Below are 112,936 nucleotides of genomic sequence, written 5' to 3'. Positions count from 1 at the left end.
GCTGCTTGACCGGGCATTTTGGCGTTTGGGGTGATCCGGCGGAACGTGACTATTGCCAATACAGTGCTGGCCTTGAACATGATGCGAACCGGCAGAGCTGCTATGCTAGTTATCCCGACCAAATCTCTAATTTTCTTTTGATTGACAAAAGAAAAGAAATCTCTCTGGCTTACATCTAAAAGCCTGCCCTGAATCTCATGGGTAACGAGCGGTGCGTCGGATGAGGATGATGGCAGGGACGGCATATAGAAGCGCGGTTGCGGATTTTATGGTCCGCTCGAATTCTTTAGCCAAGCGGCGGTTATTCTTGATCTACGCGGAGGTGTGTTTTGTATTGGAGACGGCGCCCCATAGCGTTCGTTCCCACCCCGGTGCCAATCGGCAACAAGGGGAGCGTTGCCGATCGTCCGATTGGTCAAGCGAGAAAGGCCGTTCTTGTCAGGAACAGCCGTTCGATGATGGGAAACTAATGACCTGAATTGGCGCACTGCCGCCTATTCCCCAACCCACCCCAAAAAAGCGGCCGACCCGTCCCCGGATCGGCCGCTTCACATATGTCCAACTCGCTGTCGGACTTGTCCCGTCACGCCGCCTGTGCGGCTTCTTCGCTGGCGGGCAGGCGGATCAGATAGTCGAAGGCTGACAGGCCCGCCGTGGAGCCTGCGCCCATGGCGATGACGATCTGCTTGTAGGGCACGGTCGTGCAGTCGCCTGCCGCGAAGATGCCCGGCACGCTGGTTTCGCCGCGGGCGTCGATTTCTATTTCGCCGCGGGGGGAAAGGGCGACCGTGTCTTTCAGCCATTCGGTGTTGGGGACCAAGCCGATCTGGACGAAGATGCCTTCCAGTTCGATGTCATGTTCCTCGCCGCTGTTGCGGTCCTTGTAGGACAGGCCGGTGACGCGGTCGCCATTGCCGTCGACCTTGCTGGTCAGCGCCGATGTGATGATCTTGACGTTGGGCAGGCTGGCGAGCTTGCGTTGCAGCACCGCGTCGGCGCGCAGCTGGCTGTCAAATTCGATCAGCGTCACATGGGCGACGATGCCCGCCAGGTCGATCGCGGCTTCGACACCGCTATTGCCGCCGCCGATCACCGCGACGCGCTTGCCCTTGAACAGGGGGCCGTCGCAATGGGGGCAATAGGCCACGCCCTTGTTGCGATACTCGTCCTCGCCCGGCACGCCCATCTGCCGCCAGCGCGCACCGGTGGAGAGGATGAGCGTGCGGCCCTTGAGCGACGCGCCGTTTTCCAGCACAACCTCATGATAGCCGCCTTCGGTACGGGCGGGGATCAGCTTCGTCGCCTTTTGCAGGTTCATGATCTCGACGTCATAATCCTTCACATGGGCTTCGAGCGCGGAAGCGAGCTTTGGCCCTTCGGTGCGCGACACGGAGATGAAATTTTCGATGTCCATCGTATCGAGCACCTGGCCGCCGAAGCGTTCGGCGGCAACGCCGGTGCGGATGCCCTTGCGCGCGGCATAGATGGCCGCCGCGGCCCCGGCAGGCCCGCCGCCGACGATCAGCACCTCGAACGGGTCTTGGCGCTTGATCTTTTCCGCCGCGCGGGTGGCCGCGCCGCTGTCGATTTTGGCAACGATCTGTTCCAGTTCCATGCGGCCCGACCCAAAGGGTTCGCCGTTCAGGAAGATGGTGGGGACGGCCATCACCTTGCGCTCGTCCACCTCCGCCTTGAACAGCGCGCCGTCGATGGCGACGTGGCTGATGCGGGGGTTGAGGACGCTCATCAGGTTCAAAGCCTGCACCACGTCCGGACAATTCTGGCAGGACAGGGAGAAATAGGTTTCAAAGGCAAAGTCGCCGTCCAGCCCCTTTACCTGTTCGATCAGATCCTGCGCGGCCTTTGACGGGTGGCCGCCGACCTGGAGGAGGGCGAGGACGAGCGACGTGAACTCATGGCCCATCGGAATCCCCGCGAAGCGTACACCGATGTCAGTGCCCACGCGGCGGATCATGAAGCTGGGGACGCGCTTGTCAGTGCCGGTGGTCACGCTGACCTTGTCGGACAGGGCGGCGATTTCATTAAGCAGGTCATTGAGTTCGCGTGATTTGGCGTCGTCACCCAGAGAGGCGACGAGTTCGATAGGCTCACGGATGTTGACCAGATAGGCCTTGAGCTGCTGCGTCAGGGTGGCGTCGAGCATGGAATAATCCTTACGTTAGATACAATAATGGCCCGGAGCGGAGGAGAGGTTCCACTCCGAGCCACTTTGCGACCCGCTAGGGGAACGATAATTTAGATCTTGCCGACCAGGTCGAGCGAGGGGGCAAGGGTTTCTTCGCCTTCTTCCCACTTGGCCGGGCAGACTTCACCGGGGTGCGCGGCGACATATTGCGCGGCCTTCACCTTGCGCAGCAGTTCGGTCGCATTGCGGCCGACGCCTTCGGAAGTGATTTCCATGAACTGGATCACGCCTTCGGGATCGACCAGGAAGGTCGCGCGGTCAGCCAGGCCAACGCCGGGGCGCATCACGTCGAAATTATTGGTGATCGTGCCCGACTGGTCGCCCAGCATGTAATAGTTGATCTTGCCGATGGCGGGCGAGGTGTCGTGCCATGCTTTGTGGCTGAAATGCGTGTCGGTCGATACCGAATAGACTTCGACGTTGAGCGACTGGAGGGTCGGGTAGATGCCGGCCAGGTCTTCCAGTTCGGTCGGGCAGACGAAGGTGAAGTCGGCGGGGTAGAAGAAGAAGATCGCCCACTTGCCCTTCACGTCCGCGTCGGTGACGTCGACGAACTTGCCTTCCTTGTAGGCGGTCGCGGCGAACGGCTTGATGGTGGTGTTGATGAGAGCCATGGGCTTGTCAGTTCCTTCTGAGGGGTTGCTGTTGCCGACCCCATGTAGGGTAGCGGCTGAGTCGAGGGAAATTGGTTTTATCGGACTTGGAGAGTGAGAAAAACGATCACGGCTTATCTGATTGATCGATCCAGTCACCGCGCCCCGCGTCGCCCCGCCATTGCCCCAGCGCGAGCATCATCGCGCGCTCGACCATGGCCTGGGCTTCCTCGGCGGAGAAGGTCGTGGGATCGAGGCAGATTTCGAGCCACAGGCCATCGACCAGAGCAGTCAGGCTGATCGCCGCCAGGCGGGCGCGGTCCTGTGGCATTTCCGGCACGATCGCGCGCAGCAGCGCTTCGAGCTGGGCGCGGGTGCGCCGGTAGACATCGGCATGGATGGCGGCGATGCCGGGATCGGTCCTGACCAGGCTCCAGAAAGCGGTCCAGGTCGCGAGCAGATCGGGATCAAGGATGGGCGCGCGGAAATTGGCCTGAAGGCAGGCGCGGAGCTGGTCGCGCGGATCGTCGCCCGCTTCCTCGACCGCCTGTTCCAGCGCGGCGGACACACGCACGCCGACATCCTCATAGGTGGCGAGGATGAGGGCGTCGACGCCGTCGAAATAATGGGTGAGCAGGCCAGACGAAACACCCGCGCGCGCGCAGATGGCGCGAACGGACGTGCCAGCGACGCCTTTTTCGGCAAGGCACCGCGCGGTCGCTTCGATCAGCGCCTGTCGCCGCACGTCCGCGCTTTCGCGAATGAAGCGCGCGCGTGTCTTTGAAATTCCCTTACGGTTTACTGGCTTTTCTGTCATTTCTTCCCCCGAAGGCCCGCTTTGGGGTCTGGCGATGCGTCTGGCAAGATACGCTGTTGCTTCGGGCGTGTCTCTAACGGCGAAAACTGTCGGCCGCAGCGCTGGCCAGACGGTCGGCGCGTTCATTTTCGGGGTGGCCGGCATGACCCTTGACCCATTTCCAGGTCATTTGATGCGGGGCGGCGGCCTTGACCAGAGCCTGCCAGATGTCGACATTCTTGACCGGCTTGTTGTCGGCGGTGCGCCAGCCCTTCTTCTGCCAGCCGAACACCCATTTGGTGATGCCGTCCATCACATATTTGCTGTCGGTATGAAGAATGACGCGGCACGGCTTCTTGAGCGCGTTGAGCGCCTCTACCGCGGCCATCATCTCCATGCGATTGTTGGTGGTGAGTGCTTCGCCGCCCGACATTTCCTTTTCCGTGTCGCCAAAGCGCAGCACCGCGCCCCAGCCGCCCGGACCCGGATTGCCCTTGCACGCGCCGTCGGTGAAGATGTCGACGATGGGCAGGTCAGTGCTCATGCCGCGCGCTCCTGCACAGGCGGGAGCCCGGTACCGCCGCGAGGATAGGCAGGCATGGAACCGGGTTCCCGGCTGTGCGGGAATGCGTCGTTTTTGTCTGCTGCTCTCATGCGCCCAATAATTCCGCTGGATTGGCGCTGGCGTAGAAATCGAGGCGGCGCAGATAGGCGAGCGGATCCTTGCGGGTCACCAGCGCGTCGGGCGGCGTGTTGATCCAGTCATAGGCGCGGGTCAGCAGGAAGCGCAGCGATGCGCCCCGGCACAATATGGGGAAGGCCGCGCGCTCTGCGTCGGTCAGGCCATGGGCCGAGTCATAGCCAGCGCCAAGCGCCGCCGCGCGATCAGCAAAGAAGTTGCCGCCGTCATGGCTGAACACCCAGGCGCTGTGGGTGATGGCCAGGTCATAGGCGCGAATGTCGGTGCAGCTGAAATAGAAATCGATCAGGCCCGTCACCCTGTCGCCCAGCATCAGCACATTGTCGGGGAACAGGTCCGCATGGATGACGCTGCGGGGCAGGTCGGCGGGCCAGTGCGCGTCGAGAAAGGCGAGTTCGTCGCGGACGCGGGCGGCAAGGCTGGGGGCGATCTGATCGAAATCCTCACCGCATCGGGCCGCCAGATCATGCCATCCGGCAAGGTCCAGCGTGTTGCGCCGTTCGAGCGGGAAGCCCTCCGCCGCGCGGTGCAACTCGCCCAGTGCCGCGCCGGTCGCGCGCGCCTGTTCCGGGGTCGGCTCGGTCAGCGAAATGCCGGTCAGAAATTCGATCAGGCAGGCGGGGCGGCCCGACAAGGTCTGGAGCCGCTGACCGTCGCGATCGGCGATGAAGCGCGGCACAAGGCAGCCGCGTGCGCCCAGATGATCGAGCAGGTCCATGAAGAAGGGCAGGTCGGCCTCATCCACCCGCTTTTCATAGAGCGTGAGGATATAGCGGTGGCCAGAGCCATCATGGCCGGTGGTCTCCAGCAGATAATTGCTGTTTTCCACCCCTTCGGCGATCCCCTTGGCGGATACGAGGCGGCCTGCGTCGTAGCGGCTGAGGAAGGCGTCAATCTCTTCGGCGGGAACATGGGTATAGACGGCCATGGTTCAGACGGTCTCCAGCCCGCGTGGCAGCTTGAAAGCGATGGTCTCGCGCGCGGTTTCAACCTGTTCCTCGGTCACGGTGAAGCGGCTGGCGATTGCGTCGACCACTTCGCGCACCAATATTTCGGGTGCGGATGCCCCGGCGGTCAGGCCCAGCGTCGTGACGCCGTCCAGCCAGCCAAAATCGATGTCGTCGGCGCGCTGGATCAGGCGGGCTGGCGTGCCTTCGCGTTCGGCGACTTCGACCAGTCGCAGGGAATTGGAACTGTTGGGCGCGCCGATGACATAGAGCGCTTCGCAACGCGCGGCGATCGCCTTCACCGCTGTCTGGCGGTTGGATGTGGCGTAGCAAATATCCTCGCCCTTGGGCGCGACGATCGCTGGAAAGCGCTCTTGCAGGGTGGCGACGATCGCGGCTGTATCATCGACCGACAGGGTGGTCTGGGTCAGGAAGGCGAGATTGGCAGGATCAGTGGGGGTAAAGACCTGCGCGTCCTCGACCGTTTCGATCAGGGTCATGGTGCCGTCCGGCACCTGGCCGAACGTGCCGATGACTTCGGGATGCCCCTTATGCCCGATGAACAGGATGTGGCGGCCATCCTTGACTTGCCGTTCGGCCTGGCGATGAACCTTGCTGACCAGCGGGCAGGTGGCGTCGAGATAGGAAAGGCCGCGTTCCTCCGCCTTGGCAGGGACGGCCTTGGGCACGCCATGGGCGGAAAAGACCACCGGCACGCCGTCGGGCACCTGGTCCAGTTCCTCTACGAAGATCGCGCCCTTCGCCTTCAGACTGTCCACCACATATTTGTTATGGACGATTTCATGGCGGACATAGACCGGCGCGCCATAGGTTTCGATCGCCCGTTCGACGATGATGATGGCGCGGTCGACCCCGGCGCAGAAACCGCGCGGTGCGGCGATCAGAAGGGTCATGGGCGGGCGGGCGGCGGCGCTGTCGGTCATGGCTTTGCGCTTAGGCGAATGTGGGCCGGGAGGAAAGCCGCTTCCTTGCGGTTGCGCGAGGGGCGGGGGATGGATAAGGAAGCGCAAAGCTTCTGGCCGACGGGCCATGCCAAGGAATTTCTGCCTGTGCCAAGGAACATCTGCCTGCCTCATACTGCCCTGAACCGTGTTGTTGTGACCGGCATGCTGGCTCTGGCCCTGGCGGGCTGTTCGCGCCGGGGTGAAATCGACGCATCCGGCGGTATCGTCGCTGTGCGCTCTGCCTGCCCGACGGCGGCCGTCCCGGCCTATACCGGCGACATCACCCTGTTCAATCCGGCCCAGAGCCGCGATGCTTCCGCGATCGACGTGGTGGCCGACATTACCAATCTGCGCTCGACCTGCGCCGATGGGGCGCAATTCTATACCGAAGCGAGCTTCACCGTGAACGCCCGGCGCAGCGACGCCAGCGTGGCGCGGCAAGTGACGCTGCCCTATTTCTCCGCCGTGGTGCGCGGCGGCAACAGTGTGATCGCCAAGCGGGTCGGCCAGGTGACGCTGAACTTTGCCGCGGGCGAGTATCGCGCCAGCGCGCAGGCGAAGGCGGGCTCCTATGTCGACAAGGCATCGGCAACGCTGCCCGCCGACATCCAGGCCAAGATCACGCAGAAGCGCAAGGCGGGCGACGCGGATGCCGCGATCGATCCCTTCGCCCAGCCAGAGGTCAAGGCGGCGCTGCAACGAACCAGTTTCGAGCTGCTCGTGGGGTTCAACCTGACCCAGGACCAGCTCCAATATAACGCCACGCGTTAACGGCCAGCCCATCATCCGTTCGGGCTGAGACAAGTCGAAGCCTTGCACTTCTTGAAGACAAGAGCAGCCCTTCGACAGGCTCAGGGCGAACGGGACTTGTAGAAAGTTTCGTCTCGTGTCCCTCTATACCCGTTTCACCGCCCATCTCGACACTGTGCTGGACATATTGGAAGCCGACGGCGTCCTGCCTGCCGGCCTCAATCGCAAGCCGGTGACGGTCGAGCCGCCGCGTGACGCCAGCCATGGCGATCTGGCGACCAATGCCGCGATGGTGCTGGCCAAGCCGGCGGGGACGAACCCGCGCGCGCTGGCCGAGGCGATTGTCGGCAAGCTGGAGGGGCTGGCCGAGGTCGAGAGCGCGTCGATCGCCGGGCCGGGCTTCATCAACCTGACGCTGACCGACGCGACATGGCGCTCGGAGCTTTCCGTGATGGCGGAAGAGGGCGACGATTATGGCCGGTCCGACATCGGGCAAGGTGTCACGGTCAATGTCGAATATGTTTCCGCCAACCCGACCGGCCCCATGCATATGGGGCATTGCCGGGGCGCCGTGGTGGGTGACGCGCTCGCCACCCTGCTGGAATATGCCGGGCACAAGGTGATCCGCGAATATTATATCAATGACGCTGGCGGTCAGGTGGATGTCCTCGCCCGATCGGTGCATCTGCGCTACGCGCAGGCGCTGGGCGAGGATGTGGGCGAAATCCCTGAGGGTCTTTACCCCGGCGATTATCTGGTGCCGGTTGGGCAGGCGCTGGCTGCTGAATATGGCGACCGCTTCTTGAAGGCGCCGGAAGCCGACTGGCTGGTCAAGTTCCGCAGCTTTGCCGTCGCAAAGATGATGGACATGATCCGCGCCGATCTGGCGCTGCTGGGCATCCATCACGACATTTTCGCGTCCGAGGCCGAATTGCAGGCGGCGGGCAAGCCTGACGAGGCCGAAGCCTGGCTGCGCGCGCATGATCTGGTCTATGACGGGGTGCTGGAAGCGCCCAAGGGCGAATTGCCCGATGACTGGGAGCCGGTCGTGCTGCCGCTGTTCCGGTCGACCAAATTTGGCGACGATCAGGACCGGCCGATCAAGAAGTCCAACGGCAGCTGGACCTATTTCGGCGCCGACATGGCCTATCATTATCAGAAGGCCCAGAGCGCCGATCAGCTGATCGACATATGGGGCGCGGACCATGCCGGGACGGTAAAGCGCATCCAGGCGGCGGTCGCGGCGCTGACGGAAGGCAAGGCGCGTTTCGACGTGAAGCTTATCCAGATGGTGCGGCTGCTGCGCGATGGCGAGCCGGTGAAAATGTCCAAGCGCGCGGGCAATTTCGTGACGCTGGCCGATGTCGTGCGGGAAGTGGGCAAGGATGTCGTTCGCTTCACCATGCTGACGCGCAAGGCCGATGCGCAGATGGACTTCGACTTTGCCAAGGTGGTCGAGGCATCGAAGGACAATCCGGTCTTTTACGTCCAATATGCCCATGCCCGCATTTCATCGCTGGGACGGCGGGCGGAAGAGGCGGGGATCGAGCTGCCAGCCCCGGACCTGTCCCTTCTTGGGACGGCAGAGCTGGGCCTCGTCAAGCTCGCGGCGCAGTTCCCCCGTGTGGTCGAAGGCGCGGCACTGACCCGCGAACCGCATAGAATTGCCTTCTATCTCAATGATCTGGCTTCGGCCTTTCACGGCTGGTGGAATATGGGCAATGATGATCCGCGCGCGCGCGTCATTCTGGCCGACGATCCAGCCGTTACGTCGTCGCGGCTTTTCCTGAGCCGTGGAATAGGGCAGATTATGCGCAATGGCCTTGCGCTGATGGGCGTGGCGGCATTGACTGAGCTGAACTAAAGGCGGGCGGAGTTTCGGACGATGGGCGATTATGCACGAGGCCGGCTGGATTTTGACGATGAGGACCGGCTGCCCTGGCTGGAGCCTGCGGTCGATGACGAGGATGACAACAGCATCTCGCCACTACGGCTGCTGAGCCTGATCCTGCTCGGTCTCGCGCTGATCGGTGTCGTGGTGGCCGGGATATGGTGGTTGCAGAACCGCAATGGTCCCGGCGCTGCGGGTGAGGGCCAACTGATCGAGGCGCCCGCGGACAATTACAAGATCGCCGCCAATGAGGCTGACGCGAAGAAATTCGACGGTGAGGGCGATGCGAGCTTTGCGGCAAGCGAGGGCGTGCCGCGCGATGGACGGATTGACGCCAGCCGCGTCCCCGAAGCACCGATCGCCAAGACCGCGCCCGCGCCCACCGGCGCCAAGCCGGCCGTCCCGGCCAAGCCCGCACAGAGCGTGACCGCGCGCGTCGCCGACGAAACCAGCGATCGCGCGACCGTGGCGCCCAAGGCGGCGAGTGGCGGCGCGCTGATCCAGCTGGGCGCCTATGGCAGCGCGTCCGGCGCAAAGGATGCCTGGACCAGATTGTCCAAGCGCTTTGCCTATCTCGCCCCGCTCGCCATGACCGTCGAACCGGCGGAAGTTGGCGGCAGCACCGTCTATCGCCTGCGTGCGAGTGCTGGCGGGCAGGCCAGCCTGATCTGCGGCAAGCTGAAGGTGGCGGGCGAAAGCTGCATGGTGGTGAACTGAGCCTTCGCGTTGCGATGGACATAGGCGTCATGCTGTCCGAAGGAAGGGCATGACCGAACGGAAACTGACCCGCGCCGCGATCGCGGCGGCGGCGCTGGATGTGCTGAACGAACAGGGGCTGGACCAGTTAAGCCTGCGCAAGGTCGCGGCGCGGCTGGATGTCAAAGCGCCCTCGCTCTACTGGCATGTCGCCGACAAGAATATGTTGCTGGCGCTGCTGGCCGAAAGCATCTTTGCAGATTGCCTGTCGAAAATTCCGGCCTGTGCCGACTGGCGCGACTGGTTGCGCGCGTTCGGCAAGGCGCTGTGGCAGGCGCAGAATGCAACGCGCGACGCGGGGCGCTTGATCCTGGGGGCGGGGCAGCCGGTCGAGGTGCTCAAAGCGATGCAGGATGCGACCAGCGCGCCCCTGATTGCGCTGGGGCTGGAACCGGAGCGCGCCATGATGATGCAGGCGTCGGTGCAGGCGCTGGTCACTGGCTGGACCACGTTCGCGCAGGGACCGAACGCGGCCTATCTCCAATCCCAATTGCCCATCGACGCCGCCTTTGCCGAGGGGTTGGACGCGCTGATCCATGGCCTTGATCCTGTTCCCTAACAGTGTTAGACTAACATCGTTAGTTTAGCTGGCCCGGCACCAATCGCGACAGACGAGGATGCCGGCCTTTGTCAGGGAGAGATGCCATGTACCCATTTCGGGAAGGGTCGTTTGCCGTTCGCAATGGCTGGTATGTTGCCGCGTTTCGCAACGAACTTGGCCGTGACCTGCTGGCGCGGACGATCCTGAACCAGCCGGTCGTCCTGTATCGCAAGGAAGATGGCGAGGCGGTTGCGGTCGGCGGGCGCTGTCCGCACCGGCATTTCCCCCTGGGCAAAAGCTGTCTGAAGGGTGATGCGATCGTCTGTGGCTATCATGGCATCGCCTTTGGCGCGGATGGCCGGTGCGTCGATATTCCATCGCAGGATGTCGTGCCGCGCGCCTACAAGATCCCGACCTATCCATTGGTCGAGCATGGGCTGTGGGCGTGGATATGGATGGGGGACGCGGACAAGGCCGATGTCGCGCTGCTGCCCGATCTGGAGGAGATCGGGGTGACTGCGGCGGGCATGACGGCGCGGCCCTTCTATGTGCAGGAGGTGCAAGGGCGCTACCAGTTGCTCAACGACAATCTGCTCGACCTGTCGCACCTTGCCTTCCTCCACGCCAGCAGCATCGGCACGGTGGAAAATGCGCAGGCGCCTGAAGAACTGGTCAAGCGCCCCGGATTTCTGAGTTGCCGCCGATATATCCGTAATGCCGACGCGCCTGCCGTGATGGCGGCGACCGGGCGCTATGCGGGCAAGATCGACCGGGTGACGGGGATGGATTTCTACCTGCCGGGCTTTCATGCCGGGATTGGCGACATGGCCTATCCGCAGGACCACCCCGAACATCCCGGCGAGATGATCGTGACGAGCCGGGTCTATCACGCCGTCACGCCCGCGACGCCGCATAGCTGTATCTATTTCTTCGCCATGGCGTCCGAAGATGTGGCGGGCATGGATTTCATGTTCGATTATCTGAAGCCCGTGCTGGAGGAGGACAAGTTCGCCACTGAAGAGATTGAGAAGATGCTGGCGATCGTCGGCGAGAATCCCGACGAACTGCTGATCAAGACCGATCGCAACGCGGTGGAGGGGCGGCGCATGTTGCAGGCGATGATGGACGCGGAAAGGTCGGCGGCGGCTGCGCCAGCCTGATCGCCGTTCATCAATTCGCCTTCGACAGGGGCGGGACTTGGCGCTACCATCTGCCGCATGAAACCCGTGATCTTCGGCCTGTCCGGCGCAACACTGACCCCTGACGAACGCGCTTTTTTCGCGGATTCACAACCGGCCGGTTATATCCTGTTCCGGCGCAACATCATCGATCGGGCGCAGCTTCGCGCGCTGACCGATGAATTGCGGGCGCTGCATGGGCGTAACGACCTGCTGATCATGATCGATCAGGAAGGGGGGCGGGTGGCGCGGATGCAGCCGCCGGTCTGGCCTGCCTTTCCGGCGGGAGCGGTGTTCGACCGGCTTTATGACGTCGCGCCGTCCAGCGCGATCGCCGCGGCGCGCGCCAATGCCCGTGCGATCGCGCTGACGCTGGCGGAGGTCGGCATTACCGTCGATGCGCTGCCGTTGCTCGACGTGCGGCAGGATGGGGCAAGCGACATCATGGGCGATCGCACGCTGGGCGCCGAGCCGATGCGGGTCGCCGCGCTGGGGCGGGCAACGCTGGAAGGGCTGGCCGATGGCGGGGTGGTAGGTATCGTCAAGCATATGCCGGGCCATGGCCGGGCGCTGGTGGACAGCCATCTGGAATTGCCGGTGGTGCGCGCGGATGCCGATATGCTGGCGAGCGATCTGCAACCGTTCGAGCGCTTGCGCGACGCGCCGATGGGGATGACCGCGCATGTGGTTTACACCGCCTGGGACGCGCAGCGCCCCGCCAGCCTGTCGCCGACCGTGATCGAGGATGTTATCCGCACGAGGATCGGCTTTGACGGGCTGCTCATGTCCGACGATCTGGACATGAAGGCGTTGCAGGGCAACATCCCCGATCTGGCGGCGGGCGTGGTCGCTGCGGGGTGCGATCTGGCACTCAACTGCTGGGGGCGGATGGACGACATGCTGGGCATTGCCGACCAGTTGCCGGAGATAACGGACGTAGCGCGCGCGCGGCTCGACCGGGCGATGGGGTCGGTCGAGCGTGGCGGCGATCAGCCGGAACTGGCGGAGTTGCTGGCGACGCGGGACAGTCTGCTGGGGTTGGTGGCGGCTTGAGGGGCGAACTCGAAAATGCCTCCCATAGGGCGACGACCATTGCGCATGACGTTCGGTTATCCCTCCAACGTCATGCTGAATTTACTTCAGCATCCATTTCTCGTCACAAGCAACTGTGTGAGCTGGAAAAATGGATCCTGAAACAAGTTCAGCATGACGGTGAAATAGAGGGCCGTTTCATATGCCATAATCCTGGCCCATGCGGGAGGGACTAGACGTGGACGACCTGTTCATTGCCCCGGCCATTCCCAGCCCCGACACGCTGACCGTCAGTTTCGATGCGTGGGAAGGGCCGCTGGACTTGCTGCTGACGCTGGCGCGGTCGCAGAAGGTGGATTTGCGCGAGATTTCGATTCTGGCGCTGACCGAACAATATCTGAAGTTCATCGACGGCGCGCAACAGGTGAAGCTGGAACTGGCCGCCGATTATCTGGTGATGGCAGCGTGGCTGGCCTATCTCAAATCTGCGCTGCTGCTGCCGCGTCAGGAGCAGGCCGATCCCAGTCCCGAAGAACTGGCCCTGCGATTGCAATTGCGGCTGCAACGGCTGCATGCGATGCGCGATGCGGCGGCGCGGCTGATGGCGCGCGACCGGATCGGGCGCGACGTGTTCGTGCGGCGCAATCCCGAAGGGCTCCGGCTGGTGCGCAAGGCCAAATGGCAGGCGAGCCTTTACGACCTCATCCAATCCTATGGGCAGATCCGCGCCCGGACCCAGCCCGTCGTCCACACCATCGCGGTGCGGCCAGTCATGACGCTGGACGAGGCGATCCAGCGGGTCGGTGCGCTGGTCGGCGCGGCGATTGACTGGACGCGGCTGGAGGCGTTTCTGCCCGCCGGGCTGGACAATGCCAAGGCAAAGTCGGCGCTGGCCAGCAGCTTTGTCGCGGCATTGGAACTGGCCCGGCAGGGGCGGCTGGAAATCCAGCAGGACGGGATTTTCCAGCCCATTTTTCTGCGCGCCGGGGTGCCGGACATGGAGGCGGGGGCATGAAGGGGGAACCCGACGATTATCTGCGCGCGGTAGAGGCGGCGCTGTTCGTCGCCGAAGCGCCGCTGACGCTTGCGGAATTGAGGCTGCATGTCGGCGATGCGGGCGATCTGGCGGCGGCGCTCCGGCAATTGGCGGACGATTATGCCGGGCGCGGCATCAACCTGGTGGAGCGGGGCGGTCGCTGGCATTTCCAGACGGCGGCGGACCTGGCGCATATATTGCGGCGCGAGAAGGATGAGGCGCGCAAATTATCGCGCGCGGCGATGGAGACGCTGGCGATCATCGCCTATCATGAGCCGGTCAGCCGCGCCGAGATAGAGGCGATAAGGGGCGTTCAGGTGGCCAAGGGAACGCTGGACGTACTGATGGAGGCAGGCTGGGTGCGTCCCGCCGGACGGCGCGAGGTGCCGGGACGACCGCTCATCTATGCGACGACCGTAGATTTTCTGTCACATTTCGGGCTTAGCAGCCGCCGGGACTTGCCCGGTATCGACGATCTGCGTGCGGCCGGGCTGCTCGATCCGGTCGATTTGGTGCTGGAGGGTCTGGGCGGGCAATCCGTTCTGGAAAATGACGATGATGTGGCCTAGATAGGTTGCCTTACAGGAGTATTTGAAATGGGTTCCTTCTCGCTGATGCACTGGGTGATCGTGCTCCTGGTCGTCATGCTGCTGTTCGGTGGCGGCCGGATTTCCGGCCTGATGGGTGACGTGGCCAAGGGCATCAAGAGCTTCAAGAAGGGCATGGCGGACGATGACGACGATGTCGCCCCGGCCAAGCCCGCAACCCGGCTGGAGGGCCATCGCGTGCCCGAACAGGATGCGGGGACAACGGCGACCGGCGCTACCGAAGAAAAGACCAAGGCCTGACGTTCAAGCGCCGGGTGGTAAGGTAGCCACGCATGTTTGGTATCGATTCGACCGAGTTCCTGCTGATCGTCATCGTTGCGGTGATCGTGATCGGGCCGAAGGATTTGCCGCGCGCGCTTTACAAGGTGGGTCAGATCGTCGGCAAGGCGCAGGGCATGGCGCGCCATTTCCGCACTGGTCTCGACGCCATGGTGCGAGAGGTCGAGCTGGAGGAACTGGAAAAGAAGTGGGCCGCGCAGAACAAGCGGATCATGGAAGAGCATCCGCCAGAGGTCGCCGCTCCAGCCATGGAGGCGCTGCCGCCGCCGGATGTTGAGGCCGCGCCGGACGGCCCGCCGCCCTTCGTAGCGGAATCCGCGCCCGTGGCGCCGACGGCCGACGCACCCCCCTATCTGGCCGGGGAAGCGGCTGCTGACCAGAAGAGCGGGTCGGCGGCATGATCGGCGATATTGATGATAGCAAGGCGCCCTTGCTCGACCATCTGATCGAGTTGCGTGGCCGTTTGTTGAAATGCGTCTATGCGCTGGCGCTGACCGGCGCGCTCTGCTTCTATTTTTCCGCCGAACTGTTCGCGATCCTGGTCCATCCGCTCAAGGAAGCTTTTGGCGATGGCGGCGGCAAGCTGGTCTATACCAAACTGTACGAAGCCTTTTTCGTGCAGGTGAAGATCGCCTTTTTCGGGGCCTTCTGCCTGTCCTTCCCGATCATCGCCAACCAGCTATGGGCGTTCGTCGCGCCGGGCCTCTATGCCAAGGAGAAGAAGGCTTTGCTGCCCTTCATCCTGGCGACGCCCTTTCTGTTCGCGATGGGCGCGAGCCTTGCCTATTTCGTGGTGATGCCGACTGCCTTCCATTTCTTTCTGGAATTTCAGGGCGACAGCAGCGGTTTGCAGGTCGAGGCTTTGCCAAGCGCCGACGCCTATCTGGGGCTGGTGATGCAGTTCATCCTGGCGTTCGGTATCAGTTTCCTGATGCCGGTGCTGCTGATGCTGCTCAACCGGGCCGGTTTCGTCAGCCGCGCGCAGCTGATCAGCCTGCGCCGCTACATGATCGTAGCGGCCTTCATCCTGGCCGCCGTGCTGACGCCACCCGATGTCGTGTCGCAGCTTATGCTCGCGATTCCGCTGTTGCTGCTGTACGAAATCACCATCGTGGCGATCTGGTTCACCGACCGGCGGCAGGCCAATATGCAAGAGGTCGAGGAAGCGTCGACCTGAACAAAAAGCGGCCCGCCTTTTAAGGGGCGGGCCGATGCTAGGGGAGTTGGGTAGTCGTATTGCTGGCGGCGATCAATTCGCCGCCTTCTCCACAGCTTCGCCCGCGCTCTGCACGTCGCGGCCAGCGCCTTCGACGGTGTTGCAGGCGGCGACCATCAGCGAACCAGTGAGCAGCAAAGCTGCGAGGATCTTTTTCGTCATCGAAACTCTCCTTGAGAAACATGCGACCATATGGGGTGAGCCATGTTGGTGACGAGGAACAGAACCCGCTTCTTACACAAGCGTTCCGACCATCAAAAATTTAATGATTTCAACAGGAAGGTCGCCCAAAAAATCTGAGCCCGGAACGCGTCGGGGGGGGGGGAGGCGTTCCGGGCTCATATTATGTGGATAGCAAGAGCGGGGGGCAAAAGATTTGCTATCCGAAGTGAAGAACCCACAATGGCGCGGATCGGTTCCCGCGCTGCCCGGAAAAATGCATTTTTTAATCCCGCGTAATTCCAGACATTTGGCTGGTGCAGCGCGCGTTAACCTGAAAAAAGTTGGCGCTGCTCAGACGATCGGGCGGCCGCTGTTGCGATATTCTGGGCGGATAGTGGATTCCGGCAGGCTGTCTTCGCGAGCGGATGGCGCAGGACGGGCGACGGGCGCGATCCAGCCCGTCGATGGGTTCGCGGCGATTGCGTTGCCGACAGGTGCAGGCACGGCGAATGCTTCCACGGGCCCGACCGGCTTGGTCGGCCAGACCCGGTGCGCGGGACCGGAGATGGTTTCCCGCCCCAGATAGGGGGTGCGAAAAGCCGCCAATGTGCCGTTGAAGCCGGGATTGCGATAGAAGATATGCGCGCCGATCACTGCGACCGGGTGCAGGCTGGACGACCAGGCGGGGCGGACCGCCAGCGTGTGATAATGGGTCGCGAGGCCGACCGGGGCGTAGACGCGGCCCGCCAGTGCGTCCTGCGCGACCCGCCGCGCGCGCACCCATTGGGCAGCGGCAGGCAGGCGCGCCATCGCGCCGTCACAGCTGAAGGTGAACTGGCATTTATAGTCGGTGCGTTCGGAGCCTTCATAGACGACGCCGCACACCGTATTGGGCCAGAGCTGGCTACGTACGCGGTTGAGCACGACCTGTGCGACGGCCCGCTGGCCATCGTCCGGCTCGTTGCCCGCTTCATAATAGATGGCGGAAGTCAGGCAGTTGAGCGCGCGATAGCTGTCGAGGCCGGTCATGCCGCGAAAGATGGCGGCGGGCGCGGCCTTCACCTCGTCCAGCCCCATGACATGCTCACTTTGCACCGTCTGCGCGCCGGGAACGGGATCGAAAGCGCCTTCTGCAAAGAAGAAGGCCGAGCCGGGGAAGTTGGCGGCGGCCTCTTCGGCCGGGTCGTCATGGGACTGCTGCCCGTCGAGCATGTCGAGCGGGGCGGCGGTAATGAAGCGCGGTGCGACGAGCGCGGCAAGGACAAGGGCGACGATGCCGCTGCGTCCCTTCCACCCGATCGCGCCCATGTCCAGATCCTTCATATGCGGCGACGCACCGTCGCCCATGCCGCCCATAGACGCATTTCCTTTCCACTTCCTCCCCCGATTCCGCCCTGTGCCGTGTTGGGACAAGGTGAGGGGCGGGGGTTAACGCGGCGGTGAAATCGCCTCTTTTGACCGCGCATCATTCCCTTGCTTGGCAAAGGCGTATGGGGTCCGCTATGCGTGCGCCATGCTGCTACAATCCAATAGTCTCGCGCTGATCGGCAATACGCCGATGGTGCGCCTTGCCGGTCCCTCCGCTGCGACGGGCTGCGATATTTTCGCCAAGTGCGAATTTGCCAATCCCGGTGCGTCGGTGAAGGACCGGGCTGCGCTGTTCATCGTCAATGATGCCGAGGAGAGGGGGCTGCTGAAGCCCGGCGGCACCATCGTCGAAGGGACGGCGGGCAATACCGGCATCGGCCTCGCGCTGGTCGCCAATGCCAAGGGGTACAAGACGATCATCGTCATGCCCGAAACCCAGAGCCGCGAGAAGATGGACACGCTGCGCGCGCTGGGAGCGGAACTGGTGACGGTGCCCGCGGCGCCCTATTCCAATCCGGGGCATTTCGTCCACACCTCGCGCAGGCTGGCGGAGGAGACGGAAGGCGCGATCTGGGCCAACCAGTTCGACAATATCGCCAATCGCAAGGCGCATATCGTCGGCACTGCCGAGGAAATCTGGACCCAGATGGAAGGCCGGATCGACGGCTTTACCTGCGCTGCGGGCACGGGCGGCACGATTGCGGGCGTGGGGTTGGGCCTCAAGGCCAAGGATGAGGCCATCACCATTGCGCTGAGCGATCCGCACGGCGCGGCCCTGTATCAATATTATGCCTGTGGCGAACTGAAGGCGGAGGGTAGCTCTGTTGCCGAAGGGATCGGGCAGGGTCGGATCACCGCTAATCTGGAAGGCGCGCCGATCGACACGCAGTTCCGCATTTCCGACGAGGAAGGGCTGGAGTGGGTCCGTCGCCTGCTGGCGGAGGAAGGGCTGTGCCTGGGCCTTTCGTCAGGCATCAATGTCGCGGGCGCGGTGGCGCTGGCGCGGCAGTTGGGGCCGGGGAAGCGGATCGCGACGATCCTGTGCGATACCGGCTTTCGCTATCTGTCGACGCTATACAACCGGCAATGGCTTGAATCTAAGGGCTTGACGGTCTTTCCCTGGCTGGCGCAGACTGCATGAGCGCCGACACGGGTCGCGGCGATGTACAAATGAGCGCAGGCATGGCTGAAACACCCCGCCGACTGGAAGGGTTGCAGCGCGTTCAGATCGGGCTGACCGGTCTGGCAGGTGTCGTGTTGCTGGTGGGTCTGGCCAATATCGTCATCGACAAGGCGCGCAAGGACGATGCCGCGCTGCCGCCGCCAGTGGTGCCGACATTGTCCACTGCCCCCACCAATGTCGTGTCGCCCAAGGATCCGCTCGCTGAACTGGGCGTGCAGCCCGCGCCGGAGCAGGCGCCGGTGGTGCCCGATCAGGCACCTGTCGTGCCCGATCTTCAGCCCGATCCCAATCTGCGCAAGCCGATGGACCGCGATCCGCAGCCGCGTTGAATGATGGGCGGGTGAAGGTGCCGCGCCGCCTGACGATCTTTCTGACTCTGTTTCTGCCCGTTGTTGCGGCGTTGGTGGCGGGGTTGGTGCGCGCCTGGCGATCGGGCGGGCAGGCCGATCCATGGACATGGGCCTTGCCTGCTGCGCTGATGGTGGCGCTGATGGGGCAGTTGCTGGCGAAAAATCTGTGGCGGTGGTTGCTATGGATCGCGATCGGCGCGACCGGGGCGGCACTGATTTTCTGCACGATAGCCGCGGCGCGTCCGCCCGATCTTTGGGCGGCTGTGGGATTGCTGCTTATGACGCTGCTGGCGGGGTTCGGCAGCCGCGGGCTGCGCGAAGGCGGGACAAGATTGATCGCGGTCGGGCTGCTTGTGCTGGCCGGGTTGCTGGCCTGGCGCGGTCCGTCGCAACCGTTGACGGCGGTGGCCGACCGGCCCGCGCTGGCGGTGATCACGGCGCTGCCGCTATTCTGGACCGAAGGGGCGCGCGCCGACGCGCCGATCATCACTGTGCTGCGAACGCGCTTTACGGTGCGGCCGCTGGATGATCCGCGTGCTTTGGCCGGATCGGGTGCGCGCGCCTTGCTGCTGGCCCAGCCGCGCGCGATGACGGCGGAGGAACTGGTAGCCATCGACGCCTGGGTACGGGCAGGCGGCACCGCGCTGGTGCTGGCCGATCCGCTGTTGCGCTGGCCGACAGTGCTGCCGCCCGGCGACCGTCGGCGCGCGCCATCGGTCAATCTGCTGCCGCCGCTGCTGGCGCATTGGGGCGTTGAGCCGGGCGGGCTGGACGAGGCGGAGACGCGCCACTTTCTGGATGATGGGCAGCTTGTCACCCTGTCCGGGACGCAGGCATTTATGGGGAGGCAGCCGGGCTGCGTCCCGCCGCGCAGTGCGATCATGCGCTGCCGGATCGGGCAGGGGCGCGTCGTACTGGTGGGCGATGCCGACCTGATCGACGACCGGCTCTGGCTCGCCGATCCGGCCAGTCCGCTCGATCCGCGCGCCTGGGCGGCGGATACGCCCGCATTGGTCGGGCACTGGCTGGGTGTTTCGATTGCACAAGGGCGTCACTGGTTTCGCGAGGCGGGCGACGTGGTGACAGGGCTACGCTGGGCGCTGATCTTTGGGACGGGATGGGCGATCCTGGGAATGGTGCTGTTCCGCCGGACTGAACAGCGAGTTGAACAATGAGGAGGATGAGAACAAATCATGAAAATATGCTGGAAAAGCCGGGGAAAATCCGTTAGACCCATTTTCTAACAGCTCAGCCCACTTTCTCCCGACTTTTCCCTTTTCAGTTGGCCCCTTGCTTGGTAGGTAATCAGCAATTGGGGTTAATCAGGTGTTGGCGATTCCTGCGTGCCGGATGTCATTCCAGTGATTCCGGCGACGGGTGGCCTGTGCCCCGCATGAAAGGGGCGAATTTCCAGCGTGTCGGATGTCATTCTCTATTCGGGCAACGCGTTCAGCGTCGCGGACGGCAAGGGCCGTTTCGTGTTGCCCCTGGAGATGCGCAAGCTGGTTCGCCAGGCGAGCGGCGATGAAAATCGCCTGTGCCTGTCCGTCCACATGGACAATGGCTGCGCCACCGGCTTTGGCCTGTCCCACAAGCGTTTCCTGTTCGATGAAGTCGCTGAACTGGAACGGCTGGCGCGTGAGGCGAACCGGCCCTTCAACGGCGATCTGGAACGCGAAAATCGTCTCGGCACGATCGAGGACGTCAATTTCGATGATGGCGGCCGCTTCTTCCTCCACCCCGATATCAAGGAAGAAGCGGGCATCACCGACGTGGCGTTTTTCTATGGCGTGGGCCGCTATTTCCAGATCTGGAAGCCCGAAGCCCTTGTGGAAAGCCCCGATCGCCCGGCGCTGATCCGCAACAAGGTGAAGCGCTGGCTCGACGCGCGCGCAGCGGAGGGCGGCAAGTGAGCCTGTCTGACGCTGATACAGCCCCGCACATCCCCGTGCTGCTCGACGAAGTGCTCCATGCTCTTGCCATCACCCCTGGCGAGATTCATGTGGACGGCACGTTCGGCGCGGGCGGCTATTCGCGCGCAATGGCGAAGGCGGGGGCGACGGTCTATGCGCTGGATCGCGACCCCGATGCGATCCGCGAAGGGCAGGCGGTTGCCGATGCGCATGGCATCACGCTGATCGCGGGCGAATTTTCGCGCATGGCGGAATTGCTGGCGGAACGCGGGATCGACAAGGTGTCGGGCATCACGCTCGACATTGGCGTATCCTCGATGCAGCTGGACCGGGCCGACCGTGGCTTTTCCTTCCAGTCCGATGGCCCCCTGCTCATGACCATGAGCCAGGACGGGATGAGCGCGGCCGATTTCCTGAACAATGCGCCGGAAGAGGAGATCGCCAACATCCTCTACCGCTATGGCGAGGAGCCACGTTCGCGCCGCGTCGCCCGCGCGATCGTCGAGGCGCGCCCGCTGGAGCGGACCGGGCAGCTGGCCCATGTCATTCGCCGCGCGCTGGGCCACAAGCCGCATGACAAGAAAGACCCTGCAACCCGCGCCTTTCAGGCGATCCGCATCCATGTGAATCGCGAACTGGAGGAACTGGAGCGCGCGCTGGAGGCGGCCGAGGCGCTGCTGGAGGAAGGCGGGCGTCTGGCCATCGTCAGCTTCCACAGCCTGGAGGACCGCATCGTCAAGCAGTTCCTGCGCAACCGCAGCGGCGGGGAAGGCGGCTGGTCGCGCCACATGCCCGAAAAGCGCGCCGCCGATGCGCCGACCTTTGCCAAGCCCGCCAAGGCGGTGCGCGCGGGTGATGCTGAACTGGCGCGCAACCCCCGCGCCCGATCAGCCACGCTGCGTAGTGCCGTGCGTACATCTGCCCCTGTTTCGTCCTCCGGGAGTCCCCGCGCATGATCGCCGTCAAAAGGTTGCAGAGCCTGATCTGGGTATTGCTGGTCGCGCTGGGCGCGCTGGGTGCCTATCTGGTGTCGCTCAAGGTCGCGACCGAGCGCAACGAGTTGATGCAGGTGCGGATGCAGATTGCGCGGGCGAAGGGGGATATTCGCTATCTGGAAACGGAATTCAGCGCGCGCGCGTCGATGCGGCAGCTGGAAAGCTGGAACCAGCATGATTTCATGTATGGCACGCCGACCGCTGGCCAATATCTGGCGGGCGAACGCGCGCTGGCGCAGCTGGACGGGGTGCAGCCCAACGGGCCGGACTATGTCGCGCCGCCGGTGATGGTCGCGATGGTGGAAACCCCCGCTGACCTGCCATCCGCTCCGCAGGCAGCGCCCGCCAGCCCCGCCGCCACCCAGATCCGCAGCGACATCGCCGTGATTCGCGAGGCGCACGCCGCCGACAATGTCGAGAAACTGGCCAAACCCGCGCCGCGCACGCCTGCGGTGCAGGCGAAGGTCGACGCCGATGTGTCGAGGCCCAATCCGGTGGCCCGCAAGGCGGAGCGCATGGCGATGCTGGACGCCAAGCTGCTGGACGACAATACGCTGGGCGAACTGAGCGCGACGGCGGCGCGCGAGCGCAAGAAGGGAGCGCGCTGATATGGCGACGATCATCGTTCAGCCGGGCGTGGCGCGGGCGGGGCGGCAACGGGTCAGCCTGACCGCCATTGCGCATCACCGGCTGATGCTGCTGCTGATCCTGTTCATGGCGGTGACGATGGTGCTGGTCGGCCGGCTGCTGTGGGTCGGCGTGTTCGCGCACAGCGGAACGGGTGACGACGCCCTGTCGGCGTTCCTGCCGGCCCGCGCCGATATAGTCGATCGCAACGGCGTGCCGCTGGCGCGGACGATGGACGCCTATTCGGTGGCGGTGCGCCCGTCCAAGCTGATCGGCGAACCGGCCGAACTGGCGCGCAAGCTGCACGAGATTTTTCCCGATGAGGCCGAGGCGGTCTTTTACAAGAAGCTGACCGGCCGTGGCTGGGCCTATCTGCGTCGCCGGGCCTTGCCTGAGCAGGTGGCGGCGGTGAATGCGCTGGGCGAAATCGGCATCGAATTCCCGCGCGAGAAGGAGCGGCTCTACCCGCAGCGCACACTTGCCGCGCATGTGCTGGGCTTTGCGCCCAATGCCGACGGGGTCGGGGGCATGGGCGTGGAGGCTGCGTTCAACGATCGGCTGACCGATGCGGCGCTGCGCGGCCAGCCCTTTGCCATTTCCATCGACAGCCGGGTGCAGGGCGCGCTGGAAAGCGAGCTTTACGCCCAGATGGTCGCGCAACATGCCAAGGGCGCGGGCGGCATCATATTGGACGCCAACACGGGCGAAGTGATCGCCATGGCCTCCATCCCCGTGTTCGATCCCAACAAGCTGCAAAATTATGCGGGCAAATCTTGCAGCGAGTCACCGCTGTGCAACCGGATGGTGCAGGCCCGTTACGAACTGGGATCGACCTTCAAGCCGATCTCCATCGGGGCGGCCATGGACCATGGCATCGTGACGTCTATGAGCAAGCGTTATGACGCGACCGCGCCGATCTCCATCGGCGGGTTCCGCATCAAGGACGACCATTCGCTGGGACGCTGGATCAACGTGCCTGAAACGCTGGTCCACAGCTCCAATATCGCGACCGCGCGGATTGCCGATGAAATGGGCGCTGCGCCGATGCAGCAGATTTTCCGCACGCTCAAATTCGACCAGCGCGCGCCGATCGAACTGAAGGAGCGGGCCGGGACGATCTGGCCGAGCAATTGGGGACGGATCACCACCATGACCGTATCCTATGGCCATGGCATTGCGGTCACGCCGCTGCATCTGGCCAGCGCCTATGCCGCGCTGGTCAATGGCGGCATGTATCGCCCCGCGACGCTGCGCAAGTTGAAGCCCGGCGAAGCGCCGGTCGGACAGCGCGTCTTTTCCGCCGCCACCAGCGCGCGGATGCGCCAGCTGTTGCGATTGATCGTTGCGGCGGGTACAGGGCGTAGCGCCGACGCCACGGGGTTCCGGGTGGGCGGCAAGACAGGTTCCGCCGAGAAACCTGAGGATGGTCGCTATAATAAGAGTTCGCTGGTGACGACATTTGCTGCTGCTTTCCCGATGGATAATCCGCGCTATGTCGTCCTGACCATGATGGATGGCGCGACCAGCGCGATCGGCCTGCGCACTGCCGCCTGGACCGCTGCGCCGGTGGTCAAGCGTGTGATCGAGCGTACCGGGCCGATGCTGGGCGTGATGCCCGACGAGCGTCGCGACGTCGATATTTCGGACCTGACGCCATTGCTTTGGAAACCCAAGGGGGAAGCCGAATGACGCGCCTTGCCGGGCTGATCGACGGGCTGGACGCGGCTGTGAGCGCCGGAGCGGTGCTGGACGCCAATGTCACCGGCTTTGCCATCGACAATCGCAAGGTTGCGCCCGGCACGGTGTTCGGCGCCTTTCAGGGGCTGCGCGTCAATGGCGAGGATTATATTGCCGACGCGGTGAAGGCGGGGGCGATCGCGGTCGTCGCGCGGCCAGAAGCCAGGGTCGAAGGCGCGATCCATATCGCCCACGCCAATCCGCGCCGCCTGTTCGCGCAGCTTGCCGCACGCTATTTCGCGCCCTTTCCCGATGTGACGGTTGCCGTCACCGGCACGAACGGCAAGACCAGCACGGTCGAACTGACCCGGCAGCTGTGGCGGATGATGGGCCATCATGCCGCGTCGATCGGCACGCTGGGCGTCACGACATCGGTGGATCAGGTGTCGACGGGGCTGACCACGCCGGACATCGTCACTTTCCTGTCGAACATGTCGGGCCTGCGCCGCGAAGGCGTCACCCATGCCGCGTTCGAGGCGTCGAGCCACGGGCTGGCGCAATATCGTACCGAAGGGCTGCCGGTGCTGGCGGGCGGCTTCACCAACCTGTCGCGCGACCATCTCGACTATCATGGCGACATGGACAGCTATTTCGACGCGAAGATGCGGCTGTTCGATGAAGTCGTGGCGTCGGATGGCGCGGCGGTGGTGTGGGCGGACGATGCCTGGTCGGACAAGGTGATTGCGCGGGTGGCCGCGCGCGGCCTGCGCCTGTTGAGCGTTGGCGAGAAAGGCGAAGCGCTGCGGCTCGTCACGCGCACGCCGACGCAATTGGGACAGACGCTGGGCATTGAGGCGGACGGCAAGACATATAAGGTCAATCTGCCGCTGATCGGTGCCTATCAGGCGGCCAATGCGCTGACGGCGGCGGGCCTGGTGATTGCGACTGGCGGGGACGTGGCGAAGGTGCTGGAGTTGCTGGGCCGGGTTCAGCCGGTGCGCGGTCGGCTGGAGCGCGCGGTCATCAGCAAGGCGGGCGCGCCGGTCTATGTCGATTATGCCCATACGCCCGACGGCCTGCGCGCCGCGATCGAAGCGCTGCGGCCGCATACCAAGGGCAAGCTGATCGTGCTGTTCGGCGCGGGCGGGGATCGCGATGCGGGCAAGCGGCCTTTGATGGGGCAGGTGGCGGCACAGCTGGCCGATCATGTGATCGTGACGGACGATAATCCACGGTCTGAGGAGCCATCCGCGATCCGTGCCGCCGTGATGGCGGGTGCCGCTGGCGCTGAGGAAATTGGCGGGCGGCGCGCGGCGATTGCGGCGGCGATTGCGCAGGCGGGCGCGGATGACATCGTGCTGCTGGCGGGCAAGGGGCATGAGCAGGGCCAGATTATCGGCGACCGGGTGCTGCCTTTCGACGATGTGACCGTGGCGCGGGAGTGCGTGGGTTGATGCGGTTCTCAATTCCGCTCGCCCTGAGCGAAGTCGAAGGGCTCGGCCGACCGATAGGGAGGCCCCTTCGCTCCGCTCAGTGGAGGGCCTGTCTCTTATACACATCTAGATGTGTATAAGAGACAGGTGCTGCCTTTCGACGATGTGACCGTGGCGCGGGAGTGCGTGGGTTGATGCGGTCCTCAATTCCGCTCGCCCTGAGCGAAGTCGAAGGGCTCGGTCGACCGATAGGGAGGCCACTTCACTCCGCTCAGTGGAGGGCTTCGACTTCGCTCAGCCCGAACGGTGGGGGCGATTGATGGCGGACCTGTGGACCTCTGCCGAGATCGCCGAGGCAACGGGCGGCGCCGTGTCGGCGCCGTTTGCCGTTTCAGGCGTCGCGTTCGACAGCCGCGAAGTGACCGGCGGCGACCTGTTCGTCGCGATGAAGGGCGAGGCGACCGACGGGCACAAATTCATCGGCAAGGCCTTTGCCCAAGGTGCGGCAGGGGCGATCGTCAGCGAAGCGGTCGATCACCCGCATATATTGGTGAAGGACAGCGCTTTAGCGCTCGAAGCATTGGGCCGGGCATCGCGCAAGCGGATGGGCGGCAAGGTGATCGGCGTGACCGGGTCGGTTGGCAAGACGGGCACGAAGGAAGCGCTGTTTCAGGCGCTGGACCGCGCCCATCCGGGGCAGGTGCACCGCTCCGTCAAGAGCTACAACAATCATGTCGGCGTGCCGCTTAGTCTGGCGCGGATGCCGCGCGATACGGCCTTTGGCGTGTTCGAAATGGGGATGAACCATGCGGGCGAACTGGCGGCGCTGACCCGGCAGGTGCGCCCCCATGTCGCGATCGTCACCGCCATTGCGCCCGCCCATATCGAATATTTCGGCACCGAGGCGAAGATTGCCGAGGCCAAGGCGGAGATTTTCGAAGGATTGGAACCGGGCGGCACCGCGATCATCCCCTATGACAGTCCGCATGTAGCGCTGCTCTACAACAGGGCGGAGCGGCACGCCGCCAATATCCTGACCTTTGGCATGAGTGCCGACGCGGACGTTCATGCGCGCGAGGCCGTAGCGGCGCCGGGCGGCGGGACGCTGGTAACGGCGAAGCTGCCGGACGCGGAACTCTGCTTCACCGTCGCAGCGCCGGGCGATCATTGGGTGTCCAATGCGCTGGCAGTGTTGGCGGCTGTTTCCGCTGTTGGCGGTGATCTGGCGGCGGCCGGGCTGGCGATGGCGGAAATGCCGGGCCTGCCGGGGCGCGGCGAGCGGCGCATAGTGCCGGTTGCGGGCGGAGAGGCGCTGCTGATCGACGAAAGCTATAACGCCAACCCGCTGTCCATGGCCGCAACGCTCAAGCAATTGGGGCGCGAGCAGGCCGACCGGCGCATTGCCGTGCTGGGCGGGATGCGCGAACTGGGCGCGCGCAGCGCTGAGTTGCACGCCGATCTGGCCGGGCCGCTGGAGGCGGGGCAGGTCGACTATGCCATCCTGGTCGGCGCGGAAATGGCGCCGCTGGCCGATGCGCTGGACGGCAGCATCGCCTATGTGCACGTTCCCGACACGGCCAGCGCCACCACCCTTTTGACCACCGAGATACGCGCGGGCGATGCTGTCCTCGTCAAAGGCTCCAACGGCATCGGGCTGTCCCGCCTTGTCGCGGCGCTTGGCGAACCCGCCCGCGACGGAGAGACCAACTAATGCTCTACTGGCTTGCCCAGACCATGGATTTTGCGGGCGGGTTCAACCTGATCCGTTACCTGAGTTTCCGCGCGGGCGCGGCGATCTTTACCGCGCTGTTCATCGGCCTGCTGATCGGTCCCAAATTCATTGGCTGGCTGCGCGTGCGGCAGGGCAAGGGGCAGCCGATCCGTACCGACGGGCCGCAGACCCATCTGGCCAAGCGCGGCACGCCGACGATGGGCGGGCTGATGATCCTGACCTCCATGGTGGCGTCGGTCCTGTTGTGGATGGACCTGAGTTCCATCTATGTCTGGGCCTGCCTGTTCGTGACGCTGGGTTTCGGCGCGATCGGTTTTCTGGACGATTATGACAAGGTGACCAAGGCCAGCCACAAGGGGCTGTCGGGCAAGGCGCGGCTGTTGTTCGAATTTCTGATCGCGGGCTTTGCCGCCTGGCTGATCGTGTCGCAGCACGGCAATACCGCGCTTTACGTGCCATTCTATAATGGCCCGGCGATCGAACTGGGACCGTTCTATTTCCTGTTTGCGGCCTTCGTGATCGTGGCGTTCGGCAATGCGGTGAACCTGACCGACGGTCTGGACGGCCTCGCGACCATGCCGGTGATCATCGCCTGCCTGGCCTTCATGCTGATCGTCTATCTGGTGGGGCGCGCGGATTTTGCCGAATATCTGGGCATCCCGCATGTGCCGGGCGCGGGCAATCTGACGATCCTTTGCGGGGCGATCATTGGCGCGGGGCTGGCCTTTCTGTGGTTCAACGCGCCGCCTGCGGCTGTATTCATGGGCGATACCGGCAGCCTTGCGCTGGGCGGGACGATCGGCGTGATCGCGGTGACTGCGCATCATGAAATCGTGCTGGGCATCATTGGCGGGCTGTTCGTGGTGGAAGCGATGAGCGTCATCATCCAGGTGTTCTTCTACAAGCGCACCGGCAAGCGGGTGTTCAAGATGGCGCCGATCCATCATCATTTCGAGCAACTGGGCTGGGCCGAGCCGACGGTGGTGATCCGTTTCTGGATCATCGCCTTCATTCTGGCGCTGGCCGGCCTTGCGACGTTGAAGCTGCGATGATCGTTTCGGACGCCTTTGCGGGCAAGACCTATGCGGTGCTGGGGCTGGCGCGGTCTGGCCTTGCCACCGTCAATTGCCTGTCGGCCAGCGGCGCGCGGGTCGTGGCGTGGGACGGGCGCGAGGAAGCGCGTGCGGCAGTCGCGGGCAAGGCGGAACTGGGTGATCCGATGGAGATCGACCTTAGCGGCTTCGACGGCATCGTCGTGTCGCCGGGCGTGCCGCTCAATCGCCATCCCATCACCATGCGCGCGAAGCTGGCTGGCGTGCCGATCATCGGTGACATCGAACTGTTCGCGCTGGCCCGCCCGACGCTGCCGCCGCACAAGGTGGTCGGCATCACCGGCACGAACGGCAAGTCGACGACCACGGCGCTGATCCACCATATCATCGCGCAGGCCGGTTATCCGACGGTGATGGGTGGCAATATCGGCCTGCCGATCCTGGGCCAGCCGCCGCTGGAGCCGAACCTGAAGGGGCCGGGCGTCTATGTGCTGGAACTGTCGAGTTACCAGATCGACCTGACGCATAGCCTGGACTGCGATGTGGCGGTGCTGCTCAACATCACGCCTGACCATCTCGATCGCTATGACGGGTTTGAGGGCTATGTGGCGAGCAAGGCGCGGCTGTTTGCGATGCAGTCGGCGGATCATGTCGCGGTGATCGCAACGGAGGATGAACCGAGCCGGGCGATTGCTCAAAACCTCCGTCATTCCCGCGAAAGCGGGAACCCATCTCCCGATATTACGGGCCAAGGCGAGGTTGGAGAAATGGATCCCCGCCTGCGCGGGGATGACGTGAAAGAGGTTGGGTCGAGCGACATTGATCCCGTCGCCCAACTGACGTGGCCCGCCCTGCAAGGCCCGCATAATGCGCAAAACGCCGCTGTCGCAATTGCTGTGGCCAAAGCGCTGGGCATTGATGAGGCGACCATCGCCAATGCGCTCGTCAGCTATGCCAGCCTCCCGCACCGGATGCAGGCGGTCGGCACGCGCAATGGCGTTCTCTACGTCAATGACAGCAAGGCGACCAATGCCGCCTCGACCGCGCCAGCGCTCGCCGCATGGCCGCCGGTCGAAGGCAAGCCGCGCATCCACTGGATTTTGGGCGGGGTAGCCAAGTCCGACAATCTGGACGAGTGCGTGCCGCATTTCGGCAATGTCGCCCATGCCTATACGATCGGTGAGGCGGGGCATATGTTCGCTGACCTGCTGCGCGGGTCTATGGCGGTGGACGATAGCGAGATGCTAAGCGCCGCGGTGCGCCGCGCCGCGCGGATCGCGCAGCCCGGCGACGTGGTGCTGCTGTCGCCCGCCTGCGCCAGTTTCGACCAGTTTCGCGATTTCGAGGCGCGCGGCGATGCTTTTGTCGCGGCGGTCGGGGCGCTGGAATAGGGTGATGGCACGGGCCGAACAGGGAAGGGATGGGGCACATGTCTAGGGCAGGCGAACTGGTGAAGGGGTTTCGCACCCGCACCGTGCCGCGCGAACGCACCGCGCTCGCCATCTGGTTCTGGGAAATCGACCGCGTCCTTCTGTCGCTGATCGTCGCGCTGATGGCGATCGGTCTGGTGGCGGTCGCGGCGGCATCGCCGGTGGCGGCGATCGACCGTTCGACTGCGCAGGTTGCGGTCAACCCGCTCAACTATCTGTACCGCCAGCTTGTGTGGGTCGGTATCGGCCTGCCGATCATGCTGGTCATATCCATGCTGCCCCGACCGCAGGCGCGGCGGCTGGCGACCTTTCTGTGCGTCTTTTTCTTTATCATGCTGTTGTTCGTGCCGTTGCTGGGCAGCACGGTGAACGGGGCGAAGCGCTGGATCGACCTGCCCGGATTTCGCTTTCAGCCGTCGGAGTTTCTGAAACCCGTCTATGTCGTGACGCTGGCCTGGCTGCTGTCGCTGCGCGGCAAGGATGCGACTTTGCCGGTGATCCCGCTGACCGGCGCGATGACGCTATTGATCGCGGCGATCCTGATGCGTCAGCCCGATTTTGGCCAGACCGTCATTTTCCTGGCTTGCTGGGGCTGCCTGCTGCTGCTGTCGGGCCTGCCGATGCGATGGATAGCGGCGCTGGGCGGCATGGGGCTGGCTGGGCTGGTCGCGGTTTATATGTTCTATGAAAATGGCCGCCAGCGGATCAATGATTTTCTGGGGATCGGCGTCGATCATAGCGCCGGGCCGGATCAGACGGACCTGGCCTTCCGCACCATCACCCATGGCGGCTTTACCGGCGTGGGACCGGGCGGCGGGCAGCACAAGTTCCGCCTGCCCGAAGCGCATACCGACTATATCTTTTCGGTGATCGGGGAAGAGTTCGGCCTGCTGGCCTGTATCGCCATCGCTCTGGTCTATCTGGCCGTCGTCGTGCGGGTGCTGCTGCGCCTGCTGGACGAGGAGGATAGTTTCACCATTTTGGCGGCGGCGGGGCTGACGACACAGTTCGGATTGCAGGCGATCATCAATATGGGCGTCAATGCGCAGATATTTCCGTCAAAGGGGATGACGCTGCCCTTTATCAGCTATGGCGGCTCCTCTATGCTGGCGCTTTGCATCGGCGTCGGCCTGTTGCTCGCCTTCACGCGACGCAACCCCTTCATGGGTCGGCATACGGTCGTCAAATGGAGTGGTCGATGAGCATTTCCCGTCACTTCGTCCTCGCTGCCGGCGGGACGGGCGGTCATATGATTCCAGCGCATGCCGTGGCCGAGGAATTGATGGCGCGCGGCCATCATGTCGCGCTGGTCACCGATGAGCGGGGGGCGAAGATCCCCGGCATCTTCGACAAGGCGCAGGTTCATGTGTTGCCTGCCGGGCGCATGACCAAGAATCCCAAAAGCTGGCCGGGCGCATTGAAGGCGATACTGGCGGGCCGGGCGATGGCGCGGCGGCTCAATGAAACATTCCGCCCCACCGCCGTCGTCGGCTTTGGTGGCTATCCGGCGATGCCGGCTCTGCTCGCCGCGCTGGCCGATGGCGTGCCAACCGCCGTGCATGAACAGAATGCGGTGCTTGGTCGCGTCAACCGGCTGGTGGCGGGCCGCGTCGATGCGATTGCGACCGCCTATCCGGGGGTCGAGCGGCTGAAGGAAAAATATGCCGCCAAGGTGCATTTGATCGGCAATCCGGTGCGCGAGGAAGTGAAGCAGTTGCGCGAGGAGGATTTCCCGGCGCTGACCGAAGAGAGCGTGTTCCGGGTGCTGGTGATCGGCGGCAGCCAGGGCGCCTCGATCCTGTCGAGCGTCGTGCCGGAAGGGCTGTCGATGCTGCCGGTCGCGCTGCGCCGCCGCTTGCAGGTGACGCAGCAATGCCGGGCCGAGGATATTGAGCGAGTACGCAAAACCTATGCGGAGATGGAGATCCCCGCCGACCTTGCCACCTATTTCAACGATGTGCCGGAGAAATTGGGCTGGTCGCATCTGGTGATCGCGCGCGCGGGCGCGTCGACGCTGGCGGAACTGACATGCGCCGGGCGGCCTGCGATACTGGTGCCGTTGCCAAGCGCGATGGACGATCACCAGACCGCCAATGCCCGTGAAATGACCGAGGCAGGTGGCGCGCGCACCATTCCGCAGGCGCGCTTTACCGCGGTGGAACTGGCCAAGCAGATGCAGAAGATGGCGATGGAGCCGGGCGCGTTGCAAAATGCGGCGAAGCGCGCGCGCGGCTGTGGCCGTCCCAATGCGGCGCGGGACATGGCGGACCTGCTGGAAAGCATCGGCCATGCGCCGATCGTCAATGATGCGGTGCGGGTCGGGCCGACGCCGACGTCGCTGAACCTGGCGGGGGTTCCTGCTTGAGGCTGGCTGTCCGCACTGCATCCTCCCCTGCAAGGGGAGGGGGACCGTTCGCGAAGCGAATGGTGGAGGGGTGTTGTCCCATCGAGAGGGTGATACCCCTCCGTCTGACCTTCGGCCAGCCACCTCCCCTTGCAGGGGAGGATCTATTATAATGAATTACAAGGAATCTCGCTCATGAAGGGTGTCGGCACGGACATCGGCACGATCCATTTCATCGGCATTGGCGGCATTGGCATGTCGGGCATTGCCGAGGTGATGCACAATCTGGGCTATGATGTGCAGGGCAGCGACGTGGCCGAAGGCTATGTGGTCGAAGGGCTGCGGGCCAAGGGCATTCGCGTGATGATCGGCCACAAGGCGGAAAATCTGGGCGATGCCGCCGTGGTGGTGACGTCCACCGCGATCAAGCGCGGCAACCCGGAGGTCGAACTGGCGCTGGAAACGCGCGTGCCGGTGATCCGCCGCGCGGAGATGCTGGCCGAACTGATGCGGCTCAAATCCACCGTTGCCGTGGCGGGGACGCATGGCAAGACCACGACGACGTCGATGGTCGCGGCGTTGCTGGACGCGGGCGGGGTGGACCCGACCGTCATCAATGGCGGCATCATCAACAGCTATGGCTCCAACGCGCGGCTGGGCAATAGCGACTGGATGGTGGTGGAGGCCGACGAGAGCGACGGCAGTTTCCTGCGGCTCGACGGCACGATTGCGGTCGTCACCAATATCGATCCCGAACATCTGGACCATTATGGCAGTTTCGACCGGGTGAAGGATGCGTTTGTCGAGTTCGTCGGCAATGTGCCTTTCTATGGCGCGGCGTTGCTGTGTCTCGACCATCCCGAAGTGCAGGCGATTTTGCCGCGCGTGCAGGACCGGCGGATCGTCACTTACGGCTTTTCCGCGCAGGCGGATATTCGTGGCGACAATGTGGTGAGTTTCCCCGGCGGCAACCGCTTCGACGTGCAGATCCGCGAACGGGACGGGTCGACGCGCAAGATCGAGGGGATCGAAATGCCGATGCCCGGTCGCCATAATGTGCTGAACGCCATGGCGGCGATCGGCGTGGCGCTGCACATGGGGATCGACGATGCGACGATCCAGACGGGTTTCGCCAAGTTCGGCGGGGTGAAGCGGCGCTTTACCAAGGTCGGCGAGATCGCCGTCGATGGCGGCGTCGCCACCGTGATCGACGATTATGGCCATCACCCGGTCGAGATCAAAGCCGTGCTGGCTGCCGCCCGCGAAGGCGCGCAGGGTCGGGTCATCGCCGTCGTCCAGCCGCATCGCTTCACCCGGCTGCGCGACCTGATGGATGATTTCCAGCAGGCGTTCAACGATGCCGACATCGTCTATGCCGCGCCCGTCTATACCGCTGGCGAACAGCCGATCGAGGGTGTGGACAGCGCGGCGCTGGTCGCGGGGCTGAAGCGGCGGGGGCATCGCAATGCTTCCACCATCGCGGACGCCGATGCGCTGGCGACGGCGCTGGCCGCCGACATTCAGGCAGATGATATGGTCATCTGCCTGGGTGCTGGCGACATCACCAAATGGGCGGCGGGGCTGGCCGCTGCCGTTTCCGCCAAGGTCAAGGAGTCGGCCTGATGTTCGAACTGTTCGCGGTTGGACTGGAAATGCAGAAGCGCATGATCGACGTCCAGATGCAGGGCGTGGAGGCCGCACGCGACATGGTGCAGGCGGCGCAGGAAAATGCCAAGGCAGGCATGGCCGCCAATCAGGCGGGCGAGGCGGGGCTGACGGCGATGAAAAGCTGGATGAAGTTGTGGGGCATGCGCGGTTGACGGCCACGATTGCCCTTCCGCCCGTGCGCGGCAGTTTGAAGGCGGATGCGCCGCTGGCCCCGCTCGTCTGGTTCAAGGCGGGCGGCGCGGCGCAATGGCTGTTCGAGCCGAAAGATGCCGACGACCTGTCGGATTTCCTGGCGATGCTGGACCCTGATGTGCCGGTCATGGCGCTCGGCCTTGGCTCCAACCTTATCGTCCGCGATGGCGGGGTGCCGGGCGTAGTGGTGCGGCTGGGCAAGCCGTTTGCAAAGGTCGAGCGACTGGACGAGGTGACGCTCACCTGTGGCGGCGGCGCGTCGGGTATATTGGTGTCATCGACCGCGCGGGATGCGGGCATTGCGGGGCTTGAATTTCTCCGCTCGATCCCCGGCACGGTCGGCGGTTTCGTGCGGATGAATGGCGGCGCCTACGGGCGTGAGACCCGCGATATATTGGTGGAATGCCAGGTGGTGCTGCGGTCGGGCGAGCAAGTGACGTTGCTCAACCGCGATCTTCATTACACCTATCGCCATTCGAACCTGACCGACGGCGCGATCGTGGTCAGCGCGACGTTCCGGGGCGAACCGGGCGAACCCGCCGCGATCCAGGCCGAAATGGACCGCATCGCCGCCGCGCGCGAGGAAAGCCAGCCGCTGCGCAGCAAGACCGGCGGATCGACCTTCAAGAACCCGGACGGGCACAAGGCCTGGGCTTTGGTCGACGAAGCGGGCTGTCGCGGGCTGCAACTGGGCGGCGCGCAGGTGAGCGAGAAGCATACCAATTTCCTGCTGAACACGGGCGACGCGACCAGCACCGACATCGAAGCGCTGGGCGAGGAAGTGCGGCGGCGGGTAAAGGACAAGAGCGGCGTGGAGCTGGAATGGGAAATACAGCGGGTGGGCATGTTTGCCGACGACGCCAAAGCGGGAATCGTGGGGTTGGTGAAGTGAGTGGGATTGATTTCATCCTCCCCTGCAAGGGGAGGTGGCAGCACGAAGTGCTGACGGAGGGGTGTCGCGCTATCGAGAGGGCGACACCCCTCCACCATTCGCTTCGCGAACGGTCCCCCTCCCCTTGCAGGGGAGGATTTTAATGCGTGGTCCCTGGCATGTCGCCGTCCTGATGGGCGGCTGGTCGGCGGAGCGGCCTGTGTCCCTCATGAGCGGGGAGGGCGTCGCCAAGGCGCTGGAATCGCGTGGGCATCGGGTCACGCGGATCGATATGGACCGTGATGTCGCGGCGCGGTTGGCGGAAACAAAAGCCGACGTCGTGTTCAACGCGCTGCATGGCGTGCCGGGCGAGGATGGCACCGTGCAGGGGATGATGGACCTGATGGGGCTGACCTACACCCATTCGGGCCTTGCCACTTCTGTCATCGCGATCGACAAGCAACTGACCAAACAGGCGCTGGTGCCGCACGGCATCCCCATGCCCGGCGGCCATATCGTGCAGAGCGAGAGCCTGTTCGAGGGCGATCCGCTGCCGCGTCCCTATGTATTGAAGCCTGTCAATGAAGGCAGTTCGGTCGGCGTCGCCATCGTCACGGCGGAGGGCAATTATGGCAACCCCATCGCGCGCGACAGTGTGGGGCCATGGCAGGATTTCCCCGAATTGCTGGCCGAACCCTATATTCGCGGGCGTGAACTGACCACTGCCGCGCTGGGCGACGAAGCGCTGCTCGTGACGGAGTTGCGGCCCAAGAGCGGCTTTTATGATTTTGACGCCAAATATACCGATGGCATGACAGAGCATGTCTGCCCCGCCGACATTCCCGACGAGATTACGCAGGCGTGCAAGGCGCTGGCGTTGCGGTCGCACCAATTGCTGGGGTGCAAGGGGGCATCGCGGTCCGATTTCCGCTGGGACGATGAACGCGGCGTCGAGGGGCTGTTCCTGCTGGAGGTCAATACCCAGCCGGGCATGACGCCGCTGAGCCTGGTTCCCGAACAGGCGGCGAAGCTGGGCATTGACTATGCCACGCTGGTAGAGACTATTGTCGAGGAAGCACTGGCAGGTGCCCGGATGCCGGACAGGGCGGGAGCGAAACATGGCTGAAGCACGGATCAGGCGCGGGGGCACGGCGCGACTGAGCAGCGCGAAGGGCAGGGCGACCAAGGGCGGTCGCGGCCGGACGCTCAAGCGCCAGTCCTCACTCGACCGACTGATCGAGGCTCTGCCGGTCAGCGAAGCCACGCTGCAACGCATGGCCAGTTGGACGATCGTGGGCATTTTCGCCGCGATCCTGATCGGGTTTGCGATTTTCTTCGGCCTGCCCGCCATGATGCAGCAACAGGCCGCGCTGATCGCGGCGCGCGCCGGTTTCGAGGTCGACAAGGTCGAGGTGCGCGGCGTCGAGCGAATGGACGAGTTGCCGGTCTATAATATCGCGCTGGGGCAGGTGGATCGTTCGATGCTCTCGCTCGATCTGCCCAAGGTTCGCGCCGACATGCTGAAACTGGGCTGGGTCAAGGATGCGCGCATTTCCCGCCGCCTGCCCGATACGCTGGTGGTCGACATTGTCGAACGCGATCCGGTGGCGGTGTGGCAGCATGGCGGGCAGTTGCACCTGATCGACGTGGCGGGCGTGGTGCTGCAACCCGTGTCGGCCAGCGCCATGCCGGACCTGCCGCTGGTGGTCGGCCCCAACGCCAATCGCCAGACGGCGGGGCTTAATCGGCTGATGGAAAATGCCCCGGCGCTCAAGCCGATGCTGGCGGGTGCCACCTGGGTCGGCAATCGCCGCTGGGATTTGCGCTTCCAGTCGGGCGAGACGCTGTCCTTGCCCGAAGGGGACAAGGTTTCCGCAGCCGCTCTGGTCAATTTCGCACGGATGGACGGGGTCAACCGGCTCTTGGGCCGGGGTATCGTGAAATTCGACATGCGCGATCCTGACCGGTTCGTCCTGCGCCTGCCGCAGGGCAAGGTCGAGGAACGGCCGGTCGATGCGGCCGACACCGCGGCCAGCGCCGCGCCGTTGGGCGAGGAAGGCTAAGCCCCATGGCGCAGCCCAAGGTCGAAAAGCTGATCACCGCGATCGACATCGGATCGTGGAAAGTGTCTGCGCTGATCGCGGGGCGAACCGACACAGGTGAACTGGCGATTTTGGGCACGGGCCAGCGCGAAAGCCGGGGCGTGCGGCGCGGCTTCATCGCCGACATGGAGCGCACCGAACTGGCGGTGCGCGAAACGATCGAGCAGGCCGAGCGGGTTGCTGGCACCAATATCGAGGATGTGTGGGTCAGCTTTTCGGGCGGCAGCCTGGTCAGCGACGTCGTGACGGTAGAGCGCGACATGGGCGGCTATCGCATCGAGCAGGCCGATATCGACGATTTGCTGACGACCGGGCAACAGGGCATCGACCCGGATGGTCGCGTGGTGCTGCACGCGCAACCCACCTGCTTCACCATCAATGGCAAGGTGCCGGTCAAGAAACCCGCCGGGATGCATGCGGACCTGCTGGGCGTGGATATTCATGTCGTGCTGGCCGACGGCGCGCCGCTCGCCAATCTGGACCTGTGCGTGCGTGGTGCCTATCTGAACGTCAATTCCATCGTCGCATCGCCGATCGCGACGGGCCTCGCTTGCCTGTCCGAAGAAGAACGCGATCTGGGCGTGGCGCTGGTGGAGTTGGGGGCAGGGGTGACCAATGTGTCGCTGTATGCTGGGGGGATGCTGGTGGGCCTGCATTCCATCCCCATCGGGGCGTCCGACATTACCGATGATATTGCATCGGCCTTTGGCATTCGCCGCAGCCAGGCGGAGCGGATCAAATGCTTCTATGGTTCGGCGATGCAGAACCGACGTGATTTCCGCGAAATGATCGAGATCGCAACCCCTCATGGCGATGTTGCCCTGCCGGGGCAAAGCGCCGGTCCCAATGCGGAAGGGGGCAAGATCACGCGCGCCGCGCTGGTCGGCGTCATCTGCGAACGGCTCAATCAGTTGATGTCCGAAGTGAACGCTGCGCTGGCGGGCATGGGATTCAATTCCCCCACCGGGCGGCAGGTGGTGCTGACCGGGGGCGGCGCGGAAATGAAGGGCATTGCCGACTATGCGCAGGGCGCGTTGGGCCGCGCGGTGCGGATCGGTAGGCCAAGGGGCTTGTCCGCCATGCCCGAAGCGCATAGTGGCCCGGCCTTCGCGACGCTGGCGGGGCTGGCGCTTTACGGCGCTTCCAACCCGGTTGATCTCCGCACGATGGCGCCCGCGCCGCAAACGGTGCATCGTCTGGGCGCACCCTTGTGGTGGCAGCGGATGATGCGGGCGATAAAGACGAACTATTGAACGAATTTACAGTAAGACGAAATTAACTGGTGAAATACTCCAGTTTCTGGTGTTAACATTTGATGTCGGTTGTTGCTTCCTGACGAGGAAGCTGAGGGAGCAGAATATATGAGCATTGAGATCAGCCCTCCGCATGTGGATGAACTGAAGCCGCGTATCGCGGTGATCGGTGTCGGCGGCGCGGGCGGCAATGCCATCGCGAACATGATTGCAGCCCATGTCGAGGGCGTGGACTTCATCGTGGCGAATACGGATGCGCAGGCGCTCAACGCCTCGCCAGCCGAACGCCGCATCCAGCTTGGCCCGCAAATCACCGAGGGTCTGGGCGCGGGATCGCGTCCCGAAATCGGCAAGGCGGCTGCGGAAGAAACGATCGTGTCGGTCGAGCAGGCGCTGGAGGGCGCGCATATGTGCTTCATCGCGGCCGGGATGGGCGGCGGGACCGGTACCGGGGCGGCCCCCGTCATCGCCAAGGCGGCGCGCGAGCGTGGCATCCTGACCGTTGGCGTCGTGACCAAGCCGTTCACGTTCGAAGGCAATCGCCGCATGAAGTCGGCGGAATCGGGCATCGACGAACTGCAAAAGCATGTCGATACGCTGATCGTCATTCCCAACCAGAATCTGTTCCTGATCGCCAATCCGAACACGACCTTCAAGGAAGCGTTCCAGATGGCGGACGAAGTGCTGCAACAGGGCGTGCGCGGCATCACCGACCTGATGGTCATGCCCGGCCTCATCAACCTCGACTTCGCCGACGTGCGTTCCGTGATGGGCGAAATGGGCAAGGCGATGATGGGCACCGGCGAAGCCGAAGGCGACGGTCGTGCGCTTCAGGCGGCGGAGAAGGCGATCGCCAACCCGCTGCTCGACGGCGTGTCGATGCGCGGGGCCAAGGGTGTCATCGTCTCGATCGTCGGGGGCGAGGATATGCGCCTGATGGAAGTGGACGAAGCCGCCAACCATATTCGCGAACTGGTGGACCCGGACGCGAACATCATCTGGGGCAGCGCGTTCAACGACAATCTGAATGGCAAGATTCGCGTGTCGGTTGTCGCGACCGGCATCGACAATGATGTTGGCAATCATGCCGCGCCGCTGACTCAGCCTTTCAGCTTCGCCAGCCGCCCTGCGGTGTCGGTGCCCCAGTCGGCAGCGCCCAAGGCCGCTGCACCCGCGCCCGCGCCACAGGCGGCTCCCGCGCCAGCACCTGAACCGGAAACGCTGGAACTGGACGTCCCCGAAGCGCCGGCCCCCGCGCCGGTGGCAGCCGCCGCGCCCGCGCCGTTCGCTGCGCCGCGCCCGGTCGCTGTCTTTTCGGACGATGACCCGGCAGAGGATGAACTGGTCCTCGGCGCGGAAAGTGCAGCACCACCTCCGCCAGCAGAGCCAGCGCCGCGTGTCGCATCGGGCGGCACCCTGTTCGAGCGGATGGCGGGCCTGACGCGCGGCACGGAAAAGTCGCCTGCCGCCGACGAAGGCGCGCCGGGGATGGACATTCCGCGCTTCCTCAATCGCCAGAACAACCAGTAAGCGATCCGCTTGCCGGGGCATCTGCTCCACCAGAAGCGCGCCGTCGGTCCCACAAGGCAACCGGGCGCGCTTTTTCGTTGGCGGTCATTTCCCATTCATGGCGGCATCGGTTAAGGCACGAGTGTGAAACGCTCTCTTCCCTGGATAATTGCCGCGCTGATGCTTCCGGGCGGCGCATTCGCGCAGGTTGACCAATCGCAGCTGGTCCGTCCACCAGATGCGGCCGACCTCAACAGCTACCTTGCCCGTCTGTCCACCAATCCGCGCGATGTAGCGGCGCTGATCGGCGCGGGGGAGGCAGCCTTGGCGTTGGATGACCCGCGCGCCGCCACCGGCTTCTTTGCCCGCGCCGATGCGATCGCCAGCGGTAATGGCCGGATCAAGGCCGGGCTGGGGCGGGTGATGTTGAAGCTGCAAAATCCCGGCGAAGCGTTGCGCCTGTTCGATCAGGCGGCGCGGCTGGGCTATCCCGACGCGACGATCCTGGCTGATCGCGGGCTGGCGCGCGACATGACCGGGGATCAGGCCGGGGCACAGCGCGATTATCAGGCGGCGCTGCAACGCACGCCCGACGACGCGGAACTGATTCGCCGCTATGCATCGTCATTGGGGATAGCCGGGCAGATCGATGCGTCGGACAAGGTCATGCAGCCGCTATTCTACAAGAGCGATCGCGCGGCATGGCGATCGCGCGTATTCATATTGGCGATGAACAACCGGCAGGCTGAAGCGCAGAAGATAGCCGAGCAGACCATGCCGCCGCAGCTCGCCGCCGCGATGATGCCCTATCTGCGCAAAATGCCCTATCTGACCCCAGCGCAGAAGGCTGCTGCGATTCATTTCGGGCATTTCCCGGCGCAGGTCGGCACCACCATCGCCGCGATCGTGCCGACGCCACCGGCTCCCGGCTACAGCCAGCCGGTGGCAACCAAGGCACCACCGCCGGTCGCTGTGGCGGCCGCCCCGACCAGCCCGGCGCAGGATCGCCGCACGCGTCGTGCTGAGCAGCAGCGTCAGCGCCGCGAGGCGACGCGGCTGGCGCGGGCCGAAACGCCGCGAACGGCGACGGTTCAACCGACGCCGGCACCGACGCCCACCCCAACTCCAGCGCCCACCCCGAGTTCTGCGCCAACCCCGCAGCAGCCTGCGCCGCAAACCGTCCAACCGACACCGGCACCGGCGCCCGCACCGGCGCAGGTGCAGATGGTCCAGCAGACGCCCGGCGCACCGGCCCCGACCCAGCCTGCTCCACCACGGCAGCTTGCCGCCGCCACGCCGCAGGTACAGGGGCCGCCAGCGCCCGGTCTTGAATCGCTCGACACGCCGCGGACCGCCGCGCCTGCCGCCAGCCAGCCTACAACCACGGTACCGAATAATGCCACCGCGCTGGCCCAGGCTTCCGCACCGGCATCGACGCCCGCTGCTTCGCCTGTTGTGCAGCCCACTCCGCCCGCGCCGCCGCCTCAGCCTGATCCGCAGGCGACCCGCACCCTGGCCGACATCATCCGCGCCATCGATGTGCCGGAAGCGGAACGGCGGCCCACCGTCGCGGCCGTCGATCTGGCCGAGATTGAGAAAATGCAGGCCGCGCGCCGCGCCGAGCGTATGGCGGCTGCCGAAAAGGTGAAGAAAGCCGCCGCAGCCAAGGCCAAGGCGGAAGCCGATGCGAAGGCGAAGAAGGAGGCGGAGGAAAAGAAGCGGCTGGCCGACAATCCGTCACGCAACTGGCTTCAGATCGCGACCGGCGCGAACAAGAGCGCGCTGGCATTCACGCTGAAGGCGCTGCGCAAGAAATATGACGAACTGGCCCCGCAAAGCGCCTGGATCGCCAGTTGGGGCCGGACCAATCGTCTGGTCGTCGGTCCTTTCGCTAGCTTCACCCGCGCCAGGACGCTCGAAACCAAGCTGAAGGGCGAGGGTGCAGATGTTTTTGCCTGGCAAAGTGATGCCGGAGAGGTGGTCGAAAGGCTGAGCGGCGAGTAGAGGGGCGTCCCATGACGACCCTTGCTTCCTATGCCTGCCATCCCGCCGCCAGCCGTGGCCGCCTCCACCCCGAAGAGGGGGGCGAGGTGCGTGGCCCGCGCGACATGTTCCAGCGGGATCGGGATCGCATCATCCATTCGATCGCATTTCGCCGCCTGCGCCACAAGACGCAGGTATTTGTGTCGCCCGATGGCGATCATTTCCGCGTCCGCCTGACCCACAGTCTGGAGGTTGCGCAGATCGGGCGTACCACCGCGCGGACGCTGGGGCTGAACGAGGATCTGACCGAGGCTTTGTGCCTGGCTCACGACATTGGCCATCCGCCCTTTGGCCATGCCGGCGAGGATGCGCTGGAGGCGGCGATGGAGGCGCATGGCGGCTTTGATCATAACGCCCATACGCTGCGCACGCTGATGCTGCTGGAAAGTCCCTATCCGCGGTTCCGGGGACTCAATCTGAGCTGGGAAATGCTGGAGGGGCTGGCCAAGCATAATGGGCCGATCAGCAATCCCGGCTGGGCGATGCGCGAGCTGGACGCTTTATTCCCGCTCGACCTGACCAGCCATGCCTCGCTGGAGGCGCAACTGGCGGCGATTTCGGACGATATCGCCTATGACAATCACGACATTGACGATGGGCTGCGCGCGGGGCTGCTGGTGCTGGAGCAGTTGCTGGAGGTGCCGTTCGTGGCGCGCTGTTGGGACCGGGTGCGGACCCGCTATCCCGACGTCGCGCAGGACAGACTGCTGCGCGAACTGGTGCGCGAACAGATTGGCGTGATGGCCAATGACCTGATTGCCGCGACCCGCGCCAATATCGCAGAATCGGGGGTGCGGACGGTGGAGGATGCGCGCGCGCTGGGCCGCACGCTGGTTGCCTTCTCGCCCGAACTGGCGGCGCAAGAGCGTGATCTCAAGCGTTTCATGTATGCCAGCCTCTATCATCATCCCGAACAATTGGCCGCTGCCGACCGGGCGCGGGTGATCGTCACCGACCTGTTCGCCGCTTATCAGGCCGATCCCGCGCTGATGCCGGGCGAATGGCGCGATGAGTGCGTGACCGGCGAACCCGATCGCAGCCGCCACATCGCCGATTTCATCGCGGGGATGACCGACCGTTACGCCGAAAAGCGCCATGCCGAGATATTCGGGGCGGTGGCGGATTGACGCGCCGGTGCGTTTGACGCAATGCAAATCATGTCGTCGGCGCTGAGGATTCGGCGCCGGGCATGATGCGGGAGAGTATGGGCGGCCTTTCAGGCCAAGCCTGTCGCCGAAGGAGCAACCGCCCCGGAATCTCTCAGGCCAAAGGACCGCATCACGCGCAGACGCTCTGGAAAGCGGACGGGGGAACCTGTCCCACCGAAGGGGTAAGCCGTTTCCCGCAAAGGACGGTCAAAGCTCTCAGGTTCCCGTGACAGAGGGGGTGACGAAAAGGCGGTCCGTTGGCCGGGTCGATCGTCGCTGTGCCCTCTTACGGAAAGGTCGTTTCATGACCGCCACGGACAATATCGCCACGCTGGAAGAAAGCCTGCCGCTGCAGGCGTTACCGCTCGACGCCTGGCATCGCGCGCGCGGCGCGCGGATGGTGGGGTTTGCCGGTTATCACATGCCGATCCAATATGATGGCATCATGGCCGAACATGGCTGGACCCGCGAACATGCGGGCCTGTTCGACGTCAGCCATATGGGGCAACTGACCTTTTCGGGTGAGGGCGTGGACGAAGCGCTGGAGCTGTTGCTGCCCAGCGATGTCAAGGGATTGAAGCCCTTTCGCCAGCGCTATTCGATGTTGCTGGATCGCGATGGCGGCATATTGGATGACCTGATGGTATCGCGCCTTGGCGATGGGGCGTTCGATGACGCGGCGATCTACATGGTCGTAAACGGCGCGACCAAATATGACGATATTGGCTGGATGATCGAGCATTTGCCCGATGCCGTGACCATGAACCATATGGCCGATCAGGCGCTGCTGGCGTTGCAGGGGCCAGAAGCGGGCGAGGCGATGGCCGTGCTGGTGCCGGGGACCGCCGAGCTGACCTTCATGCAGTGCGGCGCGTTCGAGTGGAACGGGGTGCCGCTGTGGATCAGCCGGTCGGGCTATACCGGCGAGGATGGGTTCGAGATCAGCCTGCCCGCCGATGCGGCAAATGCCTTTGCCGACGCCTTGTGCGCCCTGCCGCAGGTGAAGCCAATCGGCCTTGGCGCGCGCGATTCCTTGCGGTTGGAGGCGGGGTTGCCGCTCTATGGCCATGACCTGACCCCTGCGGTCGGCACGATCGGCGCTGATCTGGGCTTTGCGATTCCAAAGCGTCGTCGTGAGGAGGGCGGTTTCATCGGCCATGGCCGGGTGATGAAGGAACTGGCGGACGGGCCGGGCGCAAAGCGCGTGGGCCTGACCATCGAGGGTCGCCTGCCCGCGCGCGAGGGCGCACAGATTTATGTCGGCGATGTGCAGGTGGGCGACGTCACCTCCGGCGGTTTCGCCCCGACCGTGGGCGCGCCGATTGCGATGGGTTGGGTCAGCCTGCCCCATAGTGCCATCGGCACTGCGCTTGAAATTGAAGTGCGCGGCAAGCGCATCGGGGCAACGGTCGCGCCCATGCCGTTCGTGCCGCACAATTATCGCCGCAAAGCCTGAATTTTTTGTCCGATAGGGGAGACAGACCCATGAGCCGCTATTTCACCGACGAACATGAATGGATCGATGTCGAGGGCGAGATCGCCACGGTCGGCATTACCGACTATGCGCAGGAGCAGTTGGGCGACATCGTGTTCGTCGAACTGCCCGCCGAAGGCACCACGTTCGACAAGGGCGACGATGCCGCCGTGGTCGAATCGGTGAAGGCCGCGTCGGACGTCTATGCGCCGATTTCCGGCGAAGTGATCGAAACTAATGGCGCGCTTGAGGACGAACCCGCGCTGGTCAACAGCGACGCGGAGGAAGATGGCTGGTTCTTCAAGCTGCGCATGACCGACCCGTCCGAGCTGGAAGGGCTGATGACCGAAGCGGCCTACAAGAAGTTTGTGGCCAGCCTTTGATATTTTAATCGCCCCTCCCCTGAAGTGGAGGGGTTGGGGTGGGGGCTTGCCTAACGCGCCGCGTCGAGCGGACAGCGCCCACCCCCGGCCCCTCCCCTGAAGGGGAGAAGGAGAAATTGATGCGCTACCTACCCCTGACCGACACTGACCGCGCGGACATGCTGTCCGTCGTCGGGGCGGCGTCGATCGACGATCTGTTCGTCGACGTGCCCGCTGAAGCCCGCCTTTCGACCAAGATCGCGGGCCTGCCCGATCATGCGAGCGAACTGGCGGTCGAACGCCATATGAGCAAGCTGGCGCGGCAAAATCTGTCGGCGGGGGAAGCGCCCTTTTTCCTGGGGGCGGGCGCCTATCGGCATCATGTCCCGGCCAGCGTCGATCATCTGATCCAGCGCGGCGAGTTTCTGACTGCCTACACGCCCTATCAGCCGGAAATCGCGCAGGGGACGTTGCAGGTATTGTTCGAGTTCCAGACGCAGGTAGCGCGCCTGCTGGGCTGCGACGTGGCGAACGCATCCATGTATGATGGGTCGACCGCCTGCTGGGAAGCGATCGGCATGGCGCGGCGGATCACCAAGCGGGGCAAGGCGATCTTGTCGTCGGGCCTGCATCCCCATTATGTGTCGGTCGCCAATACGATGGCGAAGTTCACCGGCGACCAGTTGGTGCATGACGCGCCGACCCTGAGCGCCGACCCCGATATCGACGCGCTGATCGCCGGCATCGACAAGGAGACGAGCTGCGTCGTCGTCCAATATCCCGACATTTTGGGCCGCATTGCCGACCTGACCCCGCTGGCGGACGCCGCCCATGCCGCCGGTGCGCTGCTGGTCGCGGTGGTGACCGAGCCGGTGGCGCTGGGCGCGCTGGTGCCGCCCGGCGAGATGGGCGCGGACATCGTCGTGGGCGAAGGCCAGTCGATCGGCGTCGGCCTGCAATTTGGCGGGCCGTATCTCGGCCTCTTCGCCTGCAAGCAGAAATATGTCCGCCAGATGCCGGGCCGCCTGTGTGGCGAGACGGTGGACGCAGCGGGCAAGCGCGGTTTCGTGCTGACGCTCTCCACCCGTGAACAGCATATCCGGCGCGAGAAGGCGACGTCGAATATCTGCACCAATTCAGGGCTTTGCGCGCTGGCGTTCAGTATTCACATGACCCTGCTTGGTGAGCGCGGGTTGCGTGAACTGGCGGCGCTCAATCATGGGCTGGCCTGCCAGGCGGCGGATCGTCTGGCGCAGGTGCCGGGCGTGACGCTGCTCAATGAGAGCTTCTTCAACGAATTCACGCTGGTCCTGACGAAGGATGCGCGGGACGTGGTGCGCAGCCTGGCCGACAAGGGCGTGCTGGCCGGCGTGTCGCTGGGCCGTCTGTTTCCGCAACACGCATCGGTCGGCAACGGGTTGGTCGTCGCTGTGACCGAGACGGTGACGGCGGAGGATATCGAAACGCTGGCCCAGGCGCTGGAGGAGGAACTGGCATGACGGTTTATAGCCTCAGTGCTGCCGCGAAGGCGGCAGCCCAGTCCGGCCGTTCAGCTACCCGCAAGGGCGGGACTGGGTTCCCGCCTTCGCGGGAATACGGCGCGAACAAGGAGATTGTCGCATGACCATGCTCAAGGAAGGCCGTCCCACCGCGCCCGTCACCGTCAAGGACGCGCATATGGCCCCGGCCACGGCGACGGGAAACCGCGCGCTGATGCTGGAAGAGGCGCTGATCTTCGAGATTGGATCGACCGATACCACCGGCGTCGATTTTGCGCCCGCGCCCAAGCTTGCCACCCGCCTTGGCGGACTGGCGCGTGGGGCGATCGGCTTGCCCGGCCTGTCCGAACAGGAAACGGTGCGGCATTATACGCGCCTTAGCCGCCAGAATTATGCGATCGATCTTGGCCTGTTTCCGCTCGGCAGCTGTACGATGAAGCATAATCCGCGCCTCAACGAAAAGGTCGCGCGGATGCCCGGTTTTGCCGATCTTCACCCGCTCGCTCCGCAATCGACGGTGCAGGGCGCGCTGGCGGTGATTCATGAACTGGCGGAATGGCTGGTGACGCTGACGGGGATGCATGCGGTGGCGATGTCGCCCAAGGCGGGGGCGCATGGCGAATTGTGCGGCTTGCTGGCGATCCGTTCGGCGCTGGAGGCGCGCGGTGACGCGCGCAGCGTCGTGCTGGTACCTGAAAGCGCGCATGGCACAAACCCGGCCACGGCAGCCTTTTGTGGCTATAAGGTCGAGGATATTCCGGCGACCCCGGAGGGCCGTGTCGATCTGGCGGCACTGACCGCGCGGCTGGGACCGGACGTCGCGGCGGTGATGATCACCAACCCCAATACGTGCGGCCTGTTCGAGCGGGATCTCAAGACGATTTCCGACGCGGTCCATGCGGCGGGCGCGTTCGTCTATTGCGATGGCGCGAATTTCAACGCCATCGTCGGCCGGGTCCGCCCCGGCGACCTGGGCGTCGATGCGATGCACATCAATTTGCACAAGACCTTCTCCACGCCCCATGGCGGGGGCGGTCCCGGTTCCGGCCCGGTCGTGCTGTCGGAGGCGCTTGCCCCTTATGCGCCTTTGCCCTTCGTCGAAAGGCAGGGCGATCGCTTCGTCCTGATCGAGGAGGAATCGGCCGAGGATCATCATGCCGGCACGTTCGGGCGGATGGTCGCTTTCCACGGCCAGATGGGGATGTTCACCCGCGCGCTGGCCTATATTCTGAGCCACGGCGCGGACGGCCTGCGGCAGGTGGCGGAGGATGCGGTCCTCAACGCCAATTATATCCTGCGTAGCCTGGACGACGTGCTGGACGCGCCGTTCGGCGGCAGCGGCCCCTGCATGCATGAGGCGCTGTTCAGCGACAAGGGGCTGGCCGATGGCTTTACCACGCTCGACATCGCCAAGGGGCTGATTGACGAGGGGTTCCACCCGATGACCATGTATTTCCCGCTGGTCGTCCATGGCGCGATGCTAGTCGAACCGACCGAGACGGAAAGCAAGGCGGCCCTCGACCAGTTCATCATGGCGCTGCGCAGCCTGGCGCAGCGGGCCAAGGCAGGGGATCAGGCATTGAAGGGCGCGCCCTATCATGCGCCGCGCCGTCGCCTCGACGAAACGCTGGCGGCGCGAAAGCCCGTGCTGACATGGGAAGCGCCGACGCTGGCGCAGGCGGCGGAATGACGCCCTGGGTTCCGGGTGAAGCGGGCGGCGAGGCGCAGAAGCGCCACGCCCCCGCGACGCTGCGGAACACGGACGCCATCCTGACCATCCTGCGCGATGCCTTGCCGCCATCCGGTCTGGTGCTGGAGGTGGCGAGCGGTAGCGGCGAACATATCATCCATTTCGCCGCCGCGCTGCCCGCGCTCGATTGGCAGCCAAGCGATCCCGATATGGCTGCGCTGGCCTCCATCGCGGCATGGCGGGCGGAGGCGGACCTTTCCAATCTGCATGAACCGATCCGGCTGGACGCGGCGGGAGACTGGCCGGTCGACCAAGTCGATGCGATATTGTGCATCAACATGGTGCATATCAGTCCGTGGGACGCGACGTTGGGGTTGATGCAGGGGGCAGGGCGGGTTCTGCCGCCGGGTGGGCCGCTGTATCTGTACGGACCTTATATGCGCGATGATGTGGAGACTGCGCCCAGCAACCTGGCGTTCGACGCCTCGCTCAAGGCCCGCGACCAGCGCTGGGGTCTGCGCCGGGTGGAGGATGTCGTGACCGCAGCGGAGGCGCAAGGGCTGCGCCTCGACAGGATGGTGGACATGCCGGCGAACAATCTGTCGCTGATTTTCAGGCGAGCGGCCTTCTGAAATCCGTTCGCGCTGCGCCTGTCGAAGCGCTTTACAGTCCCGCGAACAGGAACAGGCCTTCGACAAGTTCAGGCCGAACGGATAAGGGGAGCGCAATGTCCAGCCAACTCCTCCCCCTTGTCGCCGCCGAGATGCTCCAGCCCGCCGATCCGCGTGCGGCGACCATGGCCGGGGCGATCGCGGCGCAATATCCGCATGCGGCCCGCGCGGTCCTATTCTACGGCTCCTGCCTGCGGGAGGCCAATCTCGACGGGCTGATGCTGGATTTCTATCTGATCGTGTCGGACTATCGCGCCGCTTATGGCAAAAGCTGGCTGGCGCGGGCCAATGCGCTGATCCCACCCAATGTCTTTCCGTTTGAACATAATGGCTTGATCGCCAAATATGCGGTGTTGTCCGAAGCGGACTTCGCCCGGTTGTGCAGTCCTGCGGCGGATAATGTGTCGGTCTGGGCGCGCTTTGCGCAGCCGTCGCGACTATTGTGGGCGGTTGATGAGGATGCGCGGGCGCGGGCCATCGCGGCGGTGGCTCAAGCCGCACCGACCCTGTTGTCACTCGCGCTGCCCATGGCGGAAGGTCAGGATGCGCTGTCCCTGTGGAAGGCGGGCTTCACCCTGACCTATCAGGCCGAGTTGCGGGCGGAGCGCAAGGGGCGGTCGCTGTCCATCGTTGATGCGGACCCCGATCGCTACCGTCGTTTTGGTGAGGCGGCGCTGGCCGATGGCCTGCCCCCGTCGCCAGAGCAGGCCGCGCAGCGCTGGCGTGCGCTTCAGCGGCGGGGCAAGTGGCTGTCGGTCGTGCGACTGGCCAAGGCGAGCTTCACCTATGCGGGCGGGATCGATTATCTGGCATGGAAAATCAACCGCCATGCCGGGACGGCGATCGTCATCAAGCCATGGCAGCGGCGCTGGCCGCTGCTGGGCGCGGTCACTCTGCTGCCGCGACTGTTCCGTTCTGGTTCGATCCGCTGAGCGCTATGGACAGGGCATTGGCGAGCGACATCAGCGTGTAGGGTTTGCGCAGCACTTCATGGCCCGCAAAATCGGCGCTGGCGGTTGCGTCGCCCGCATAGCCGGTGACGAACAGCACCGGCAGATGGCGATATTGCTGCGGCAGGGCGCGGATCATTTCGGGCCCGGTCAGGTCCGGCATCAGCACGTCGCTCATGATCAGGCCAATATCGCCATTATTGGCCAGCAGCTTTGCGGCCTTGGACGGATGATCGCAGGCGATGGGCAGGTGCCCCAGTTCCGCCAGCGCCGCCATGGTCTGTTTCAGCACGCGCGGATCATCCTCCACCACCAGGATGCGGGTGGGCGGATGAAGCGTTGCGTCGTGCGGGGAGGATGCGGCCTCGCTGGCATCGGCTGCCGCGTCGCCGATCCGCCGGGGCAGGTAGACATGAACGCTGGTGCCCTTGCCCGGTTCGGACTCGATGCGGATTTCGCCTTCGCACTGGCGCACGAAGCCGAATATCTGGCTGAGGCCTAGACCCGTGCCCTTGCCGACCGGCTTGGTGGTGAAAAACGGCTCGAACACGCGCGCCAGTACCTCGGCGCTCATGCCGCAGCCATCATCAGTGACACTCAGCACGACATAGTCGCCCGCCTGACAATCGCCGACCTCACCCGCCGCCAGCGCGGTCTGGCTGGTGCCGATGGTCAGCCGCCCGCGCCCGTCCATGGCGTCACGCGCATTGACGCACAGGTTCAGGATCGCATTTTCCATCTGGTGCTGGTCAACGAAGATGCGCCATCCCTGCGCCCTGGGTGCGAGCGCCACGGTGATCTGGTCGCCGATGGTGCGGTCGATAAGGTCCGCCATGCCCGACACAAGCGCATCGGGATCGACTGCGCTGGGCAGCAACGGTTCGGACCGGGCAAAGGCAAGCAGACGACGCGTGAGGGCGGAGGCGCGATTGGCCCCCTCCATCGCATTGTCGAGATGACGGGATGCTTCCTGCGGCTTTAGCCGGATATTGCGCTTCGCCAGTTCCAGTCCACCGACAACAACGGCCAGCATGTTGTTGAAATCATGGGCGATACCACCGGTCAGCTGACCCACCGCGTCCATTTTGTGCATCTGGCGCAGATTTTCCTCCGCCGCCGCGCGATCGATCGATTCCTGTTGCAACCGCTCATAGGCATCGGTCAGTTCCGCCGTGCGTGCGCGCACCGCCAGGTCCAGCCGGTCGGCCCGTTCCGCCTCCGCCTCCGCCAGTCGCCGCGCGTTGCGGCGATCGCTATAGGCGACATGGGCGAACCAGGCGGCGAACAGCACACATACCAGCATCGCCAGCCCCAGCAGGCGCGAGGTCTGCCCCATCCATTCGGTACGGTCCCCCGCGAGCGCCACGGCAAGGCTGCGTTCGCGCAGGCGCAGATTTTCCGCCTCTATGACGCGGTTGAGCAGCGCGGTGATGCGTTTCAGGTCGCGCGACGTCCCCGCTTCGTGAAAGCGACCGAGGGCTGCCATCTTCTGGTCGTAGGTGGTGCGCAGGCCGATTTCGTTGAGTGTCTTGCCGCGCGCCATGAAGGCTTTTTGCAGCGCCTCCACATTGCCGCGCTGCCATCCGGTGCCGCGCGTCGCAAAGGCCAGCGCCTTCAGTTGCGCGCCGGCAGTGCGCCACTGGTCCTGAAACAGGCGGCCGGTATCGGGGTTGAGGCCGATGACATAGCGGGCCAGCGTCACTTCCGCGCGTGCGGTCTGAGCCTCGAACGCGCGGGCCAGCGCGATGATCTCGAAACTGCGCTGCTGTTCTGCCAGCGCCAGTTGATGATCGCGCGAGGCATTGCTGGCGCTATAGAGCAAAGCGCCGAGCGACCCGACCAGCAGGATGCCGAGCAGGAATGGCAGCAGGCGCCGCGCCTTAACGCGCAAGCTGCTGCCTTCATGATCCAAAGTGTCGCTGTCCGCCATCACTCGTCACACTAGCGGAACAAGCATAGCAGCGAAACAGCGCTGATCAACGGCGTGCCGGTCAGGCGATCGCGCCGGTCGCCTGACCCGCGGCCTTGAACATGCCGATAATCTGTTCGACCTGTTCGTCGCTATGATCGGCACATAGCGAGCAGCGCAGCAGGAAGGTGCCGGCCGGGGTTGCGGGCGGGCGCGCCATGTTGACGTAGAGGCCCAGTTCCAGCAGCGTTTGCCAGATCGCCACGGCCTGCGCCTGATCCGTCAGGATCACCGCGATGATCGCCGATTGGGGCGTCGTGGTGCCCAGGGTGAAGCCAAGGTCGGTCAGCCCCTGATGCAGCCGCTTGCTGTTCTTCCACAAGTGGGCGCGCTTTTCGCCCGCATGCATCAGCTTGCGGATGGAGGTCGCGGCGGTCGCGACCACGCTGGGCGGCAGCGATGCGGTGAACACATAGGGACGGCAGACCAGTCGCATGATTTCGAACTTGGGATGGTTGGAAACGCAGAAGCCGCCGACCGTGCCGACCGATTTGGAAAAGGTGCCGACGACGAAATCCACGTCTTTTTCGACGCCCTGTTCCTCATAGACGCCCCGGCCATTGGGACCGAAAAAGCCCATGCCATGCGCTTCATCGACCAGGATCATGCAATTTTGATGCTTGCGCACCGCGGCCACCATGTCGGGCAGGGGGGCAATGTCGCCCAGCATCGAATAGACGCCTTCCAGCACGACCAGCTTGAGCGCGTCGGCGGGCAGGCGGCCCAGGCGCTTGTCCAGATCCTCGACGCTGTTGTGGCGGAAGCGGACGATTTCCGCGTCGCCCAGGAAGCAGCCATCATAGATGGACGCATGGCTGTCAGCGTCCAGCACGACATAGTCGCCGCGTCCGGCCAGCGTCGAAATCATGCCCAGATTGGCCTGATAGCCGGTCGAAAAGACCATGGCGGACGATGTGCCGTAAAATTCCTTGAGCGCGTCCTCGACTTCGCGATGGCCCTGATAGGTGCCGTTGAGGACGCGGCTGCCGGTCGTGCCAGCGCCAAATTCGTCCAGCGCTTTCTTGCCCGCCGCGACCACGTCCGGGTCGAAGGTCATCCCCATATAATTATAGGTGCCCAGCAGGATGGTTTCCTTGCCCTTGATGATCGCGCGCGTGGGCGAAAGCACCTGATCCATCACGATCGAGAAAGGATCGCGCACGCCGGTGTCGAGCAGCGCCTGCCGCTCGGCGATCAGGGGATCGAATTTGGACAGCAGGTCGCGGGTTTCAGTGGCGGTGTCGGTCATATCTCTTCTGTCTTTCCCAATTCGTCATGCCGGACCTGATCCGGCATCCAGCGTTCCATGCGGAGTGCCTGGCGCACTGGACCCCGGATCAAGTCCGGGGTGACGACAAACTCAGGCGGCCTTCAGCTTCGCGACGGCATCGACCAGCTGGCCGACCGTCTCAATTTCCGCCTGCATGTTCATGGTGATCAGAATGTCGAATTCATCCTCGATCGCGGCGACAAAATCCATGACCGTCAGGCTGTCCCATTCCAGATCGCCGGCAAAGGTGGTGGTTTCGGTCAGCGCGACGCCCTTCTTGTTGAAGGGGGCGACCTGCGCGGCGACGCTGTCGAAAATTTCGGTGCGATCCGTCATCTTTTGCTTCTGTCTTTCCGTAAAGCACGGCTTTTGCCGCCTTGGCCTGCCCTATGGCAAGGGAATAAGGCGGTAATCGGGCAGCATCGCGCCCGAATTTGCACGGTGTTTTTGCGCCTTTAGCGGAAATTGTCGGCGTAGGCCTGCAATTTCAGCGTCTTGGGGGGTGTCGCTATCACGGTGTAGGGCACGCCCTGCTTTTGCGCATAGGCGATGGCGGCTTCCTGCGAGGGGAAGCTGAGCTTGAGCTGCTGTTGCGTGTCGCCGGAGCCTGCCCATCCGGTCAACGGATCGGCCTGCTTCGCTTCTGCCGGTGCATATTCCAGCACCCATTTATGGGTCAGCGCCTTGCCCGATTGCAGGGCGTTCTTCTGGATCTGGTAAATGCGCGCGCTCATCGCGAAAGACTCCGGTAAATCGTCATGCTGCGTTGCACCAGCGTCCGGCGTGAAGTCAAGTGCGCGTGCGGGCATCGGCGCGCTTGGTGCGCAGCGTGGGCGGGGCGGCGGTCGGATCGTCGGGCCATGGGTGCCGGGGGTAGCGGCCGCGCATTTCCTTCGCCACATCGCGCCAGTTGCCCGCCCAGAAGCCGGGCAGGTCGCGCGTCGTCTGGATCGGGCGGCCAGCGGGCGAGGTGAGCGACAGGACGAGCGGGATGCGCGCGCTGCCCACGGTCGGATGCTCGGCCAGGCCGTAGAGCGCCTGTACCCGCAATTCGACGCGCGGGCCGCCATCGGCCATATAGTCGATCGCATGGGTGCTGCCTGCTGGAGAGCGGAAATCGGGCGGAGCGAGCCGGTCCACCTGCTGCTTGCCGTCCCAGCCGATCAGGCCGTCCAGCACGCCCGACAAGTGCGACCGGTCGATGTCCGACAGGCGGCGCTTGCCCGCCAGCAGCGGCGGGAGCCATTCGTCCAGGCTGGCGATCAGGGCGGCATCGGACAGAGCCTCCACCCCGGCAAAGTCGGCGCGCATCCGCAGCGACTGCGCGGCCTCCGACCAGGGGAGGAGATCGAGGCCCCCCTGCCGCACGCCGTCCAGCAACGCCGCCGCCACCGCCGCCGGATCGGGCCGGTCGTCGGAGCCTGACGACAGGCGCACCGCGCCCAGCCGCCGTTCCCGCAGCGCCTCTATCCCGCCATTGGCGGGGCGGAAGCGGACGGTGCGGCTGGTGATGATCCGGTCCGGAAACAGCGCCAGCACGTCCGCTTCGCCGATCGGCGCGGCGGACAGGATGCGCGCGCCTGCCGCGCTGCCCTGCACCTCTCCCACCGCCAGCCATTCTTCGCGGGCGAGCGGCGACAGGGGGTCGAGCCGGAAACCGCGTCCGCCCACACTGGCCCAGTCCGCGCCATCGGCGGAGCGGCGTTTCGACACGCGATCGGGAAAGGCGAGCGCAAGGCAGAGGCCGGTGGCTTCCGTCGCGCTGACTGTCCCCCTCCCGCTTGCGGGAGGGGTTAGGGGAGGGCGTGTCGCCAGATTAGCTGGTACAGACCCTCCCCCGACCCCTCTCGCAAGCGGGAGGGGAGCAAGACGGTTGGGCGTCGCCACAAGACCCGCCCAGCGCTTGGCCAGCGCGCGGCCAGCATCGGCCCGCTTGCCGCCCTCCCGCCGCCAGCGTTGCAGGCGCAGCGTAAGGTCGGTGTCCTGCCCGCCAATGCCGCGTTCGCCCAGCAGCACGGCAATATCCGCGGCGGTCTGGGCCAGCCCCATTTCGGCTGCGCGCACCAGCATATGCGCGATGCGCGGGCTGAGCGGCAGTTTCGCCAGCGCCTTGCCATGGGGCGTGATCCGACCGTCGCCATCCAGCGCCTCCAGCGCGGTCAGCCTGGTCCGCGCTTCGGCGACGGCTGCGGCGGGCGGGGGATCGAGCCAGCGCAGCGTCCCCGGATCGCTCACGCCCCACAGCGCGCAGTCGAGCAGCAGGCTGGAAAGGTCGCTTTCCAATATCTCCGGCGGATCGAAGGGCGGCATGCCAGCGCTCGCGGCTGCTTCCCACAGGCGATAGGCGACGCCGGGCCGCTGCCGCGCGGCGCGGCCCGCACGCTGGGTCGCCGACGCCTGGCTTGCCCGTTCGGTCACCAGCCGGGTGACGCCCGCCGCCCGGTCATAACGGGGCCGCCGCGCCAGCCCGCTGTCGACGACGATCCGCACACCATCGATGGTCAGGCTGGTTTCCGCAATGCTGGTCGCCAATATGACCTTCCACGCGCCCGACCGTGATGGCCGGATTGCGGCCCGCTGGGCGGCGGGATCAAGCGATCCGTGGAGGAGCTGTCTCTTATACACATCTAGATGTGTATAAGAGACAGCCGCAATGCTGGTCGCCAATATGCCCTTCCACGCGCCCGCCCGTGATGGCCGGATTGCGGCCCGCTGGGCGGCGGGATCAAGCGATCCGTGGAGGAGATGCACGTCATAGGGGCCGCCGTCGATCCGCTCCGCCGTGCGTTCAATCTCTCGCACGCCCGGCAGGAAGGCGAGCAGGTCGCCTTCCGCTTCCTCGCTGATGGCGCGGCGGATGGCGGCAGCCATTTCATCCTCGATCCGTCGTTCCGCATGGCGGCCGATATGACGCAGTTCGAGCGGCTGGATGCGGCCTTCGCTCTCAATCACCGGTGCGTCGCCCAGCAAGGCGGCGAAGCGCGCGCCGTCGAGGGTTGCGGACATAGGCACGATGCGCAGGTCCGGGCGCAGCGCCTCCTGCGCGTCGAGCGCCAGCGCGAGGCCGAAATCGCTGTCCAGACTACGCTCATGCACTTCGTCGAACAGCACCGCCGACACGCCCGTCAGTTCGGGGTCGTCCTGAATCCGGCGGACGAAAATGCCTTCCGTCAGCACCAGCAGACGGGTGCGCGCCGACATTTTGCTGTCCATCCGCGTGGCATAGCCGACCGTGCCGCCCGGCTGTTCGCCCAGCATTTCGGCAATCCGTTCGGCAGCGGCGCGGGCGGCGAGACGGCGGGGGGAAAGCAGCAAGACCTGACCGCTGCACCACGGTTCGTCCAGCAGCGCGGGCGCGACCGCCGTCGTCTTGCCAGCCCCCGGCGGCGCGACCAGCACGGCGTTGCTGCCGGTGCGCAGCGCAGCGAGCAGGTCGGGCAGGACGGCATGGATGGGCAGGGCGCTCATGGCCCTTCCTCTCGCCCCATTGACGCGAAATCGCAAGCGGAACGGAAATTGCGCGGTGAGGGAAAGATTAGCCGTTTCAGGCGTTTGCGTGATAGGCAGAAATTATAGCCCTTGCGCGCGCGAGCATAGGGTTGGGGGATAAACAGGGCATGTCGGCATTTACCGAAGATGCGGAACGCTATCGTACGCTGTTTGAAACGATGGACGAAGGCTTTTGCGTCATCGAATTTTTCGACGGGCCGCATGGACCGTTAAGCGACTATATTCATATCGAGGCGAACCCCGCCTATGAACGCCATGCCGGCATTTCCAATGTCGTTGGCCAGACATTGCGTGAACTGGTCCCGGACGAGGCCGATGGCTGGCTGGAACTATATGGCCGCGTGTTGCGTACCGGGGAGCCGATCCACTTCCAGCGCGAACTGATCGCTACCGGCCGCCATCTCGACATTTCCTCCTTTCGCATCGGCGCGCTGGAGGACAAGCAGGTTGCGGTTCTGTTCAAGGATGTGACCCATCGCATTCGCATCGAAACCGAGTTGCGGCAGCTGAACGAAACGCTGGAGACGCGGATCGCGCAGGCGCTGGCCGAGCGGGAGGAAGCGGAAGCCGCGCTGCGACAGGCGCAGAAGATGGAGGCGGTGGGGCAATTGACCGGCGGCCTGGCCCATGATTTCAACAATTTGCTGGCCGGGATTTCCGGCGCGTTTGAAATGATCGGCCTGCGCCTGGCCGAGGGGCGCACGGCGGATGTCGAACGCTATCTGGCCGCCGGACAGGGCGCGACCCGGCGCGCTGCATCGCTGACCCACCGGCTGCTGGCCTTTTCCCGCCGTCAGACGCTGACGCCCAAGCCAACGGTCATCAACCGCCTGTTCACCGACTTTACCGAACTGGTGCGCCGGACCGTGGGGCCGCAGATCGAGGTGGAGACGATCGCGGCGAGCGGGCTATGGCCTGCGCTGGTCGATGCCAACCAGCTGGAAAATGCGCTGCTCAACCTGTGCATCAATGCGCGCGACGCCATGCCGGACGGGGGCAAGATCACCATCGAGACCGCCAATCGATGGCTGGACGATCGCACCGCGCGCGACCATGGTCTGACGCCGGGCCAATATGTCACCGTGTCCGTCAGCGATACCGGGACCGGCATTGAAAAGACGATTCTGGACCGGGTGTTCGATCCCTTCTTCACCACCAAGCCGATGGGGCAGGGGACGGGGCTGGGCCTGTCGATGGTCTATGGCTTTGCCCGGCAGAGCCACGGCCATGTCCGCCTCTATTCCGAAATCGGACAGGGGACGACGGTATGCGTCTATCTGCCGCGCCATCGCGGCGAAGAGGATGAGGAAAGTCCGGCCCTGCCCGACGCCGCCACCGAAGCCGAAGCGGGCGAGACGGTGCTGGTGATCGACGATGAACCATCGGTCCGCATGCTGATGGTCGATGCCCTGACCGATCTTGGCTATGCCTGCGTCGAAGCGGGCGATGGGCCATCGGGCCTCAAGGTGCTGGAATCACCGGCGCGGATAGACCTGCTGGTTACCGACGTCGGCTTGCCCGGTGGGCTGAACGGGCGGCAGGTAGCCGACGCGGCGCGGGCATTGCGGCCGGACCTGCGCATCTTGTTCGTGACGGGTTATGCCGAAAATGCCGTGTTGAACCACGGGCATATCGAACATGGCATGGAAGTGCTGACCAAGCCCTTCGCCGTCGAGGAATTGCGCCGCCGGGTCGCCGCCTTGCTCCAGTCCGACGATCAGCCGAACAGGTAGATGTGAATCGGGTTCTTCGGATCGATCAGCATCTTGGTCGTCAGCGCCAGCGACATGATGATCAGCAGCGGCTTGATCAGCCTGGAGCCGAAGCGCATGGCCAGATGCGATCCCACCTGCCCGCCAATGATACTGCCGATCGCCATGGTGAGGCCCGCGACCCATAGCACATGGCCGCCAGCCACCATGGTCAGCAGGCCCGCAACATTGCTGGCGAAATTGGCGGCCTTGGTCTGGGCGGTGGCGCGCAGGATCGACAGGCCGCCCAGCGCCAGAAAGATGGTGGTGTAGAAAGCGCCCGCGCCTGGACCGAAAAAGCCGTCGTAAAAGCCGATGACGCCGATCAGGCCGCTTAGCGCAGCAATGCCGACGCGCGCGTGCCGGTCTGCCTCGCCCAGCTTGGGAGAGAAGGTGAAATAGGCGGCGATGGTGATGAGCAGGGCGGGCATCAGCCCGGCCAGGATCGATGGATCGACCCGCTGGAGCAGCCATGCGCCGCCGACCGAGCCGATGAATGCGGCGATCACCGGCGTCCTGTAGGTTTTGAGGTCCATATGCCCGCGCCGGGCATAAGCGAGGCACGCACCGAATGTGCCAAAGCAGCTTTGCAGCTTGTTGGTGGCGACAGCCTGCACCGGCGGAATGCCAGCAGCCATCAGCGCGGGCAGGGTGATGAGCCCGCCGCCACCCGCCATCGCGTCGATGCAACTCGCCGTCAATGCGGCGGCCATCAGGAAGGCGAGGGTTTCGGGAGTCAGGATCATGAAAGCCTTGAAAAAGCCGGGTTGGACCGAGCCACCAAAACCGTTCGTGCTGAATAGGGACTGAGCGAAGTCGAAGGCCCGTATCGAAGCATGTGGGGCTTGTCCTTCGATACGCCGCTTCGACAAGCTCAGCAGCTACTCAGGACGAACGGGTCTGGTTGTGCAAATTCCGAACGGTAATGGGAACGAAATGCAGACCCAAATCCTCAATAGGCGCGGATCGTTGCAAATTCGACGGCTTCGGTCAGTGCGGCCTTGGCCTTGCCATTGTCGAACATGCCCAGCGCGTCGATCGCGCGCTGGCCGTAATGGCGGGCGCGGGCGAGCGTGTCGGCGATCGCGCCGGTGCGGCGCAGCAGGCCAGTGGCGTGGGTCAGATCATCATCGCTGATCTTGTGGCCCGCAATCGCCGCCTTCCAGAAGGCGCGATCCTCATCGCTGCCACGGGCATAGGCCAGGATCACCGGCAGCGTCACCTTGCCATCGCGGAAATCATCGCCCGCATCCTTGCCCATGGTCGCGCCGTCCGATTCATAATCGATGGCGTCGTCGATCAGCTGGAAGGCGATGCCGAGATTGCGGCCATAGACGTCGAGCGCCTGCTCCTCCCGCTCGTCCCGGTCGGCGACCACGGCGGAAATGCGGCAAGCGGCGGCGAACAGCGCTGCGGTCTTGGCGCCGATAATGTCGAGATACTGGTCCTCGCTGGTGTCGATCTTGCGCTGGGCGGTCAGCTGGTTGACTTCGCCCTCCGCGATCACCGCCGATGCGTTGGCCAGGATTTTCAGGACTTTGAGCGATTCCGCTTCGACCATCAGCTCGAAGGAGCGGGAGAAGAGGAAGTCGCCGACCAGCACGCTGGCGCTGTTGCCCCAGATGATGTTGGCGGTCTTGCGGCCCCGGCGCAGGCCCGATCCATCGACGACATCGTCATGCAACAGCGTGGCGGTGTGGATGAATTCGACCGCGGCGGCCAGCTTGTAGTGGCGCGATCCGGCATAGCCGACCAGATCGGCGCAGGCCAAAGTCAGCATAGGCCGCAGCCTCTTGCCGCCGCCTGCAATCAAATGCCCGGCCAGTTCGGGGATCAGCGGGATGCGCGACTGCATCCGGTCCAGAATCACGGCATTGACCTGGTTCATGCCGTCGGCGACCAGATTCATGATGGGGGCCAGCGACGGCGCGCTTTTGGCGCGGCCGATGGGGTGGACGTTACCGGGGGCGGGTGCTGTCATGATGTGCGTCCCTTGGCCGGGCAAAATGCAGATGGCAAGCGGGAATAGCTTGCCTGTGAGGCCAGATGGCGCAAAAAGCGCGCCGATTGACCGGAGGATGAACGTGACCGACACATTGCAGCGCTACCGCGAAAGCATCGACAATATCGACGCCGCGCTGGTGTTCATGCTGGCCGAGCGGTTCAAGGTGACGCAGGCGGTGGGCGAATATAAGGCGAGCCATGCGCTGCCCCCGGCCGATCCAGGGCGGGAGGAACGGCAGGTTGCCCGGTTGCGGCAGCTGGCGCTGGACGCGAAGCTGGACCCTGACTTCACCGAAAAATTCCTGCGCTTCATCATCGACGAAGTGATCCGCCATCATGAAAGGCTGCGCGAAGGCTGATCAGGCCGGTTCGGTCAGGTCCGCTTGTCTGGCGGGCGCCGATCGACCGAGCAGCACCCCGCCCAGCGCCAGCGCAAAACCGACAAGCTGGATAGGGCCAAGCCGTTCGCCAAAGAGCAGCCAAGCCTCGATCGCGGCCAGCGGCGGGACGAGCAGCAACAGCATCGACATGGCGGTCGGCCCCTGATGGCGGACCAGCCAGACGAGCAGGCTGAGACCAGCCGCCGACAGGACCAGCACTGACCAGCCGAGCGCGGCCCAGAGCATGGGATCATTGTCCCAACGCCATTCGCCCACGATCAGCGTGGCGGTGATCGCGACCAGTGCGCCGCCGATATTCTGCACCCCGCCCGACACCAAAATCGGATCACCCGCCAGTCCGCCGCGCTGGATCAACGTGCCGCCGGTCATGGCGATGACCGCGACCAGGCCCGCAATCGCCAACCCGATGGAGATGGAGCCGGTGCCGCTGCGCATGATGGCGGGCAGCAGGACGCAGGTGACGCCCAGGATCGCGATGGCAAGCCCCACCCAGGTGCGGCGCGGTAGCCGGTCGCCCAGCAGGACGACGCTGGCGACCGCGACCATCAGCGGCTGGAGCGCCCCCAGCAGCGACATGATCCCGGCGGGCATGCCACGGCTGATCGCCCACCAGCCGACCGTAAGATAGACGCCGTGCAACATGGCGCCGGCAAGCAGGTGGAGGGCCAGCCTGCGCCCGCGCGGAAAGTCCTGCCGCGCGAACAGCGCCGCGCCGCACAATAGAATCGCAACCAGCGTCAGGCGGATCGCCAGCACCAGTTCGGGCGCGCCGTGCGGCACCGTCGCGCGGGCGACGATGAATCCGGTGGACCAGATCAGGACGAACAGGATCGAGGCGGCAAGGGCAAGCATGGGGGTGGCTGTGGCGCAGGCGAAGGGCGATGTCGAGAGGCGGAAGGAACAGGGCCGTGTCGGGCTTGTTCGCCTTCTACAGCCTCGCCATCGGCGGATGCCGGACTATTCCCGCCCCGCCCGTATCGCTGCGCCACCGGCAAATGGCGTGATCGCGACCAGCAGCAGCGAGGCGGCGGCGAGGAATTTGAGTGCTGCGCCACTGCCATCGCCCAGCGTGCCCGCACCGAAGATCAGCAGCGGCACCGCCAGCGGCAGAGCGAGCAATCCCGCCAGCGCACCGCTGGATCGCAGGCCCGCTGTCAGCGTCGCGACCAGCAGGCCGAGCGCCGCCAGCGCAGGCGTGCCGATCAGCAGGCCAGCCTCCAGCATCCAGATCGTCCCGCCATCCAGTTTCAGCAAGGCGGCGGCGGGCAGGGTGGCGATCATCAGTGGCGGGCCAAAGCCCAGCCAGTGAGCGATCAGCCGGGCCAGCACGACCATTTCATCGCCAATGCCGCGCAGCGCCATCTGATCCAACACCCCCGCGTCGCGATCCGGCGCGATCAGTCGGTCGACCGGCAGCAGGCTGGCCAGCAGCGCGGCGATCCACACCATCCCGCCCCCGGTGCGGCGCAGCAGGCCAAGGTCCGGGCCGACCGCAAAGGGATAGAGGCTGGCGACCAGCAGCAGGAAGGCAACCGGCAGCCACAGGCCCGACGAGCGCCAGGCGGTGCCCAGATCGCGCGAGGCGAGCAACCAGAGCATCCTCATGCGTCCCACTCCGCCGGATCGGGCAGATGGTCGGCCAGCGACAGCACGACCGGCGCGCCCAGCGGCAGCGGCTGGTGCGACGCTGTAACGACGATGCCGCCGCCCGCCAGATGCGCGGACACGGCCGATCCCAGCAGGTCCAGCGAGGCGCTGTCCAGACCATTGCCCGGCTCGTCCAGCAACCAGATCGGCGCGCCGCTGGCGATGACCCGCGCGAGCATCGCCCGCTTGCGCTGCCCGGTCGACAGCATCCGAACCGGCACGTCGGAAAGCCGCGTAAGCGCCATCGCGTCAAGTGCCGCGGCGACGGCATTTGCGGCGCTGCCGTCCAGTCGCGCCCAGAAATGGAGTGCGCGCGCCAGCGGCAATTCACTGTCGAGCGCCAGCCGTTCATCGGCCAGCGCGACCGCGCCGTGGCGTTCCATCGTACCGGAAAAGGCGGGGAGAAGCCCGGCGCATAGCCGCAACAGGCTGGATTTGCCGACGCCATTGGGGCCGGTCAGCAACGCGCTGGCGCCTGCATCGAGCGTCAGGTTGACGCCGCGAAACAATATCCGTCCGCCGCGCAGGCAGGCGACGTCCGACAGGGCCAGCGCCGCACGGCTCATGGCGCGACCATATCCTCCAGCACATGCATGTCGATGTCCGACAGGCCGAAATGATGGCCGATTTCATGGACGACGACATGGGTGATCAGCGCGTCCAGCGGCACCCCGGTTTCGATCCATTCGTCCAGCAGGGGTCGGCGGAACAGATGGACGGTGGGCGGCGCATCCCCGGTCTGCGCCTCCTGCCCGACGGGGCGGCCGGTGTAGAGGCCGGTCAGGCCGAACGGATCGTCAATGTCCATGTCCTTGAGCGTCTGCGCATCGGCAAATTCCTCGACGAACAGGACGACATTGTGCAGATGGTCGGTAAAGGGGGCGGGCAGGCGCGCCAGCGCTTCAAGCGCCAGCGCCTCAATATCCTGCGCAGTGGGAGCGAAGCGGTGCGGTTGACCTTCGTGCGACATGGCTGCCACATAGGCGAAACTATTTTCAGAGGATAGGGACATGATCGAGAAGCTGAGCGATGAGGCGCGCGCGCTGGCGCTGGCCGACCTGCCCGAATGGTCGGTGGTCGCGGAGCCGGACGGCATTTCGCGCCGTTTCACCTTTCCGGATTTCGTCGCCGCCTTCGGTTTCATGACGCAGGTGGCGATCCTGGCCGAGAAGGCGGATCATCATCCCGAATGGAGCAATGTCTATAGCCGGGTGGACATGGTTTTGACCACGCATGACGCAGGCGGCCTGTCGCAGCGGGACATTGACCTGGCACACCAGGTCGACGGGTTGCTGTAATACCGAACGGGTGAGGGAGCGCCTATTCTTCGTCGCGCTCTTCGATCCGGTCCTCATAGCCATGCAGTGCAGCGGTGACGGACGGATCGGCGGCGTAGCGGCGGCGGAGCGTCGCCAGCGTCGCGTCGGACCCGTGGCACAGTTCCGCGACATTTTCCTCGATATAGGCGCGCCGTTCCGCATCATAGGCTTCTTCGCCCCGGAAATGGTCGCAACTGTCGCGCTCCACCATGAACTGGGTCACTTCGCGCGGGAAGGGGGCCGCGCTGGCGGCGACGTCCGACGGCGGCAGGTCGAGCGAATGCCATGGCGCGGGCTGGGCGCGAACGGTAACGACCGGCCCGGCTTTGGGCCGCGGCGGTGGGCTGACGACCGCTTTGGGCGGGGGTGGCGGGGCAGGCGCGGGAACGACCGGCGGGCTGGGGCTGGGATCGGCCTGCGCAACCTGCGGTGACGAATCTCCGCAGCCGGCGACGAGCGCCAGCGTCATGCCTATCGGAACCAGCCTCAAACGCCTGCTCACCCGATTTCCTCCCGCAAGCTGGCGATCAGGTCCGCGGCATGCGGTAGCCGCGACTCTTCTTCGTCCAGGATCGCCAGAAAAGCCGCCCGCCTATAGTCGCGCAGCGCGTCGGGGGAAAGGCGGCTTGCGGTGGGCATGGCTGAAATCACGATGTCCAGCAGCCGCTCGACCCCATGCAGGCGGCCCCACAGATAGTCATTTTCCCGATAGACCCGGCTGAAGAAAGCGCCGAAATTATTGAATTCAATGCCTTTAAGTGTAGCGGCAGCGCCGCCGGGGCGGATCGCGGAGCAATCTTCGGGCGAAATCCGGTCGACCTTCACCGGATCATATTCGTCCATAGTGTCACCCTGAAGCAACGGTAGGGTGGCGATGTCGTAGAAGGGGAAGCCGAGATAGGCGAGCAGCATGGACCTGCGACCGGCCTTGGGCAGGGCGGCGAAAGCTTCGGCCAGGATCATGTCCGCGCCCTCGTCCCGCGTCCGCAGGCCGCGTTCCTGCGCAACCGCTTCCAGTGCGGCGGCGGCATCGCCCGGCACATCGCGCGCGGCGGCCAGCACGGCGGCCCCGTGAAAATCGCTCTCCTCGCATTCGGCATAGAGCGCCAGCGCGCGGTAGATCGCGTCATGCATTGCCAGCACCGCTTCATCCTCCGCCGCGCCCTCACTTTCCAGCGTGTCGGCCAGATGCCGCGCCAGAAAGCGCAGGCGGCGAATGCGGAACGCCAGATCATGGGTGCGGAAGAAGGAGACCGGCCCGGAAGCCGACCCGCCGCTCCCGTCCAGTTGATCCGCGCCATCCTTGCGCACCTGTGCCCATATCGCCGCGCGATAGGTTTCGCGCAGCATCCGGCTATCCTCCCCCGACAGGCGGAACAGCAGGGTCGCGAGCGATTCGACGATGCCTGACAATTTGAGGTGACCATAGGCGGGAAAGGCGAAACCGGCGGAACTGGCCGCCCGCTGCTGCGCTTTGGCGCGCCAGGCCGACAGGCGCGACGGGGTTGGCCGGTCGAGGAACAGCATCCCGCCGATCGCCCCTTCCACCTCCGCCTCGATACCGGGGCGCAGCGCGTTCAATATGCGGCGCATCCGGCGAATGCGCGAGGAATGGCGGTCGATCGCCTCAAGATTGTCGCGGATCGGCTGTTCCCGCGGAATGTCGCTCAGCGCGCCGAAGATGGTGCGGAAGAAGCCGGGCAGCGGCGCATCCTCGCCCGTGGGCACCGCGACCTGATCGCCATGGCGGTTGAGTTGGATGGTGCGATGGCCGGGCTTTGGATCGATATAGACGAAGCGCCGGTCGACCTCCCGCCGCGACGGCCGGTTGCGCAGCGCGCCGATGGCCTGCGCGAAGGGCGCATTGGCCAGCACCGACCCGTCGATCAGCACCGCATCCTCCGCCGTGCCGCGCGCCCAGTGGCGCGGCAGCGCGCGGGCGAGGAATGCGTCGCGCGTCGGCCAATTGCGATGGCGGCGCTTGAGCACCCGGTCCAGTTCGCGCACGGTGAAGGGGGGGAAGGCGCCCGGAAAGCTGGCGGTGGCGCGCGCCGCGAACACCAGTTCGGCGGTATCGGCAAATTCGCGCGCACCCCGGCCCCGCGCCCGGAAGCCGATCGACAGGCGATGTTCGGTCTCGATCACCTGGGGCGGGCTGTTGAGGGTCAGGCTTTGCGGATGCCCTTCAAAATCGGTGACGGTGACGAACAGGTCGAGCGGATGGCCGTCAGGCAACAGCACCGGCCCGCGCTCGCTGGCCGCCATCGCGTCGAAGGCGTCGAGGATCAGCGTCGTGAAAATCTCCCCGCCAAAGGGCGGTTCGAACCAGCGGGAGCGGATGAAGCGGGACAATTTCATCCGCACTTCCTCGCGCGTGTCCGGCGCGACCGTGCGCTCCACCGCATCGCCGGGCCGCCGCGCCGCCATCCAGACCAGCGGCGTCGCCCAGAATTTGGTGAGCGCGCGCGTCGGGCGGGCATCGGGATCGAGCAGGCTGTCGACATCGGCATTGTCGAGCCACAGGTTGGTCAGCGGTTCCAGCGACTGGCCGGTCTCGATCGCTTGCGCCAGAAAGATGCCATTGATCCCGCCGGCGCTGGCCCCGGCGATAATGTCCGGCAGCACGCGCAGCCGCACCCCGCTGGCCTCCTCCATGTCGGCAAGCAGCTTGTGATAGATGGCCTCGCTGCCTGTCTCCGGCTGGACGCCGTCATGATAGGCGCGGCTGGCGCGCGCCAACCGCCATACCTCCTTGGTGATGCCATGCATGTAAATGGCCAGGCTGATGCCGCCATAGCAGACCAGCCCAAGCCTGAGTTCCCTCTCCTTCATGGCGTGAACGTCGCAGAGCGGAGACAGCTTGTCGAGGGGCTGTCAGGCGCGGAAATCGGCCCAGATCGGTAAATGGTCGGACGCCTTGCGCGACGAAGCGCTGTCATGGACGCCGCAGTCGGTCAGCGTCAACCGGTTGCAATGCATGATCCGGTCGAGCCGCGCCACCGGACGGCGCGCATGGAAACTGCGTCCGCACGGCGCGAAACTATAATGATGCGCAAAGTCGGCCAGGCAGCCGCGATTGGCGCTCCATTCGTTAAGATCGCCCATCAGCACGGTGGGCATGGGCGCGCCCTGTGCCGCCGCATTGATCACGGCTGCGGCCTGCCGCCGCCGCCACAGGCCCGACAGGTCCAGATGCATGCCGAACACGCGCAGCGACAGGCCGTTCAGCGTCACTTCCGCCATGGTCGCGCCGCGCGGTTCCAGATAGGGGAGATGCAGCACGTCGCTCAGGTCGATCTGCGCGGCCTTGCGCACCAGGAGGGCGTTGCCGTGCCAGCCCATCGAATCGACCTGCACGTCGAGCGGTACTGGCTTGTAATCGCTCAGGCGCTCCATCAGCACGGGCGGAATGGCCGCCGATCGCACGCCAAAGCGCCGGTCGGCTTCCTGTAGCGCGATGATGTCCGCGTCCACCTCGCCCAGCACCTCCAGCACCCGTTCGGGCATCCGCCGCCGGTCGGTGCCGATGGCCTTGCGGATATTGTAGCTGGCAACGCGGATTGTCTTCATTACCGCTTCAATGCCTGAGCCGCGATGATGTTTCCAGTCCATCACCGGATGTTCTTGCAATGTTCGCGCATGGTCGGCATATCTCCGCCATGGCCAAGGCAAAGCGGAAATTCGTCTGTCAGCAATGCGGCACAGTCTCGCCGCGGTGGCAGGGCCAGTGCGAGGATTGCGGCGAGTGGAACAGCATCGTCGAGGAAGCGCCGGAAACCGCGTTTTCGGCGCGGCACGACCTGCACGCTGGCGGACGGGCGATCACGCTGATCGGGCTGGACAGCAAGGTCGAGCTGCCGCCGCGCACCAGCACCGGCATTGCCGAGTTCGATCGGGCGTTGGGCGGCGGGATCGTGGCGGGATCCGCCACGCTGATCGGCGGCGATCCGGGCATCGGCAAATCGACCCTGTTGTTGCAGGCCGCGGCGCGGGTGGCGGCGCGCGGGCTGTCGGTCGTCTATATCAGTGGCGAGGAAGCGACCGATCAGGTGCGGCTGCGCGCGCAGCGGCTGGGCCTGGGGGGCGCGCCGGTGATGCTGGCGAGCGCAACGTCGGTACGCGACATATTGACGACGCTGGGGGAGGGGGAGCCGCCCGCCTTGCTCATCATCGATTCGATCCAGACGATGCATAGCGACCTGATCGAGGGCGCGCCCGGCACAGTCAGCCAGGTGCGGGCATCGTCTCAGGAACTGATCCGCTTCGCCAAGCAGCGCAACAGTGCGCTCGTGCTGGTCGGCCATGTGACCAAGGATGGCAGCATCGCCGGGCCGCGCGTGCTGGAACATATGGTCGATACGGTGCTGGCGTTCGAGGGGGAGCGCAGCCACCAATATCGCATCCTGCGCGCGATCAAGAACCGCTTTGGCGGCACCGACGAGATCGGCGTGTTCGCGATGGTGGCGGAGGGGCTGGAGGAAGTCGCCAACCCGTCCGCCCTGTTCCTGACCCATCGTGATGAAAGCGTGACCGGCGCGACCGTGTTCCCGGCGCTGGAAGGAACCCGGCCGGTGCTGGTAGAGATACAGGCGCTGGTCGTGCGCCTGTCGAGCGGGGCGACCCCGCGCCGCGCTGTGGTAGGCTGGGACAGCGGGCGGCTGGCGATGGTGCTGGCGGTGCTGGAATCGCGCTGTGGCCTCAGCTTTTCGACCTGCGAAGTCTATCTGAACGTCGCGGGTGGCTATCGCCTGTCGGACCCGGCGGCGGACCTGGCGGTGGCAGCGGCGCTGGTCTCCGCCCTGTCGGAAAGGCCCGTTCCCGCCGACGTCGTGCTGTTCGGCGAAATCGCGCTGTCGAGTGAAATCCGGCCCGTCGCCCATGCGCCGCTGCGGCTGCGCGAATCGGCCAAGCTGGGGTTCAATCGCGCTTTCATCCCCGCTGCGGCGGCGGACGGGGTGAAGGGAATTGCAGTCAATGGCTTCCGCACCCTCGCAGGGCTGGTTGACCAGATGCTGGGCAGGGGATAGCCACGCTGGCGATGAACGCCGTTGATATTCTTGTCCTGCTCGCCATTGGTGGTTGCGCCATATTGGGCTTGCTGCGCGGTTTCGTGCTGGAAACCCTTTCGCTGATGGCGTGGGTGCTGGCGATCTTCGCCATTCGCCTGTTCCATGCCTCCGCCACCGAATTGCTCAGCGCCTTTGTCGGGACGACCAGCGGGGCCGCCGTGCTGGCGCTGGTACTGGTGTTCGGCGTCACCTTCGCAGCGGGCAAGATGGTCGCCCACGCGATTGGACGCCGTACGCGCCAGTCCGTGCTGGGGCCGGTCGACCGGGTGCTGGGCGGCGGCTTTGGCGCGGTCAAGGGACTGATCGGCGCGACCCTGATCTTCCTCGCCTTCAGCCTGGTCTATGACACCATGTATGGCAGCGGCGCGCGCCGCCCGGACTGGCTGTCCGACGCGCGCACCTTTCCGCTGCTCAATGCCAGCGGGCAGGCGATCAGCGAATTTCTGGCAGAACAGCGAGCGAAGAAGCCCGTCGAATCATAACGGGGAGGGTAAGGGGAGCGGACCTACACCCAGCCCTTGGCCCGATAGGCGTCCGCGGTCGCCTTCAACCCCGCCTCGGTCGGCACCTGCGGCATCCATAATTGCCGGGGGACATGCGCGCCGGTCGCGGCGACCCAGTCGGGATGGCAGAAATAATCGACCCGGTCGGGGGTCAGCTTCGCGCCCTTGCCCCGGATCATCCGGTCGGTCCGCGCCGCCACGCCCAGCAGCCATGCCGGGGTCGCCAGCGTCCGTACGGTGCGTCCCATCGCGCGGCCGATCGCTGCGCCAAAATCCTTGTGGTCCCACCCGCCGACAGTGCCGTCGTCCGCCTCATAGATGTGCGTCAGGCTGATCTCCTGCTCGCCCGCCAGCGTCAGCAGCAGCCGGGCAAGATCGCCCACTTCGATCACCGACAGGCGCCCGCCGGGCGGCAGCATCATGACGCCGCGCTTGGCCATGCGGAACAGTTCCAGCATCTCCCGATCATTGGGTCCATAAATGGCGGGCGGGCGCACGATCGTCCAGTCGAGGCCGCTGGCCTGTACGTGGCGTTCGGCCAGCGCCTTGGACCAGCCATAATCGGACAGGTCCGGTTCGCGCGCCGCCAGTGAAGAGACGTGGATCAACCGCCGCACACCACGTTTGCGCATCGCGTCGATCACGGCGATGGTCCCGCGTGCGTTGCCGACAGCGAAAGCCGCCCTGTCCGGCGCGTTCACCACGCCCGCGATATGCACCACGACATCGGCGTCGCGGACCAGCGTATCCAGCCCTGCCGCGTCCTCCAGCGATCCCGGCACCCATTTCAGCCGCGCGCGCGGCGGCTGTGCCTTGCGGGTCAGTGCGGTGACATGATGCCCCGCCGCCAACGCCTGATCCAACGTCTCCGTGCCGACGAAACCCGTCGCGCCGGTCATCGCAATCCGCAATGTCATGGCGTCAGACCATCGCCATATGGTCGCGATGGACCAGCACGGATCGTGGCAGATGGCCAAGCAGCACGGCAATATCCTCGCTGCGCTTGCCCGCGATCCGCGCCGCTTCCTCGCTGTCATATTCGCTGAGGCCGCGCGCGATCGTCCGGCCATCGGGGGTCATGATATCGACCACGTCGCCGCGCGCAAACACGCCTTCGACACGGGCGACGCCGGCCGGCAACAGGCTGTTGCCCTGGCCCAGCGCCCGTTCCGCGCCCGCATCCACGATGATCCGCCCGCGCACGGTCAACCGCCCGGCAAGCCAGCCCTTGCGCGCACGTTTCGCTGGCGCGGCGAGGAAGATCGACCCCTTGCCACCATTGGTCCAGTGCGACAGGGGCGCATCGACCTTGCCCGAAATGATGGCCAGATGGGCGCCCGCGCCGGTCGCGATCCTGGCCGCCTCGATCTTTGAGGTCATCCCGCCCGATCCCATGCCGGACGCGGAACCGCCGTCGGCCATGGCAGCGATTCGCGCATCGATGCGTTCTATTGTCTCTATCAGCATCGCGTCCGCATCGACGTGCGGGTTGGCGGTGTAAAGCCCGTCAACGTCCGACAGCAGGACAACTGCGTCAGCCCGTGCCGCCTGTCCGATACGCGCCGCCAGCCGGTCATTATCGCCAAAGCGGATTTCGGCGGTAGCGACGCTGTCATTCTCGTTCACCACCGGCACGACGCCCAGCGTCATCAGCCGTTCGAGCGTCGCCGATGCATTGAGATAGCGGCGGCGATTTTCCAGGTCGTCGAGCGTCACCAGCATCTGCGCGGCAGTGATGCCGCATTCGTCCAGCAGGCTGGCCCAGCATTGCGACAGGGCGATCTGTCCGGTTGCCGCCGCTGCCTGCGCATCCTCCAGGCTGCCGCGTCCGCCCTTGGGCAGTTTCAACCGGCGCGCGCCCAGCGCGATCGCGCCGGACGATACGATGATCACCTGCTGCCCCGCGCTTTTCCGCGCCGCGACGTCGGCGACCAGCGTACGCAACCAGTCCACCCGCACCTGACCCGCCGGATCGACCAGCAGGGCAGAGCCGATCTTGATGACCAGACGGCGAATGAGGGCGGGGGGAAAGCCGGAGAGGGGGGGCATGGACACAGCTATCATTCCGTTCGCCCTGAGCTTGTCGAAGGGCCGTTCTTTCTTGAAGAGACGTGCAGGGCTTCGACAGGCTCAGCCCGAACGGGGGTGGGTTGGTTGACGCCTAGAGCGGCGACCATGGGCCTTCGCCTTCTTCATCTGCGCTGCCTTCAGCCTTCGCATCGTCCAGCGCCTGTCCCACGATCGGCAGGATCGCGTCGAGCAACGCTTCCACGCCCTCGCCAGTGCCCGCCGAGATGATGAACACATCTTCCACGCCTTCCTCGCGCAACTGGCCGGCAATATCTTCCATCAGTTCCGGGCCAAGCAGGTCGCCCTTGTTCAGCGCGACGATCTGCGGCTTTTCGTCCAGCCCCTCGCCATAGGCGGCCAGTTCGTCCTGCACGATGTGGAAGGCCTCGATCGGATCGTCCCCGGTCGCGTCGATCAGATGAAGCAGCACGCGGCAGCGTTCGATATGGCCCAGGAAGCGGTCGCCAATCCCCACGCCCTCGGCCGCGCCCGCGATCAGGCCCGGAATATCCGCCAGCACGAATTCGCGATTCTTGTGCAGCACCACGCCCAGTTGCGGCTTGGTGGTCGTAAAGGCATAGGCGCCGACCTTCGCCTTGGTATTGGTGACCTGATTGATCAGCGTCGATTTGCCCGCATTGGGCATGCCGACAAGGCCGACATCGGCCAGCAGCTTAAGCCGCAGCCACACCCACATTTCCTGGCCCGGCCAGCCCGTGCCATGCTGGCGCGGCGCGCGGTTGGTGCTGGTCTTGTAGGACATGTTGCCCCGGCCGCCATCGCCGCCGCGCAGGAAGGTGATGCGCTGTCCCACTTCGGTGAAGTCGGCCAGCACTTCCTGATCCTCATAATCGGGAATGCCGTCCTCATCCTCGCTGCCCTCGATCGGCTTGGGATCGGACAATATCTGCGTGCCGACCGGCACCTTGATCACCAGATCCTTGCCGCCCGCGCCATAGCGGTTCTTGCCCATGCCGGGCGTGCCGCGCTGCGCCTTGAAATGCTGGGTGTAGCGAAAGTCTATGAGGGTGTTGAGGCCCTGCACCGCTTCAAAGATGATGTCGCCGCCCTTGCCACCATTGCCGCCGTCCGGGCCGCCATATTCTTCATATTTTTCGCGCCGGAAACTGACCGCGCCGGGGCCGCCCCAGCCGGATTTGATAAAGATTTTTGCTTGATCGAGAAAATGCATGGGGCGCCCATAGAGCATTCTGAACTCTGCTGGAACAGCCGAGCGCTCGCGGAATGCGGAAAATGAGAAATAGCGTGCAATCGCACAAGGTTAAACCTTGGCTTGCGCCGCTTCGGTCGCGGCAAAGGCGGCAGCTTCGGCCATCAGGGCAGCGACCAGGCTGCGCGTGGCGATTTCGCGCGCCTTTTCGCGCGGCAGGCCCAGCGACGCCGCCATCGGCCCGCCCATCTGCGAATCGCCCAGCGCCAGCAGAACCAGCATCAGCGTATTGTCGCGGATTACATCGCCCAGGTCCGGGGTCAGCGCGGTGGCGACCAGTTTGTCGACCAGCCGGTGGATCGCCTCCACCACAGGGTCGAGCGCATCCTCATTGCCCGACGCCAGCATCCAACTGGCCAGCGCGCCCGCGCCGCCCGCGTCGAACGCATCGAACGTCATGTCGACGATCAGGCGCGGGGCGACTTCGCCGCGCCGCATGGCGTCCACCGCTTTGCCGATCGTCGCGGTGATCGTTTCGCCCAGATGCGCCGCCAGCGCCTTTTGCAAGCCCGCGGCCGACCCGAAATGATGGAGAAGATTGGCATGGGTCCGCCCGATCCGCGCTGCCACGGCCTTGAGCGTTACGGCTTGCGGTCCGGCCTCGATCAGCAGCACGCGCGCCGCTTCCACGGCCGCATGACGGCTTTCATCGGGGCTCAGGCGGGCACGTTTTATTGACATTAGTGTAAGCAACTCATATTTACATTCATGTAAGTAGTGAGGAGATGTCCCCATGACCCCGACTGACTTGACCATCACGCCGCGCGACCGCCGTTTCGGGCGCGGGCAAGGGTCCGCCCGACATTGGCTGAATGGCGATCCGATCGCCACGGCTTTCTTCAACGCCCTGTCGATCACCTTTCCGCGCGGCGAAGCCTATTTCATCGACAGTGTGCGGGCTTTTCGCGAAGGCGTGCCTGATCGGCTGGCGCAGGAGATCGCGGCCTTCACCAAACAGGAAGTGGTCCATAGCCGCGAGCATTTGGCCTTCAACCGGCAAGTGACGGACAATGGCTATGACGTGTCGCTGCTCGACGCCGACGTGGTTCGGTTGCTGGACCTTGCCCGGCAGCGCCCGCCGATCATCAGCCTGGCCGCGACCATGGCGCTGGAACATTTTACCGCCATCCTGGCCCATGAACTGCTGCGCGATCCGCGCTACCTGGTCGGGGCAGAACCGGAAGCGGCCGCGATGTGGCGCTGGCACGCGATCGAGGAGATCGAGCATAAGGGGGTGGCGCATGACACATGGATGCATGCGACCCGCAACTGGAGCAGGGCGAAACGCTGGCGCGTCAAGACGCTGATGATGCTGATCGTGACCAAGCATTTCCTGCACCATCGCGCGCGCGGGATGATGGAGTTGTTGCGGCAGGACGGGATTACACATGTGCGCGCATGGGGTGGGCTGCTGCACTATGCTCTGGTGCGGCCCGGCATATTGCGGCGCGTGGCCCGACCCTGGATGAGCTACTTCCTGCCGGGCTTTCATCCGTGGCGCGTGGACGACCGGGCATTGATCGCGCTGGCCGACAGCGCCTATGCCGATGCGCGGATGGCGGCGCCCGCCACGGCTTGACCGGCGGGGTGGGGTGCGGTCTTATCGCGGCCATGCTCCATCCCCCGACGCTCCAAACCGACCGGCTGATCCTGCGTCCGCACGGCGTTGCGGACTATCCCGCCTGTTGCGCGCTGTGGGCCGACGCCGATGTCGTGCGCCATATCGGCGGATCGCCGCAGGATGCGCAGGCTGTGTGGTTCCGCCTGCTGCGCTATGCGGGCATGTGGTCGCTGCTGGGCTATGGCATGTGGGTGATGGAGGACCGGGCGACCGGCATGCTGATCGGGGAGGCGGGATTGCTGAGCGCCGCGCGCGGTTTGCCCGAACTGGAGGGCGTGCCCGAAGCCGGCTGGGTGCTGGGACCGCAGGCCTGGGGGCGGGGATTGGCGACCGAGGCGATGACGGCAGTGCTGGGCTGGGCGGACGCCAATCTGGACGCGGCCACGATCCGCTGCATCATCGAACCCGATAATGGCGCGTCAATCAAGGTCGCGGGAAAGCTGGGCTTTGCCGAATTTGGCGATGCGATGCTGGCGGGCAAGGCGATCAGGCTGTTCGATCGTTCGCCGTCTTCCCAGACACGGGAAGGGAGACCGGCATAGCGGGTGGAGGGGATTTAGATGCCTGACACAAATTTCATGTCCGGGCACTGACCCCCTCCGTCACGTCACCGCCCCGTTAACGGGGAAAGATCAAGCCGCCATAGCAGGCATGGCGTCAGCGTATAGATCCATCGCCGGGTCATCGCCCCGTCGGGCCACGCCGCCTTCTTCCAGGATCAGGCAGGGCGCAGTGTCGCCGCGCGCCGGGCTGAAACGGGGTTCGACGCGGCCAGTCTGGCGAAAGCCCAGCTTGCGCAGGACATTGCCCGACGCGCCATTGTCGGCGAAATGGACGGCACGGATGCCACTGACGCCATTGGCGCGCGCCATGCGCAGCACGGCCTGTGCGGCTTCCGTCGCGAAACCCAGTCCCCAATAGGGGCGGGCGATCCAGTAACCCAGCTCATGGCCGCCATCGTCGGCGCGGGTGATGCCGCAGCCGCCGACCAGGCGCGGCGCGCCGTGGGTACGGGTAAAGGCAAGCAGGCTGGGCAGATGCACGTCCTGCGGCCTTTCCAGAAAAGCGAGCGCGTCTTCCAGGCCATAGGGGCTGGGCGCGCGTGTCAGATTGCGCAGGACGGCAGGGTCGCCAATGGCCTGGGCCAGGGCAGGGGCATCTTCCATCCAGCCCGGACGCAGGAGCAGGCGGGGGGTACGGGCGAACATTCTCGTCTCTCCTCTTTGTCGGCGCCGATAGCCGCCAATGATGACGGCTTGACGACGGCGTGGGTTCATGGACTGGCCCCGCCCGCATGACGCGCGAGAAGGGCTTAAGTTCCAAGGACTTGAGGGAAAGTGGAGGGGAGGCCCGCAACAATGAAAAAGGGGCGCTCCTTGTGGAAGGAGCGCCCCTTTTTCCCTCGAAAACCGACAGCGCCTATTGGCCCTGTCGGGAGGATCGCCCCTTTGCGGAGGGACGATCCGTCATCGATCGTCCGTTATTCAGCGGCCTGTGCGACGGCGTCTACCGACACATATTTGCGGCCCTGCTTGCCAGCGTGGAATACCACGCGGCCTTCGCCCAGTGCGAACAGCGTGTGGTCCTTGCCCATGCCAACGTTGCGGCCGGGATAGACGCGGGTGCCGCGCTGGCGAATGATGATGTTGCCGCCGATCACTTCCTGACCGCCGAACTTCTTGACGCCAAGGCGCTTCGATTCCGAATCACGACCGTTACGCGACGAACCGCCAGCTTTCTTATGTGCCATTGTCTAAACTCCTAATTCTAGTCGCGAAGCGATCAGGCTTCGGCAGCGGCAGGGGCCGCGTCTTCGGTCTTGGCAGCGGCCTTCTTGGCCTTCTTCGCTTCGCTGCCGATCGAAACGATCCGCAGGATCGTGTGACGCTGACGGTGGCCGTTCTTGCGGCGATAATTGTGGCGGCGGCGCTTCTTGAAGACGATGACCTTCTCGCCCTTCGCCTGCGCGATGATCTCGGCTGCGACGGTCAGACCGGCCACATCCTTCAGATCGCCGCCTTCACCGGCCAGCAGGACGTCGTCCAGCGTGATCTTGTCGCCGGCCTCGCCGGCCATCTTTTCGACGACGATCTTGTCTCCGGCGGCGACGCGATATTGCTTGCCGCCCGTGCGCACGATAGCGAACATGGCTTGTCTCTTCTCGTTCAAATCTGCTTTACGCAGATCACCAAAGACATGAAGCCTTAGCCGACCCGCGCGGGAATGTGGCCCGGTAGTGGAATGACTCGGACCTGTCAACCACGATAGGCTGGTTCGAGGGGTGGTTTTCGACCTGCCTTGCCCTATCTATAGCAGGATAAAGGGATAGTGACACACATGAAGCGCATCGCAACAGACAGTGGAGCATCGGCGGGCCAGCGCCTGTCGGTCATCGCTGCTGTGTGGACGCTGATTGCGGTCATCCTGCTCTCCGCGCTTGCGCCGCTTGGGCCGCCGCTCAGCCGGGTCGCGGGTTCCGCCTTCAATCCCGCGACGATCGATGTCGTGATCAAGGCGCGCGCGCCGCTGGCCCCGCAGGCAGTGCAGGCCACGCAACCGGACGGTGAAGGTCCGTCGGTCCCGCTGCTGTTGCTGGCGGCGTTTGCCGCCGCTTTTGTGATCCTGTGGCGGCAATCTGCTGCCCCCGCCTTCGCCCCTGTCGGGGAAAGAGCGCGATCGGGCTTCCACTCCAACGATAGACGCGCCCGCGCTCCGCCCGCCAGTTCCTGACGAATCGAGTCCCGGCCCGCCTGTGCGGGCCTTCGTTCGGAACAAGGAGCTTCGCTCATGCCCCGCAAACGCCCGCCCTGGTGGTTCATGCCGGCCGTCATGGTCGCGCTGGCCATTGCCGCTGCCGCGCTATCGCTCGCCATGCTGCCCATCGCCCAGGGATAGGTCGCCCGGCTGGCCGCGCCTGTCATGCGCATGGCCGCCGTGCAGAATAGAAAGCCTGCTATGCCCCATCACACGCCCCTGATCGGCACGATTGTCGCCGGTCTCGTTGTTGCCTTCATCATGGGGGCGATCGCACATCGCCTCAAACTCTCGCCGCTCGTCGGTTATCTTGTCGCCGGGATCATGGTTGGTCCCTTCACCCCCGGTTTCGTTGCCGACACTGCGCTGGCCAACGAACTGGCCGAAATCGGGGTCATCCTGCTCATGTTCGGGGTGGGGCTGCATTTTTCGCTGAAAGACCTGCTGTCGGTCAAGAATATCGCCATCCCCGGCGCACTGGTGCAGATTGCAGTCGCGACCGGCCTTGGCATGGCGTTGGCGCATGTCATGGGCTGGCCGCTGATGGGGGGCATCGTCTTTGGCCTTGCCTTGTCGGTCGCCAGCACCGTCGTACTGCTGCGGGCGTTACAGGGCGCCGATCTGGTCGAGACGCGGCGGGGCCGCATCGCAATCGGCTGGCTGATTGTCGAGGATCTGGTGATGGTCCTGGCGCTGGTCCTGCTGCCCGCACTCGCCACCGTCATCAACGACGCCAATGCAGGGGCAGGGGTAGGCGCCCTGATCGCGCCGCTGGTCGGTACCCTGCTCAAGGTTGCAGGCTTCGTCGCCCTGATGCTGGTGGTGGGGCGACGGGTGATCCCCTGGGCGTTGCACTGGGTGGTGCATACCGGATCGCGCGAACTGTTCCGGCTTGCGGTCCTGGCCATCGCGCTGGGCGTGGCATTCGGCGCGGCCTATGCGTTCGACGTCTCCTTCGCGCTCGGCGCATTCTTCGCGGGCATGATTTTGGGCGAAACGCCGCTCAGCCGCCGCGCGACCGAGGAGACGCTGCCCCTGCGCGACGCATTTGCGGTGCTGTTCTTCGTGTCGGTCGGCATGTTGTTCAATCCGGCGGTGCTGGTTGAACAGCCGCTGCCGCTGCTGGCGACCGTGGCGATCATCATCGTGGGCAAATCGATCGCCGCCTATGCCATTGTCCGACTCTTCGGCAAGCCAGCCGACACCGCCATGACCATCGCGATCAGCCTGGCGCAGATCGGCGAATTTTCCTTCATCCTCGCCACGCTGGGGACGGGACTTGGCGTCCTGCCCGCCGATGCGCGCGATTTGATCCTGGCGGGCGCCATCGTCTCGATCTTCCTCAACCCCATCCTCTTCTCTCTGGCCGTGCGTGGCCGCAAGCAGGACGAGGGGGATGCAGAAGCCGCCCGCGTCGCGGCGGAGCGCCCGCCGGTGGGGCATGTCGTGCTGGTAGGCTATGGCCGCGTCGGCAAACTCATCGCCACCCGCCTGACCGAACGATCCGTGCCGTTCGTCGTGATCGAGGGCGATGGCGCGAAAGCCGAGGATGCCCAATCCGCCGGCCTGTCCGTGGTACGCGGCAGCGCGCTGGAGGACCGGCACCTTACAAAGGCGGGGGTTAAAAAGGCGCATCATCTGCTGATTGCCGTGCCGGAAGGTTTCGAGGGCGGGGCGATTTTTGAACATGCGATCCGCTTGAACCCCAACTTGGCCGTCGTCGCCCGCGCGCACAGCGACGCGGAGGTCGACTATCTGGAGAAACTGGGCGTGCCGCAAATCGTGATGGGGGAACGGGAATTGGCGGGCCGCATGCTCAGCCTGTGCGGAGCCAATTAATCGAGAGACGTCAGAAACCGCGCGGCCTGATCGCGGATCGCCGCGCGGTCGGGCTGCGCCATCTTCGCCCAGTTGCGATAGGGCATGGCCAGCCGCATATTGCCCCCCAGCAGCTTTTCATTGCGGGCCAGGAAATCCCAATAAAGGGCGTTGAACGGGCAGGCATCCTCGCCCACCCGCTGCTTCACGTCATATCGGCAGGATTTGCAGTAATCCGACATGCGGTTGATATAGGCGCCGCTCGCCGCATAGGGCTTTGACCCCAGCAGGCCGCCATCGGCAAACTGGCTCATCCCCAGCGTATTGGGCAGTTCGACCCATTCATAGGCGTCCGCATAGACTTCCAGATACCAGACATGAACCTGGTGCGGATCGATCCCGGCCAGCAGCGCGAAATTGCCGGTGATCATCAGTCGCTGGATATGGTGGGCATAGCCATGGTCGATGGTCTGGCCGATAGCCTGCGCCATACAATGCATCTCGGTTTCGCCGGTCCAGTAGAAGCCGGGCAGGGGCCGCGTCGCCCCCAGCGCGTTACGCTGCGCATAGTCCGGCCCTTCGTGCCAATAGATGCCACGCACATATTCGCGCCAGCCGATGATCTGGCGGATAAAGCCCTCCGCTGCGTTCAACGGCACTTTGCCCGCCCGATAGCGCGCCTCGACCGCGTGGCAGAGCGCCAGCGGATCGAGCAGCCCGGCGTTAATATAGGGCGACAGGATCGAGTGCCACAGGAACGGCTCGTCCGTCAGCATCGCGTCCTGATAGTCGCCAAAGCGCGGCAATGCCTCGTCCAGAAAGCGGCGCTGCTGGCGCATCGCTTCCTCATGCGTCACAGCGAAATGGAAATGGTCGAGGCTGCCGATATGGTCGGCAAAGCGATCCGCAACCAGCGCCAGCACATCTTGCGTCACCACGTCAGGCCGGAACTGGACAGGCTGCGGCATCAACAGGTCACGCCCCGGCGGGGGCTTGCGATTTTCCGCATCATAATTCCATTCGCCACCCTCCGGATTGCCCGCGCTCGTCATCAACAGTCCGGTTTTGCGCCGCATGTCGCGATAGAAAAACTCCATCCGCAACCTGTCTCTTATACACATCTAGATGTGTATAAGAGACAGCGGTCATCCTCATGGATCGTGACCGGCAGCCCGAAACGCAGTTCCCCATCTTCCAGCATAGCGCCTGTCTCTTATACACATCTAGATGTGTATAAGAGACAGCGTCATCAACAGTCCGGTATTGCGCCGCATGTCGCGCTAGAAAAACTCCATCCGCAACTGCGTGCGCGCCGCCGCCCAGCTGTCGAATTCCGCATGGGAACAGAGGAAGCGGTCATCCTCATGGATCGTGACCGGCAGCCCGAAACGCAGTTCCCAATCTTCCAGCATAGCGCGCACCCGCCATTCACCCGCCTCCGTCACGTGAATGGCGGCGGGATGATGCCGCGCGATGGCGCGCGCGACCTCGGCAGTGAAGCTGCCGCTATTGGCCGGATCGTCGAGTTTCACATAATCGACTGTCCACCCCAGCGCGCGCAGCCGATCGGCATGGTGGCGCATGGCGGACAGGATGAAGGCGATCTTCGCCTTGTGATGGCGGACATAGCGGGTCTCATCCGCCACCTCCATCATCAGCACGACGCTCCGCGCCTTGTCAGCGTGCCGCAGTGCGGCGATGTCGGGCGTCAACTGGTCGCCCAGCACCGGAATGAGAAAGGGGCCGTCGGTCATGCTTCATAGCAATGACCGACGGCCCCTTTGGCTCCTACCTGTTCTAAAGGGTGTTATCCCCGGCTGCGCGGCGGACCCTTGCGTGGGCCGCCCGCGCCCGCGCCCTTGAACGGGCGTGGGCTATGCGGCGCTGCGCCGCCACGCGAAAAATTGCCGGGACCGCCGCGGGGCGGACCGCTGCGGTTGGGACGGTCGCCATTGGCAGGGCGCAACTGCTTGCGCTTTTCGCGCGCTTCCTCGCGCGGCGCACCATCGACCGGATCGAACAGCACGTCCGCGCCCTCGTCACCCGCTTCGCCGGTGCGGCGAACGGCGGCCAGGAATTTGGACGCGATCGCCTTGGGGATTTCGAACATCGTGTCGTTGGTGGTGATGCGGATTGCGCCGATGTCACCGCGCGACACATGGCCGCGACGGCAGATCAGCGGCAGGATCCAGCGCGGATCGGCATTCTGGCGACGACCGATATTGATCCGGAACCACTGCGTATCTTCAAAACCGGGACGTGGCCCGTCGCGGCGCGCGGGCGCTTCGCTGCCGTCCAGCAACTCTTCGGGCGCAGGCAGCGCGGCGCGGGCAGACCGCACCAGCATGGCCGCGATTTCCTTGGCGCTCTTGGCTTCCAGCAGTTCGCCGCCCAGCGCCCAGTCAGACTCTTCCAGTTCCATCGGCTCCAGCAGGCGCGCGCGCAGCCGTTCGGCATCCTGCGCGGCGATCGCTTCCTTGGTGGGGGCGGACGTCCATTCGACGGGGATTTTCGCGCCCTTCAGCATCCCTTCCACCCGGCGACGGCGCGGATAGGGGACGATCAGGACGGCCGTGCCCTTCTTGCCCGCGCGGCCGGTACGACCGGAGCGATGCTGCATGGTCTCGACGTCACGCGGGATTTCGACATGCACCACCAGCGTCAGCGTGGGCAGGTCGATGCCGCGCGCGGCAACGTCGGTCGCCACGCACACGCGCGCCCGCTTGTCGCGCAGCGCTTGCAGCGCATGGTTGCGCTCATTCTGGCTATGTTCGCCCGACAGCGCCACGGCGGCAAAGCCCCGCTCGGTCAGGCTGGCGTGGAGATGGCGGACATTGTCGCGCGTGGCGCAGAACAGGATCGCCGTCTCCGCTTCATGGAAGCGCAGCAGGTTGACCACTGCATTTTCAATGTCGGCGGGTGCGACGGTCATCGCCTGATAGCTGATGTCGCCATGGCCGCGATCATTGCCGGCGGACTGGATCTGGAACGCATCCTTCTGATAGCGGCGGGCCAGCGCCACGATCGGCTTGGGCATGGTCGCCGAAAACAGCAGGGTACGGCGGCCATCAGGGGTGGCGTCGAGAATGCCCTCCAGATCTTCGCGAAAGCCCATGTCGAGCATTTCGTCGGCCTCGTCCAGCACGGCGGTTTTCAGCGCCGACAGGTCGAGCGCGCCGCGTTCCAGATGGTCGCGCAGGCGGCCCGGCGTACCGACGACGATATGCGCGCCCTGCGCCAGCGCCTTGCGCTCGCGAGCGGCGTCCATGCCGCCAACGCAGGTGGCGATGCGCGCCCGCGCTCCGGCGTAGAGCCATTCCAGTTCGCGGCTGACCTGCAATGCCAGTTCGCGCGTCGGCGCGATGACCAGCGCCAGCGGCCAGGCGGGCGGGGGCAGGCGGCCTTCCTCGTTCAGCAATTCGCCCGCCATGGCCAGGCCAAAGGCGACGGTCTTGCCCGACCCGGTCTTGGCCGACACGATCATGTCGCGGCCAATCGCTTCGGGTTCGATGACCGACGCCTGCACTTCGGTCAGGTTTTCATACCCCTTGGTCGTGAGCGCCTGCGCCAGGATGGGGGGGAGAGTTTCAAATGCCATATTGTTGTATTCCATCGGATAATAGCGACCCGCCATATACCGACGGATACCAAAAGACCTGTTCCTTCCGCCCGTTCAATCGGACGCCCGAAGCGCAAGGTCGCACGCTTCGGTTTCATACCATCCTCCCCTGCAAGGGGAGGTGGCAGGGCGAAGCCCTGACGGAGGGGTGTCCCCCCTCTCGATAGGGTGATACCCCTCCACCCTGTCTCTTATACACATCTTGTTTTTATGTTCATCCTCCCCTGCAAGGGGAGGTGGCAGGGCGAAGCCCTGACGGAGGGGTGTCCCCCCTCTCGATAGGGTGATACCCCTCCACCACCGCTATGCGGCGGTCCCCCTCCCCTTGCAGGGGAGGATGAACATAAAAACAGGAAAGCCTCCTTCCCCATTTCGCGAGGAAGGAGGCTTTCCTGATTGTCTATAACGCAAAAATCAGACTGCGGCGACTTCCGCCACATCGACCTTCACGCCCGGACCCATCGAGGAGGACAGGGCGATCTTGCGCACATATTTGCCCTTCGAGCCGGTCGGCTTCGCCTTGACGATCGCATCGACGAACGCGTCGAAATTCTTGCGCAGGTCTTCAGCGGTGAAGCTCGACTTGCCCAGGCCCGCATGGATGATACCGGCCTTTTCGACGCGGAATTCGATCTGACCACCCTTGGCGGCCTTCACGGCTTCGGCGACGTTCGGGGTCACGGTGCCCAGCTTGGGGTTGGGCATCAGGCCCTTGGGGCCCAGAACCTTACCCAGGCGACCGACCAGGCCCATCATGTCCGGCGTCGCGATGACGCGCTGGAAATCGATGTTGCCGGCCTGGATCGATTCCAGCAGGTCTTCTGCACCCACGATGTCGGCGCCGGCGTCGAGCGCCTGCTGAGCCTTGTCGTTACGGGCGAACACGGCGACGCGAACGTCCTTGCCGGTGCCGGCGGGCAGGGTGACAACGCCACGGACCATCTGGTCAGCATGACGGGGATCGACGCCCAGGTTGATCGCGATTTCGACGCTTTCGTCGAACTTGGCGGTCGCGTGGGTCTTGATCAGGCCCAGCGCTTCGTCAACGCCGTGCAGCTTGTTCTTGTCGATCGCGGCGGCGAGAGCCTTCGCCTTCTTGGTCTGCTTTGCCATGGTCTTAGCCCTCCACCACGTCGAGGCCCATCGCGCGCGCGGAGCCTTCGATAATCTTCGTTGCTGCGTCGATGTCGTTCGCGTTCAGGTCAACCATCTTGGCCTGGGCGATTTCGGCGAGCTGGGCGCGGGTGATCTTGCCAGCGACGACCTTGCCCGGTTCCTTGGAACCCGACTTCAGGTTGATCGCCTTCTTGATCAGGAAGGTCGCAGGCGGCTGCTTCGTGGTGAAGGTGAAGCTGCGGTCGGCATAGACGGTGATGATCGTCGGCAGGGGCGTGCCCTTGTCGACATTGGCCGTCTGCGCGTTGAACGCCTTGCAGAATTCCATGATGTTCACGCCGCGCTGACCCAGGGCTGGGCCGATCGGCGGTGCGGGTTTGGCGTCTCCAGCGGGGACCTGGAGCTTGATATAGCCCGTAATTTTCTTGGCCATTATGACTCACTCTGTTGCTGGGCGGACCCGAAAGCCACGCCCGGTTCAAGTTTAGCGGTACTAACGAAGGCGAAGCCTCCTCCCGCGCTTATTCCCGGTCGCCCGGAAATTCTGTTTGCCCCGTCATGCCGGACTTGATCCGGCCCCAGGGCGAAATCATGCGACGTCACGCCCAGACGCCCTGGATCCCGGCCTTCGCCGGGACACGAGCTTTCCTTATTTGGAAAGCTCTACCTGCTCGAAATCCAGTTCGACAGGCGTTGCGCGACCAAAGATCGACACCGACACCTTGACCCGGTTCTTTTCGAAATCCAGTTCCTCGACCGTGCCGTTGAAGCTGGCGAAGGGACCGTCCAATACCTTGACCGCATCGCCGATTTCGTAATCGACGCTGACCTTGTGCTTGGGCGCGGCCTCGGCTTCCTTGCGGGCGCCGAAATAGCGTGCGGCTTCCGATTCGCTGATTGGCTGCGGCTTGCCCATCGAACCCAGGAAGCCCGTCACCTTGGGCGTGTTCTTGATCAGGTGATAGATGTCGTCGTTCATCGCCAGCTTGGCCAGAACATAGCCGGGCATGAACTTGCGCTCGACCTGCACCTTCTTGCCGCGCTTCACTTCGGTCACGGTTTCAACAGGCACTTCGACCTGTTCGACCAGCTGGGAAAGGCCCATGCGCTCGGCTTCGGACAGGATCGATTCCTTGACCTTGTTCTCGAAGCCCGAATAGGCGTGGATGATGTACCAGCGCGCCATGTTACCGTTTCAAACTCCCAAAAACCAAGGCGGTCATGCTCAGGCCCGACCCGCCGCGAGGCTCAGCAGCCACTGGACGATCGCGCCGAAAAAAGTGTCGATGCCAAAGAAGAACAGGCCCAGCATCGTCGTCATGATGACGACCATCACGCCGGTCATGATCGTTTCGCGACCCGTGGGCCACACGATCTTCGACGCTTCGGTCCGCACCTGATTGACGAATTCGCCGGGGGAAACCTTCGCCATCGCCTGCCTCAAACCCTTTGCACAAACACCAAAACGCGAAGCAATAGTCCGCCCTCCCGATCCCGCCCATATCGGCGTCCGGGGGATGCGGCCGCATAGCTTCGCGACACAATTTCGACGGCGCGTCTAGCGGCAAACCTCATGCAAGACAAGGATGCTGCTGGAACGCCTGGCAGGAGTGGAGGGACTCGAACCCCCGGCATTCGGTTTTGGAGACCGACGCTCTACCAACTGAGCTACACTCCTGTGCCGGCGAAGGAGGGCGCTTTAGCGTGGCATGACGGGCAGGGCAAGCGCGATTATGCAGCTTTTTCCTGCCGATCCGCGATGCTCGTTTCGGCACTGGTCTGCCGCTCTGCCTCCGCATTGATCTGCGCGCCCAGCAGCACGACATAGGCCGATACGAAAAGCCATAATTGCAGCACGACGACCGCGCCCAGCGACCCGTATGTCTCGTTATAATTGCCAAATGTCGCGACATAGAAGGACACGCCCAGCGTGACCACCAGCCAGAACAGGGTGGCTGTGACCGACCCGACCGTCAGCCATTGCCACTGCGCCTGCCGCCGGTGCGGCCCGAAACGGTAGATCAGCCCGAATATCAGGCTGGCGAACAGGCCGGCGCAAATCCATGTCACGGCCTTGATCGCGAACAGCACGCCCGGTCCCCAGTTGACCAGCAGCTTTTGCAGCAGGCCGATGACCGTGGCGGTAAAAACGCCTGCCACCATCACCAGCACGGCGGAACAGGTAATGCCCATCGACACACGGGTGAACGCGATGATGCCGCGTCCTTCCTTCTGCCCATAGACGATGTTCAGCGCCTCCATGATGGCCGATGCCGCGCGCGTCGCGCCATAGATCGCAATGCCCAGTGCTGCGGCCAGGCCAAAGCCGATCGCCGGTTTGGCGGTGCTGACGACGCCCAGCAACTGGTCGTTGATCAGCTTGGCCGCATCGGCCGGCACGACCGCGATGATCGCCTGCATATGCCGTCCGACCATCGCCGGATCGCCAAACAGGCCATAGGTCAGCACGACGGCCGCCATCATCGGCGCAATCGAGAGGAATGCATAATAAGCGACGCCTGCCGCCAGCAAACCGACATGGTTGGCCGACAGCGCGCCATAAACCCGCTTCAAAATCTCCCACCAGGCCCGCGGCGGAATTTTCCACGGTGCATCGACATGCACCTGCTGCGCGACTGGCTGCTTCATCGGTTTCCCCTGTTGCTACACCAGGCAAGCGCATGAAGGGGGAGGGCGGTTCCCGCCCGCAGGGGTTACAAAAACACGCCGCCCTTCATGATCCGCCGCGCGCGGCCCTGCACCGGCACCCGGTCGAACGGTGTGTTGCCTGCCGCCGCCGCCATTTTTCCGCTGTCGACGATCCACGGCGCATCGGGGTCGACAAAGATCAGGTCCGCCGCGCTGCCGCTTGCAAAGCTGCCCGCATTGACGCCCAATATCCTGGCCGGATTGGCGCTCAGCAGGGTCATCAGCCGGTTGAGCGACACATGCCCGTCCCGCACCAGATTGAGCGAGAGCGCCAGCAGCGTCTCCGCCCCGGCCATGCCGGGCGAAGCATCGGCGAAGGGCAGGCGCTTGTCCTCCGCCCCGCGCGGATCATGGCTGGACGTGATGACGTCGACCGTTCCGTCCGCGACCGCCGCGATGCTCGCCTTGCGATCATCCTCCGACCGGAGCGGGGGCGACAGGCGGGCGAAGGTGCGGAAATCGGTCACCGCATTGTCGGCCAGGAACAGATAGGCGGGGCTGATGCCGCAACTGACCCGCAGCCCTTCCGCCTTGGCCGCGCGAATGAGGTCGAAGCCAGCCCTGGTCGTCACCAGCCGGAAATGGATCGCCGCGCCTGCCTGCCGCGCCAGCATGATGTCCCGCGCGATCGCCATGGCTTCGGCGCAGGCGGGCGCGTGCGGCAGGCCCAGCCGCGTCGCCGTCTCACCGCTCGTCGCCACCGCCTTGCCCGCCAGCCCGCCATCCTCGGCATGGGCGATCACCGTCAACCCCAGCCCGGCCGCATAGGATAATACCCGCAGCATCACGCCCGAATCCGCGATCCACTGCCGCCCGGTGCCGACCGCCTTCGCGCCGGCCGCCTGCATCATCCCAATCTCGGCCAGTTCCGTGCCCTTGAGGCCGCGCGTCGCCGCCGCGATCGGGTGAACCCAGAAATCGGGCTTCCCCGCCCGCGTTGCCTGCCGGATCAGCGCCGCATCGTCGAGCAGCGACGACTGGTCGGGCATCAGCGCCGCGCGCGTGATCCCGCCAAAATGAAAGGCGGGCTTGTCCGTCGCAAAGACGCCGAGGTCGACAAGGCCCGGCGCGACCACCTGTCCCTGCGCATCGATCCGCTCCGCGTCCGCAGGCACGGCGATGTCCCCGGCTGCGACGATCCGATCGCCCTCGATCAGGATGGAGCCGGAGAGCAGCGCATCCCCCGCCGGATCGGCCAGGCGACCGTTGATGATGGCGAGTTTAGTCACCGAGAAACACCTCTAAACCGTTCGCCCTGAGCCTGTCGAAGGGCCGTTCTTTCTTTTGCGTCAAGGAAAAGGTCAGGGCTTCGACAGGCTCAGCCCGAACGGAGGTTGTGGAATTCATCACGCCCATCCCTCCACACCCCGGGCGCCGCGCGTCAGTACGTCCAGGCACGCCATGCGGATCGCCACGCCCATTTCCACCTGTTCGGTGATCGCCGATCGCGTGGGATGATCCGCCACCACGCTGGCAATCTCCACGCCCCGGTTCATCGGGCCGGGATGCATCACCAGCGCGTCTGGCTTGGCCAGCGCCAGTCGCTCAGGCGTCAGGCCGTAGAGCATGTGATATTCGCGCGCCGACGGGATGAACGCCCCGTCCATCCGCTCATTCTGAAGCCGCAGCATCATCACCACGTCCGCGCCGTCCAGCCCCTGCGCCATGTTGGTGAAGGGCGTCGCGCCCAGCATCTCCACTTCCGGCGGCATCAGCGTGGGGGGCGCGACCGCCCGGACCTGCGCGCCCAGAGCGGCCAGACACAGCATGTTGGAGCGCGCGACCCGGCTGTGCAGCACATCGCCGCAGATCGCGACGACCAGCCCTTCGAAACCGCCCTTGCGCCGCCGGATGGTCAGCGCGTCGAGCAGCGCTTGCGTGGGATGCTGGTGCCAGCCATCGCCCGCGTTCAGCACCGGGCAGTCCACCTTGTCCGCGATCAGCGCGACTGCGCCGGAACTGGCATGGCGGATCACGATGACGTCGGCGGCCATGGCGTTCAATGTCATCGCCGTATCGATCAGCGTCTCGCCCTTCTTCACGCTCGACTGGCCCGCATGCATATTGACCACGTCGGCACCCAGTCGCTTCCCCGCAATCTCGAACGACAGCAATGTCCGCGTGCTATTTTCGAAAAAGGCGTTGATCTGCGTCATCCCGGCCAGCCGGTCATCATGCTTGCGCGCGCCACTGCGGTTCGCCCGCGCCCAATGCTCCGCCTCGTCCAGTAAAAAACGGATTTCCCAGGGCATCAGGTCCGCAATGGACAGCAAATGCCTGTGCGGAAACAGCGCCCGACCGGTCAGGTCGGACGAAGCGGGCGCGGCGGTCGTTTCGGGCATGGGATGCGCTTTAGGCGAGGGGAGGAGAGAGGGCAAGGGAGCGGTGATGAAGTTGAACGCAAACCCGACATCCGTTCGGGCTGAGCTTGTCGAAGCCTTGTTCTTTCCGTGGGATCGCAGTCACCTTCGGCCCCAAAGCCGCCCCAGCAGCGCCCCGTCCCGCAACACCTCCCGCGCGGCGTTATGTCCCGGTGCGCCGGTCACGCCGCCGCCGGGATGCGTCCCCGCGCCGCACATGTACAGCCCCTTCACCGGCCCGCGATAGGCGCCATGGCCCAGCACCGGGCGCGCGGCCCACATCTGGTCCAGCGACAGATGGCCGTGCATGATGTCGCCGCCGACCAGCCCGAATTTGCGCTCCAGGTCCAGCGGCGAGTGGATCTGCCGCGCGATCACGCTGCCGGCAAAGCCCGGCGCAGCCGCCTCCACCGTGGCGATGATGCAGTCCGCCGCCGCATCCCGCTCATCGTCCCAGCTACGGCCATCGGGCAGGTCCGGCGCGAATTGCTGGCAGAAGAGGCTGGCGACATGGCACCCTTCCGGCGCCAGAGAGGCGTCGATGGTGGACGGGATCAGCATTTCGACGATCGGCGCTTTCGACCAGCCATCGCGCCTGGCGTCCATGAACGCCCGATCCATATAATCCAGCGTCGGGGCCAATATGATGCCCGACTGGTGATGCTCCCCCACGCCGGGCAGGCAGGGGAAATCGGGCAGGGCGCTCAGCGCCACATTCATGCGGAACGTGCCGGAACCGGCCTTGAACGCCTTGATCCGCCTGGCGAAATCGGCGGGCAGATCGGCCGGGGCCATCATCCGCTCATACAATAGTTTCGGCCCGACATTGGCGATCACCGCCTTGCCCATCACCTCTTCGCCGCTCTCCAGCCGCACGCCCACGGCCCGCGCGCCGTCCACCAGCACGCGCTCGACCGGCGCTTCCAGGCTGATCTCCACCCCAATGGCGGTCACGACCCGCGCCATGATCTGGGTGATCATGCCCATGCCGCCGACGCTATGGCCCCAGGCGCCCTTCTTCCCGTTCACCTCGCCAAAGACATGATGCAGCAGCACATAGGCACTGCCCGGCGTGTCGGGCGACGCATAATTGCCCACAACGGCGTCGAACCCGAACGCAGCCTTCACCGCATCACTCTCGAACCAGCCGTCCAGGAAACTGCGCGCCGATTTGGTGAACAGGTCGAGCGTATCGCGCTGCTGTTCGATGGTCAGCCCCGCAATGCGCCGCCCCTGTTTCAGCGCGTCGATGATCATCGACAGGCCGTCGCCGACATTGGGCGGACTTTTCAGCACCAGGTCGCGCAATATGTCGGCCACCACCTCCAGCGCATCATAATAAGCGGGCAGGGCGGCGGCGTCCTTCGCGCTGAACCGGGCGAATTCCGCCTGCGTCCGTGCCAGCCCGCCGCCCAGTTTCAGATAGCCGCCATCGGGCTGGGGCAGGAAATTGCTGATGGGCCGTTCGATGACGCGATAGCCGTGATCGGCCAGCCTCATATCGGCAATGACCTTGGGATTGAGCAGGCTGACCGTGTAGCTGGCGGTCGAGTTGCGGAAACCGGGGTGAAATTCCTCCGTCACCGCCGCACCGCCAACGACGTCGCGGCGCTCCAGGATACGCACCTTATAGCCAGCCCGCGCCAGATAGAAGGCGCACACCAGCCCGTTATGCCCCCCGCCGACGATGACGGCGTCGTAGCTTTTGGTCATGCGTTTGCGCTCCATCCCGCCGCCGGTGCGCGGTGCTGCCGCGCCTGTGGAATAATCGTCCGCATCCGCCCGCAAAAATGGCGCAGCGCCACTTCATCCTGATGCAGCGGCCCGACGGTGAAACTGTGCGACGCCATGCCCGCCTGCACCCGCGCGACCAGCGCCGTATCCTCTGCATTGACCTGCCGGTTGATCCGCCAGTTGAGATAGCGCGCCGCCTTCATCTCCCTACGGTCATCCGGCACCGCATAGCTGATCTCGCGGATCAGCGTCTGCGTCGGCGACACGGGCAGCCAGGCCATGAAATCGACCTGATCGGGATAGATGTCGAACGCGAAATTGGGCCACAGCTTGAAATAGGTCCATAGCCGCTGCCGCTCCGGCGGCAGATGCGGCACGGCGGGCAGAAAGTGCTGATAGGCGCGCTCCGACAGGTTGGCCGATGGCCGTTCGACGATCGGCCCCCACATCTTGTCGACATGGGCGCTGGCCTCCACGCCATAACCGTCGCCCATCAGCCGTTTAAGCCCCGGATGCGCGACGCTGATGTGCAGCCCGTCGGAATAATTGTCGCCGATATTCTTCCAGTTCACGCTGCGTGGCCGCAACGTCACCCGCCCCAGCGCGCGCAGGTCGGCAAAGCGATAGGGCGCGATTTCCTCGACATAGGGGGCCATCATCTGCGCGACCGAAGGGCCACCATCATCAATCAGGCGGACGAACAGGAATCCGTGAAAATCCTCGACCTGCACGGGCGTCAGGCCATGGTCGGCCAGGTCCATGGCATAGCCCGCCTTCATCGGCACGCCGGTCAGCCGTCCGTCGCTCTCATAGGTCCAGCCATGATAAGGGCAGACCAGCTTTCTGGCGCAGCCCGACACCCCGTCGACGATCCGCGCGCCGCGATGGCGGCAGACATTGGTAAAGGCGCGCACCGCGCCATCCTCGCCCCGGATGACGATGACGCTTTCACCGATATAGTCGAGCGTCTGGAAATCGCCCGGCTGGGCTATGTCGCTGACGTGGCAGACGATCTGCCAACTAGGGCGAAAGATGCGTTCGACTTCGGCGGCGAAAAATTCCGGGTCGCTATAGGTCCAGGCTGGCAGGCTCCAGCCCGCATCCGGGTCTGCCCCGCTTCCAGCCTGCTCCACCATTTCCGCGCATCCCCCGACGCTGCCGATCAATTTTACGAACGTATAATATAACCCGCGTTCATGCCAGCTATATGTCTAGCTCAGTGTCGGCTTTGTCGACCTGCGCGCTATAACGCCGCGCCAGCACGGCGCAGGCCATCAACTGGATCTGGTGGAACAGCATCACCGGCAGCAGGATCGCGCCGACGCTACTCGCCGGAAACAGCAATCCGGCCATCGGCACCCCGGTCGCCAGGCTTTTCTTCGACCCGCAAAAGACCAGCACGATCCGCTCCGCCCGCGCCAGGCCCATCATCCGGCCCAGCCCCCAGGTGAAGCACAGGACCACCGCCAGCAGGGCAACGCAAAGCCCCGCCAGCAGCGCCATCTCCCCCGCCGACACCGTCTGCCACAGCCCCTCGACCACTGCCGCGCTGAAGGCGGCATAGACCACCAGCAATATCGATCCGCGATCAACCCGTCCGATCATCGCCTTGTGCCGCGCCACGAACCCGCCAATCCAGGGTCGCGCCAGATGCCCGATCAGGAAGGGGAGCAGCAATTGCAGCACGATCCCCTCGACCGAGGCCAGCGAGATCAGACTGCCGCTGCCCGTCCGCTGCATCAGCAGCGCGACCAGCAAAGGCGTCAGGACAATGCCCAGCAGATTGGAGAAGGAGGCGCTGACGACCGCAGCGGCGACATTCCCCCGCGCGATCGCGGTAAAGGCGATGGACGATTGCACGGTCGATGGCAAAAGCGTCAGGAACAGCAGCCCGGCCCGCATGCCGTCGGGCACCGCGCCGATCTGCTGGCTTGCCAGCCCCAGCAGCGGAAAGACGGCGAAGGTCGTCGCCAGTACCGCCAGATGCAGCCGCCAGGCCTTGGCCCCGTCCCAGATTGCGGCGCGCGACAATTTTGCGCCATGCAGAAAAAACAGCAGGACGATGCCCGCATCCGCCACGGCATCCGCGATCCGTGCCCCGTCGCCGCGCGCGGGCAGCAATGACGCTAGCGCAACCGTGCCCAGCAGCAGCAAGAGGAATGGATCGATCAGTTCACGAAGGCGGGTCATGGGTCAGCCTTGGGCAGGGAAGGGCGCAAAATCGGGGATAGACGCCGCCTCTTCATTGAGCCAACAGATTCGCACAAGCAGGCAAGGAGCGGATGATGAGCGAACATATTGCGGTGATCGAGCAGGCTGGCGTGCTGGAAATCCACATCGACCGACCCGACAAGAAAAATGCGCTGACCGCCGCCATGTATCGCGCCATGACCGCCGCGCTCGCTGATGCGTCTGACCGTGCGGACATTGGCGCTGTACTTTTCGCGGGGCGCGGCGATGCCTTTTGCGCGGGCAATGATCTGAAGGATTTTCTGGCCGGGCCGGAAGGTGGCGCTGCCGCCTTCGCTTTCATCCGCGCGATCGCTGCGTTCGACAAACCGCTGGTCGCGGCGGTGCAGGGGCTGGCCGTTGGCGTCGGCACGACCATGTTGTTCCATTGCGACCTGATCTACGCCGCGCCCGACGCGCGCTTCGTCATGCCGTTCGTCAATCTGGGGATCGTGCCGGAAGCCGGGTCCAGCCTGCTCGCGCCAGCGTTGATGGGTCATGCGAAGGCCGCAGCGATGCTGATGCTGGGCGAACCTATGGATGCGCAAGGGGCCGACCGCGTGGGCCTCGTCACCGCCATCGTTCCGGCCGACCAACTGCTCGACCATGCCCGCGCCAAGGCCGCCGCACTGATGGCGAAACCGCCCCAGGCTCTCGCCGTCACCCGCCGCTTGATGAAGGGCGATCCCGCCACGCTCACTGCCCGGATCGACGAGGAGGCGCGGCTGTTCCGCGAATCGCTGACATCACCCGAAGCACAGGAAGCCTTCACCGCCTTCTTCGAAAAGCGCGCGCCGGTGTTCAGGCGGGGCTAGGGCCGTCGGCCTGCTTGCCCAGCCGTAATTCGCTCACGATCACCGCTGCGACGATCATCGCCCCGCCCAGCAGCGCCATGGGCGGCAGCCGGTCGCCAGCGATCCGCCCGATGATCCCGGCCCAGACCGGCTCGCCCGCATAGATCAGGGTCGCCCGCGTCGGCGACACGGTGCGCTGCGCCCAGTTCATGACCAATTGGATGATCGCCGTCATCGCGCCCAGGCCGCAGGCGGCGATCACCACCGCCCAGGAAAAGGGCTGGATCGCCTCGCCCACGGGCACCATGCAGGCGAAGGCCAGTAGCGACGTTACCGCGAGCTGCACCACCGTCACCCGCAATATGTTGACGCTGCCTGCAAACAGGCTGATGAAAATAATCTCCAGCGCGATCGGCACCGTGCTGACCAGCGTGATCAACTCGCCCTTGCCCATCTTCACCCCGTCTTGCGGCGCGGCGACGAGCAGCAGGCCGATAAAGGCCAGAACCACCCCGATCCAACTTGCAAGACGCGGGCGGCGGCGCAGGATGATCCATTGCAGCACCGGCACCAGCGGCACATAGGCCGCCGTGATAAAGGCCGAAGAACTGCTCGAAATCGTCTGAAGGCCCCAGGTCTGGAGCGTGTAGCCCGCGAATATGCCCAGCCCGATCACCAGCCCGGCCCACAATTCGCGCAACGTCATGCCCCGCAGCATCGGAGCCGCCAGCGGCAGGGTGAGCAAGGCCGCCGTACCAAAGCGCAGCCCGACGAAATAGAGCGGGCCAGAATGGGCTACCGCGCCATGCACGATCAGAAATGTGCCGCCCCACAGGATCGTTATGCCGATCAGGGCCAGTTCCGCGCGGCCTATAAGCCAGCGGCTTGGGACGGGCTTACGGTCTAGGACGGCGGCATGGGTCATGACCGACCGCTATGGACCGCGCAGGGCGCGGTCAAGCCAGGGGTGCGCGGGATGCGCCCGCGCACCCGGACGGATTATTCGTTCTTCAGATCCTTGCCCGCTTCTTCCAGCGACGCGCCAACATCGCGCTTGGCAGCGTCTGCCTTGCGTTCCGCGTCTGCGGCGGCATCGCTCGTCGCGGCGCCGATCTTGTCCGTGCCCTCGTCGATCGTCCGTCCGGCCTCATCCAGGCCATTGTCGATCTTGTCGCCAGCCCGATCAACCGACTGGCTGATGTCATTGCCGATCGAAGCGCCGGCGTTTTCGACGCTATCCTGGGTCTTTTCCGAGCAAGCCGACAGGCTGGCGATAGACAGGACCGCGAGGGCGGCCAGAACTGAAGTGCGCATGATGTCTCCTTTTCCCCATGGCATGGAAGGAGATAAGCGCAGCAGGCGCGATAAGGTTGCGTCGGCTCGCCTATCCGCCGCGAAGGCCGAACACCATCGACCGGTCCTGATCAGGGATCAGCCCTTCCAGCACCCGCCAGAAGCCGGTGACCGATCCTTGTCCCGCCTGCGCATAGGCAGCCGCCATCTTCTCGCGCAGGGCGCGGAACAGTTCCGCCTCCAGCGCTGCGCCCGCCTCGCTCAGTCGCAGCAATTTCTGGCGGCGATCACTGGCGCCGGGCCGCGTTTCGATATAGCCGCGCTCGATCAGGTCATTAAGAACCCGACCCAGTGACTGTTTGGTGATGGCCAGAAGCCGCAGCAGATCCTTGACGGTCAGGTCGGGCTGGCGCGAAATGAAATAAAGCGCACGATGATGCGCCCGGCCCAGCCCGATCGCGGCCAACCCCTCGTCGATGGACCGGGTCAGCGCCGAATAGCCGAAATAGAGCATTTCGATCCCGCGCCGTATCTCATCCTCACGCAGGAACAGCGGGGAAGCGGGCGACATCTGGGCCGAAGAAGGCGATGAACTGGTAACGGTCATGGCTGTGATGATCCAGCGCGGGAGGAAAATATCTTATTGCCGTCCCAAAAGGATGATGACTAGTGGTCCGATTCTGACATTTGCTACCTTATGGGGTAAGGCCTGTTCAAATGTCAGAATCTTTTCGGACCACTAGCCCGCTTTTATCCTGGTGGATTTTGCGATTTTGACATTTGCAGGCCCATGCCAGCCGCCAGGGGGATGCAAATGTCAAAATCAATCCACCGGGCTTTCCTTTCGCCAATCACACGCTATATGCCTGACCGCGTCGACGATAGTCGGCCCTGCTGGGGCGTCGCCAAGCGGTAAGGCAGCGGCTTTTGATGCCGCCATGCGCAGGTTCGAATCCTGCCGCCCCAGCCAAACATTCCGAAATGCAAAACCTTTCAGGCGGCGATCCGGCTGCGGCACCAAACCGGCGTAGTTCTGCGTGGTTCGCGGGCGGTGGCAAAAACGTGGGATGCAGAGACGATAATTCTCGTGCTCTGACCAAGAGAAAGCCCCCGCGTCTCACGAGGCTGTTTCGAGTGTCCTGTGATTTTTGGTGGCCAGCACTAAAATCTGAGTGCAGCTTTCTGCTCGTGCCAATGCAGCGGCAGGTTGACCTGCCTAACGAGACGGCACGGCGTCCCAAGGCTGCTGATCGATGATTGCGACATGCTGTCCCTGATGCAGCAGCCTACGATGCTGGACCTTGCCGATAGAGATGGGGTTGGAGAGCAGATGATGTAGTGGTCCCATGGCAAAGGGTACGCCGCCGCGCTTCGATCCATCGGCGCTAACACGGCTTCCAGTACCGACGCCTTTTGCCTTAAGCTCCTGATACCTTGGAATGGTATAATCGAATATATGAGACGATTTGCGCAAAGAGCCGGGATCTTGGACTATCGCTCCAGAAAATCGTCCACGACGAACGCGCAAATCTAGATTCGGACGATCAGTGTTCCGGCATTTCGTCCCTGGAAAATATCGACGAAGGCGTCGGGTATATGATGGAACCCGTCCCGCATATCATAACGATTGCGTAGGCGCCCTTCTGCCTCCCACTGGCGTATGGCGGCTATCGCGGACGCATATTCGTCAGCATAGTCGCCAACGACAAAACCCTGCATCCTGATCCGTCCATAGACCAGCTTCATCATATCTCTGGGGCCAGCAGCCGGGCTGTCCGAATCATAAGCGGACAATTGTCCGCACAGCACGACGCGGCCATGTGGCGCCATTCTGTCGATGGCGGCCTGCATCACGTCCCCGCCTACATTATCGAAAAAGATGTTTACGCCGGCAGGCGTGGCGTCCTTCAAAGCCGCTGAAAAGTCCGTCGAGCGATAGTCGATCGCGATGTCTGCGCCGACTTCCTCTTCCAACCAGTGACATTTCTCCGAACCTCCGGCAACTGCAATGATCCGGCAGCCAGCGATGCGAGCCATCTGGCACACCATCGCGCCGACCGACCCGGCTGCACCGGACACAAGGACGCTCATGCCGGGCTTTGGCTCTCCCACCGAAAAAAGACCGAAATAGGCGGTCAGGCTGTTCGGCGAATATAGTGTCATGGCGTCGACCGGGTCCATCCACGCCTGGATAGGCGTGACCGGGACGACTGCCGCATCGGGGCGCAGGACTGCATAATCCTGCCAGGGCGCCACGGCCGTGGCCCATTGCCCGGATTCAAACCGCGCATGACGCGACGCCAGCACTTCGACTGCTGCCATGCCCTTGATCGGTTCACCGATGCCGATCGCACCGCGATAGCTGCGTTCGGGCGAATTCAACCAGTTGCGGATCGTGGGGGCGCAGGAAATGATCCGCGTACGGACAAGAATCTCTCCCTCGTCCAGCCTGGGCGCTTCAAATGCCTCCTCGTGATAGGCAAAATCGTTCGTCTGCACCGCACCTTCGGGCCTGCGCGCCAATAGCCAGGAGCGATTGAGGCTCATGACCGGTCGCCGAACCGTTTGCCCCCCTCCGCCAGTCGCACCAGCAGCGGAGCCGGGCGGAAGGTTTCGCCATGCAGCGCCTCAAGCCGACGCATGTCCGCCACGATCTTGCCCAGCCCGACCTGATCGGCCCAGAAGAGAGGCCCGCCGCGATAGACCGGCCAATTATAGCCGAGCACCGCTGCTATATCGATGTCGGATGCCCGCAGCGCGATGCCTTCTTCCAATATTCTCGCACCCTCGTTGACGACCGGATAGAGCAGGCGCGCCAGAATGGCCTCATCCCCCACCGTTGGGCTATGCGCAACGGATCCTGCCGCCGCAACTTCGCTGATCAAGGTTGCGGTCAGGTCCGACGCATGGGGGCGCCGCTTCTCATCATAATCATAATAGCCCGCACCGCGCTTCTGGCCCAGCCGACCGGCGGCGACCAGATCGCCCATGACGGTGCGTTCGGTCGCGTTCCGGCCAATAACATCGAGCCCCACCAGATCCATCATCTGGAAATGTCCCATGGCGAAGCCATAATCGACCAACACGCGGTCGATCGCTTCAATGGGCGTGCCTTCCAGCATCATTGCTTCGGCTTGTGTCCCGCGGGGCGCGAGCAACCGATTTGCGATGAAGCCGTCACACACGCCGCTGAGCACGGCGACCTTGCCGATCCGCTTGGCAAGCCGCATCGCTGTCGCGACCACGGGCTTTGCGGTGGCGGCGCCGCGCACGACTTCCAGCAGGCGCATGACATTGGCGGGCGAGAAGAAATGGAGCCCCACGACCCATTCGGGCCTACTGGTCGCTGCCGCGATGCGATCAAGATTGAGGAAGGATGTGTTGGACGCCAGGATCGCACCCGGTTTGGCAATCCGGTCGAGCCGCGCGAAAATATCGGTCTTGACGTCCATGCTCTCATAGACGGCTTCGATAACAAGGTCGGCATGGGCAAGCGCGCCAAGCTCCAGGCTGGGCGAAATCAGCGCCATGCGCTGCTCGACCTGCTGGCCGGTCATTCGCCCCTTGCTGGCGGTTGCCTCATAGTTGCGGCGGATCGTGGCGATCCCGCGATCCAGCGCCTCCTGGCTGGTTTCGACCAGCGTCACCGGGATGCCGGCATTCAGGAAATTCATCGTGATGCCGCCGCCCATGGTGCCTGCACCGATAACGCCAACCGCCGCTATATCGATGGCTGTCGTCTCCGGCCCTATGTCCGGCACCCGTGCCGCCTCCCGCTCGGCGAAGAAGACATGGCGCTGGGCGGCGGATTCGGGGCTGGCGACCAGCTGCTCGAATAAGGCCGTTTCTTTTGCCAGGCCATCATCGAAATCAAGCATCACCGCCGCCTGCACGGCCTCTATGATCGCGCCAGGCGCGGGAAAACCCTTGAACCGGCGTGCGTTCGTCGTTGCGAAAGTCGTGAAGAGGTCCGGGGCGTTCCGGTCGCCTTCGATGGCATCTGTCCGATCTTTGATCCGCGGTTTCGCCGCGCCATCCGCCACCACGCGCCGGGCAAAGGCCAGCGCTTCGGATTGAAGCGATGGATCATCGGCGATCGCGTCCACCAGACCGAGCGACAGCGCCTCTTTCGCCTTGATCTGGCGACCCGATGTGACGATGTCCAACGCGGCCTTAGCGCCGACGACCCTTGGCACGCGCTGGGTTCCGCCTGCGCCGGGAAGCAGGCCATGATTGACTTCGGGCAGGCCTCCGCGCGCACTTTCTGCGACGACGCGATAGTGGCAGGCGAGCGCCAGTTCGAAACCTCCGCCCAGCGCGGTGCCGTGAATGGCGGCAATGACAGGCTTGGGCGCGGCGTCGAGCATGGCACACAGGTCCGGTAAGGACGGCGACTGCCAGGGTTGGCCGAATTCGGTGATGGCCGCGCCGGCGATGAAGGTGCGCCCCGCGCATATCAGCATGATCGCATGCGCCTGATCATCGCGGAACGCCCGATCCAGCTCAGACTGCAACGCTTGCCGCAGGGGGGCTGACAAGGCGTTCACCGGCGGATTGTCCAGCGTGATGAGCGCAATGCCGTCCGTGACGACGCTGCTGGCGGTCTGGTTCATGTCATGCGTCCTGTGTGGCGGGTGGTGCGGCGCGCCTGCGGGCGACCTCTTCCACGGCAATGGCGGCCATCGCCTTCTTGTCGAGCTTGCCGGTGGCGGTCACCGCCATTTCCTCGACCAGCACCAGATGTTCAGGCCATTTCTTGCGGGAAAGGCCTTGCTGCGAAAGATGGTCCAGCAGCTCAGGCAGGTCCATGCCGCTGCCTTGGGCCCTGAGGCGGCAGACCGCGCAGGCCTGCTCGCCCAGCTTGCGTTCGGGCACAGCGACCACCGCGACCTCGGCAATGGCGGGGTGCCGCAACAGCGCAGCCTCTACCTCGGCAGGGTCGATATTGAAGCCGCCCCGGATGATCTGGTCCTTGATCCGGCCGACCACCCGGACGAAGCCTTCTTCATCACGGATGATTTCGTCCCCGGTCAGGTAGAAGCCATCCGGCGTCATGCGCTCCTGCCCGGCGCCCAAGCCCTGCGCATAGCCCAGGAAAAGGGATGGCCCGCGGACGCCTGCCTGCCCCCGGCTGCCCCTAGGCAGCACTTTCATATCGGGATCGAATGCCTCTTCCTGCGTTTCGGGAAAGGGGATGCCGTCAAAAAGCTGGCGGCGCTCCAGCGGGTCCGTGGGGCTGGTCGAGGCATGGCCCATGCATTCCGACATGCCGAACATGCGCAGCGCCTTGAGCCCCAGCAGCCGATCGGCGTCAGCGATCAGTTCCGGAGTCATGGCGCTGCCCCCCACAGCCATGGCGCGGAGGGGAAGGCGACCGCTCCATTCGCCGAGGCGGGCTGCTTCCACCATCGTGAATAGGTGGGTCGGGACGGCAATGGCCCAGCCACATCCGTAGCGTTCGGCTCGCCGAAGTGCTTCGGCGGGCACCCATGGGTCCACCAGCACGAGCGGATGTCCCAAAGACAGCGCGAAATGCGCCGTGAAAGTGAAGCCGGGGGCGCTGTCGAGCGGGACAATGCCCAATATCGCGTCGCGAGGATCAAGGCCGGCTATGGCCGCACAGGCGCGGGTTGCATAGTTGAGCGCTTCCGGGCCGTGCATCACGCCCTTGGGAACGCCGGTGCTGCCGGAGGTGAAGCCGATGAGTGCGGCATCGGCGTCGCGCGGATCACGCGACCGTGCGCCTGTCCCGGCAGTAACTTCGGGCAAGCTGTCGTCGGCACCGCTGACCTTGGCAGCATGACCGAGCAAGGGTTCGAGCACGGCAAGATCGCCCGCGCCGAGCTTTGGCGATACCGGGCAGAATGTTGCGCAGAGCGATGATACGGCAAGCGCCGTGGCAATCGTCGCCGGGCTCTTGTGCCCGGTCACGAGGACGCGGTCGCCCGGCTCTACCCCCACAGACCTGAGCCGCGCTGCAATGTCCACCGCTTGCGCGCGCAATTCGGCCCGGCTCCATAAACGGTCGTTGCAATCGGCCAGCGCGAGCGCGTCCGGTTCAGCCTCGGCAAGGCGCGCGAACTGCGGCCAGAGCCGCTCGGCGTTCCATTGAAACGTCGGATGGCGTTGTTCTTCAGGCAAGGGATTGCCCTCCATCAACGAGGAAGGTTTGACCAGTGATGAAGCTGCCCGCATCGGACGCCAGCAGCGCCAGCGTGCCAGCCACTTCGTCGGGGCGGCCAAAGCGGCGCATCAATATGCCAGCCCGCGTTTTTTCCTGAATGGCGGTGTCCAGCGTTTCCGTCATGCCCGTTTCGATCGATCCGGGGGCGATGGCATTCACCCGAATATTGTGCCCGGCCCATTGAGCGGCCAGGTCGCTGGTCAGGTGAACGATCGCCGCCTTGCTGGTGGTGTAGGGGACGACCTGTCCCGCGTCCGGCTGATAAGACAGAAAGGCGCCAACCGATGCGATATTGACGATCGCCCCGCCGCCCTGGGCGATCATGTGGCGCGCAGCATGACGGCAGGCCAGGAAGGTGCCGGTCACGTTGACGTCCATCACCTTTTGCCAGCCCTTGAGCGGAATGTCCTGCGGCAGACCCCACCAGGATGCGCCGGCATTGTTGATGAGGATGTCGAGCCCCCCCAACCGCTCTACCGTTCCGGCGATTGTGGCCTCGACGGACGCTTCGTCGGCGATATTGCAAGCCAGGCCTGCGGCTGGCACTCCGAAGCGATCCGCTATCCCTGCCGCCAGATCGGCGCAATCCGCCCCCGTCCGTGATGCCAGCGCGACGGCGCAGCCCAGATCGGCCAGTGTCGCGGCCATCGCTTCGGCGAGCGCCCCGCGTCCGCCGGTGATGAGCGCACGTTTGCCGTCGAGACGGAACTGAGCGGCGGTGAAGCCGGGTTTCCAGTCAGTCATGATCACCTCCGGCAAGCAGATCGATTTCGTCGGTGATCAGGATGATCCGCCGACCGCCCATGCCCCTGGTCTGCGCTGTCGCCGCTTTCCATTCGGGCGAGGCAAAGGCGATGTCCAGCGCCGCCCGGTCAGCGAAAGTCAGCACGGCATGGCCGTCCCAGCCCGGCGCTTCCGGACTGTCATAATCCTTTGTCACCGCCCCATGCCGATAGGCGATAAGGCCGGGCAGAACCCTGGCGGCGTCGGCGTGCGGCCCACGCCACCAGGTGGTGAACTGTTCGTGAGTCCAGTCCTGCGGCCGGCTGGCCAGGACGACCATGCTGACCGCCATGGCTTATTTGCCCGTCCAGACCGGCTGGCGCTTTTCGAGGAACGCCGCGACGCCTTCCTTCGCATCGGCCGAATGGTGCACCACGTTACAGGTCATGGTTTCCAGCGTGATGAGCGAGTTGGTGTCGGCGTCCATACCGCGGTTCACCGCCATCTTGGTCATCCACATGCAGAAGGGGCTCTTGTCGATCAGCGGAGCGCAGAAATCCTGGATCAACTGCTCAAGCTGATCGCTGGGCGCGGACGCATTGCACAGACCCCATTCGACGCATTCCTTGCCCGAAAGCAGCTTGCCCGTCAGCATCAGTTCCTTCGACTTGCGCATGCCGATATAGCGTGGCAGGCGATAGATCGGGCCCGCGCCGCCGAACAGTGCGCGGCGGATGTGGAAGTCGCCGATCTTGGCGTCGTCGGCGGCGATGCCGAAGTCGCACGAGATGAACAGCTCGAAGCCCCCGGCGACCGCATAGCCTTCGACGCAGGCGATGGTCGGCTTCTTCATGTTGTAGATCTTGTCGTAGGTGCGCGCCGAGTCGATCGCGAGCTGAAGCGACGTGCTCGTCTCATGCAGCACCGGACCGACCAGCTGACCGAGGTCGGCACCCGCGCAGAAGGTGTTGCCACGACCTCGGAATACGACGGCCAGGACCGAATTATCCTCTGCCGCCTTGTCCACCGCCGTTTCAAGGTCGCGCAGAAGCTGCGGGCTCACGCAATTCTTCACATGGGGGCGATTGAGCCAGATCGTGCAGATGCCGTTATCGGCCACTTCATATTGGATGACGTCCTTTTCCGGTTCCATGTAACTTCTCCTTGGCAAAGATGTAAAAAGACTGATTGTTTCAGCGCGCTATGCCGCCCTCTTCCGGCGGGGCGAGCATCCCCCCCACCGCCATCCACGCAGCAATTCCCGCAGATGGGACGGCACAAAGCACCGCCTCGGCAATTTCCTCTTCGCTGGCGCCCGCATTGCGCGCGCCGCGCACATGGGTTGCCGCCATCGGACTGTATCCGGCTGCAAGAATGGTGAGCAAAAGCAGTTCGCCATATTTGGCGGACAATGGGTTGGCGTCGATGCTGCCCCGCCGCATCAGGTAATAGGCGTCCGCCGCTTCGGGCACGAGCCGCATCAGGGCGCCCAATGGCGCTGGAATAGCGCCTGCCCAATAGGCGCGGAAATTCGCCTCTGCCTCTCCATGGCCAGCCTTTGGCAATGGTTGCGGCTGCGGAGCCTGCACATCGTCAAAGCTGTCACTGATGATCTGTGCGAAATCGAGTGCCGCCGCTTCGCCGCGAAGGCTGGAGAGCACGATCAGCCCGGCGGTCGCGTCCTTCGGCGTCAGGCCGAGTGCGACGCCCCGTTCCATTTCCTGCCGGGCAAGGGTGAGGTGGCGGCGATCAACCGCAGCCACGGTCGCGAACAGCGCTTTCAGTTTCGCGGGAACCGCGCCATCCGACTCGATGACCGACCGGAAACTGGCATAGCCAGCCAGCGTGTAGGGCGCATAGCCCCGCAGCAGGGCGACATCCATCAATGGGCTATTCGTCATCGCATGCTCTCCTGCCATCCAAATGATCGACCGACTGGTCGGGCGTCAACCGAAAATTTCTCTCCTGACCAGTTTGACAGCCGACCAGTCGGTCGACTATTTATGTCTCGACCGATCGGTCGGGTGACTCCTAAAGAAAGGGGCGAGCCGGCTCGAATCCGGCGGTATATCTGGAGTGGATGCGTGGATTTCGAACAATCGCCTAAATCCAGGGAGTGGATGGAGCGCGTAGGAGCGTTCATGGAGGAGCACATCGTTCCTGCCGTTCCCCTCTATCACCAGCAGTCCGCCGCGATTGATCGCTGGACCGAGATTCCGCCGATTTTCGACGAACTCAAGGACAAGGCACGACAAGCGGGGCTGTGGAATATCTTCATGCCGCCATCTGAGCATGACGATGAATTTTTCACCAGCGTTGGCCTCACCAATGTCGAATATGCCCCGATCGCCGAATTGATGGGGCGGATTTCCTTCGCCAGCGAAGTGTTCAACTGCATGGCGCCCGATACCGGCAATTTCGAGGTGCTGCACCGCTATGGCACGGCAGATCAGAAGCAGCGCTTCATGGTGCCGTTGCGCGATGGGGAAACCCGCTCCGCCTTCCTGATGACGGAGCCGGCCGTCGCCTCCTCCGACGCGCGCAATATCCAGACCGATATTCGCCGGGATGGCAGTGATTACGTCATCAATGGCCGGAAATGGTGGTCGTCGGGTGCTGGACATCCGCGTTGCGACTTCTTCATCGTCATGGGCAAGACAGATGCTGACGCTGCGCCTTATCGGCAGCAGTCGATGATCCTGGTGCCTCGTCACACGCCCGGTGTGACGTTGGTGCGCCATTTGCCCGTTTTTGGCTATGATCACGCGCCCCACGGGCATTTCGAAGTGGCGCTGGACAATGTTCGCGTCCCGGCGGAAAATATGCTGCTGGGCGAGGGGTGCGGGTTTGAAATCGCGCAGGGCCGTCTTGGTCCGGGTCGTATCCACCACACGATGCGCAACATCGCGACGATGGAAGTGGCGCTGGAAAAAATGTGCCGCCGCCTCCTGTCGCGCAGGGCTTTTGGCAAGGTGATCGCCGAACACTCGGTCTGGGAGGAGCGGATCGCCAGAGCGCGCTGCGAGATCGAGATGGCGCGCCTTCTCTGCCTCAAGGCGGCCCACAAGATGGATGTTGTCGGCAGCAAGGCCGCGCGCGCGGAGATCGCCATGATCAAGATCGCCGCGCCCAAAATGGCGCAGCAGATCGTCGACGACGCAATTCAGGCGCATGGAGGCGGCGGTGTCAGTGATGATTTCGGTCTGGCGGAATTGTGGGCCAATACCCGCATCGTGCGCCTGACCGATGGGCCGGACGAGGTGCACGAGCGGCAGCTTGCCCGAATGGAACTGGCCAAATATGCCGAAGGGAAGGGGGCGTGAGCGGCGCGCAGCCTGCCGCGACAATCGGCTCGACCGTCGATGTCGCCGTCAACAGCGCCTTCGACGAGGCCCGCCTGGCCGCCTATCTTTCTGGCCGGATTGCCGGATTTTCGGGGCCGATGCGGGTTCAGCAGTTCGAAGGCGGGCAATCCAATCCGACCTTCCTCCTGTCGACACCGGATCACAGCTATGTCCTGCGCCGCAAACCGGCCGGCATCCTGCTGAAGTCCGCCCATGCCGTGGATCGCGAATATCGGATAACCAAAGTCCTGCACGAAGCCGGGCTGCCGGTGGCGGAGCCGCTGCTGCTGTGTGAGGATGAGGATGTCATCGGCAGCATCTTCTATGTGATGCGCTATGTGCCGGGGCGCAGCTTCTGGGATCCGCGCATGCCCGGCCTCGACCGTGCCCAGCGCGCCGCCATTTATGATTCGGCCAATGAAACGCTCGCCCGCCTGCACCTTGTCGATTTCGCGGCGCTTGGGCTTGCCGACTATGGCAGGTCGGGCAATTATTTTGCGCGGCAGATTTCCCGCTGGTCGCGGCAATATGAGGCATCGCGCACCCGCGACATTCCAGAGATGGACCGGCTGCTCACATGGTTGCCCGATGCCATCCCGGACACCGACGAACGCACGACGATCATCCATGGAGATTATTCCTTCCATAATCTGCTGGTGCATCCGACCGAGCCCAGGGTGTTGGCGGTCATCGACTGGGAATTGTCCACGCTCGGCGATCCGCTCGGCGACCTCACCTATCATATGATGGAATGGTTCAGGCCGGAGGGGGTGGACGTGCGCGGGACGTTGCAGGGGGCTGATCTCGCCGCGCTCGGCATCCCGAGCGCAGATGAATATGCCCGTCGCTATTGCGAGCGAACGGGTATTCGGGGCGATCCGACCCACCCCTTCTACCGCGCGTTCAACCTGTTCCGGGTTGCGGCGATCCTGCAAGGGATTGCGGGGCGCGCCCGTGACGGCGTGCAGACCGCAAACAATGCCAGCGACATCGTCACGCGGATCGAGCCGCTCGCCAAGGCGGCCTGGCTGGCAGCGCATGAGGCTGGCGCAGGCTGACCGTGTGACGAGGCAACAAGAAATATCTGGGCGCAAGACAAAATAGCTCAAATCTGAGGGAGAGATGATGATGAAAAGGTTTCAAATAGGCCGAGTAGCGCTCCTTTCCGGATGCGCGTTTGCCGGGATCGTCGCGCCGGCGCATGCGCAATCTGCCGCGGCCGCAGCCAGCGCCACGCCAGCGGCGGATGCCGCTGCGCCATCCGCGCAAGACATCATCGTCACCGGAACGCGCGTGGTGCGCGACGGCTATAACCAGCCGACGCCCGTCACTGTCGCGCCTACCACGGAACTGGAAAAGGCGACGCCCACCAATCTTGCAGATGCCATCAACAAGCTGCCGCAGTTCGCCAATTCGGTCAGCCCGCAATCCAACAGTCAGTTGCAGGGCAATAGCGGCGAGCATGGCAACCTGCTCAATTTGCGCGGCGTTGGCCCGACCCGTGCGCTGATCCTGCTCGACGGCATTCGCGTGCCGCCCACGACCTTCCGGGGCGCGGTGGACGTCAACACTATTCCCCAGCTGCTGATCCAGCGCGTCGATGTGGTGACCGGCGGCGTGTCGGCGGTTTACGGTTCCGATGCCGTCAGCGGCGTGGTCAATTTCGTCCTCGACAAGAAATTCGAGGGGATAAAAGGCGTGGCGCAACGCGGCGTTTCGACGCGCGGAGACCTTGGCAATTATCGCATCGGCATCGCTGGGGGCATGAGTTTTGCAGGCGACCGGGGTCATGTGCTTGCCTCCATCGAGCGTTTTGACAGCGACGGCATCAAACGTAGCGCGCGCGTCTATGGCGATGACGCTTATGCAGCCGTGGGGTCGGTTCCCGGAGCAACCGTAGCACCGGGTCGGGCGGGCAACCCGTTCACCTTCCTGCCCAACCTGCGCTTCACGACGAATGATTATAATAATGGCATCATCACGTCGAGCACGGCCCCCTCGCTCACCAATTCGATCTTCCTGCCTGGCGGGGCCGTGCGGCCGATCCAGCGCGGCACGCCCACCGGCACGCCTGGCACCAATGTCGGCGGCGATGGCCTCTATATCCCCGGCTTCAACCAGTTGATCGCCCCCCTGACGACGACGCAGGGTTTTGGCCGCATCGCCTATGACATGACGGATACGCTCACCGCCCACGTCCAGGGCAGCTATTCGCGCAGCGTCACCAGCTATGACACGCAGGCGCAATCGGTGCTTGGTTTCCGTTTCTTCAGTGGCAACGCCTTCCTCAATCCCGCGGTGCAAGCCCAGATGGGGCCCAATGATTCGTTCGCCATGTTCCGCTTCATCGCTGAACAGGGGCCGATCCCGACGCGCGAGTCGACCGACGCCTATCTGATCAATAGCGGGCTTGAGTGGAACCTTGGCGGATGGAACGTCACCGCCGATTACACCCACGGCAAATCCGTCACCAAATTTGCACAGACGCAGGTTGAGGTTCCCAAGCTTGCAGCCGCGCTTGACGCAGTGCGTGCGCCAAACGGCTCGATCGTATGCCGCGTGACGCTGACCAACCCCGGCCTGTATCCAAATTGTACGCCGCTCAATGTGTTCGGGGCGGGGACGCCCTCTGCCGCCGATCTGCAAACGGTCCTTGGCGTTTCGCGCTATCGGGCCATGAACATCACGGACGATTTCGTGGTTTCGGCGCGCGGAGATATTTTCGAGCTTCCGGCAGGGCCGGTCACGGTCGCCATCGGTGCACAATATCGCCGGCAGAAGCTTGATCTCACGTCCAATTCCGATCCCGCCGTGCCTGTCGATTTCACTGGCCTGCGCGGCGTGCCGGCCAATCGCCAGACCCGTTTCAACAACACCAATGTCGGATCGGCCTTTGGCAAGCTCAACGTGAAGGAGTTCTTCGCTGAAACGTTGATACCGATATTCAAGGACCAGCCGCTCGCCGAGGAACTGAGCTTCAACGGGGCGTTCCGTTATACCGACTATAGCACCAGCGGCAGCGTCAAGACTTGGAAACTCGGTGCGGTTTACAAACCTATCCAGGACATCACGCTCCGTGTCACGCGCTCACGCGATATTCGCGCGCCTTCGCTGTTCGAGCTGTTTGCGGGCGTTCAGACCCAGCCGGTGAACTTCAACGATCCGCACACCGGGACGCCGGGTTCGATCCGCCAGTTCAGCGGCGGCAATCCCAACCTTGATCCGGAAACCGGCGATACATTCGCCGCGGGCGTGGTCCTCAGCCCCAGTTTCCTGCCTGGCTTTGACATTTCGGTCGATTATTATGACCTCAAGATCAAGGGCGCCATTGCCACGCAGGGGCTGAACGACGTGGTCAATGAATGCGAAACGTCCAACGGCACCTCGCCCACTTGCGCCCTGATCGAACGGCCGCTGCCTTTCAGCGACCGGACAGCCGCCAACTATCCGATTTCCGTGAGCCTGATTACACAGAATATCAGTTTCCTGCGCACCAGCGGTCTCGACATCACCATGTCGTATCGCACCAAGCTGGGCGAGGGTGATCTGACGCTGCGCGCCTTTGCCAACTATCTGGATCGCTACAAGACGCAGACCAACTCGATCGCACCAGTGATCGATTATGGGGGCCATGGCGTCAACAGCCAGACCGGTTATGCCTATCCCAAGTTCCGGGGGACGCTCAGCGCCAACTACACCAATGGTGGCCTGACGCTTTTCGTGCAGGAGCAGATGATCGGCAAGGTGACCATCGGCAACCTGAAGAATGATCCGACCTCCTTCTACGCGGTGCCGGCGATCAAGCCTGTCTTTTATACCGACGCGACGGCTTCCTATAAATTCGACGTCCGCGGGGAGCCGGAGCTGTTCGTGACGGCGACGAACCTGCTTGATCGCAAGCCCCCGCTGGTAGCCGCCGCCGCCGCGCCGGGACTTCTCTACCCGACATTGTTCACGCTCTACAATGTCGCCGGACGCACGCTGACGGCGGGGGTTCGTTTCAAGTTCTGATGGCCCACTGGACAGGGATGTTCGATAATTCGGGGAGGCGCGCCAGGTGCGGGCCTCCCTTCAATCACAAAGCCTTTCAAGAGGTAGTCGCATGAACAGCCCTCCCATCGGCCTCACCGCGCCGCCGCCGACGTCCGATGCGAGGCTGCGCCGCACGATGCTGGTCATGCTGGGCCTCGTGTCCATGTTCAACTATATCGACCGCACGGTGCTGTCGGTGCTTCAGGAACCGATCAAGCGTGAACTTGGGCTGAGCGACGGCCAGCTTGGACTGCTCACCGGCCTTGCCTTCGCGCTGTTCTATGCCACGCTATCCCTTCCGATCGCGCGCCTGGCGGATCGATTCAATCGCCGCAACATCATCGCCGCCTCGCTCGCAACATGGAGCGGGATGACAGCGCTTTCGGGCCTGGCCACCGGCTTTGGGTCTCTGGTCGCCTTCCGCATCGGGGTCGCGCTGGGGGAGGCGGGCTCAGTGCCCGCGTCCCATTCCATCATCGCTGATTATTATCCGCCCGAAAAGCGGGTCACGGCGCTAGCCCTTTGGGGGCTGGCGCTTCCGGCGGGGATTATGTTCGGCTATGCGTCGGGCGGCTGGATCGCCTCGGCATTGGGATGGAGGCTCGCCTTCGGTGTGATTGGCGTTGCGGGTGTGGCTCTGGCCCCGCTTGTGTTGCTACTGGTCAAGGAACCTGTGCGTACCGGATCGGCGGCGTCTGCGAAGGCGGACGGCGCGCCTCCCGTGGGCGAAGCGATGCTTTTTCTGTGGCGGCTGCGGACCTATCGCTACATGCTGATTGGCACCACGCTCCACGCCTTTGCCCAATATGCGATGATGAGCTGGTCCGCGCCCTTCTACATGCGTGTCCATCACATGCCGCTTGCCGATGTTGCGTCTTGGCTGGCCCTGATGAACGGACTGGGCGGCGGCGTCGGCATCTATCTGGGTGGTCGCCTGTCGGACGCTGCAGGATCGCGCAATCCCTCTGGCCGCATCTGGGTCAGCGCTGTCGCGATGCTGCTGATGGTGCCAGCAGCGCTGGCCCAGTTTCTCATTCCGTCGCTTACAGCTTCCTTGGCGTTCGGTTTCGTCGCGACGATGCTCATGTTCTTCTATTATGGCCCGATCATCGGCGTGCCGCAGTCCATCGTCCCGCCCCGTATCCGGGCATTGACCTCTGCCGTGACATTGCTCGTGTTCAACCTGTTCGGGTTGGGCCTGGGGCCAGCGGTGACGGGATTCCTCAGCGATTATCTGGCAGCGACGGGCGGGATGCAGGTCACGTCGCTGCGTTATGCGCTGGCGACAGTCATCCTGTTCTCGCTTGCGGGCGCCGGTTGTATTGGTTGGGCCTGCCGCTTCTACACGGCGGATCTTCGGAAGCCTTGAGCATATCCATACCATCCCTACGCGCCTTCGCGGTGCGGCTTGCGCTCGCGATGAATATCATCATCACGCCGGTCTGCGCAGGGCAGCCGACCAGCCCGGCCAGTTCGCAGCAGCTATTCGCGGGAGAGAGCACGGACCCCTATATGCTGGCCGTTCGGGCCACGATATGGGGCTATCCCCTGGTGCGCGCGGCGCAGTTGCGGGAGAAGGCAACCCAGCCCAGCCACCCCCTAGCGCCGCGTCCCAAGACTGTCGCCACGGCCCCGATCAACCGGATCGGGCAGGCGCGCGACCTTGCCGGACCTGATACGCGAATTGGCGTCGCACCCAATAACGACACGCTGTACAGCCTCGCCTTTCTGGACACGAAAGATAGGCCGTTCCAACTCGACACGCCGAACTTCAAGCATCGTTACTACGTCTTTCAGTTCGGCGAGGCTGATAGTTCGACCCTGACATCCTTTGGCCAGAGCAGTCATGGCAGCAAGCTGCCCCCCATTTTCATCGTCGGACCGGATTATCGGGGTCATGTTCCAAAGGGCGCACAGATTGTTCGCAGCACGCAGCGCTATCTGATGGTGGCGGGCCGCGTCCTCGTTGATGGACCGCAGGATCTGCAAAAAGTCCACCGGTTGCAGGACCAGATAAGGCTGCGGCAATGGTTGGGTCCGAACCGGCTCGTTCAGGCACCCATTGCATCCCAACGCATTCTGGCCAGTGAGGCGGATGATGTGCCCAAGGGACTGGCGCTTCTCGCCGACCTCGGCACGGTGCTTGAAGACTGGCGCGTTTCAAAAGAGGATGCTGGCCTGATCGCATCGCTACGCCCGATCGGCCTCACGATAGACAATGGCTTTCGCTACGCGCAGCTGTCGCCGTCCGTGCGTGCCGCCATGGAGCGTGGCGTCGCCGACGGGCTGGCGATCATTCGGGAGAAGACACGCCATCTGGGCACGATGTCTGGCGGATGGTCGACCAGCTATGCGGGCTCCCGCTTTGGCGATGACTTCCTGTTGCGGGCGGCCGTGGCGATGGACCAAATCTATGTGCTGGACAAGGACGAGGCGCTGTATCCGGTCGCCCATCTCGATGCGCAGGGACGACAGCTTGACGGTCGGAACACATATATCCTTTGCTTTCGCAAGCAGGATCTGCCGCCAGTGGACGGTTTCTGGTCCATCACGCTCTACTATGAAAAGGGATTTCTGGCGGCCAACGCCATCAACCGCTATTCGATAGGCGACCGGACGCCGGGCATTGTCTACGGAAGGGATGGTTCGCTTGGCCTCCTTATCCAGAATGAAGATCCCGGAGCGGACAAGCGGAGCAACTGGCTTCCGGCACCGCGCGAACCATTCATGCTGATGATGCGCCTTTATCGACCCCAACATAGGGCGGTGGACGCGCAATGGCATCCGCCAGCCATCCAGCCGATCGACATGGCCAGCACGCCCGGTTCAGAAGGCTGCGGAACGCCCTGACATCAGGCCACGGTCCGGCCATTGTCGATGACGATCTCCGCGCCGTTCAACCGGATCGATTCATCGGATACCAGGAAGAGGACCAGATCCGCGACATGCTGCGGCTTGCCCTCATGACGACGGGCGGCTTCACGCAATTCGGGTGCAGCAAAATGATAAGCCTGACGGACCATCTCCGTATCGTGAGAGCCAGGCAGAACCATGTTGGCGCGAACGGGATAGCCTTGCTGCTGGCAATGGACGATCAGGCTGCGCGTCATGGAGAGGACGGCTCCCTTGGCCGCGCTGTAGGCGAATACTGCCGGATTGCCGCGAATGGCCGCAACCGACGCGATATTGACGATCGACCCCGCCCCGCTTGCCGCGAGCGCTGGCAGGCATGTCTTGCACCCCAGGAACGTCCCTTCCGCCGAAACCGCGGTCACGCGGCGGAACGACTCAAGCGAGGATTGCTCGACGGTTTCGAAGCGGGCGATTCCGGCATTGTTGACCAGGGCGTCAAGACGGCCATGGACCTGCATGATCTTCGCCAACGAAGCCTGCCATTGCGTTTCGCAGGTCACGTCCAGATGCAGGGCCATGGCCGCTGGAAGCGCCTCGGCGACCCGCCGCGCCGCCTGCTCGTCGACGTCGGCGACGATGACGCGCGCGCCCTCGCGCGCCAAGGCTTCGGCATCGGCCTGACCCAGGCCATGCCCAGCTCCAGTTACGAGGACGACCTTGCCTTCAACCCTGCCTTTTGCTGCCATGACCAGTCTTTCAGGCTGCCAGCGCTTCACGCGCGGCAGATCCGCCGCCATGCAGGCGCGATAGCAGAAGCACACGGCGCAGGCCGCGCCCGACCGCAAGTTCATCGGTCACGCCCATGCCGCCGTGCAATTGCACGGCCTCTTCCGCAAGCTTCAAGGCGGCATCCCCTACATAGGCCTTCGCCGCCGTGACGGTGCGGACCCGCTCCTCCTCCTCGACCAACGCCGCTTTCAAAAGCATTGAGCGGGATTGCTCCAGCCAGGTGTACATCCGGGCGCAGCGATGCTGGACGACCTGGAAGCTGGCGATCGGCTTGCCAAACTGTCGCCGCTGCCCGACATAATCGACCGTCAGGTCCAGCAAAGTCGCCATCGCACCCACCAGTTCGGCAACTATCGAGAGCCCGGCAAGAGCCTGTGCTTCATCCCATTGCGTCGCGGACAGTGTGAGCGCCACGGCCTCCGCCGCATCGAAATGGACTTGGGCCGCCATGCTGCCGTCGACCAGGCGAACCGGCCTCCTGCGGACTGCGCTATCCATGGCGTCGACCAGAAATAGCCCGCCCGCCGCTGTTTCCACCACAAAAGCGTCAGCATCCATCCCGTCACGGACGATGGCCGCCGATCCGCTGAGCTTTCCGTCCGCACATTCTCCGCCCCGTGCGAACGCCAGCAGGGCATCTCCCTGCAAGAGTCGTTCGCCCCAGCGTTCAGCAGCCGGACTGCCGACGATCGCTCGGCCACACAGCAGGATCGATTCAGCGAGCGGGGAGATGGCGAGGGCGCGTCCCATCTCCTCCGACACGATCATCACTTCCGCTGCGCCGCTCCCCAGGCCGCCTGCCTGTTCCGGCATCAGCAAGGCGAACAGGCCAAGCTCGCCGAGCGCGCGCCACTCATCAAGCGGCATCGGCCCCTTCGCCATGGTCGTGGCGTCATATCGGTCCGCCAGAAAGCGGCGGACCATGTCGCGCACCATGGCCTGCTCATCGCTGAGCGCGAGGTTCATGGTTCAGAGCACCTCGATGATCGAGGCGTTGGCGATACCGCCGCCTTCGCACATGGTCTGGA

109 protein-coding genes, 2 tRNA genes, 3 pseudogenes and 1 riboswitch (2 of these 115 only partly in view) are annotated in these 112,936 nt (G+C 64.4%); of the genes and pseudogenes, 57 read left to right on the top strand and 57 right to left on the bottom strand.

Translation table 11 applies throughout. From position 1 onward, the window contains the following. Positions 1-179, top strand: partial view of a hypothetical protein gene (locus FE851_RS10140; protein WP_145202110.1) — the 3' portion only. It extends 133 nt beyond the left edge of the window; 179 of the gene's 312 nt are visible here — the last part of the coding sequence; its start codon lies off the left edge, out of view; its stop codon occupies positions 177-179. 16 nt (positions 180-195) lie between these two features. Here FE851_RS10140 and FE851_RS10135 read toward each other — a convergent pair. The 7 genes and pseudogenes from FE851_RS10135 to ispH form a co-directional block, all read right to left on the bottom strand. Beyond that, a pseudogene (locus tag FE851_RS10135) lies at positions 196-312 on the bottom strand (IS5/IS1182 family transposase); the annotation flags it as partial. 271 nt (positions 313-583) lie between these two features. After that, entirely contained in the window at positions 584-2,164 is a 1,581-nt protein-coding gene (gene ahpF, locus FE851_RS10130) for an alkyl hydroperoxide reductase subunit F (RefSeq protein ID WP_145202107.1), read from the bottom strand. 92 nt (positions 2,165-2,256) lie between these two features. Continuing rightward, a complete protein-coding gene (ahpC, locus tag FE851_RS10125) occupies positions 2,257-2,820 on the bottom strand; it encodes an alkyl hydroperoxide reductase subunit C (protein WP_017184095.1) in 564 nt (187 codons plus the stop codon). 106 nt (positions 2,821-2,926) lie between these two features. Further along, on the bottom strand, positions 2,927-3,616 hold the full coding sequence (gene betI, locus FE851_RS10120; protein ID WP_017184096.1) for a transcriptional regulator BetI: 690 nt from the start codon (positions 3,614-3,616) through the stop codon (positions 2,927-2,929). 73 nt (positions 3,617-3,689) lie between these two features. Then, positions 3,690-4,139, bottom strand: a complete 450-nt coding sequence (rnhA, locus tag FE851_RS10115) for a ribonuclease HI (RefSeq protein ID WP_145202104.1) — start codon at positions 4,137-4,139, stop codon at positions 3,690-3,692. Positions 4,140-4,245: 106 nt separating this feature from the next. After that, positions 4,246-5,223: a homoserine kinase gene (thrB, locus tag FE851_RS10110; protein WP_145202101.1), complete on the bottom strand. Its 978-nt coding sequence runs from the start codon at positions 5,221-5,223 to the stop codon at positions 4,246-4,248. A gap of 3 nt (positions 5,224-5,226) precedes the next feature. Continuing rightward, on the bottom strand, positions 5,227-6,186 hold the full coding sequence (gene ispH / locus FE851_RS10105; protein ID WP_145202098.1) for a 4-hydroxy-3-methylbut-2-enyl diphosphate reductase: 960 nt from the start codon (positions 6,184-6,186) through the stop codon (positions 5,227-5,229). A 183-nt stretch (positions 6,187-6,369) separates the two neighbouring features. On the opposite strand from ispH, the gene FE851_RS10100 reads away from it, so the two are divergent. From FE851_RS10100 to tatC, 11 genes are all read left to right on the top strand, one after another. Beyond that, a complete protein-coding gene (locus tag FE851_RS10100; protein ID WP_026149387.1) occupies positions 6,370-6,978 on the top strand; it encodes a hypothetical protein in 609 nt (202 codons plus the stop codon). 115 nt (positions 6,979-7,093) lie between these two features. Beyond that, positions 7,094-8,821 carry an arginine--tRNA ligase gene (gene argS, locus FE851_RS10095; protein WP_145202095.1) on the top strand — a complete coding sequence of 576 codons (1,728 nt, stop codon included), beginning with the start codon at positions 7,094-7,096 and terminating at the stop codon, positions 8,819-8,821. Positions 8,822-8,842: 21 nt separating this feature from the next. Then, positions 8,843-9,565: an SPOR domain-containing protein gene (locus tag FE851_RS10090; protein WP_145202092.1), complete on the top strand. Its 723-nt coding sequence runs from the start codon at positions 8,843-8,845 to the stop codon at positions 9,563-9,565. Positions 9,566-9,614: 49 nt separating this feature from the next. Further along, positions 9,615-10,163, top strand: coding sequence for a TetR family transcriptional regulator (locus tag FE851_RS10085; RefSeq protein WP_145202089.1), 549 nt, complete (start codon positions 9,615-9,617; stop codon positions 10,161-10,163). Positions 10,164-10,249: 86 nt separating this feature from the next. Further along, a complete protein-coding gene (locus FE851_RS10080) occupies positions 10,250-11,305 on the top strand; it encodes a Rieske 2Fe-2S domain-containing protein (protein WP_145202086.1) in 1,056 nt (351 codons plus the stop codon). Positions 11,306-11,362: 57 nt separating this feature from the next. Next, positions 11,363-12,376, top strand: a complete 1,014-nt coding sequence (gene nagZ / locus FE851_RS10075; RefSeq protein ID WP_145202083.1) for a beta-N-acetylhexosaminidase — start codon at positions 11,363-11,365, stop codon at positions 12,374-12,376. Between the two features lie 217 nt (positions 12,377-12,593). Continuing rightward, positions 12,594-13,370 carry a segregation and condensation protein A gene (locus FE851_RS10070; protein ID WP_107123724.1) on the top strand — a complete coding sequence of 259 codons (777 nt, stop codon included), beginning with the start codon at positions 12,594-12,596 and terminating at the stop codon, positions 13,368-13,370. Continuing rightward, positions 13,367-13,960 (top strand): SMC-Scp complex subunit ScpB, encoded by a 594-nt coding sequence (gene scpB / locus FE851_RS10065; RefSeq protein WP_145202080.1) that lies wholly within the window; start codon positions 13,367-13,369, stop codon positions 13,958-13,960. The genes FE851_RS10070 and scpB overlap by 4 nt, the downstream gene beginning before the upstream one ends. 27 nt (positions 13,961-13,987) lie before the next feature. Next, positions 13,988-14,239 (top strand): twin-arginine translocase TatA/TatE family subunit, encoded by a 252-nt coding sequence (locus tag FE851_RS10060; RefSeq protein WP_017184109.1) that lies wholly within the window; start codon positions 13,988-13,990, stop codon positions 14,237-14,239. Positions 14,240-14,271: 32 nt separating this feature from the next. Beyond that, positions 14,272-14,679, top strand: a complete 408-nt coding sequence (gene tatB / locus FE851_RS10055; RefSeq protein ID WP_130752135.1) for a Sec-independent protein translocase protein TatB — start codon at positions 14,272-14,274, stop codon at positions 14,677-14,679. Beyond that, on the top strand, positions 14,676-15,455 hold the full coding sequence (gene tatC, locus FE851_RS10050; RefSeq protein ID WP_017184111.1) for a twin-arginine translocase subunit TatC: 780 nt from the start codon (positions 14,676-14,678) through the stop codon (positions 15,453-15,455). Before tatB ends, tatC begins: the two co-directional genes overlap by 4 nt. A gap of 72 nt (positions 15,456-15,527) precedes the next feature. Here tatC and FE851_RS10045 read toward each other — a convergent pair whose 3' ends face one another. Together FE851_RS10045 and FE851_RS10040 are read right to left on the bottom strand one after the other, a co-directional pair. Then, the gene (locus tag FE851_RS10045) at positions 15,528-15,656 is read right to left on the bottom strand and encodes an entericidin A/B family lipoprotein (protein ID WP_130752136.1); all 129 of its coding nucleotides are present in this window, start codon (positions 15,654-15,656) and stop codon (positions 15,528-15,530) included. A 351-nt stretch (positions 15,657-16,007) separates the two neighbouring features. Then, on the bottom strand, positions 16,008-17,012 hold the full coding sequence (locus tag FE851_RS10040) for a cell wall hydrolase (RefSeq protein WP_145202077.1): 1,005 nt from the start codon (positions 17,010-17,012) through the stop codon (positions 16,008-16,010). A 157-nt stretch (positions 17,013-17,169) separates the two neighbouring features. On the opposite strand from FE851_RS10040, the gene FE851_RS10035 reads away from it, so the two are divergent. The 29 genes from FE851_RS10035 to FE851_RS09900 all read left to right on the top strand — a co-directional run bounded on the left by FE851_RS10035 (position 17,170) and on the right by FE851_RS09900 (position 49,174). Continuing rightward, positions 17,170-18,165, top strand: a complete 996-nt coding sequence (locus FE851_RS10035) for a cysteine synthase A (RefSeq protein ID WP_017184114.1) — start codon at positions 17,170-17,172, stop codon at positions 18,163-18,165. Positions 18,166-18,206: 41 nt separating this feature from the next. Continuing rightward, entirely contained in the window at positions 18,207-18,536 is a 330-nt protein-coding gene (locus FE851_RS10030; protein WP_026002570.1) for a hypothetical protein, read from the top strand. Continuing rightward, complete coding sequence (locus FE851_RS10025) at positions 18,533-19,732, top strand: DUF4350 domain-containing protein (RefSeq protein WP_145202075.1); 1,200 nt, start codon at positions 18,533-18,535, stop codon at positions 19,730-19,732. The genes FE851_RS10030 and FE851_RS10025 overlap by 4 nt, the downstream gene beginning before the upstream one ends. Before the next feature lie 240 nt (positions 19,733-19,972). Further along, entirely contained in the window at positions 19,973-20,470 is a 498-nt protein-coding gene (locus tag FE851_RS10020) for a division/cell wall cluster transcriptional repressor MraZ (protein ID WP_107123718.1), read from the top strand. Beyond that, positions 20,467-21,426, top strand: a complete 960-nt coding sequence (gene rsmH, locus FE851_RS10015; RefSeq protein WP_017184118.1) for a 16S rRNA (cytosine(1402)-N(4))-methyltransferase RsmH — start codon at positions 20,467-20,469, stop codon at positions 21,424-21,426. The genes FE851_RS10020 and rsmH overlap by 4 nt, the downstream gene beginning before the upstream one ends. Next, positions 21,423-22,073 carry a hypothetical protein gene (locus tag FE851_RS10010; RefSeq protein WP_019051524.1) on the top strand — a complete coding sequence of 217 codons (651 nt, stop codon included), beginning with the start codon at positions 21,423-21,425 and terminating at the stop codon, positions 22,071-22,073. The genes rsmH and FE851_RS10010 overlap by 4 nt, the downstream gene beginning before the upstream one ends. Before the next feature lies 1 nt (position 22,074). Continuing rightward, positions 22,075-23,781 carry a peptidoglycan D,D-transpeptidase FtsI family protein gene (locus tag FE851_RS10005; protein ID WP_019051523.1) on the top strand — a complete coding sequence of 569 codons (1,707 nt, stop codon included), beginning with the start codon at positions 22,075-22,077 and terminating at the stop codon, positions 23,779-23,781. After that, complete coding sequence (locus tag FE851_RS10000) at positions 23,778-25,223, top strand: UDP-N-acetylmuramoyl-L-alanyl-D-glutamate--2,6-diaminopimelate ligase (protein ID WP_145202072.1); 1,446 nt, start codon at positions 23,778-23,780, stop codon at positions 25,221-25,223. Before FE851_RS10005 ends, FE851_RS10000 begins: the two co-directional genes overlap by 4 nt. A 298-nt stretch (positions 25,224-25,521) precedes the next feature. Continuing rightward, positions 25,522-26,913 carry a UDP-N-acetylmuramoyl-tripeptide--D-alanyl-D-alanine ligase gene (gene murF / locus FE851_RS09995; RefSeq protein WP_145202069.1) on the top strand — a complete coding sequence of 464 codons (1,392 nt, stop codon included), beginning with the start codon at positions 25,522-25,524 and terminating at the stop codon, positions 26,911-26,913. After that, positions 26,913-27,986 (top strand): phospho-N-acetylmuramoyl-pentapeptide-transferase, encoded by a 1,074-nt coding sequence (mraY, locus tag FE851_RS09990; RefSeq protein WP_017184123.1) that lies wholly within the window; start codon positions 26,913-26,915, stop codon positions 27,984-27,986. The genes murF and mraY overlap by 1 nt, the downstream gene beginning before the upstream one ends. Beyond that, positions 27,983-29,377 carry a UDP-N-acetylmuramoyl-L-alanine--D-glutamate ligase gene (gene murD / locus FE851_RS09985; RefSeq protein ID WP_145202066.1) on the top strand — a complete coding sequence of 465 codons (1,395 nt, stop codon included), beginning with the start codon at positions 27,983-27,985 and terminating at the stop codon, positions 29,375-29,377. The genes mraY and murD overlap by 4 nt, the downstream gene beginning before the upstream one ends. A 38-nt stretch (positions 29,378-29,415) precedes the next feature. Continuing rightward, positions 29,416-30,618 (top strand): putative lipid II flippase FtsW, encoded by a 1,203-nt coding sequence (gene ftsW, locus FE851_RS09980; protein WP_026149384.1) that lies wholly within the window; start codon positions 29,416-29,418, stop codon positions 30,616-30,618. Next, positions 30,615-31,781 carry an undecaprenyldiphospho-muramoylpentapeptide beta-N-acetylglucosaminyltransferase gene (gene murG, locus FE851_RS09975; protein WP_017184126.1) on the top strand — a complete coding sequence of 389 codons (1,167 nt, stop codon included), beginning with the start codon at positions 30,615-30,617 and terminating at the stop codon, positions 31,779-31,781. The genes ftsW and murG overlap by 4 nt, the downstream gene beginning before the upstream one ends. Before the next feature lie 174 nt (positions 31,782-31,955). Continuing rightward, complete coding sequence (gene murC, locus FE851_RS09970) at positions 31,956-33,383, top strand: UDP-N-acetylmuramate--L-alanine ligase (RefSeq protein WP_017184127.1); 1,428 nt, start codon at positions 31,956-31,958, stop codon at positions 33,381-33,383. Further along, positions 33,383-33,580, top strand: a complete 198-nt coding sequence (locus FE851_RS09965; RefSeq protein ID WP_017184128.1) for a hypothetical protein — start codon at positions 33,383-33,385, stop codon at positions 33,578-33,580. The genes murC and FE851_RS09965 overlap by 1 nt, the downstream gene beginning before the upstream one ends. Further along, a complete protein-coding gene (murB, locus tag FE851_RS09960; protein WP_145202063.1) occupies positions 33,562-34,512 on the top strand; it encodes a UDP-N-acetylmuramate dehydrogenase in 951 nt (316 codons plus the stop codon). Before FE851_RS09965 ends, murB begins: the two co-directional genes overlap by 19 nt. Positions 34,513-34,654: 142 nt before the next feature. Continuing rightward, positions 34,655-35,617, top strand: coding sequence for a D-alanine--D-alanine ligase (locus tag FE851_RS09955; RefSeq protein ID WP_145202060.1), 963 nt, complete (start codon positions 34,655-34,657; stop codon positions 35,615-35,617). Continuing rightward, positions 35,610-36,554, top strand: coding sequence for a cell division protein FtsQ/DivIB (locus FE851_RS09950; RefSeq protein WP_145202057.1), 945 nt, complete (start codon positions 35,610-35,612; stop codon positions 36,552-36,554). Before FE851_RS09955 ends, FE851_RS09950 begins: the two co-directional genes overlap by 8 nt. A 5-nt stretch (positions 36,555-36,559) precedes the next feature. Next, complete coding sequence (ftsA, locus tag FE851_RS09945) at positions 36,560-37,846, top strand: cell division protein FtsA (protein WP_017184132.1); 1,287 nt, start codon at positions 36,560-36,562, stop codon at positions 37,844-37,846. A gap of 108 nt (positions 37,847-37,954) precedes the next feature. Then, positions 37,955-39,376 carry a cell division protein FtsZ gene (ftsZ, locus tag FE851_RS09940; protein WP_017184133.1) on the top strand — a complete coding sequence of 474 codons (1,422 nt, stop codon included), beginning with the start codon at positions 37,955-37,957 and terminating at the stop codon, positions 39,374-39,376. A gap of 159 nt (positions 39,377-39,535) precedes the next feature. Next, a complete protein-coding gene (locus FE851_RS09935; RefSeq protein ID WP_145204316.1) occupies positions 39,536-41,359 on the top strand; it encodes an SPOR domain-containing protein in 1,824 nt (607 codons plus the stop codon). Positions 41,360-41,370: 11 nt separating this feature from the next. Continuing rightward, complete coding sequence (locus FE851_RS09930; protein WP_145202054.1) at positions 41,371-42,525, top strand: deoxyguanosinetriphosphate triphosphohydrolase; 1,155 nt, start codon at positions 41,371-41,373, stop codon at positions 42,523-42,525. 58 nt (positions 42,526-42,583) lie between these two features. Further along, positions 42,584-42,684, top strand: a riboswitch (glycine riboswitch). 166 nt (positions 42,685-42,850) lie between these two features. Continuing rightward, positions 42,851-44,002, top strand: coding sequence for a glycine cleavage system aminomethyltransferase GcvT (gene gcvT / locus FE851_RS09925; RefSeq protein ID WP_145202051.1), 1,152 nt, complete (start codon positions 42,851-42,853; stop codon positions 44,000-44,002). Between the two features lie 29 nt (positions 44,003-44,031). Next, positions 44,032-44,403 carry a glycine cleavage system protein GcvH gene (gene gcvH / locus FE851_RS09920; RefSeq protein WP_017184137.1) on the top strand — a complete coding sequence of 124 codons (372 nt, stop codon included), beginning with the start codon at positions 44,032-44,034 and terminating at the stop codon, positions 44,401-44,403. A gap of 119 nt (positions 44,404-44,522) precedes the next feature. Continuing rightward, the gene (gene gcvPA / locus FE851_RS09915) at positions 44,523-45,881 is read left to right on the top strand and encodes an aminomethyl-transferring glycine dehydrogenase subunit GcvPA (protein WP_145202048.1); all 1,359 of its coding nucleotides are present in this window, start codon (positions 44,523-44,525) and stop codon (positions 45,879-45,881) included. Further along, positions 45,878-46,006, top strand: a complete 129-nt coding sequence (locus tag FE851_RS26710) for a hypothetical protein (protein ID WP_261370890.1) — start codon at positions 45,878-45,880, stop codon at positions 46,004-46,006. Before gcvPA ends, FE851_RS26710 begins: the two co-directional genes overlap by 4 nt. Next, positions 46,003-47,571: an aminomethyl-transferring glycine dehydrogenase subunit GcvPB gene (gcvPB, locus tag FE851_RS09910; protein WP_145202045.1), complete on the top strand. Its 1,569-nt coding sequence runs from the start codon at positions 46,003-46,005 to the stop codon at positions 47,569-47,571. Before FE851_RS26710 ends, gcvPB begins: the two co-directional genes overlap by 4 nt. Next, a complete protein-coding gene (locus FE851_RS09905) occupies positions 47,568-48,203 on the top strand; it encodes a DUF938 domain-containing protein (protein WP_145202042.1) in 636 nt (211 codons plus the stop codon). Before gcvPB ends, FE851_RS09905 begins: the two co-directional genes overlap by 4 nt. A 95-nt stretch (positions 48,204-48,298) precedes the next feature. Beyond that, entirely contained in the window at positions 48,299-49,174 is an 876-nt protein-coding gene (locus tag FE851_RS09900) for a hypothetical protein (protein ID WP_145202039.1), read from the top strand. Here the strand turns inward: FE851_RS09900 and FE851_RS09895 are convergent. The 5 genes from FE851_RS09895 to FE851_RS09875 all read right to left on the bottom strand — a co-directional run bounded on the left by FE851_RS09895 (position 49,131) and on the right by FE851_RS09875 (position 55,899). Continuing rightward, positions 49,131-51,122 (bottom strand): ATP-binding protein, encoded by a 1,992-nt coding sequence (locus FE851_RS09895; RefSeq protein WP_145202036.1) that lies wholly within the window; start codon positions 51,120-51,122, stop codon positions 49,131-49,133. The two genes, FE851_RS09900 and FE851_RS09895, sit on opposite strands and share 44 nt — an antisense overlap. Positions 51,123-51,183: 61 nt before the next feature. Further along, a complete protein-coding gene (gene spt, locus FE851_RS09890) occupies positions 51,184-52,410 on the bottom strand; it encodes a serine palmitoyltransferase (RefSeq protein ID WP_019051506.1) in 1,227 nt (408 codons plus the stop codon). A gap of 111 nt (positions 52,411-52,521) precedes the next feature. Continuing rightward, entirely contained in the window at positions 52,522-52,767 is a 246-nt protein-coding gene (locus tag FE851_RS09885) for an acyl carrier protein (protein WP_017184144.1), read from the bottom strand. A 119-nt stretch (positions 52,768-52,886) separates the two neighbouring features. Then, positions 52,887-53,165: an ETC complex I subunit gene (locus FE851_RS09880; protein WP_017184145.1), complete on the bottom strand. Its 279-nt coding sequence runs from the start codon at positions 53,163-53,165 to the stop codon at positions 52,887-52,889. Between the two features lie 55 nt (positions 53,166-53,220). After that, positions 53,221-55,899, bottom strand: a complete 2,679-nt coding sequence (locus FE851_RS09875; protein WP_261370889.1) for an ATP-dependent RNA helicase — start codon at positions 55,897-55,899, stop codon at positions 53,221-53,223. A 149-nt stretch (positions 55,900-56,048) separates the two neighbouring features. Between FE851_RS09875 and FE851_RS09865 the strand changes: the two genes are divergently transcribed. Beyond that, positions 56,049-57,674: an ATP-binding protein gene (locus FE851_RS09865; protein ID WP_145202033.1), complete on the top strand. Its 1,626-nt coding sequence runs from the start codon at positions 56,049-56,051 to the stop codon at positions 57,672-57,674. On the opposite strand, the gene FE851_RS09860 is transcribed toward FE851_RS09865, so the two are convergent. After that, complete coding sequence (locus FE851_RS09860; protein WP_130752155.1) at positions 57,659-58,438, bottom strand: TSUP family transporter; 780 nt, start codon at positions 58,436-58,438, stop codon at positions 57,659-57,661. The genes FE851_RS09865 and FE851_RS09860 overlap by 16 nt on opposite strands. Before the next feature lie 206 nt (positions 58,439-58,644). Next, a complete protein-coding gene (locus FE851_RS09855) occupies positions 58,645-59,673 on the bottom strand; it encodes a polyprenyl synthetase family protein (protein ID WP_017183139.1) in 1,029 nt (342 codons plus the stop codon). A 97-nt stretch (positions 59,674-59,770) separates the two neighbouring features. Between FE851_RS09855 and FE851_RS09850 the strand changes: the two genes are divergently transcribed. After that, positions 59,771-60,055 (top strand): chorismate mutase, encoded by a 285-nt coding sequence (locus FE851_RS09850; protein WP_017183138.1) that lies wholly within the window; start codon positions 59,771-59,773, stop codon positions 60,053-60,055. Here FE851_RS09850 and FE851_RS09845 read toward each other — a convergent pair whose 3' ends face one another. From FE851_RS09845 to FE851_RS09830, 4 genes are all read right to left on the bottom strand, one after another. Then, positions 60,056-60,949 carry a DMT family transporter gene (locus tag FE851_RS09845; RefSeq protein ID WP_017183137.1) on the bottom strand — a complete coding sequence of 298 codons (894 nt, stop codon included), beginning with the start codon at positions 60,947-60,949 and terminating at the stop codon, positions 60,056-60,058. A 105-nt stretch (positions 60,950-61,054) separates the two neighbouring features. After that, entirely contained in the window at positions 61,055-61,702 is a 648-nt protein-coding gene (locus tag FE851_RS09840) for a heme exporter protein CcmB (protein ID WP_026149380.1), read from the bottom strand. Continuing rightward, positions 61,699-62,310: a heme ABC exporter ATP-binding protein CcmA gene (gene ccmA / locus FE851_RS09835; protein WP_145202030.1), complete on the bottom strand. Its 612-nt coding sequence runs from the start codon at positions 62,308-62,310 to the stop codon at positions 61,699-61,701. The genes FE851_RS09840 and ccmA overlap by 4 nt, the downstream gene beginning before the upstream one ends. Next, the gene (locus FE851_RS09830; RefSeq protein WP_017183134.1) at positions 62,307-62,756 is read right to left on the bottom strand and encodes a metallopeptidase family protein; all 450 of its coding nucleotides are present in this window, start codon (positions 62,754-62,756) and stop codon (positions 62,307-62,309) included. The genes ccmA and FE851_RS09830 overlap by 4 nt, the downstream gene beginning before the upstream one ends. Between FE851_RS09830 and FE851_RS09825 the strand changes: the two genes are divergently transcribed. Further along, complete coding sequence (locus FE851_RS09825; protein ID WP_145202027.1) at positions 62,755-63,042, top strand: 4a-hydroxytetrahydrobiopterin dehydratase; 288 nt, start codon at positions 62,755-62,757, stop codon at positions 63,040-63,042. The genes FE851_RS09830 and FE851_RS09825 overlap by 2 nt on opposite strands. 22 nt (positions 63,043-63,064) lie before the next feature. Here the strand turns inward: FE851_RS09825 and FE851_RS09820 are convergent, their stop codons facing one another. The 3 genes from FE851_RS09820 to FE851_RS09810 are packed head-to-tail and all read right to left on the bottom strand — an operon-like array spanning position 63,065 to position 66,633. Beyond that, complete coding sequence (locus FE851_RS09820) at positions 63,065-63,532, bottom strand: hypothetical protein (RefSeq protein WP_145204314.1); 468 nt, start codon at positions 63,530-63,532, stop codon at positions 63,065-63,067. Positions 63,533-63,561: 29 nt separating this feature from the next. Continuing rightward, entirely contained in the window at positions 63,562-65,895 is a 2,334-nt protein-coding gene (locus FE851_RS09815) for a patatin-like protein (RefSeq protein WP_145202023.1), read from the bottom strand. A 42-nt stretch (positions 65,896-65,937) separates the two neighbouring features. Then, positions 65,938-66,633, bottom strand: coding sequence for an endonuclease/exonuclease/phosphatase family protein (locus FE851_RS09810; RefSeq protein ID WP_026002383.1), 696 nt, complete (start codon positions 66,631-66,633; stop codon positions 65,938-65,940). Positions 66,634-66,722: 89 nt separating this feature from the next. On the opposite strand from FE851_RS09810, the gene radA reads away from it, so the two are divergent. Next, a complete protein-coding gene (gene radA, locus FE851_RS09805) occupies positions 66,723-68,090 on the top strand; it encodes a DNA repair protein RadA (protein ID WP_145204311.1) in 1,368 nt (455 codons plus the stop codon). 11 nt (positions 68,091-68,101) lie between these two features. Continuing rightward, positions 68,102-68,614, top strand: coding sequence for a CvpA family protein (locus FE851_RS09800; RefSeq protein ID WP_017183128.1), 513 nt, complete (start codon positions 68,102-68,104; stop codon positions 68,612-68,614). A gap of 23 nt (positions 68,615-68,637) precedes the next feature. Here the strand turns inward: FE851_RS09800 and FE851_RS09795 are convergent, their stop codons facing one another. From FE851_RS09795 to FE851_RS09780, 4 genes are all read right to left on the bottom strand, one after another. Then, on the bottom strand, positions 68,638-69,552 hold the full coding sequence (locus FE851_RS09795) for an NAD-dependent epimerase/dehydratase family protein (protein ID WP_145202020.1): 915 nt from the start codon (positions 69,550-69,552) through the stop codon (positions 68,638-68,640). A gap of 4 nt (positions 69,553-69,556) precedes the next feature. Beyond that, positions 69,557-70,699, bottom strand: a complete 1,143-nt coding sequence (gene proB, locus FE851_RS09790) for a glutamate 5-kinase (RefSeq protein ID WP_145202017.1) — start codon at positions 70,697-70,699, stop codon at positions 69,557-69,559. Between the two features lie 97 nt (positions 70,700-70,796). After that, the gene (gene obgE, locus FE851_RS09785) at positions 70,797-71,897 is read right to left on the bottom strand and encodes a GTPase ObgE (RefSeq protein WP_107123773.1); all 1,101 of its coding nucleotides are present in this window, start codon (positions 71,895-71,897) and stop codon (positions 70,797-70,799) included. Positions 71,898-71,987: 90 nt separating this feature from the next. Next, positions 71,988-72,617 (bottom strand): TetR/AcrR family transcriptional regulator, encoded by a 630-nt coding sequence (locus FE851_RS09780; protein WP_145202014.1) that lies wholly within the window; start codon positions 72,615-72,617, stop codon positions 71,988-71,990. Positions 72,618-72,669: 52 nt separating this feature from the next. On the opposite strand from FE851_RS09780, the gene FE851_RS09775 reads away from it, so the two are divergent. Further along, a complete protein-coding gene (locus FE851_RS09775) occupies positions 72,670-73,515 on the top strand; it encodes a metal-dependent hydrolase (RefSeq protein WP_145202011.1) in 846 nt (281 codons plus the stop codon). A gap of 32 nt (positions 73,516-73,547) precedes the next feature. Continuing rightward, positions 73,548-74,099: a GNAT family N-acetyltransferase gene (locus tag FE851_RS09770; protein ID WP_145204308.1), complete on the top strand. Its 552-nt coding sequence runs from the start codon at positions 73,548-73,550 to the stop codon at positions 74,097-74,099. A gap of 90 nt (positions 74,100-74,189) precedes the next feature. Here the strand turns inward: FE851_RS09770 and FE851_RS09765 are convergent, their stop codons facing one another. The 3 genes from FE851_RS09765 to rplU all read right to left on the bottom strand — a co-directional run bounded on the left by FE851_RS09765 (position 74,190) and on the right by rplU (position 75,705). Beyond that, complete coding sequence (locus tag FE851_RS09765; protein WP_145202008.1) at positions 74,190-74,765, bottom strand: GNAT family N-acetyltransferase; 576 nt, start codon at positions 74,763-74,765, stop codon at positions 74,190-74,192. A 272-nt stretch (positions 74,766-75,037) separates the two neighbouring features. Continuing rightward, the gene (gene rpmA / locus FE851_RS09760; RefSeq protein ID WP_017183119.1) at positions 75,038-75,307 is read right to left on the bottom strand and encodes a 50S ribosomal protein L27; all 270 of its coding nucleotides are present in this window, start codon (positions 75,305-75,307) and stop codon (positions 75,038-75,040) included. A gap of 32 nt (positions 75,308-75,339) precedes the next feature. Beyond that, complete coding sequence (gene rplU, locus FE851_RS09755; RefSeq protein ID WP_017183118.1) at positions 75,340-75,705, bottom strand: 50S ribosomal protein L21; 366 nt, start codon at positions 75,703-75,705, stop codon at positions 75,340-75,342. Positions 75,706-75,894: 189 nt separating this feature from the next. On the opposite strand from rplU, the gene FE851_RS09750 reads away from it, so the two are divergent. Together FE851_RS09750 and ybaL are read left to right on the top strand one after the other, a co-directional pair. Continuing rightward, the gene (locus tag FE851_RS09750; RefSeq protein WP_145202005.1) at positions 75,895-76,287 is read left to right on the top strand and encodes a hypothetical protein; all 393 of its coding nucleotides are present in this window, start codon (positions 75,895-75,897) and stop codon (positions 76,285-76,287) included. Between the two features lie 225 nt (positions 76,288-76,512). Then, on the top strand, positions 76,513-78,150 hold the full coding sequence (gene ybaL / locus FE851_RS09745; RefSeq protein WP_145202002.1) for a YbaL family putative K(+) efflux transporter: 1,638 nt from the start codon (positions 76,513-76,515) through the stop codon (positions 78,148-78,150). On the opposite strand, the pseudogene FE851_RS09740 reads toward ybaL, so the two are convergent. The 14 genes and pseudogenes from FE851_RS09740 to FE851_RS09675 all read right to left on the bottom strand — a co-directional run. Continuing rightward, positions 78,147-79,232, bottom strand: a pseudogene (locus tag FE851_RS09740) (cryptochrome/photolyase family protein); the annotation flags it as partial. The gene ybaL and the pseudogene FE851_RS09740 overlap by 4 nt on opposite strands. Positions 79,233-79,433: 201 nt before the next feature. Next, positions 79,434-79,883, bottom strand: a pseudogene (locus FE851_RS09735) (cryptochrome/photolyase family protein); the annotation flags it as partial. Between the two features lie 53 nt (positions 79,884-79,936). Next, the gene (locus FE851_RS09730; protein ID WP_026002380.1) at positions 79,937-81,727 is read right to left on the bottom strand and encodes a DEAD/DEAH box helicase; all 1,791 of its coding nucleotides are present in this window, start codon (positions 81,725-81,727) and stop codon (positions 79,937-79,939) included. A gap of 435 nt (positions 81,728-82,162) precedes the next feature. After that, positions 82,163-82,861, bottom strand: coding sequence for a 50S ribosomal protein L1 (gene rplA / locus FE851_RS09725; RefSeq protein ID WP_017183112.1), 699 nt, complete (start codon positions 82,859-82,861; stop codon positions 82,163-82,165). A 4-nt stretch (positions 82,862-82,865) separates the two neighbouring features. Beyond that, positions 82,866-83,297, bottom strand: coding sequence for a 50S ribosomal protein L11 (gene rplK / locus FE851_RS09720; RefSeq protein ID WP_017183111.1), 432 nt, complete (start codon positions 83,295-83,297; stop codon positions 82,866-82,868). A gap of 216 nt (positions 83,298-83,513) precedes the next feature. Next, positions 83,514-84,050 (bottom strand): transcription termination/antitermination protein NusG, encoded by a 537-nt coding sequence (nusG, locus tag FE851_RS09715; protein ID WP_017183110.1) that lies wholly within the window; start codon positions 84,048-84,050, stop codon positions 83,514-83,516. 39 nt (positions 84,051-84,089) lie between these two features. Beyond that, positions 84,090-84,296, bottom strand: coding sequence for a preprotein translocase subunit SecE (secE, locus tag FE851_RS09710; RefSeq protein WP_017183109.1), 207 nt, complete (start codon positions 84,294-84,296; stop codon positions 84,090-84,092). Between the two features lie 170 nt (positions 84,297-84,466). Then, a tRNA-Trp gene (locus tag FE851_RS09705) sits at positions 84,467-84,542 on the bottom strand. 53 nt (positions 84,543-84,595) lie between these two features. Continuing rightward, positions 84,596-85,513: a YihY/virulence factor BrkB family protein gene (locus FE851_RS09700; protein WP_017183108.1), complete on the bottom strand. Its 918-nt coding sequence runs from the start codon at positions 85,511-85,513 to the stop codon at positions 84,596-84,598. 65 nt (positions 85,514-85,578) lie between these two features. Next, positions 85,579-86,802, bottom strand: a complete 1,224-nt coding sequence (locus tag FE851_RS09695; protein ID WP_017183107.1) for a dihydroorotase — start codon at positions 86,800-86,802, stop codon at positions 85,579-85,581. 117 nt (positions 86,803-86,919) lie between these two features. After that, on the bottom strand, positions 86,920-87,915 hold the full coding sequence (locus FE851_RS09690) for an aspartate carbamoyltransferase catalytic subunit (RefSeq protein ID WP_019051484.1): 996 nt from the start codon (positions 87,913-87,915) through the stop codon (positions 86,920-86,922). A gap of 120 nt (positions 87,916-88,035) precedes the next feature. Beyond that, on the bottom strand, positions 88,036-89,646 hold the full coding sequence (locus FE851_RS09685) for a phytoene desaturase family protein (RefSeq protein WP_145201999.1): 1,611 nt from the start codon (positions 89,644-89,646) through the stop codon (positions 88,036-88,038). Continuing rightward, the gene (locus tag FE851_RS09680; RefSeq protein ID WP_186378796.1) at positions 89,643-90,803 is read right to left on the bottom strand and encodes an aromatic ring-hydroxylating oxygenase subunit alpha; all 1,161 of its coding nucleotides are present in this window, start codon (positions 90,801-90,803) and stop codon (positions 89,643-89,645) included. The genes FE851_RS09685 and FE851_RS09680 overlap by 4 nt, the downstream gene beginning before the upstream one ends. Positions 90,804-90,870: 67 nt before the next feature. Further along, on the bottom strand, positions 90,871-91,857 hold the full coding sequence (locus FE851_RS09675) for a bile acid:sodium symporter family protein (protein ID WP_145201993.1): 987 nt from the start codon (positions 91,855-91,857) through the stop codon (positions 90,871-90,873). 95 nt (positions 91,858-91,952) lie between these two features. Here FE851_RS09675 and FE851_RS09670 point away from each other — a divergent pair, with 95 nt between their 5' ends. Further along, positions 91,953-92,711: an enoyl-CoA hydratase-related protein gene (locus FE851_RS09670; protein ID WP_145201990.1), complete on the top strand. Its 759-nt coding sequence runs from the start codon at positions 91,953-91,955 to the stop codon at positions 92,709-92,711. Here the strand turns inward: FE851_RS09670 and FE851_RS09665 are convergent. The 3 genes from FE851_RS09665 to FE851_RS09655 form a co-directional block, all read right to left on the bottom strand. Beyond that, positions 92,698-93,615: a DMT family transporter gene (locus FE851_RS09665; protein ID WP_145201987.1), complete on the bottom strand. Its 918-nt coding sequence runs from the start codon at positions 93,613-93,615 to the stop codon at positions 92,698-92,700. The genes FE851_RS09670 and FE851_RS09665 overlap by 14 nt on opposite strands. 74 nt (positions 93,616-93,689) lie before the next feature. Continuing rightward, positions 93,690-94,004 carry a hypothetical protein gene (locus FE851_RS09660; RefSeq protein WP_019051477.1) on the bottom strand — a complete coding sequence of 105 codons (315 nt, stop codon included), beginning with the start codon at positions 94,002-94,004 and terminating at the stop codon, positions 93,690-93,692. A 70-nt stretch (positions 94,005-94,074) separates the two neighbouring features. Continuing rightward, positions 94,075-94,590 (bottom strand): MarR family winged helix-turn-helix transcriptional regulator, encoded by a 516-nt coding sequence (locus FE851_RS09655; RefSeq protein WP_174302216.1) that lies wholly within the window; start codon positions 94,588-94,590, stop codon positions 94,075-94,077. Positions 94,591-94,878: 288 nt separating this feature from the next. Between FE851_RS09655 and FE851_RS09650 the strand changes: the two genes are divergently transcribed. Beyond that, positions 94,879-94,953 (top strand) — tRNA-Gln (locus tag FE851_RS09650). 560 nt (positions 94,954-95,513) lie between these two features. Here FE851_RS09650 and FE851_RS09645 read toward each other — a convergent pair. From FE851_RS09645 to FE851_RS09615, 7 genes are all read right to left on the bottom strand, one after another. Next, on the bottom strand, positions 95,514-96,530 hold the full coding sequence (locus FE851_RS09645; RefSeq protein WP_145201984.1) for an NADP-dependent oxidoreductase: 1,017 nt from the start codon (positions 96,528-96,530) through the stop codon (positions 95,514-95,516). Beyond that, complete coding sequence (locus tag FE851_RS09640) at positions 96,527-98,596, bottom strand: 3-hydroxyacyl-CoA dehydrogenase NAD-binding domain-containing protein (RefSeq protein ID WP_145201981.1); 2,070 nt, start codon at positions 98,594-98,596, stop codon at positions 96,527-96,529. The genes FE851_RS09645 and FE851_RS09640 overlap by 4 nt, the downstream gene beginning before the upstream one ends. Position 98,597: 1 nt before the next feature. After that, positions 98,598-100,139, bottom strand: a complete 1,542-nt coding sequence (locus tag FE851_RS09635; protein ID WP_145201978.1) for a class I adenylate-forming enzyme family protein — start codon at positions 100,137-100,139, stop codon at positions 98,598-98,600. After that, a complete protein-coding gene (locus FE851_RS09630) occupies positions 100,117-100,911 on the bottom strand; it encodes an SDR family NAD(P)-dependent oxidoreductase (protein ID WP_145201974.1) in 795 nt (264 codons plus the stop codon). Before FE851_RS09630 ends, FE851_RS09635 begins: the two co-directional genes overlap by 23 nt. Next, positions 100,904-101,242: an EthD family reductase gene (locus FE851_RS09625; protein WP_145201972.1), complete on the bottom strand. Its 339-nt coding sequence runs from the start codon at positions 101,240-101,242 to the stop codon at positions 100,904-100,906. The genes FE851_RS09630 and FE851_RS09625 overlap by 8 nt, the downstream gene beginning before the upstream one ends. Positions 101,243-101,245: 3 nt before the next feature. Next, positions 101,246-102,010 (bottom strand): enoyl-CoA hydratase/isomerase family protein, encoded by a 765-nt coding sequence (locus tag FE851_RS09620; RefSeq protein WP_241763581.1) that lies wholly within the window; start codon positions 102,008-102,010, stop codon positions 101,246-101,248. A 73-nt stretch (positions 102,011-102,083) separates the two neighbouring features. Continuing rightward, complete coding sequence (locus FE851_RS09615) at positions 102,084-102,791, bottom strand: carboxymuconolactone decarboxylase family protein (RefSeq protein WP_186378795.1); 708 nt, start codon at positions 102,789-102,791, stop codon at positions 102,084-102,086. A 183-nt stretch (positions 102,792-102,974) separates the two neighbouring features. On the opposite strand from FE851_RS09615, the gene FE851_RS09610 reads away from it, so the two are divergent. The 5 genes from FE851_RS09610 (at position 102,975) to FE851_RS09590 (ending at position 111,116) form a co-directional block, all read left to right on the top strand. Then, complete coding sequence (locus FE851_RS09610; protein WP_145201969.1) at positions 102,975-104,213, top strand: acyl-CoA dehydrogenase family protein; 1,239 nt, start codon at positions 102,975-102,977, stop codon at positions 104,211-104,213. Continuing rightward, a complete protein-coding gene (locus FE851_RS09605; protein ID WP_145201966.1) occupies positions 104,210-105,292 on the top strand; it encodes a phosphotransferase family protein in 1,083 nt (360 codons plus the stop codon). Before FE851_RS09610 ends, FE851_RS09605 begins: the two co-directional genes overlap by 4 nt. Positions 105,293-105,359: 67 nt before the next feature. Then, the gene (locus FE851_RS09600; protein WP_145201963.1) at positions 105,360-108,245 is read left to right on the top strand and encodes a TonB-dependent receptor plug domain-containing protein; all 2,886 of its coding nucleotides are present in this window, start codon (positions 105,360-105,362) and stop codon (positions 108,243-108,245) included. 91 nt (positions 108,246-108,336) lie between these two features. After that, a complete protein-coding gene (locus FE851_RS09595; protein ID WP_145201960.1) occupies positions 108,337-109,635 on the top strand; it encodes a spinster family MFS transporter in 1,299 nt (432 codons plus the stop codon). Then, positions 109,632-111,116 carry a DUF1254 domain-containing protein gene (locus FE851_RS09590; protein ID WP_261370887.1) on the top strand — a complete coding sequence of 495 codons (1,485 nt, stop codon included), beginning with the start codon at positions 109,632-109,634 and terminating at the stop codon, positions 111,114-111,116. Before FE851_RS09595 ends, FE851_RS09590 begins: the two co-directional genes overlap by 4 nt. Before the next feature lie 2 nt (positions 111,117-111,118). Here the strand turns inward: FE851_RS09590 and FE851_RS09585 are convergent, their stop codons facing one another. The 3 genes in view from FE851_RS09585 to FE851_RS09575 are tightly spaced (at most 10 nt apart) and all read right to left on the bottom strand, a layout consistent with a single transcriptional unit that may run on beyond the window. Further along, a complete protein-coding gene (locus tag FE851_RS09585) occupies positions 111,119-111,865 on the bottom strand; it encodes an SDR family oxidoreductase (protein ID WP_145204299.1) in 747 nt (248 codons plus the stop codon). 10 nt (positions 111,866-111,875) lie between these two features. Further along, positions 111,876-112,874: an acyl-CoA dehydrogenase family protein gene (locus tag FE851_RS09580; protein ID WP_145201957.1), complete on the bottom strand. Its 999-nt coding sequence runs from the start codon at positions 112,872-112,874 to the stop codon at positions 111,876-111,878. Between the two features lie 3 nt (positions 112,875-112,877). Continuing rightward, on the bottom strand, positions 112,878-112,936 hold the final stretch of the coding sequence (locus FE851_RS09575; protein ID WP_130752186.1) for an acetyl-CoA C-acetyltransferase. The gene runs 1,117 nt beyond the window's last position; the window shows 59 of its 1,176 coding nt (coding positions 1,118-1,176); its start codon lies beyond the right edge, outside the window — the gene reads right to left on this strand; the stop codon is at positions 112,878-112,880.

Source organism: Sphingobium sp. B2 (genome assembly GCF_007693735.1).
Lineage (GTDB): Bacteria > Pseudomonadota > Alphaproteobacteria > Sphingomonadales > Sphingomonadaceae > Sphingobium > Sphingobium xenophagum.
The sequence above is the reverse complement of the archived record's forward strand: the minus strand, read 5'-3'. Positions and strand labels throughout refer to the sequence as shown.

Coding starts and splice junctions, on each gene's coding strand:
- ftsW (WP_026149384.1), top strand. CDS start 29,416: ATGTCTAGGGCAGGCGAACTGGTGAAGGGGTTTCGCACCCGCACCGTG.
- FE851_RS09675 (WP_145201993.1), bottom strand. CDS start 91,857: ATGACCCGCCTTCGTGAACTGATCGATCCATTCCTCTTGCTGCTGCTG.
- ccmA (WP_145202030.1), bottom strand. CDS start 62,310: ATGAGCCGTGCGGCGCTGGCCCTGTCGGACGTCGCCTGCCTGCGCGGC.
- gcvPB (WP_145202045.1), top strand. CDS start 46,003: ATGACCATGCTCAAGGAAGGCCGTCCCACCGCGCCCGTCACCGTCAAG.
- FE851_RS10090 (WP_145202092.1), top strand. CDS start 8,843: ATGGGCGATTATGCACGAGGCCGGCTGGATTTTGACGATGAGGACCGG.
- FE851_RS10080 (WP_145202086.1), top strand. CDS start 10,250: ATGTACCCATTTCGGGAAGGGTCGTTTGCCGTTCGCAATGGCTGGTAT.
- radA (WP_145204311.1), top strand. CDS start 66,723: ATGGCCAAGGCAAAGCGGAAATTCGTCTGTCAGCAATGCGGCACAGTC.
- FE851_RS09930 (WP_145202054.1), top strand. CDS start 41,371: ATGACGACCCTTGCTTCCTATGCCTGCCATCCCGCCGCCAGCCGTGGC.
- FE851_RS09900 (WP_145202039.1), top strand. CDS start 48,299: ATGTCCAGCCAACTCCTCCCCCTTGTCGCCGCCGAGATGCTCCAGCCC.
- FE851_RS09630 (WP_145201974.1), bottom strand. CDS start 100,911: ATGACTGACTGGAAACCCGGCTTCACCGCCGCTCAGTTCCGTCTCGAC.
- FE851_RS09645 (WP_145201984.1), bottom strand. CDS start 96,530: ATGAGCCTCAATCGCTCCTGGCTATTGGCGCGCAGGCCCGAAGGTGCG.
- FE851_RS09765 (WP_145202008.1), bottom strand. CDS start 74,765: ATGTTCGCCCGTACCCCCCGCCTGCTCCTGCGTCCGGGCTGGATGGAA.
- FE851_RS09680 (WP_186378796.1), bottom strand. CDS start 90,803: ATGGTGGAGCAGGCTGGAAGCGGGGCAGACCCGGATGCGGGCTGGAGC.
- tatB (WP_130752135.1), top strand. CDS start 14,272: ATGTTTGGTATCGATTCGACCGAGTTCCTGCTGATCGTCATCGTTGCG.
- murG (WP_017184126.1), top strand. CDS start 30,615: ATGAGCATTTCCCGTCACTTCGTCCTCGCTGCCGGCGGGACGGGCGGT.
- FE851_RS26710 (WP_261370890.1), top strand. CDS start 45,878: ATGACGGTTTATAGCCTCAGTGCTGCCGCGAAGGCGGCAGCCCAGTCC.
- FE851_RS09595 (WP_145201960.1), top strand. CDS start 108,337: ATGAACAGCCCTCCCATCGGCCTCACCGCGCCGCCGCCGACGTCCGAT.
- FE851_RS09820 (WP_145204314.1), bottom strand. CDS start 63,532: ATGACGCTGGCGCTCGTCGCCGGCTGCGGAGATTCGTCACCGCAGGTT.
- FE851_RS09635 (WP_145201978.1), bottom strand. CDS start 100,139: ATGGAGGGCAATCCCTTGCCTGAAGAACAACGCCATCCGACGTTTCAA.
- rpmA (WP_017183119.1), bottom strand. CDS start 75,307: ATGGCACATAAGAAAGCTGGCGGTTCGTCGCGTAACGGTCGTGATTCG.
- FE851_RS10085 (WP_145202089.1), top strand. CDS start 9,615: ATGACCGAACGGAAACTGACCCGCGCCGCGATCGCGGCGGCGGCGCTG.
- FE851_RS09795 (WP_145202020.1), bottom strand. CDS start 69,552: ATGACATTGCGGATTGCGATGACCGGCGCGACGGGTTTCGTCGGCACG.
- secE (WP_017183109.1), bottom strand. CDS start 84,296: ATGGCGAAGGTTTCCCCCGGCGAATTCGTCAATCAGGTGCGGACCGAA.
- FE851_RS09845 (WP_017183137.1), bottom strand. CDS start 60,949: ATGCTTGCCCTTGCCGCCTCGATCCTGTTCGTCCTGATCTGGTCCACC.
- ftsZ (WP_017184133.1), top strand. CDS start 37,955: ATGAGCATTGAGATCAGCCCTCCGCATGTGGATGAACTGAAGCCGCGT.
- FE851_RS09615 (WP_186378795.1), bottom strand. CDS start 102,791: ATGACGAATAGCCCATTGATGGATGTCGCCCTGCTGCGGGGCTATGCG.
- rplK (WP_017183111.1), bottom strand. CDS start 83,297: ATGGCCAAGAAAATTACGGGCTATATCAAGCTCCAGGTCCCCGCTGGA.
- FE851_RS10000 (WP_145202072.1), top strand. CDS start 23,778: ATGACGCGCCTTGCCGGGCTGATCGACGGGCTGGACGCGGCTGTGAGC.
- FE851_RS10060 (WP_017184109.1), top strand. CDS start 13,988: ATGGGTTCCTTCTCGCTGATGCACTGGGTGATCGTGCTCCTGGTCGTC.
- FE851_RS10100 (WP_026149387.1), top strand. CDS start 6,370: ATGCTGGCTCTGGCCCTGGCGGGCTGTTCGCGCCGGGGTGAAATCGAC.
- FE851_RS09850 (WP_017183138.1), top strand. CDS start 59,771: ATGAACGTGACCGACACATTGCAGCGCTACCGCGAAAGCATCGACAAT.
- FE851_RS09880 (WP_017184145.1), bottom strand. CDS start 53,165: ATGAGCGCGCGCATTTACCAGATCCAGAAGAACGCCCTGCAATCGGGC.
- spt (WP_019051506.1), bottom strand. CDS start 52,410: ATGACCGACACCGCCACTGAAACCCGCGACCTGCTGTCCAAATTCGAT.
- murF (WP_145202069.1), top strand. CDS start 25,522: ATGGCGGACCTGTGGACCTCTGCCGAGATCGCCGAGGCAACGGGCGGC.
- FE851_RS09860 (WP_130752155.1), bottom strand. CDS start 58,438: ATGATCCTGACTCCCGAAACCCTCGCCTTCCTGATGGCCGCCGCATTG.
- FE851_RS09965 (WP_017184128.1), top strand. CDS start 33,383: ATGTTCGAACTGTTCGCGGTTGGACTGGAAATGCAGAAGCGCATGATC.
- FE851_RS09885 (WP_017184144.1), bottom strand. CDS start 52,767: ATGACGGATCGCACCGAAATTTTCGACAGCGTCGCCGCGCAGGTCGCC.
- ispH (WP_145202098.1), bottom strand. CDS start 6,186: ATGACCGACAGCGCCGCCGCCCGCCCGCCCATGACCCTTCTGATCGCC.
- ahpF (WP_145202107.1), bottom strand. CDS start 2,164: ATGCTCGACGCCACCCTGACGCAGCAGCTCAAGGCCTATCTGGTCAAC.
- FE851_RS09775 (WP_145202011.1), top strand. CDS start 72,670: ATGACCCCGACTGACTTGACCATCACGCCGCGCGACCGCCGTTTCGGG.
- FE851_RS09670 (WP_145201990.1), top strand. CDS start 91,953: ATGAGCGAACATATTGCGGTGATCGAGCAGGCTGGCGTGCTGGAAATC.
- ahpC (WP_017184095.1), bottom strand. CDS start 2,820: ATGGCTCTCATCAACACCACCATCAAGCCGTTCGCCGCGACCGCCTAC.
- thrB (WP_145202101.1), bottom strand. CDS start 5,223: ATGGCCGTCTATACCCATGTTCCCGCCGAAGAGATTGACGCCTTCCTC.
- ybaL (WP_145202002.1), top strand. CDS start 76,513: ATGCCCCATCACACGCCCCTGATCGGCACGATTGTCGCCGGTCTCGTT.
- FE851_RS09665 (WP_145201987.1), bottom strand. CDS start 93,615: ATGACCCATGCCGCCGTCCTAGACCGTAAGCCCGTCCCAAGCCGCTGG.
- scpB (WP_145202080.1), top strand. CDS start 13,367: ATGAAGGGGGAACCCGACGATTATCTGCGCGCGGTAGAGGCGGCGCTG.
- gcvH (WP_017184137.1), top strand. CDS start 44,032: ATGAGCCGCTATTTCACCGACGAACATGAATGGATCGATGTCGAGGGC.
- FE851_RS10045 (WP_130752136.1), bottom strand. CDS start 15,656: ATGACGAAAAAGATCCTCGCAGCTTTGCTGCTCACTGGTTCGCTGATG.
- FE851_RS09855 (WP_017183139.1), bottom strand. CDS start 59,673: ATGACAGCACCCGCCCCCGGTAACGTCCACCCCATCGGCCGCGCCAAA.
- nagZ (WP_145202083.1), top strand. CDS start 11,363: ATGAAACCCGTGATCTTCGGCCTGTCCGGCGCAACACTGACCCCTGAC.
- FE851_RS10030 (WP_026002570.1), top strand. CDS start 18,207: ATGGCTGAAACACCCCGCCGACTGGAAGGGTTGCAGCGCGTTCAGATC.
- FE851_RS09830 (WP_017183134.1), bottom strand. CDS start 62,756: ATGTCCCTATCCTCTGAAAATAGTTTCGCCTATGTGGCAGCCATGTCG.
- FE851_RS09600 (WP_145201963.1), top strand. CDS start 105,360: ATGATGAAAAGGTTTCAAATAGGCCGAGTAGCGCTCCTTTCCGGATGC.
- FE851_RS09660 (WP_019051477.1), bottom strand. CDS start 94,004: ATGCGCACTTCAGTTCTGGCCGCCCTCGCGGTCCTGTCTATCGCCAGC.
- FE851_RS09625 (WP_145201972.1), bottom strand. CDS start 101,242: ATGGCGGTCAGCATGGTCGTCCTGGCCAGCCGGCCGCAGGACTGGACT.
- FE851_RS09825 (WP_145202027.1), top strand. CDS start 62,755: ATGATCGAGAAGCTGAGCGATGAGGCGCGCGCGCTGGCGCTGGCCGAC.
- FE851_RS09655 (WP_174302216.1), bottom strand. CDS start 94,590: ATGACCGTTACCAGTTCATCGCCTTCTTCGGCCCAGATGTCGCCCGCT.
- nusG (WP_017183110.1), bottom strand. CDS start 84,050: ATGGCGCGCTGGTACATCATCCACGCCTATTCGGGCTTCGAGAACAAG.
- FE851_RS09685 (WP_145201999.1), bottom strand. CDS start 89,646: ATGACCAAAAGCTACGACGCCGTCATCGTCGGCGGGGGGCATAACGGG.
- FE851_RS09955 (WP_145202060.1), top strand. CDS start 34,655: ATGCGTGGTCCCTGGCATGTCGCCGTCCTGATGGGCGGCTGGTCGGCG.
- FE851_RS10040 (WP_145202077.1), bottom strand. CDS start 17,012: ATGGGCGGCATGGGCGACGGTGCGTCGCCGCATATGAAGGATCTGGAC.
- FE851_RS10035 (WP_017184114.1), top strand. CDS start 17,170: ATGCTGCTACAATCCAATAGTCTCGCGCTGATCGGCAATACGCCGATG.
- FE851_RS09640 (WP_145201981.1), bottom strand. CDS start 98,596: ATGAACCAGACCGCCAGCAGCGTCGTCACGGACGGCATTGCGCTCATC.
- rnhA (WP_145202104.1), bottom strand. CDS start 4,139: ATGAGCACTGACCTGCCCATCGTCGACATCTTCACCGACGGCGCGTGC.
- FE851_RS10005 (WP_019051523.1), top strand. CDS start 22,075: ATGGCGACGATCATCGTTCAGCCGGGCGTGGCGCGGGCGGGGCGGCAA.
- FE851_RS09580 (WP_145201957.1), bottom strand. CDS start 112,874: ATGAACCTCGCGCTCAGCGATGAGCAGGCCATGGTGCGCGACATGGTC.
- FE851_RS09950 (WP_145202057.1), top strand. CDS start 35,610: ATGGCTGAAGCACGGATCAGGCGCGGGGGCACGGCGCGACTGAGCAGC.
- FE851_RS09730 (WP_026002380.1), bottom strand. CDS start 81,727: ATGGCATTTGAAACTCTCCCCCCCATCCTGGCGCAGGCGCTCACGACC.
- FE851_RS09865 (WP_145202033.1), top strand. CDS start 56,049: ATGTCGGCATTTACCGAAGATGCGGAACGCTATCGTACGCTGTTTGAA.
- proB (WP_145202017.1), bottom strand. CDS start 70,699: ATGATAGCTGTGTCCATGCCCCCCCTCTCCGGCTTTCCCCCCGCCCTC.
- FE851_RS09585 (WP_145204299.1), bottom strand. CDS start 111,865: ATGGCAGCAAAAGGCAGGGTTGAAGGCAAGGTCGTCCTCGTAACTGGA.
- gcvT (WP_145202051.1), top strand. CDS start 42,851: ATGACCGCCACGGACAATATCGCCACGCTGGAAGAAAGCCTGCCGCTG.
- betI (WP_017184096.1), bottom strand. CDS start 3,616: ATGACAGAAAAGCCAGTAAACCGTAAGGGAATTTCAAAGACACGCGCG.
- mraY (WP_017184123.1), top strand. CDS start 26,913: ATGCTCTACTGGCTTGCCCAGACCATGGATTTTGCGGGCGGGTTCAAC.
- FE851_RS09780 (WP_145202014.1), bottom strand. CDS start 72,617: ATGTCAATAAAACGTGCCCGCCTGAGCCCCGATGAAAGCCGTCATGCG.
- FE851_RS09690 (WP_019051484.1), bottom strand. CDS start 87,915: ATGCCCGAAACGACCGCCGCGCCCGCTTCGTCCGACCTGACCGGTCGG.
- FE851_RS09750 (WP_145202005.1), top strand. CDS start 75,895: ATGAAGCGCATCGCAACAGACAGTGGAGCATCGGCGGGCCAGCGCCTG.
- rplA (WP_017183112.1), bottom strand. CDS start 82,861: ATGGCAAAGCAGACCAAGAAGGCGAAGGCTCTCGCCGCCGCGATCGAC.
- FE851_RS09770 (WP_145204308.1), top strand. CDS start 73,548: ATGCTCCATCCCCCGACGCTCCAAACCGACCGGCTGATCCTGCGTCCG.
- FE851_RS09905 (WP_145202042.1), top strand. CDS start 47,568: ATGACGCCCTGGGTTCCGGGTGAAGCGGGCGGCGAGGCGCAGAAGCGC.
- rplU (WP_017183118.1), bottom strand. CDS start 75,705: ATGTTCGCTATCGTGCGCACGGGCGGCAAGCAATATCGCGTCGCCGCC.
- gcvPA (WP_145202048.1), top strand. CDS start 44,523: ATGCGCTACCTACCCCTGACCGACACTGACCGCGCGGACATGCTGTCC.
- murC (WP_017184127.1), top strand. CDS start 31,956: ATGAAGGGTGTCGGCACGGACATCGGCACGATCCATTTCATCGGCATT.
- tatC (WP_017184111.1), top strand. CDS start 14,676: ATGATCGGCGATATTGATGATAGCAAGGCGCCCTTGCTCGACCATCTG.
- FE851_RS09935 (WP_145204316.1), top strand. CDS start 39,536: ATGCTTCCGGGCGGCGCATTCGCGCAGGTTGACCAATCGCAGCTGGTC.
- ftsA (WP_017184132.1), top strand. CDS start 36,560: ATGGCGCAGCCCAAGGTCGAAAAGCTGATCACCGCGATCGACATCGGA.
- FE851_RS09800 (WP_017183128.1), top strand. CDS start 68,102: ATGAACGCCGTTGATATTCTTGTCCTGCTCGCCATTGGTGGTTGCGCC.
- FE851_RS09810 (WP_026002383.1), bottom strand. CDS start 66,633: ATGAAGACAATCCGCGTTGCCAGCTACAATATCCGCAAGGCCATCGGC.
- FE851_RS10010 (WP_019051524.1), top strand. CDS start 21,423: ATGATCGCCGTCAAAAGGTTGCAGAGCCTGATCTGGGTATTGCTGGTC.
- FE851_RS09895 (WP_145202036.1), bottom strand. CDS start 51,122: ATGGCGGACAGCGACACTTTGGATCATGAAGGCAGCAGCTTGCGCGTT.
- FE851_RS09815 (WP_145202023.1), bottom strand. CDS start 65,895: ATGAAGGAGAGGGAACTCAGGCTTGGGCTGGTCTGCTATGGCGGCATC.
- murD (WP_145202066.1), top strand. CDS start 27,983: ATGATCGTTTCGGACGCCTTTGCGGGCAAGACCTATGCGGTGCTGGGG.
- obgE (WP_107123773.1), bottom strand. CDS start 71,897: ATGCATTTTCTCGATCAAGCAAAAATCTTTATCAAATCCGGCTGGGGC.
- FE851_RS09700 (WP_017183108.1), bottom strand. CDS start 85,513: ATGAAGCAGCCAGTCGCGCAGCAGGTGCATGTCGATGCACCGTGGAAA.
- FE851_RS09875 (WP_261370889.1), bottom strand. CDS start 55,899: ATGAGCGCCCTGCCCATCCATGCCGTCCTGCCCGACCTGCTCGCTGCG.
- FE851_RS09840 (WP_026149380.1), bottom strand. CDS start 61,702: ATGAGGATGCTCTGGTTGCTCGCCTCGCGCGATCTGGGCACCGCCTGG.